General features: G+C 62.1%; 60 protein-coding genes and 2 tRNA genes. 31 read left to right on the top strand and 31 right to left on the bottom strand.

Translation table 11 applies throughout. The annotated features are described in order from the left end of the window. The 3 genes from QRX40_RS08160 to QRX40_RS08150 all read right to left on the bottom strand — a co-directional run. A partial coding sequence (locus QRX40_RS08160; RefSeq protein WP_313837583.1) for an InlB B-repeat-containing protein occupies positions 1–2,568 on the bottom strand: 2,568 nt, incomplete at its 3' end. A gap of 193 nt (positions 2,569–2,761) precedes the next feature. After that, complete coding sequence (locus QRX40_RS08155) at positions 2,762–2,908, bottom strand: hypothetical protein (protein ID WP_313837581.1); 147 nt, start codon at positions 2,906–2,908, stop codon at positions 2,762–2,764. Between the two features lie 283 nt (positions 2,909–3,191). Continuing rightward, the gene (locus tag QRX40_RS08150; RefSeq protein ID WP_313837579.1) at positions 3,192–5,951 is read right to left on the bottom strand and encodes a phosphoenolpyruvate carboxylase; all 2,760 of its coding nucleotides are present in this window, start codon (positions 5,949–5,951) and stop codon (positions 3,192–3,194) included. A gap of 192 nt (positions 5,952–6,143) precedes the next feature. Here QRX40_RS08150 and QRX40_RS08145 point away from each other — a divergent pair, with 192 nt between their 5' ends. Next, positions 6,144–7,970, top strand: coding sequence for a threonine/serine exporter ThrE family protein (locus QRX40_RS08145; protein ID WP_396184560.1), 1,827 nt, complete (start codon positions 6,144–6,146; stop codon positions 7,968–7,970). Here the strand turns inward: QRX40_RS08145 and trpS are convergent. Further along, a complete protein-coding gene (gene trpS / locus QRX40_RS08140) occupies positions 7,967–9,052 on the bottom strand; it encodes a tryptophan--tRNA ligase (protein WP_313837578.1) in 1,086 nt (361 codons plus the stop codon). The two genes, QRX40_RS08145 and trpS, sit on opposite strands and share 4 nt — an antisense overlap. A 153-nt stretch (positions 9,053–9,205) precedes the next feature. Between trpS and QRX40_RS08135 the strand changes: the two genes are divergently transcribed. Beyond that, complete coding sequence (locus QRX40_RS08135) at positions 9,206–9,589, top strand: DUF3073 domain-containing protein (RefSeq protein ID WP_313837577.1); 384 nt, start codon at positions 9,206–9,208, stop codon at positions 9,587–9,589. Between the two features lie 6 nt (positions 9,590–9,595). Here QRX40_RS08135 and QRX40_RS08130 read toward each other — a convergent pair whose 3' ends face one another. Both QRX40_RS08130 and QRX40_RS08125 read right to left on the bottom strand, forming a co-directional pair. Then, positions 9,596–10,015: a sterol carrier family protein gene (locus tag QRX40_RS08130; protein WP_313837576.1), complete on the bottom strand. Its 420-nt coding sequence runs from the start codon at positions 10,013–10,015 to the stop codon at positions 9,596–9,598. Between the two features lie 133 nt (positions 10,016–10,148). Then, positions 10,149–10,379, bottom strand: coding sequence for a hypothetical protein (locus QRX40_RS08125; RefSeq protein ID WP_015021110.1), 231 nt, complete (start codon positions 10,377–10,379; stop codon positions 10,149–10,151). Between the two features lie 154 nt (positions 10,380–10,533). Between QRX40_RS08125 and QRX40_RS08120 the strand changes: the two genes are divergently transcribed. Then, positions 10,534–11,295 (top strand): rhomboid family intramembrane serine protease, encoded by a 762-nt coding sequence (locus QRX40_RS08120; RefSeq protein ID WP_232342027.1) that lies wholly within the window; start codon positions 10,534–10,536, stop codon positions 11,293–11,295. 402 nt (positions 11,296–11,697) lie between these two features. Here the strand turns inward: QRX40_RS08120 and crgA are convergent, their stop codons facing one another. Beyond that, positions 11,698–12,117 (bottom strand): cell division protein CrgA, encoded by a 420-nt coding sequence (crgA, locus tag QRX40_RS08115; protein ID WP_024627538.1) that lies wholly within the window; start codon positions 12,115–12,117, stop codon positions 11,698–11,700. 90 nt (positions 12,118–12,207) lie between these two features. On the opposite strand from crgA, the gene QRX40_RS08110 reads away from it, so the two are divergent. Further along, a complete protein-coding gene (locus QRX40_RS08110) occupies positions 12,208–12,960 on the top strand; it encodes a DUF881 domain-containing protein (protein WP_024627539.1) in 753 nt (250 codons plus the stop codon). Further along, positions 12,961–14,088, top strand: a complete 1,128-nt coding sequence (locus QRX40_RS08105) for a class E sortase (protein WP_313837573.1) — start codon at positions 12,961–12,963, stop codon at positions 14,086–14,088. 249 nt (positions 14,089–14,337) lie between these two features. Here the strand turns inward: QRX40_RS08105 and pknB are convergent, their stop codons facing one another. The 8 genes from pknB to QRX40_RS08065 form a co-directional block, all read right to left on the bottom strand. Next, positions 14,338–16,500 carry a Stk1 family PASTA domain-containing Ser/Thr kinase gene (gene pknB, locus QRX40_RS08100; protein WP_313837572.1) on the bottom strand — a complete coding sequence of 721 codons (2,163 nt, stop codon included), beginning with the start codon at positions 16,498–16,500 and terminating at the stop codon, positions 14,338–14,340. Continuing rightward, positions 16,497–17,489 (bottom strand): serine/threonine-protein kinase, encoded by a 993-nt coding sequence (locus QRX40_RS08095; RefSeq protein WP_024627542.1) that lies wholly within the window; start codon positions 17,487–17,489, stop codon positions 16,497–16,499. The genes pknB and QRX40_RS08095 overlap by 4 nt, the downstream gene beginning before the upstream one ends. Beyond that, complete coding sequence (locus QRX40_RS08090) at positions 17,486–18,949, bottom strand: penicillin-binding protein 2 (protein WP_313837569.1); 1,464 nt, start codon at positions 18,947–18,949, stop codon at positions 17,486–17,488. The genes QRX40_RS08095 and QRX40_RS08090 overlap by 4 nt, the downstream gene beginning before the upstream one ends. After that, entirely contained in the window at positions 18,946–20,436 is a 1,491-nt protein-coding gene (locus tag QRX40_RS08085) for an FtsW/RodA/SpoVE family cell cycle protein (RefSeq protein ID WP_313837567.1), read from the bottom strand. Before QRX40_RS08085 ends, QRX40_RS08090 begins: the two co-directional genes overlap by 4 nt. Further along, complete coding sequence (locus tag QRX40_RS08080; RefSeq protein ID WP_313837565.1) at positions 20,433–21,983, bottom strand: BofC C-terminal domain-containing protein; 1,551 nt, start codon at positions 21,981–21,983, stop codon at positions 20,433–20,435. Before QRX40_RS08080 ends, QRX40_RS08085 begins: the two co-directional genes overlap by 4 nt. Positions 21,984–21,989: 6 nt before the next feature. Beyond that, the gene (locus tag QRX40_RS08075) at positions 21,990–22,505 is read right to left on the bottom strand and encodes an FHA domain-containing protein (RefSeq protein WP_372338672.1); all 516 of its coding nucleotides are present in this window, start codon (positions 22,503–22,505) and stop codon (positions 21,990–21,992) included. A 36-nt stretch (positions 22,506–22,541) separates the two neighbouring features. Beyond that, on the bottom strand, positions 22,542–23,246 hold the full coding sequence (locus QRX40_RS08070) for a DUF3662 and FHA domain-containing protein (protein WP_015021121.1): 705 nt from the start codon (positions 23,244–23,246) through the stop codon (positions 22,542–22,544). A gap of 199 nt (positions 23,247–23,445) precedes the next feature. Next, positions 23,446–24,297 carry an InlB B-repeat-containing protein gene (locus QRX40_RS08065; RefSeq protein WP_313837561.1) on the bottom strand — a complete coding sequence of 284 codons (852 nt, stop codon included), beginning with the start codon at positions 24,295–24,297 and terminating at the stop codon, positions 23,446–23,448. Positions 24,298–24,636: 339 nt separating this feature from the next. On the opposite strand from QRX40_RS08065, the gene QRX40_RS08060 reads away from it, so the two are divergent. From QRX40_RS08060 to QRX40_RS08040, 5 genes are all read left to right on the top strand, one after another. Further along, entirely contained in the window at positions 24,637–27,045 is a 2,409-nt protein-coding gene (locus tag QRX40_RS08060; RefSeq protein ID WP_313837560.1) for a prolyl oligopeptidase family serine peptidase, read from the top strand. A 57-nt stretch (positions 27,046–27,102) separates the two neighbouring features. Further along, on the top strand, positions 27,103–28,410 hold the full coding sequence (locus QRX40_RS08055; protein WP_313837559.1) for a chloride channel protein: 1,308 nt from the start codon (positions 27,103–27,105) through the stop codon (positions 28,408–28,410). A 262-nt stretch (positions 28,411–28,672) separates the two neighbouring features. After that, positions 28,673–31,309, top strand: a complete 2,637-nt coding sequence (locus QRX40_RS08050; RefSeq protein WP_313837558.1) for a YhgE/Pip domain-containing protein — start codon at positions 28,673–28,675, stop codon at positions 31,307–31,309. Then, complete coding sequence (locus tag QRX40_RS08045) at positions 31,306–33,636, top strand: YhgE/Pip domain-containing protein (protein WP_313837556.1); 2,331 nt, start codon at positions 31,306–31,308, stop codon at positions 33,634–33,636. The genes QRX40_RS08050 and QRX40_RS08045 overlap by 4 nt, the downstream gene beginning before the upstream one ends. A gap of 36 nt (positions 33,637–33,672) precedes the next feature. Then, positions 33,673–34,764, top strand: a complete 1,092-nt coding sequence (locus QRX40_RS08040) for an alpha/beta fold hydrolase (protein WP_313837554.1) — start codon at positions 33,673–33,675, stop codon at positions 34,762–34,764. Here the strand turns inward: QRX40_RS08040 and QRX40_RS08035 are convergent, their stop codons facing one another. The 3 genes from QRX40_RS08035 to QRX40_RS08025 all read right to left on the bottom strand — a co-directional run bounded on the left by QRX40_RS08035 (position 34,765) and on the right by QRX40_RS08025 (position 39,589). Beyond that, positions 34,765–35,385 carry a hypothetical protein gene (locus QRX40_RS08035; RefSeq protein ID WP_313837552.1) on the bottom strand — a complete coding sequence of 207 codons (621 nt, stop codon included), beginning with the start codon at positions 35,383–35,385 and terminating at the stop codon, positions 34,765–34,767. Beyond that, complete coding sequence (locus tag QRX40_RS08030; RefSeq protein WP_313837586.1) at positions 35,378–36,646, bottom strand: AAA family ATPase; 1,269 nt, start codon at positions 36,644–36,646, stop codon at positions 35,378–35,380. The genes QRX40_RS08035 and QRX40_RS08030 overlap by 8 nt, the downstream gene beginning before the upstream one ends. A gap of 63 nt (positions 36,647–36,709) precedes the next feature. Then, positions 36,710–39,589 (bottom strand): heavy metal translocating P-type ATPase, encoded by a 2,880-nt coding sequence (locus QRX40_RS08025; RefSeq protein WP_313837550.1) that lies wholly within the window; start codon positions 39,587–39,589, stop codon positions 36,710–36,712. Positions 39,590–39,708: 119 nt separating this feature from the next. Between QRX40_RS08025 and QRX40_RS08020 the strand changes: the two genes are divergently transcribed. Then, a complete protein-coding gene (locus tag QRX40_RS08020; protein ID WP_024627554.1) occupies positions 39,709–39,990 on the top strand; it encodes a metal-sensitive transcriptional regulator in 282 nt (93 codons plus the stop codon). A gap of 149 nt (positions 39,991–40,139) precedes the next feature. Here the strand turns inward: QRX40_RS08020 and QRX40_RS08015 are convergent. After that, positions 40,140–40,222: transfer RNA gene (locus QRX40_RS08015), tRNA-Leu, on the bottom strand. A 56-nt stretch (positions 40,223–40,278) separates the two neighbouring features. After that, positions 40,279–41,577, bottom strand: a complete 1,299-nt coding sequence (gene tgt, locus QRX40_RS08010) for a tRNA guanosine(34) transglycosylase Tgt (protein WP_313837548.1) — start codon at positions 41,575–41,577, stop codon at positions 40,279–40,281. A 232-nt stretch (positions 41,578–41,809) separates the two neighbouring features. Here tgt and QRX40_RS08005 point away from each other — a divergent pair, with 232 nt between their 5' ends. The 6 genes from QRX40_RS08005 to htpX all read left to right on the top strand — a co-directional run bounded on the left by QRX40_RS08005 (position 41,810) and on the right by htpX (position 50,371). Continuing rightward, a complete protein-coding gene (locus QRX40_RS08005) occupies positions 41,810–43,672 on the top strand; it encodes a trypsin-like peptidase domain-containing protein (RefSeq protein ID WP_313837546.1) in 1,863 nt (620 codons plus the stop codon). 174 nt (positions 43,673–43,846) lie between these two features. Continuing rightward, positions 43,847–45,814 carry a heavy metal translocating P-type ATPase gene (locus QRX40_RS08000; RefSeq protein WP_313837544.1) on the top strand — a complete coding sequence of 656 codons (1,968 nt, stop codon included), beginning with the start codon at positions 43,847–43,849 and terminating at the stop codon, positions 45,812–45,814. Positions 45,815–45,932: 118 nt separating this feature from the next. Continuing rightward, positions 45,933–47,399 carry an FAD-dependent oxidoreductase gene (locus QRX40_RS07995; RefSeq protein ID WP_313837585.1) on the top strand — a complete coding sequence of 489 codons (1,467 nt, stop codon included), beginning with the start codon at positions 45,933–45,935 and terminating at the stop codon, positions 47,397–47,399. A gap of 171 nt (positions 47,400–47,570) precedes the next feature. Beyond that, on the top strand, positions 47,571–48,752 hold the full coding sequence (locus QRX40_RS07990) for an ImmA/IrrE family metallo-endopeptidase (RefSeq protein WP_313837542.1): 1,182 nt from the start codon (positions 47,571–47,573) through the stop codon (positions 48,750–48,752). Next, entirely contained in the window at positions 48,749–49,348 is a 600-nt protein-coding gene (locus QRX40_RS07985; protein ID WP_313837541.1) for a DUF4411 family protein, read from the top strand. The genes QRX40_RS07990 and QRX40_RS07985 overlap by 4 nt, the downstream gene beginning before the upstream one ends. A gap of 87 nt (positions 49,349–49,435) precedes the next feature. Beyond that, a complete protein-coding gene (gene htpX, locus QRX40_RS07980; RefSeq protein ID WP_313837540.1) occupies positions 49,436–50,371 on the top strand; it encodes a zinc metalloprotease HtpX in 936 nt (311 codons plus the stop codon). Between the two features lie 132 nt (positions 50,372–50,503). Here htpX and nagA read toward each other — a convergent pair whose 3' ends face one another. The 4 genes from nagA to QRX40_RS07960 are packed head-to-tail and all read right to left on the bottom strand — an operon-like array spanning position 50,504 to position 55,018. Beyond that, positions 50,504–51,802 carry an N-acetylglucosamine-6-phosphate deacetylase gene (nagA, locus tag QRX40_RS07975; RefSeq protein ID WP_313837538.1) on the bottom strand — a complete coding sequence of 433 codons (1,299 nt, stop codon included), beginning with the start codon at positions 51,800–51,802 and terminating at the stop codon, positions 50,504–50,506. 14 nt (positions 51,803–51,816) lie between these two features. After that, a complete protein-coding gene (nagB, locus tag QRX40_RS07970; protein WP_306221597.1) occupies positions 51,817–52,605 on the bottom strand; it encodes a glucosamine-6-phosphate deaminase in 789 nt (262 codons plus the stop codon). After that, positions 52,602–53,708 carry an ROK family protein gene (locus QRX40_RS07965; protein ID WP_313837535.1) on the bottom strand — a complete coding sequence of 369 codons (1,107 nt, stop codon included), beginning with the start codon at positions 53,706–53,708 and terminating at the stop codon, positions 52,602–52,604. Before QRX40_RS07965 ends, nagB begins: the two co-directional genes overlap by 4 nt. A gap of 5 nt (positions 53,709–53,713) precedes the next feature. After that, the gene (locus QRX40_RS07960; RefSeq protein ID WP_313837534.1) at positions 53,714–55,018 is read right to left on the bottom strand and encodes an AGE family epimerase/isomerase; all 1,305 of its coding nucleotides are present in this window, start codon (positions 55,016–55,018) and stop codon (positions 53,714–53,716) included. Between the two features lie 298 nt (positions 55,019–55,316). Here QRX40_RS07960 and QRX40_RS07955 point away from each other — a divergent pair, with 298 nt between their 5' ends. Beyond that, the gene (locus QRX40_RS07955; RefSeq protein WP_313837533.1) at positions 55,317–56,435 is read left to right on the top strand and encodes an ROK family transcriptional regulator; all 1,119 of its coding nucleotides are present in this window, start codon (positions 55,317–55,319) and stop codon (positions 56,433–56,435) included. 123 nt (positions 56,436–56,558) lie between these two features. Next, positions 56,559–56,629 (top strand) — tRNA-Gly (locus tag QRX40_RS07950). 1,197 nt (positions 56,630–57,826) lie between these two features. Here QRX40_RS07950 and QRX40_RS07945 read toward each other — a convergent pair. Beyond that, positions 57,827–58,228, bottom strand: a complete 402-nt coding sequence (locus QRX40_RS07945; protein WP_313837531.1) for a hypothetical protein — start codon at positions 58,226–58,228, stop codon at positions 57,827–57,829. Positions 58,229–58,982: 754 nt separating this feature from the next. Between QRX40_RS07945 and QRX40_RS07940 the strand changes: the two genes are divergently transcribed. From QRX40_RS07940 to QRX40_RS07930, 3 genes are all read left to right on the top strand, one after another. Then, positions 58,983–59,216, top strand: coding sequence for a DUF2188 domain-containing protein (locus QRX40_RS07940; protein WP_045934889.1), 234 nt, complete (start codon positions 58,983–58,985; stop codon positions 59,214–59,216). 204 nt (positions 59,217–59,420) lie between these two features. Further along, complete coding sequence (locus QRX40_RS07935) at positions 59,421–60,230, top strand: hypothetical protein (RefSeq protein WP_313837526.1); 810 nt, start codon at positions 59,421–59,423, stop codon at positions 60,228–60,230. A gap of 31 nt (positions 60,231–60,261) precedes the next feature. Beyond that, on the top strand, positions 60,262–61,017 hold the full coding sequence (locus QRX40_RS07930; RefSeq protein WP_024627569.1) for an alpha/beta hydrolase: 756 nt from the start codon (positions 60,262–60,264) through the stop codon (positions 61,015–61,017). 6 nt (positions 61,018–61,023) lie between these two features. Here QRX40_RS07930 and QRX40_RS07925 read toward each other — a convergent pair whose 3' ends face one another. Beyond that, positions 61,024–63,243, bottom strand: coding sequence for a cation:proton antiporter (locus QRX40_RS07925; RefSeq protein WP_313837525.1), 2,220 nt, complete (start codon positions 63,241–63,243; stop codon positions 61,024–61,026). A gap of 521 nt (positions 63,244–63,764) precedes the next feature. Here QRX40_RS07925 and QRX40_RS07920 point away from each other — a divergent pair. Beyond that, positions 63,765–66,551 (top strand): HAD-IC family P-type ATPase, encoded by a 2,787-nt coding sequence (locus QRX40_RS07920; protein ID WP_313837524.1) that lies wholly within the window; start codon positions 63,765–63,767, stop codon positions 66,549–66,551. A gap of 59 nt (positions 66,552–66,610) precedes the next feature. After that, a complete protein-coding gene (locus QRX40_RS07915; protein ID WP_313837523.1) occupies positions 66,611–67,039 on the top strand; it encodes a nucleoside deaminase in 429 nt (142 codons plus the stop codon). Between the two features lie 9 nt (positions 67,040–67,048). Here the strand turns inward: QRX40_RS07915 and QRX40_RS07910 are convergent, their stop codons facing one another. Further along, positions 67,049–67,876, bottom strand: coding sequence for a sulfite exporter TauE/SafE family protein (locus tag QRX40_RS07910; protein ID WP_313837521.1), 828 nt, complete (start codon positions 67,874–67,876; stop codon positions 67,049–67,051). Positions 67,877–68,098: 222 nt separating this feature from the next. Here QRX40_RS07910 and QRX40_RS07905 point away from each other — a divergent pair, with 222 nt between their 5' ends. From QRX40_RS07905 to ilvA, 4 genes are all read left to right on the top strand, one after another. After that, a complete protein-coding gene (locus QRX40_RS07905; protein ID WP_045923818.1) occupies positions 68,099–69,073 on the top strand; it encodes a ketopantoate reductase family protein in 975 nt (324 codons plus the stop codon). A 60-nt stretch (positions 69,074–69,133) separates the two neighbouring features. Beyond that, positions 69,134–71,044, top strand: coding sequence for an alpha-glucosidase (locus tag QRX40_RS07900; RefSeq protein ID WP_313837519.1), 1,911 nt, complete (start codon positions 69,134–69,136; stop codon positions 71,042–71,044). 161 nt (positions 71,045–71,205) lie between these two features. Next, on the top strand, positions 71,206–73,671 hold the full coding sequence (locus QRX40_RS07895; RefSeq protein ID WP_313837517.1) for a bifunctional alpha,alpha-trehalose-phosphate synthase (UDP-forming)/trehalose-phosphatase: 2,466 nt from the start codon (positions 71,206–71,208) through the stop codon (positions 73,669–73,671). A 257-nt stretch (positions 73,672–73,928) separates the two neighbouring features. Further along, positions 73,929–75,194 (top strand): threonine ammonia-lyase, encoded by a 1,266-nt coding sequence (gene ilvA / locus QRX40_RS07890; RefSeq protein WP_313837515.1) that lies wholly within the window; start codon positions 73,929–73,931, stop codon positions 75,192–75,194. Between the two features lie 174 nt (positions 75,195–75,368). Here ilvA and QRX40_RS07885 read toward each other — a convergent pair whose 3' ends face one another. Together QRX40_RS07885 and QRX40_RS07880 are read right to left on the bottom strand one after the other, a co-directional pair. Further along, on the bottom strand, positions 75,369–75,626 hold the full coding sequence (locus QRX40_RS07885) for a hypothetical protein (protein ID WP_313837513.1): 258 nt from the start codon (positions 75,624–75,626) through the stop codon (positions 75,369–75,371). Between the two features lie 1,235 nt (positions 75,627–76,861). Next, a complete protein-coding gene (locus QRX40_RS07880) occupies positions 76,862–77,077 on the bottom strand; it encodes a hypothetical protein (RefSeq protein WP_313837511.1) in 216 nt (71 codons plus the stop codon). A 121-nt stretch (positions 77,078–77,198) separates the two neighbouring features. Here QRX40_RS07880 and QRX40_RS07875 point away from each other — a divergent pair, with 121 nt between their 5' ends. Beyond that, complete coding sequence (locus QRX40_RS07875) at positions 77,199–77,420, top strand: hypothetical protein (protein WP_313837509.1); 222 nt, start codon at positions 77,199–77,201, stop codon at positions 77,418–77,420. A gap of 247 nt (positions 77,421–77,667) precedes the next feature. On the opposite strand, the gene QRX40_RS07870 is transcribed toward QRX40_RS07875, so the two are convergent. After that, the gene (locus tag QRX40_RS07870; protein WP_313837507.1) at positions 77,668–77,988 is read right to left on the bottom strand and encodes a hypothetical protein; all 321 of its coding nucleotides are present in this window, start codon (positions 77,986–77,988) and stop codon (positions 77,668–77,670) included. A gap of 742 nt (positions 77,989–78,730) precedes the next feature. On the opposite strand from QRX40_RS07870, the gene QRX40_RS07865 reads away from it, so the two are divergent. After that, positions 78,731–79,081: a hypothetical protein gene (locus QRX40_RS07865; RefSeq protein WP_313837505.1), complete on the top strand. Its 351-nt coding sequence runs from the start codon at positions 78,731–78,733 to the stop codon at positions 79,079–79,081. Further along, a complete protein-coding gene (locus tag QRX40_RS07860) occupies positions 79,078–79,458 on the top strand; it encodes a toxin-antitoxin system protein (RefSeq protein ID WP_198189747.1) in 381 nt (126 codons plus the stop codon). Before QRX40_RS07865 ends, QRX40_RS07860 begins: the two co-directional genes overlap by 4 nt. A gap of 870 nt (positions 79,459–80,328) precedes the next feature. Here the strand turns inward: QRX40_RS07860 and QRX40_RS07855 are convergent. Then, a complete protein-coding gene (locus QRX40_RS07855) occupies positions 80,329–81,084 on the bottom strand; it encodes a Sir2 family NAD-dependent protein deacetylase (RefSeq protein ID WP_313837502.1) in 756 nt (251 codons plus the stop codon). Positions 81,085–81,577 lie beyond the last annotated feature (493 nt).

Below are 81,577 nucleotides of genomic sequence, written 5' to 3'. Positions count from 1 at the left end.
GACTTGTACGGCTTGCAGTCCTTTGCTCGTGTCAGTGGGGTTGGCGGGGTCGCGCACGCGCACAGGAACCAATGAATTGCTGGTGGTGTTGTTGCCGAGCTGGCCATAGCCGTTGTATCCCCAGGCGTATGCGTATCCGTCGCTGCCTACGGCCAGCGAATGAGCGTATCCGGCGCTGACCTGTACGTAGGTGAAATCTGCGGGCTTGCCTTCAGGCTTCTTCACCATGGCCGGCGTATTCCGGCTGAAGCTGGTCCCGTCGCCGAGCTGGCCATCGCCGTTCTTTCCCCAGGCGTAGGTGTTCCCGTCGCTGCCCACGGCCAGCGAATAACCGTATCCGGCGCTGACCTGTACGGCTTGCAGTCCTTTGTTCGTGTCAGTGGGGTTGGCGGGGTCGCGCACGCGCACAGGAACAGTCGAATGCACATAGGAACCGCTGGTGTTGTTGCCGAGCTGTCCATTGCTGTTGCTTCCCCAGGCGTACGCGTATCCGTCGCTGCCTATGGCCAGCGAATAAGTGTATCCGGCGCTGACCTGTACGTAGGTGAAATCCGCAGGCGCGTCTGCCGGCTTCTTCACCATGGCCGGCGTAAGACTAGTAGCGTACGACTGGTTGTTGCCGAGCTGTCCACTGCTGTTGCTTCCCCAGGAGTATGCGTTCCCGTCGCTGCCCAGGGCCAGTGAATGGTCGGTTCCGGCGCTGACCTGTACGTAGGTGAAATCCGCAGGCGCGCCTGCAGGCTTCCCCACCATGACCGGCGTGGTCCGCATGGTTTGCGTCCCGTCGCCGAGCTGGCCATTGCCGTTGGATCCCCAGGCGTAGGCGTTGCCGTCGCTTCCCACTGCCAAGGAAGAATCGCCGTTTGTTGATGCGCTGATCTGGTTGAATCTGATGCCGCGGCTGGCGTTGTCGGGCGGGGTGATGGTGGCGGGTTCCCTGCCCAGCTGGCTGCCCTTATCGGGGCTGATGCTCCACTTGGTGTTCCGGCTTGCCGGCGACCAGTGGGCGGTCAGGGTCAGGTCCTTGGTGACGGGCCTGCTGAAATCGTAGGCGACCTGGTTGATGAACCATCCGTCGAACAGGAAGCCTTGGCGCGACGGATCGGGGGAGGGCCTCTTCACCCTGCTGTTCGGGGTGGTGAAACTCTGGTCTGCTGGTTCGGGTTCCCCCCCGCCCGTGTCGAAGTGGACTGTGAGCGTGGACCTTGGTTCGGCGGCTCGTGTCAGTGGCTGGTCGACTGTGTAGGTGAGGCTTCTGGTGAAGGGTTGGCCGTCCTGCCTGCCGGTGATGGTGATGGCGGCTGGTCCCGGCTTGCGGGCGGGCATGTCCGCCTGCCATGAGCCGTTGTTCTTGCTGAGTTTCAATGCTTGGCTGTCCAGGCTGGCTGATTCCAGGGTGGGCGCTGTGGTGGTGTCGAGTCTGGCCGGTTTGCCGGGCTGGCCCTGCCCGTCCAAGCTCCACGTGAACACATCACCCTGCCTGCTGATGGCGGTGATCCTGCTGCCGGCAGCGGTGGCCTGCGTGTAGGCCTGTCCCTTGTTGTCTGCGCGCTCGGGTGTATCTCCGAGCTTCCAGATCCAGAGGCAGCCATCCTTGTCGGTAATCATGGCCTGGTCCTTGTTGCTGGCGATACTGCTGGCTTTTATGCCTTCCGGAAGCCCAGCGGCTATGATGCCGGCCTTGCCGTCATCCATGTAATAGGCCTGCCCGTCCGCTTCCAAGAGGAGGAACCCTTGGTTGAGAGCTTGGACTTGGATGATATGCATGTCCGGGTCATGACTGATGCGCGTGGTCTTGGCTTTTCCTGTGCTGGCTGTGTCCCAAGTCCAGGCTTGCCCGTCTGTGTCCAGGACGAGGGTACGGTTGCTGGAGCCGACGGCGGTGACGGCCTGTGTTTTCCCGGGCAGCCTGATCGTTGCTTGTTCGGGGGGCTTCGGGTTCAGTTTCTGGCTGCCTGTCAGGCTGGCTTGGAAGGCGTGGATCCGACCTTGCTGGTCCACTGCTAGAAGCCGATCATCGTTCATGCTGATGCTAGTGAATTTAGTGTTCTGGCCGGTGTCGAGAATGCTGGGCGCGGGCTGTTGGCTGGTCCAGGTGTATATCTGCTGGTCGGGTCCGAGCGCGGCCTGCCAACGGCTGCCGGCTGCCGTCTGCAGGTAGTGGAACCCTTCGGGAGCCTGGACGGGGAAGGGCACCTGTTTGGGTGTGCCGTTTTGCATCGATGTGTAGATGCGGCCGTCGCCGGTCAGGCTCACAATCTGGTCTCCTCCGGCTTGGACACTGACGTAGTAAGGTTCCTGCCTGTCGGGCGGGCTGATGGTCAGGACGGTTCCGGAGGCGGGCCCGTGGTCCGGGCTCAGCGTCCAGTCCGTGGTCTCCGACCAGTGTGCTTTCAGGGTCGTGTCCTGGAGGATAGGCATCTGGAAGTCGAAGGGCTGGCCGTCATATGTCCATCCGTCGAAGCGGAAGCCTTGACGTTGCGGGTTCTGTTGCAGGGGAGTGGCGAGGGTGCCGGTTTTCACGGTTGACTGAGTGGTCTTGCTGCCGTCGTCGGGGTCGAAGCACACTGTATGCGAAGCCTTATCATCTGTCTTTTCGGCTGATTTAACCGGAGCGGAGTCTGTACTGCCGGTTGTTCCCGTCGTCGATGACGGGGTGTCCGGACTTGCTGTTGGGTTTAATGGTGTGGTGGCTTGTATCGGTGAGGGAGACGGCAGTGGTGTGCTGGTTGCGTTGCTGGAGGAAATGCCGGGGGTTTCGTCAGCTACGCGAGGGGTCTGACGACCCCCCCCCCCCGGTGAGTATGGGAGCGTCCGCCTGGGCGGATGCGACGCCCAGTCCTGCCAGCAGGCTTAGCAGGACGGTCGTCATCGCCATGATGCGACGCAGACGGGAAATCAGATGCATGAAACCAAAACCCCTTCACCAAACACCAAGCGGAATCAACACCGCATGCCTATTCAAAATTCTACCTGTCGGAAAGCTGCCCATTGCTCAATATCAGTCCGTGCAACAGATTGCACGAGCTGGAACAAAAGCCAGTCGTTTTCTCGACATCCCCCGCTTTTCACCCTACCACCCAGTCAGAAAACAACACACGACCACATCAAAGGCACTTGAATACGGCGAGGCCCCGCCTCCTGCTATCTGCAAGAGAACGGGGTCTCATCCTTAAACCGTCAAGCGAGGATCAGCCGGTGTTCTGCAGGCCGGCGGCGACTCCCGAAACGGTGCAGAGGATCAGGTAGATGAAGTCGGCCTGTTGGCTCTTGCTGAGCTCCTCCTTGTCGTTGCGACGACGCAGGGCCCGCAGGGCGCGCACCTGAGTCACCGACAGGGCGTCCACATATGGAGAGCGGATCCGGATGGCCTGGCCCAGCACGTGGCGGTGCTGCAGGGGCCACTCGTCGCCCACGATCTGCAGAACCCACTTGCGGGTCAGCTCCATCTCCGAGAGGACCTTCTGGCTCAGGTCATCCCGGTCGCCCAGGGAGAGGTACATCTTGGCGATGCGCTCGTCGGTCTTGGCCAGGCTCATCTCGATGTTGTCGATGAAGGTGCTGAAGAGCGGCCATTCCTCGTAGGCCTGACGCAGGGTCTCCAGGTCGCCGAACTTCTCGCAGGCGGTGCCCAGGCCGTACCAGGCGGCCAGGTTGATGCGGGCCTGCGCCCAGGAGAAGACCCAGGGTATGGTCCGCAGATCGTCCAGGGACTTGGCGCCCAGGCCGCGCTTGGCGGGCCGGGAGCCGATGGGCAGCAGGCCGATCTCGTTCAGGGGCGTCACGATGGAGAACCAGGGGGCGAAGTCCGGCGTGTGCAGCAGGTCCAGGAAGCGCTCGTGGGCGGCCTGGTCCAGCTTGTCGGCCATGTCCGCGTACTTCTCGGTCATGGTGGTGTTGCGCTCCTCCACGCTGGGCGCGGACTGGAGCAGGGTGGCCGCAGCCACGGACTCGATGTGGCGGATGGCCAGGACCGGGTTGCCGTAGCGGGCGAAGATGACCTCGCCCTGTTCGGTCAGCTTGAACCGGCAGTTGACCGAGCCCACAGGCTGGGCCAGCACAGCACGGTTGGCAGGGCCGCCGCCACGGCCTACGGCGCCGCCGCGTCCGTGGAAGAGGGTCAGGTCGATGCCATGGCTCTCGGCCCACTTGGCGATGCGCTCCTGGGCGGAGTGCAGGGCCAGGGTCGCCGAGACGGGTCCGGCATCCTTGGAGGAGTCGGAGTAGCCCAGCATGACCTCCATCTTGTTGCCGGTCTCCTTGAGCCGGGCCTGGACCTCGGGGATCTTGATGATCTCCTCCAGCACGTCCACCGAGTTCTGCAGGTCCTCCAGCTGTTCGAACAGGGGGATCACGTCGATGACCGGCACGTCCTCGGCATGCTCGAAGGCCAGGCGGTTGAGCTCGTAGACGTCCTTGACGTTCTGCGCCGACTTGGTGAAGGAGATGATGTAGCGGCGGGCGGCCTTCTGGCCGTTGCGCTTCTGGATGGCTCCCAGGGCCCGGAAGGTGTCGAGCACCTCGTGGGTCATGGGCTGCAGCTCGCCGCGCTCGCCGTGCAGGCCGTGCTCGCGGATGTCCTCCAGGGCGCGGGCGTGGACCAGGGAGTGCTGGCGGAACTCCATCTCGACCATGTGGAAGCCGAAGGTCTGGGCCTGCCAGATCAGATCCTGCAGGGGTCCGTAGGCCTGACGGGCCGCGCCCGCCTTGGCCAGGGAGTCCTGGACCACGCGCAGGTCGGCGATGAAGTCGTCGCAGTCGGCATACATGAGGTCGGCGTCACGCTGGATGGTGGCCTGCAGGCGGTCGGCGATGACCAGGACCACGGCCCGGTGCAGCTCGTTGTGCGAGATGGTGGTGGCCCGGTCGGTCAGGCGTTCGCTCATCTCCTTCTGGTGGCTCCACAGGCTCCTCAGCTCGGGGCTGGGGGGCGTGGTGGTCACCTCCATGGTCATGTTGCGGCCCACGGTGGTGGTGGCCTTGACCAGCGCCTTGAGCATGTGGTCGGAGAACTTGCGGGCCACCTTGCGCGAGACCTTGGCGGTCACATTGGGGTTGCCGTCGCGGTCGGAGCCGATCCAGCTGCCCGGGTGGAAGAAGGCGGGGCAGACGGGCTTGACCATGCCGGCCTTCTTGCCCAGCATCCAGTCGTCGAAGCGGCGGTAGACCTTGGGAATGGTCTCGAAGAGCGTGGCGTCGAAGATGTCCAGAATGGTGTTGGCTTCCTCGACGGGCGTCGGCTTCTTGGCTGCGATGGGCGAGGTGCGGAAGAGGGCGTCGATCTCGTTGTGCAGCAGACGCTCGTTCTCCTCCAGCTCGGAGCCGCCCAGACCGCGGCGGACGGCCAGCAGGTTGGCGATGCGCCGGATCTTGCCCTCCACGGCCTTGCGCCTCGCCTCGGTGGGGTGGGCGGTGAAGACGGGGTGGAACTCCAGCTTCTCCAGCAGCTCCGAGGCCTTGGCCGGGCCCATCTCCTGAAGCAGCTGGCTGTAGGCGCTGGTCATCTCGTTGATGGGGTCGGTGCCCTTGACTTTGAGGTCCACCTTGCCCTCGCGCTCATGCAGGACCTTCACCCGGTAGTTCTCCTCGCAGAGGTTGGCCAGGTGGAAGTAGGTGGTCAGGGCGCGGGCCAGCAGCTGGGAATCCTTGACTGAGGTGTCGTCGATCAGGGCCACGGCCTTGGACAGGCCGTCCTCGTCGGGCACGGGGTCCGAGGGGTGGCGGTTGAAGTGCTCGGCGCTGGCCGTCATCACGTCCTCGCGCAGGGAGTCGAAGCGCTTGAGCAGCTGTTGATCGAATTCCCCCAACGCATCCCTGAGCAGCCGCAGGCACAAGGCCATGTCCTCATCCAACGATTGAGGCAGCCTGCGTTCCTCCGGCCCCTTGGTCCCGGTGCCGGATGTGACCAGGGTCGCATCGGCAGCCGTGATTTGCTGATTACTGTCTGTCATCAGTCCTCCTTGTCGAATCGCAGGTTGCCCGGTCTTCGACCATTCCACGGCTCCTCCGCGGTTATTGGTGGTCGGCGTTGCAGGCCCACAGCCTTCGGTTCGATGGCTCGCGGCCCATTCTAGGACGCTTTAGGGTCGAATACGTTTCATGGTCCCGTGCGGCGGTGCAAGGGCACGTGACCCGGGTGGAGTATGAATGTGGGTGTGAAATTCAAGAGCAGGAGTTCCAAGGACGGCTATCGCGGCAGGACCGCAGCCGAGGTCAGACGGGTCAGCAAGTACCACACCCACTCCATTCCGCTGGACATGGAGGACATTGAACGCGATTACGACAAACCCATCGTCGAGGCCTGCATCGCGGCCAAGACCAGCCTGATTGTGCGGGTGGGCATGCTGGAGCTGGGGGCCGGCACGGGAAGCTTCCGTGTGCGCGAGATGATGCACAGGATTGCCTACCCCATGGGCGTGCATGTGCGGGCCGACGTGAACCTGACCGACATCGAGGCCACCTGCACGGATGGCGTGTCTCGGATCACCGAGGTGGTGGACCTGCCCACCACCGGGGTCAACACCGAGCGGATCTGGCTGCTGGAGCACTTCGCGGACTGGCTCAGCGTCAAGTGCGGGCAGGCGGGGACCTACCACGCCATGACGGTGGTCTCCCGGGAGCTGGTGGACAACCTGGACGAGCCGAACGTCTATGCGGCGGCCCGCAAGGCGGTCAAGGAGGTGCTGGCCCAGGACCAGGATGCGGCCAAGGCGCTCAAGGATGCGGTGGCCACCGCCGTACACAACGAGGACGAGATCAGCCAGAACCGGATCGATGCGGCGGCCATAGACACCAGAACGGCCGCCGGACTGGGCACCGTAGGCTCCACGCCTCGGCCGGAGGATTCCAAGGATTCGGATTCGAGCGCCGCCGGTTCTGCAGCCACTGGACCGTCTGCAACCAGCCAAGGCCGCGGCTCTGAGGCTGGGCGGCCTGCCTCCTCTGACAAGTCCGCGTCCCCGGAGCCGCAGGCAACGGGTGGCATCACGGTCCGGCAGGCACATGAACGCCTGGACCTGATCGAGCGACGCAAGCCCCTCTACTCGCCCCTTTTCTCAGGCTTCGCCTCGGCCGTGGCCTGCGCAGCCTTCGTCTTCCTGCTGGGCGGCGGCCCCTACGACATGGCCGGAGCCTTCGTCGGCGCTGGCATAGGCCAGTGGGTGCGCCGTCAGATGCTGGGCAGGCGGATCAACCAGTTCTTCGCCACCGGGGTGGCGGTCATCATCGCCGCCCTGGCTTGTGTCGGCACGCTGAGGCTGGTGGGCATCTTCGACCCGGTGGCCCTCAGGCACGACACGGCTTACATCGGCGCCATCCTCTTCGTCATTCCAGGCTTCCCCCTGGTCACCGGCGGCCTGGACATCGCCAAGCTGGACTTCCCCTCGGGGGTGCAGCGCATCACCTACGCCTTCTCGATCATCCTGGTGGCCACGCTGGGCGGATGGGCCGTGGCGCGGATGGTCATGCTCAACCCCCAGGGCTTTGAACCCATGAACCTGAGCCCCTGGCTGATGGCCGGCCTGCGCTTGATTGCGGCCTTCTGCGGGGTCTGGGGCTTCTCGGTCCTCTTCAATTCACCCCAGCGCATGGCCCTGGTGGCTGCCGTCATCGGCGCTCTGACCGACACGATGCGCCTGGAGATGCAGGACCTGCTTCATGTCCCTCCGGAGATGGCCGCCTTTCTGGGCGCCTTCCTGGCCGGCATGCTGGCCACGGTCTGGCGCTCCTCGGTCCGTCACGGCCTGCTGCCGCCCCACCTGGGCTACCCACGAATCAGCCTGACCGTGCCCTCAATCGTCATCATGGTGCCTGGCCTGTATATGTACCGGGCCATGTTCTACCTGGGGCAGTTCAATACGCTCAACGCCCTGGACTGGGCCTTCCGGGCCTTCATGGTCATCATCTGCCTGCCCATCGGCCTGGTCACGGCCCGGGTGCTGACCGACCGCTCCTGGCGGTACGACGTCTAGTAGCGCATGCCCATGGCCGAGCGGACCTGATCAAGGGTCTCCTCGGCTATCTGGTTGGCACGCTTGTTGCCCTCGACCAGGATGTCGCGCACGGCGTCCATGTCCTTGGCCAGCTCGGCCCGGCGTTCGCGGTGGGGCGCCAGGAACTCGTTGACCGACTTGGTCACGTAGGCCTTGAGGGCGCCCGAGCCGGCATCGCCGATCTCCTCAGCGATGTCCTCGGGCTTCCGGTCGGTCACCAGGCCGGCCGTGGTCAGCAGGGCCGAGACCTGGGGGCGGTTCACAGGGTCGAAGGTGATTCTGCGCTCGGAGTCGGTGGGCGACTTGCGGATCAGCTTGGCCGTCTCCTCGGCGGTGGCGCCCAGCATGATGGAGTTGCCGTAGGACTTGCTCATCTTGCGGCCGTCCAGACCCGGAATCTCAGGGGTGTCGGACAGGATGGCGTCAGGCTCCGGGAAGACCGGGGCCTGGCCGGGGTAACGCTCGTCGAAGCGGCGGGCGATGGTCCGGGTCAGCTCCACATGCGGCAGGTTGTCCTTGCCGATGGGCACGACGTTGGCCTTGCAGAAGAGTATGTCGCAGGCCTGGTGGACCGGGTAGGTCAGCAGCAGGCCGGTCAGGGCGTGGCCGCTGGCCTCCATCTCGGCCTTGACGGTGGGGTTGCGGTGAAGCTCGGCCTCGGTCACCAGGGAGAGGAAGGGCAGCAGCAGCTGGTTCTCCGCAGGGGTGGACGAGTGGGTGAAGATCATGGTCTTCTTGGGGTCGATGCCCGCAGCCAGATAGTCCAGCACCAGGTTGAGCACGTTGTCGCGGATGTGCTCGGTGGTGTCCCGGTCGGTGATGACCTGGTAGTCGGCGATGACGATGTTGGTGTGCACGCCGCGATTCTGCATCTGGACGCGCTCGCGGATGGAGCCGAAGTAATGGCCCAGGTGGAGCCTGCCGGTCGGGCGGTCGCCGGTCAGCATGGTGTAGCGGCTCGGATTCTTGTCCAGCTCGGCCAGCACCTGGTCGGACCGATGCTTGGCGGCTCTGAAGCTGTCGCTGATTTCGTTGCCTGCCGCTGTGACTTCTCCCTGCATGGTCCCACCCTTGCCGTCGTGCCGAATGTCGTTCTGGGAATTGCTTTTATGGTAAAAGTCCGAGCCGACAAGATGCTCAGGTGGTACTCTCATAAATGATGCAAATTCACATTCAAGTTGCCTAAGTGCACGTTACCTGGCGAAGGGGGTCGGATGGGCCGCGGACGTCAGAAGGCTAAGCAGACGAAAATAGCCCGGAAGCTCAAATATCTGACAACGGACACGGATTACGACGAGCTGGCCAAAGAGCTCAGCAGCAAGGAACCCGGAACCAGGGGCAAGGATCCCTTCAAAATGGTTGAAGAGGAGTACTCCAAACCGGATTGGCGCAAATCGGGGGGCCAGGACCCCGAGGATTCCACGGACGATGATCTGGACGATTACGCCCGGTGGGCCGCCGAGGCTGCTGCCAAGGCCACCTCTGGCGAGATGCCGGCCACGCCCAAGCCCCACAAGCGCATACCCATTCCCGTGCCAAGCGCGCTCAAACACCACAAGGACAAGAAGACCGCAGCCAAGGGGTCCGCGAGCAAGTAGCCGGCCTCATACCAGCGGCAGCAGCTCGTGCAGATCGTCTCGCTCGCCCACGGCGCTGATATGCCCGGCTGCGGCTTCTTCGCTCCAGCTGGTGACGCCGGCGGCCAGCCGCAGCCAGACATCCGGGTCCAGTTCGATGACGTCGGGCGGGGTCAGGTTATGCGGGTCGGATGCCGGCCCGTCCAGAATCTTGACGGCCCCCCAAGGCGCCACCCTGACCTCTACGCCGGGGCCGGGGGCCTTGATCTCCAGCATGTGCAGGGAATAGCGGACTGCCATGGCCTTGCTGCGCCTGTCTGTTTGCGGGGCCACTGTCAGCCGGTCGCCCTCCGGGCCCAGATTATTCGCGGCATCCTTGGCCGCATCGCGCCAGGCCAGAAAATCCCGGCGGCCTTCTTCCATGTCTGCTTCCCGTATGGCACTCATGGCTCCATTGTGACGCGCCGCCCCAACAGGCGTGTCCAGCAGGCTGCAGTCAGGCCGAATTCAGGCATGAAAAAAGGAACCCGTTGCCCTCACGTCTTTGACGCTGGGTCGGATTCCTTCCCGACCGGAACGGTCAGGCCTGTGCGCCCGCTTGCAGAGGGGTCTCGGGATCCTCGGATCCCTTGTCCTCCTCATCCTTGGCCAGGCCCAGGTCGACTGGCGATGAGCTGTTCTCCCACGGCTCCTCCCAGGGATCGTAATCCGGGTTCTGCTGCTTGTATACGAACAGAGCGACAACGCCGGCCAGCAGCGTGCCGAAGAGCAGTGCAAAGAACTTCCAGCCGTTTGAAGATGAATTCTCCATGTTTGGCTCCTTTCGACGACTTTCGTCGGTCCTGCCCACTTCGACCGACCTAGTCAACATCCTAGTAGAAAGCGGCGAACTGTGGGGCGCATCGGTGCCATTGCGGCACGGAAACCGCACACCCCGGGCCGGATGGTCAGGTAAGGTAAGGTTCATGGTCAATGGCATGGGCACCGGTTTCGCAGGCGGAGGGAACGGTCGGGGGCCGCTGGGCTGGATCCGGCGGCACTGGGGTGACCATGCTCCGGTGGTGACCATAGCCATCACCCTGATCTGCATAGTGGCCTGGGTCATCCAGATGGCCCTGTACCTGCTGGCTCCGCTTCGCTACCAGCGGCTTTTGCTGGGCTACTGGGCCTTCGTGCCGATTACGGCCATTCATGAGCCCTGGATGTTCGTGACCAACATATTTCTGCACGCCACCAATGTCTCGCACATCCTCTTCAACATGATCACCCTCTGGGTTGTGGGGCCGGTGCTGGAAAATCTGATAGGGCATGGGCGTTTTCTGGCCCTCTATCTGATCAGCGGGCTGGGCGGAGACCTGGGGCTGATGGTCTATGCGGTCCTGGCGCCCAATGGATGGGGCACGTCGGCCATCGGGGCCTCGGGCGCGCTCTTCGGGCTCTTCGCCGCCATCCTGGTGGTCTACCGCCGTCTGGGGATCGACATCGTTTCCATGGTGGTCTGGATGGCCATCAACTTCTGCATGCCCCTGTTTGTGCCCGGCATCGCCTGGCAGGACCATGTGGGCGGATTCATAGTCGGCGGCCTCTTCATGCTGGCCCTGCTGCACATGGGCCGGCCTGGCTCGCGGGTGCATGGCCTGCTCTCCTGGCTGCTGCCCACGCTGATCTTCCTGGCGGCCCTGGTCCTGTTGGCTCTGGGCTGCAACATGGCCAACCCCATGCGTTGAAAATCAGCATCTGACTGCCGACTATGTCGTCTCCGCTTTGGGTCTCGTTATCGGTAAATGACATGGATGTCATCTATCCACATTTGTTGACAATCGTGTGGATAACCTGGGAATAAGTATCCAGAACTGGTGCATATATACCGGCAAAAAGTGGATAAGTGAAGGAAGAACCCAATCAGCAGAAGGGTTGTGGACGAGTGTATCAGACCGTCCACGAAGAATTCGGGCGATTGTGGATAACTTTGGCTCCAGTCTGGAGACAGTGGATGAAACAGGTGGAGCTGGGGGCTTGAATCCACACATGCCTGACGCTCAGGTGTGGATGGGTATAGGCGGGTACACAAAGAACCCCACAGCCGTGTCTGGACGGTTGCGGGGTTCCTGAAGAACACTGTGGCTGGATCAGTGCCACCACATGGTCATGAGGAAGCCGACCAGCAGAATGCCGAAGCCCACGGCCAGGTTCCAGTTGCCGATGCCGGGGATGGGGAAGACATTGCCCCGAGTGGAGGCGATGTAGTAGACCACGATCCAGATCAGGCCCACCACCATCAGCGTGACGAAGAGAGGCACGAACCAACGTGGATTGGCCTTGGTGCTCTTGATGGTGTCCTCCACGCGGCGGGTGTTCTCCTCCTGACGCTGCACGATGCGGCGCATCTGCGGGGTCATGTGCTTTTTGTCAACGTTCTGGTTGAGCACAGCCTCCACCTTGTCCATGGACAGGCCGTACTCCTCGTCCTCGGCGTCCTCGCCAGTGTCAGCGGTCTTGGCCTCGTCCACCGCCTGGTCCTCGTCATCATGGAGTTGATGCTCTGCCATGAGGTTATTCTCCTTCAGTAGATCTACTAAGCCATAGTAGCGGTTAGACTCGAACGTAATACTATCGCAGACGAGGATGAGGGTATGCCTATGACCAGACGGACGGGACGGCACGGTGCGCACAGGTCCCTGGTCGGCACAGTGTCCGTGGCTGTGGTGCTGGCCCTGGTCGGGTACATGCTGACCACCAACATCCGTGTCAACAGGACGGTCACGGTCACCTCGGACACGGCCGGGCTGGTGGAGGAGCGCCAGAACAAGGCTGCTGAGCTGCGCAAGGACATCAATGACATGAGCTCGCAGATCAACGCGCTGAAGACCCTTACCGACGACAAGGGCAGCTCGGACCAGTCCCGCGAGGACCCTGGCTCGGGCACGGTGCTCAAGGCCGTCCAGGGGCCGGGGCTGACGGTGACCCTCAACGATTCCCCGCTCTGGCAGCAGAAGGTGGGGTCGGACGGGTCGACGGCCAACATCAATGATTACGTCATCCACCAGCAGGATGTGGAGAGCGTGGTCAATGCGCTCTGGGCCGGGGGAGCCGAGTCCATGCGGATCCAGGATCAGCGGGTGCTGCCCACCACGGCCGTGCGATGCGTGGGCAATGTGCTGCTGCTGCACGGCCGAAAGTACTCGCCGCCATATAAGATTTCAGCCATAGGACCAGTCGACCGGATGACCAAGTCCCTGAATGCTTCGCCATCCATCCGCATTTACAAGGAGTACGTGAATACGGTAGGTCTGGGATGGAATGTCGAATCTTCGGACAATCTGAAATTCCCTGAGACGACGGCTGTCCTGCAGCCACTCCAGTACGCATCGCTAGATGAGAAGGCACGGTAAATGACGACAGAGGACTCGGAGAACGACAGGACGTCGGTCGATAAACCGGCGGATAAACCGGCGGATAAGCGGCGAACTTGGCTGGTGGGCATTGCGGAAATCGTAGGGGAGCTGCTGATTACCCTGGCCGTCATTTGCGCCCTCTATGTGGTCTGGCAGCTCTGGTGGACCGGCGTGCAGTCCGAGCATCAGCAGTTGCAGGCCCGGGCCTCGACCTCCTGGAGCAACCCGGGATCGGGCGACTCCCGCAAGGTGGCCAAGCCTCAGAAAGGGGCGCCGCCGGTACAGCCCAAGCAGGCCGCTGAGGGTGAACTGATGGCCCAGGCCTACATTCCTCGGTTTGGACAGCATTGGGAGCGCAATGTGGTTCAGGGCACGTCGCCCCGGGAGCTGGCCTACGCAGGACTGGGGCACTACCCCAATACGCAGATGCCGGGCGAGATGGGCAACGTGGCCATAGCCGGACACCGCGCTGGCTATGGTGAGCCGCTGGGCCATGTGGACGAGTTGCGAGTGGGCGATGCCATCGTCCTGCGCACCAAGGATTACTGGTACGTCTACCACTACACCCGGTACAAGATCGTCTCGCCTGAAGAGGTGAGCGTCATCGCCCCCAACCCTTATTCGCCCAGTGACGCTCCTGATCGGCGCATGATCACGCTGACCACCTGCGAGCCCAAATACACCACGGCCACCCATCGGTGGATCAGCTGGGGCGAATTCGGCTACTGGGCCAAGGTGTCCGACGGCGTGCCCAAGGAACTGCTGGGCGACCGTGGCAGCAATGTGGCCTTTGCAGACGACAAGGGCTCGGTCATGGCCAGGCTGGGTTCTCTGCAGCCGGTCTTCCTGGTTTTGGCAGCAGCCTATCTGATCATCTACCTGGCGGCACTGGCTGCCTGGCGTTACCCCCTGCTGCGGCAGATTCGCAAGGGCGAGAAGTCCCAGCCCATGATCAGCCTCTACGGCTGGCTGTTGCGGCACCAGTCCGGCATAGCCCCGATTCGATGGCTTCTGCTGATTCTGCTTCTGCTGGCGCTGGTCTGTGCCTTGATGGAGTGGGGCTTCCCATGGCTGGCCAGCAACGTGCCCATGCTCAGACAGATGTCCAACTATTCCACCTTCTGACCTAGGCGGCATAGGAAACGGCATAGGAAGAGCGGCGGGGCCGCAGGATCCAAGGTGATCCTGCGGCCCCGCCGCTTATTGATGCCATATCTTGCCGACTGCCGGAAGTGATTGCCCTAGTTTATCTAAGACACCACGGTGGCCATGGTCTGGAAGGCGCCGCTATATTCACCCGTACACATGCTGCCTGGCCTTATATGACCCAACTAAATGGCCCGGCGGCAAGACTGTGACCGCCGGGCCATAAGGTCAGTTGGTGGAGCTGATGGTGGTCACCGTGATGGGGGTGTTGTCGTCCACCCTGCTGCCTGCTCCGGGGCTTACTGCGGTCACCTTGTCTGTGTCTTTGCCGATGGAGGTGACCCTATCGGCGCTGACACCGCTGTTGGTCAGTTTCTGCCGGTAGCTACCCAAGGTCTCACCCTGGGAGAAGGGCGGAATGCGGATGGCCGTGGTCAGGGTGATGGTGTCCTTGGACTTGTCGAAGGAGGCGCCTGAGGTGGGATCCTGGCCGGTGACTTCAGCGTTGTCGTTGTTGGGGCCATTGACCTTGATATTGACCCCCTGGCCCAGCGTGCGCTTGGCCTCGCCCAGAGTCATACCGACGTAGTTGCCCAGCTGCATGCCGTTGCTGACGGTGACCGTGATCATGGCTCCCTGCTGGATGGATGACCCAGCGGCCGGATCGGTGTTTATGACCATATTCTTGGCCACGGTGTTGGAAGCCTGCTCCCGGATAGTGATGTTGAAGTGCAGACCCTGCAGGATCTTGGTCGCGTCGTCCTTGCTCTTGCCAGACAGATCAGGCACCTTTGTCATGCCTGAGGAGATGTAGATCAGGATGCTGGTTCCCTTGGCCACACTCTGGCCTGCGGCGGGATCCGTGCGGGTCACATGGTCCTTGGGCACGTCCTGGCTATCCTCCACCGAGGCGGCGGGGGAGACCTTGAATCCGGCCTTCTCCAGTGTTCTGCGGGCCTCCTGCTGGGTCTTGCCCTTGACGTCGGGGATGGCAGTGTCCTTGGGTCCGGAGGAGAACCAGACGGTCACTGTGGAACCCCTGGGAGCCATGCTTCCGCCTTTGGGGCTCTGCTTGGTGAAGGTCCCCTTGGGCTCGGCTGAGTCGTGGTCCTCCTTCTCCTGGTAGTGGAAGCCTGCTGCGGTCACCTTCTCGCGGGCAAGGATCCGTGACATCTGTGCGTTGATGGTGGGCACCTCGGCCATCTGATGATGGTTCCGGTTCACGACCGTCCAGAGTCCCAGTCCGGCAGCCACCAGAAGCAGGGCTCCCAGGACGGCGCCGATGATGATCTTCTTGCGACGTTTGGCCTTCTGCTGGGCCGTCTTGGTGGCCGTGCGATCAGCTGTGGCGACATCGGTGGCAGCAGCCGGGTTGAATGGATCCTGGACGGGATTGAAGGCCTGGGTGGCGGCCGTCTCCTCTTCGGTCAGCGGCATGGTGGCCGTTTCGGTCCCCTGCTCGGCATCCTTGCGGGCCTTGACGTTGGCCAGGTCGGTCAGCGGGTTGAAGGCGGCAGCCACCGGGGTTCCGCCGTTCATGAAGGCCAGGATGTCGCTCTTGAAGGCGGAGGCCGTGGCATACCGGTTCTGCCGGTCCTTGGCCATGGCCTTGGCGCAGATGGAATCCCACATCTTCGGCAGGCCGGGCACGATGCTGCTGGGCGGAGTGGCCACCTCGGTGACGTGCTGGTAGGCGATGGCCACGGCCGAATCCCCGTTGAAGGGCGGCCGTCCGGTCAGCATCTCGTAGAGGACGCAGCCGGCCGAGTAAAGGTCGGAGCGCATGTCCACGCTCTCGCCGCGGGCCTGCTCGGGGCTCAGATACTGGGCCGTGCCCACCACGCCCTGGGACTGGGTCATGGTGGCGGCAGAGTCGTCCATGGCCCGGGCGATGCCGAAGTCCATGACCTTGACGATGCCCTGCTCCGAGATCATGATGTTGCCGGGCTTGATGTCCCGGTGGATGACCCCCATGTGGTGGGAGTAGTCCAGGGCGCTCAGCATGCCCAGCATGACCTGCTCGCTGTCGCGCTGGCTCAGAGCGCCGTTCTCCTTGAGGATGGACCGCAGGGTCTGGCCCTTGACATACTCCATGACCAGGTAGGGCACCCGCTCATGGTTGCCCTGGTCGTCGGTCAGTATCTCCTCGCCCGAGTCGTAGATGGAGACGATGTTGGGGTTGTTGAGCAGGGCGACCGAGTGGGCCTCCCGCCGGAACCGCGAGAGGAAGACTTCGTCGTTGGCCAGATCGGACCGCATGATCTTGACCGCGACGGTCCTTCCCAAACGTGTGTCCACAGCCTTGTGGACCTCGGCCATGCCACCGCGTCCGATCAGCTGTCCCAGACGGTATCGTCCGTCCGCTAGGGACGGCGGCAGTGTGATGCTCATAGGGTATCCCCTCCGTTCGTCGCTTCAAGGCCGCGCTGTGCGCTTCCTTCTCCATAGTGCCCCCAGAAGGGCCTGAAGATGTCTTTTACCGCGTGCGGCCTGCTCATAATGCGTCGAGGCATGGGTGCGCGTGGATTGATGACCTCCGTCTCGCCCACCTGCTGATCCAGCAGTCGCTGCTCGATCCTGGCCAGTGTGTGCGAGACCACCAGTGCATTCGCCGGGCGGTCCCGCGGGTCCTTGGCCAGCATGGACATGACGAAGTTCATGAGTTGGTTGTCCACCGAGTCGGGCAACGGCGGCACAGGGTCGTTGACGTGTGCTGCGGCGATGTCCACCGGGGTGGCGCCGGTGAAGGGCCGGTGCCCGCAGAGCCCCTCGTAGGCCACCACGCCCAGGGAATAAATGTCTGACTGGGGCGTGGCCTGGAGGCCCTGGGCCTGCTCGGGCGAGATGTACTGGGCCGTGCCCACCACCATGCCGTCCTGGGTGATCTGCCCCTGGTTGGTGGAATAGGAGACCCCGAAGTCGGTGATCTTGACCTCGCCGGTGTCGGAGACCATGATGTTGGCCGGCTTGACGTCCCGGTGGATGACCCCGTGGGAGTGGGCCACGTAGAGCCCCCGGGCCGTCTGGATCAGGATGGGCAGCAGCTCGATGGGGTCCAGGGCGCCCCGGTCCCGATAAATGTCGGCCAGGGATTGGCTGGGCACGTATTCCATGATCAGGAACCCGATGCCGTCGTGTTCGTAGTACTCGAAGAGGGCGGCGATGTTGGGGTGGGCCAGGTTGGCGGAATTGTGCGCCTCGGCCCGCAGCCGCAGCAGCTTGGACTCCTCGTTGGTCAGGTCCTCGCGCAGGGCCTTGATGGCCACCACGCGGCCCAGTTCGATGTCGTAGCCCTTCCAGACCTCGCCCATGCCCCCTTGGGCCAGACGGCGGTCCAGACGGTACCGTCGATGGATGAGCTGTCCCTGTACCAGTTTCACTTGGCAGCCTCCTGCATGACGCGTTTCATGATCGGCCCGGCGATCTCCATGCCATAGGAGGAGATGCCATGCACCACGACGGCAACAGCCACCTTGGGGTTATCGGCCGGGGCGAATCCTACCATCCACCCGTCATTTGCCGCATTGCCCGCGCCGATCTGGGCCGTGCCGGACTTGGCCGCCACCTGCATGCCGGGGATGGCCAGCTCCGGGTAGCTCTTGGTGGTCACCGCATCCATCATGGTGGTCAGGGCCTTGGCGGTATCTGATGAGAATGCCTGTGAGTAGACCGAGGGCGTGGTTTCGCTGATGACGCTCAGATCGCTGGAGCGCACCCGGTCAACCAGGGTCGGCTGCATGAGCTTGCCGCCGTTGGCCACGGCGGCGACCGTCATGGCCGCCTGCATGGGGGTGGACAGGGTGTCCCCCTGGCCGATGGAGGCCAGTGCGAGCCGGTCCTGGGACTGGTCCTCGGGGAACTTGGAGGCCACAGCCTTCATGGGCCGGCCCGTGGAGTTGGTCCCGTCCAAGGTGATGGTGGAGCCGTAGCCGAACTTGCGGGCCTGCTCGGCCAGCGTCTTGCCGCCCAGGCTGACACCCAGCTGGGCGAAGGCGGTGTTGGAGGAGTAGGCCAGGGCGTTCTCCATGCTGATCCTGCCGTTGACCCCGTTGCCCGTGGCTGTGGCGTTGGTCAGGTTGTAGTTGGTGCCGGGCAGGGTGTATGAGGCTCCTGCCGGCAGCTGGCTGTCGGGGTGGTACTGGCCGGACTCCAGGGCGGCGGCGGCCACGACCACCTTGAAGGTGGATCCGGGCGGATACAGCTGCGAGGTGGCCCGGTTGAGCATGGGGTTGTCGGAGCGGGAGGCCAGCTTCTGGTAGGCCTGGGAGGCATCGCCGCTGTCGTGGGCGGTCAGGTCGCCGGGGTTGTAGCTGGGTGTGCTGACCATGGTCAGGATGCGGCCGGTGGAGGGCTCGATGGCCACCACCGATCCGGACAGGTTGCCCAGCATGGTATAGGCCGCCTCCTGCATGCCGGGATTGATGGAGGTCTCGATGGAGGCGCCCTTGTTCTGGGTGCCGGTGAAGAGGGACTTGAGCCGGTCCATCCACAGGCTGTCCGACTGGCCGCTCAGCAGGCGGTCGCGCGAGGCCTCGATTCCCCGATCGGCCGGGCTGGTGATGGAGTAGTAGCCGGTGATGGGCGAGTAGACGCCCCCCTTGTTGTAGTGCCGCTGGTACTGGAAGGAGTCGTTGATGGGGTCGGACTGGGCAATGACGGCGCCGTCCGAGGTCAGGATGGCTCCCCTGGGTGCCGCATATTCGTGGTAGAGGGCGCGCAGATTTCGCGGATCCGAGTTCAGGCTTCCTGCCCGGATCACCATGATGATGGAGCTGGAAAGCCCCAGGATGACGAAGAGGACGATGACGGCGTTGAAGAGTTGACGCAGGGCCTTGTTCACTGTCCACCTCCTCGCACCTGGCGGGCGGGAATGCGTCCGGTGGCTGGCAGGTCGGTCTCCTCGTCCTGGTTCGAGTCGTTTTGGTCCGAGTCGTCCTGTCCGCTGCGCTTGCTGGTCTCCTGCTGGCGCAGGACGGCCAGGGCCTCGTACTTGAAGGTGTCTGAGCTGACCTCGGGCGCCGGCTTGTTGGCCGCGTTGGAGATGATGATCAGCAGGACGGCCAGGATGCAGTTGGCTACCAGGCTGGAGCCGCCCGCCGCCATGTAGGGCATGGTCAGGCCGGTCAGGGGGATCACCAGGGTGATGCCGCCCACCACGGTGAAGACCTGGAAGGCCATGGTGAAGACCAGGCCGGAGGCCAGGAGCTTGCCGAAGCCGTCCTTGATCTTCATGGCCGTGATCATGCCCGAGGCCACGATGACCAGGTAGAGGGCCAGGACCACCAGCAGGCCGCTCAGCCCCAGCTCCTCGCCCACCGAGGTGTAGATGAAGTCGGAGTTGGCCAGGGGGGTGATCCAGGGGCGTCCCTGGCCCAGGCCGGTGCCGGTCAGCCCGCCGGCGGCCAGGCCGAAGATGCCGCGCACCAGCTGTCCGGACCCGCCGAAGGCCTTGCTGAACTCAGCGTCGCTGAAGGGGTGCAGCCAGGCGTCCACGCGGGCGCCCACATGGGCGAAGATCATGGAGGCGGCCACGGCCCCGATGATGAAGAAGACCGAGCCGATGGCGATCCAGCTGGTGCGGCCGGTGGCCACATAGAGCATGGAGACGAACATGGCGAAGTACATCAGCGAGGTGCCCAGGTCATGCTGGATGACCAGGACGGCCAGCGAAATAAGCCAGACGATGATGATGGGGCCCAGATCCTTGATTCGGGGCATCCGCATGCCTAGCACCTTCTTGCCGCCCACGGCCAGCTGGTCTCGGTGGTCGAACAGGTAGGCGGCGAAGAAGAAGGCCAGGAAGAGCTTGGCGAATTCGCCGGGCTGCAGGGTGTGCGACCCTATGCCGATCCAGATGCGGGCGCCACCGATCTCGCGGCCGATGCCGGGAAGCATGGGCGACAGGAGCAGGACCAGGCCCACCACCATGCTCACATAGGAGAAGCGTCGCAACAGCCTGTAGTCCCTGAGCAGCACTACCAGCAACCCGCACAGGACCAGGGCCAGACACAGCCAGATCAGCTGGGTGAAGCCCACTCGTGTGGGTTGGCCGATCCGGGCGTTGCGCAGATCTATGCGGGTGATCAGGGTGATGCCCAGCGAGCTCAGGATGACGATGCTGGGCAGGATGGCCTGGCTGCCATAAGGCTGGAAAATCTCCAAGAGGACCCAAAGGGCGATGAAGAGGGCGGCGGTGACTGCCAGCAGGGCGGCGTAGTCTCCAGGGAAGCGGCCCGCGGAACGGGCGAACATCTGGAAGAAGCCGATGAACCCTACCAGCAGGGAGAAAAGCAGAAGGCCTATGCGGCGCAGACGGATGGCGATCATGACGAGTGCCGCCCGTCCTGGCTGGTTTTCGACGGCGAGGACGAGGCTGACGGGGAAGCCGCCGTCTTGGCGCGCTCGCGCTTGAGGTCGCCGGCCTCCTTGCGGATCAGGCTGGCGTGCTCCTGGGCGTCGTCCATGCTGGAGACGGTGATGCCCTCTTCCAGCTGGTCACGCCAGGACTGGGGCAGCCCCTTGACGGCGATGTCCGTGGTCTGCACCGGGTGGGACAGCGAGAGGGTGAAGGCCTTGGTGGGCACACCCTGGTAGATGACCACACGGCCCTGATCCGTGCCCAGGTAGTACTGCTCCTGGCTCCAGCGATAGGCGGCACCTGTGCCTCCGGCCAGGGCAAGGATTACCAGGGTGATGATGCCGGCCAGGATCAGTCGAATTCTCCGGTGCCGGGAGCGCTGGCGCTTGCGCTGCTCCAGGTGCTCCTTGTGGATGGCGTCAGCCACGTCGGGGTCGTAGGGGTCAGCTGAGGCCGAGCCGTCCTTCTTGCGGACGACGGGGATCTCGCTGGTGTCGGGCACATGCCGTTCGCCGCTCTCCTCGCGGGCCGCCGAGGGCTGGGCAGTGCGGCCACCTTCGTCCTCGTCCTCCTGCTTGGCGGTATCCCGGTCCTGAGTCAGATCGGCGGCACGCTTGGCAGGGGACTCCCGGGACTGGTCGCGCAGGCGCGGTGCAGCCGCTACGGGCTCATCCAGGATGTCAGCCAGGGCCTCCAGGTTGGAGCTGGCTGCGCCGCCGACCAGAGGGGTCTGATGGGGCAGGTCAAAGGCATCGGCGTCCAAGGCCAGCGTGGCATCGGCGATGACCACGGTCACGTTGTCGGTGCTGCCGGCCTTCAGGGCGAAGGTGACCAGCTGCTGGGCGCACTCCGCCTGGTCCGAGACCGTGGACAGCACCTCGGCGATGGTCGAGTCCTCCAGAACACCGCAGAGGCCGTCCGAGCAGATCATCCAGCGGTCTGCGGGCATGGCCTTGGTGATGGAGATATCCGGACGGGGGTCGATGTCGAAATCCCCCAGGACCCGCATGACCACGTTGCGCTGAGGGTGGTTGCGGGCTTCGGCCGGGGAGATGCGGCCGGTGTCGATCAGGTGCTGCACGTAGGAGTGGTCCTGGGTCATCCGGATCAGCTTGCCATCGCGCAGGAGGTAGCCCCGGGAGTCCCCGATATGGGCCAGCACCCAGGAGTCGTCGGCCAGAGCCAGGGCCGTGACCGTGGTGCCCATGCCTGACAGCCGGTGTTCGCGCTTGGCCTTGCCCACGATGGCGTCATGGGCCGCGATGACCGAGGTCTCCATCATCCGAGCCAGGGACTGCACGTCCTGCTCACGGTCGTCGCGTTCGATGTGGGCCAAGGATCGGATGGCTATGGTCGAGGCCGTATCTCCGCCTGCGTGGCCGCCCATGCCGTCGCACATGGCCACCAGGCGCTCGCCGGCGAAGGCAGAATCCTGGTTGTTGCTGCGCACGTACCCCACGTCTGAAACCGCCGTGGAGTAGAGGAACAGCTTTTGGCTCGCATCGTTCCTGGTCATGGGCGGCTACCTCAACTCGAAGGTGGTGGCACCGATGCGTACGGGAACCTCCGCCGGTAGGATTGTCGGCGCCGTGATTTTCTGCCCCGAGACGACGGTGCCGTTGGTGGACCCCAGATCCTCGATGGCCCATCGGCCTGATGCAGGATCCTGGTAGACCCGCGCATGATGGCCTGAGACGAACTCGTCGTCCAGCACCAGGGTGTTCGAGGAGGAGCGTCCCAAGGTAATTGGCCGTCCGGACAGCGGTGTGGATGAGCCGGCCAGAGGTCCGTCAATGACTACCAACAAAGAGGGGTCGTCACTTGCAGGCTCTGTCTTGCTGACCGGGGCGATAGGCACGGATCTGGCGGCCGCCGGAAGCTTGCGCTGGGCTGCGCGTTCGCTGCGTCGGCGGGTATGAGAGGTCTTGGGGCTGAAAGTCTCGATGTCTTTGCGGAGTGAACGGATGGCCAGCCAGACGAATACCCATAACAGAGCCAGGAATCCGTATTTGAGGATGGCGAATGTCAGTTCAGTCAGCATAATGATTCGACCTTACTTCAAGGTCTGGGCGACTTACGAATCCTGTTCCTGCGACGATGCCCAGTAGAGGATGCGGGTACGGCCGATGGTGATGGTATTGCCGTCCAGCAGGGTGGCTGCGGGAACCTGATGTCCCTCTACATAGGTGCCGTTGGTGGACCCCAGATCGCGGGCTACCACGCCCTTGTCGGTGATCTCGATCTGCAGGTGTCGGCGGGAGATGCCTGCGTCGTCGATGACGATGTCGCAGGAGGATCCGCGGCCGATGGTGGTGATGGGGGCGGTCAGCAGGTACTGGCGGCCGTTGATCTCCAACACCGGGCAGTCCTTGGACTCCTCGGGTGTGGTGACGGGTGCCGCGTTGCCCTGGACCGACTCGGCAGACAGGTGGAAGTCGCCCTTGTTCAGGTTGAGGTCCTCCTCGAAAATGACCACGACCGGGCCGACGAAGGCATAGTGCTGGCTTTCGGCGTACTTGGTCAGGTTGTCTGCCAGCTCGTTGGCCAGAGCCTCCGAACCCCACTGCTCGATGCGGTCGAAGTCTGGGGTGGATAGTCTGAACCGATACTCGTTGGGCGCCACGGTGCGGTCGCGACCGACGGGCATGGCCTGTGAGTCTATCTCACGCTCGAGGGCGCTCGACAGGTCGACGGGCTGTAGGTCCTTGGAGCCGAACTTTGAGAAGACACCGTTAACGGCGCCTTCCACGCTCTTCTCGAAACGATCGAGAACGCTCATAGTCATCCCTTTCCATATAACCCTTTCATAGTACGTGACCCTGCCGGAAGGGGGTAATGGGCGGTCGGATGCTTGCAATTTCTTCAATGAACAGGTTCGAACGACCGCGACTGCCAGGTATAAATAAGGCCCCGTGGCCACAATTGACCAGGGGGCCTTTGAACTTCAATCATCATGGGTCAGGCCGAAGCCTGCAGGCTCACAGAGCCAGCTTGCGACGCAGACCCAGGGTGATGCCGGCGGCCAGGCAGAGGCCAGCGGCAATGGCCAGAGGAGCCACGGCGTCGGCGCCGGTCTGAGCCAGAGTGTTGTTGTTCTTAGTGTCCTTCTTAGCCGGATCCTTGGCAGGCTGCTTGGTGTTGTTGTCAACCGGAGCGGTCTGACGAGGCTTGTTAGGCTCGTTGGGAGTGGTCACCTTGGTGTACCTGGCCCTGAAAGTAGTATCTGCGGTGTAGGTGCCACCGGCGGCGTAACGGGACCCACCATTATCGCTAAACCAACCGTCGAAGGTATAACCATCGTAGGGGTGAACCTCGGGTTCGCGAATCAGCTCTCGTTTATCATTGGTTTTAATCTGATCCGCATAGGAGTTGTCGACATCTTCCGGATCTGCCGGATTCATAGTGATGAAAGTGATCGTGTAAGTGGGGGTAGGGGTAGGCTTTATCTGGACGAAGTGGGGATAGACTTCGGTCAGATCATCTGTGAAAACATGAGTAGCGAAGTCAATCTTTTCAGCATCTGGGCCCATTGCACTGAGAGTCCAGCCATCAGCTTTCATATTCTGCTGTGCTATTTCAGGGTACACTGTAGGCTCTGGGATTCTGGCGGGGTCCAGCTTGCCTTGCTCGTCGGTGGTCATAGTGATTTTGGCATGAGCTTCATCAGCGCCGAAGTCGTTAAATACGACTGTGTGACCTCCGGCCTTGGTCTGGACATTCTTGCTCTCCACAGCCTGGGCCACGGTGGGCAGCAGTGCTAGGCCGCCTGCCAGGGTGGCGCCGGCAGCGAGTACTGCGCATGCGCGTTTGAAACGAACCATGATATTCATTGGTTACCTCTATTTTCTCTATTGTCGGTTGCTCCCCAGATACATTCATGGGGTGTCCTGCCTTGACACTCCTACCCCTGGGAAACAGGCATCATCGACCAGTCTTTGGTGATAACACGCCATAATTTTATCGCAGGGAATGGTCATCGGCCGGCCGAAGGCCGGGAATAGGCCATATTCGGCAATAAGAATTTCTCATGTAGAACGATTAACGTCTGCTGCGGGCTGGGTGGCGCTTCGCAGTTGAGCTATTCGAATTCCCCTTTGGCACCTGGGCGCTTATCATCGTGGCAGATGCATGGTCATGGGGATCATGTCAGAGATAGTCGAGGAGCGAGCATGGCCGAAGAGGTGGATCGGGCGATGGAGGCATATCCGCGGGCCAAGGCCCGGACCCTGCGGTTTACGTTGGGTGCGCCACGGTCGGCCCTGGCGGTGGGGGACGGCTCACGGGCTGTCTTTCTACGCTCCGACGGACCTCAAGACCTGGTGACCGGGCTCTGGTTGTCCGTCTTTGACCAGGATGGCCGCCACCATGAGGTGCTCCTGGCCGACCCTAGGGCCCTGCTGGATGATGCGGACCAGGAACAGGTGCCAGCCGCCGAGCAAGCTCGCAGGGAGCGCTCGCGAGAGGGCGGCGAAGGCATTGTCGATTACAGTGTGGATGCTGCCGGGGATCGGGTGGTTTTTGCCTTGGGTGGTCGGCTCTGGCTCTCGCTGATAGCCCCCGATGGTCTCACCGCCTCCACGCGGGTCCTGAGTTTGGAAGACAGCGATTCGGCTGTGCTCAATCCTGCCATCAGTCCAGACGGCACCATGGTGGCCTATACGACTGGCGACCGGCTGATGGTGGTCACCATCGGGCAGGATGCCGGGCAGGATCGTGAAAGGGCTGTCCTGGCCCTGCGCCCCGGCACCGATGATCGGATGCGGCTGGGACTGGCCGAGTTCGTGGCCGGCGAGGAGATGGACCGCTACCAGGGGTTCTGGTGGTCGCCGGATTCCCGGGCCCTGTTGGTCGAGCACACGGATTCCTCCGATGAGCCGATTTGGTACATCAGCGATCCGGCCAATCCCCAGGTCGGGCCGCGCGCTCGGCGGTATCCCCAGGCTCTGACCGCCAACGCCCGCGTCGGGCTGAGTCTGGTCCTCCTGGGCCAGGATGACGACGATCCCTGGGTGGGCGAGGTGGATTGGGACCATCAGGCCTTCGAGTACCTGGCCGTGGTCCGCTGGCAGGACGGGCATCGGCCCCTGCTGCTGGTTCAGAACCGTCGACAGACCGAGGACAGGATCCTGGATGTGCAGGTGCCGGATGCCCGCCAGGGCTTGGAGCCGGGGCAGAATATGACCCTGCTTGATCCCGAGGCGGCGCCCAAGGTGGCCACCAGGGTGCTGCAGGAGCATGGCAACGACCAGTGGATCGACCTGGTGCCGGGGCTGCCGGCCTACCAGCCCCAGGGCGGGCTGGTGGATGCCTTCATCGATACAGAAGCCGATACCACGCGGCTGCGCCTGGACGGAAAGGTATTCTCTCCTGCTGGCTGCCAGATTCGACAGGTGCTGTCCGTGGAGGACCGCGATGTGCTGGCGGTGGTCTCCACTGACCCCCGCAGCTTCGACCTGATGCGCCTGGGCTATGACGGCTCCATTCATGTGCTCAACCGTCTTCCCGGAGTGTGGTCCGCCTCGCGAGCCGGCCATGGCATCGTGGTCAGCGGACGGACCATGGCTTCGGCGCAGGGGCAGGTGCGCCACTGCTACCTGGGAGCAGACGGGGATCTGGACCGCCTGGGTGCTGAAGGGCTGGGCCTGGTGGGTGAAGCCCGCCCCGACAGCAGCGCTAAGCAGACTGGCGAAGCTGTGCGGCATGAGCATCAGGATCGTCCTGATCGGCGGGCCGTGGATGCTGGTCATATCAATAGCCAGGGAGCCATGAGCGCCGTCCTGGCCGACACCAGCAGCGATCCCGGGTTCACCCCCAACGTGGACTTCGTGCGCATGGGCCAGCACGAGCTGTTCGCTGCCATCGTCAGACCGTCCGAATCCAGCCCCTACGCCAGCGCCGACAGCCTGCCCGTCCTGCTCAAGCCCTACGGCGGGCCGGGCGCCCAGCAGGTGGTCTTCAACCAGTCCTACTACTGGGAGTCCCAGTGGTGGGCGGATCAGGGCTTCCTGGTCCTGACCGCGGATGGCCGGGGCACGCCGGGTCGTGGGCCTGCCTGGGATCGGGCCATTTTCGAGGACATGGCCCAGGTGACTCTGGATGACCAGCTTGAGGCTCTGGAGGCCCTGCCGGACTTCGCTCCCGAGGCCGACCTGGGACATGTGGCCATGATCGGCTGGTCCTATGGCGGCTTCCTGTCGGCCCTGTCGGTTCTGCGGGCTCCCGACCGGATACATGCGGCCTGCGCGGGCGCCCCGCCCACGGACTGGACTCTTTACGACACTCATTACACCGAGCGCTATCTAGGTCTGGACCCGGCCGTCTACCGCCGCAACGGGATCATTGATGACGCCCCCTCGCTGCGCCGCCCGCTGATGCTGATCCACGGGTTTGCGGACGACAACGTCTCCGTGGCCAACACCCTGAGGCTCTCCGGCGCTCTGATGGCGGCTGGCCGTCCCCATACGGTCCTGCCGCTGACCGGCATCACCCACATGACCAATGACGAGACTGTTGCCGAGAACCTGCTTATTCTGCAGCGGGACTTCCTGCGGGAGGCCCTCAAGGACAAGACGGACTGACGGAAGGGCTGTTTGGGCTGACGCTCTGCTGGCGGTTGCTTCCGCTAGATTGGGGTTGTGCATATCCAACGAAAGCCTGACCAGGCTCCAGGGTCCAGTCGCGGATTCCAGCTTCCCCGCAGCTGGGGCCTGGCGGTCTCGGTGCTCTGCCTGGGCCTGCTGGTCGGACTTTCCTCGGGCCTGTTGGCAAGGTTCTTCGAGCTGACCCAGGTCGGCCTGTTGGGTTTCGCTGAGACTCCAGAGGCTCCCACGGCTGAGGCGGTGCCGCCGATCAGGAGGCTGGCCTCGGTGACCATTGCCGGGCTGGCGGCCGGTCTGATCTGGGCCTGGCTGCGGACGAGGACCAGACTGGTTCCCTCGGTCGGTCAGGCTGTCAAAGGCGCGCCCATGCCCCCGGGGCGGACCGTGGTTCATGTGCTCACCCAGATCTTCTTTGTGGCTGCCGGCGGCTCCATCGGCAGGGAGGTGGCCCCGCGCGAGGCCGGGGCCCTGCTAGGCGGTCTTTGGTCAAGGATGGGCCGACGGCTGGGGCTGCGTGATCAGGACGGTCCGCTGCTGGTGGCCTCCGCAGCAGGAGCCGGATTCGCCGGCATTTATATCGCGCCTCTGACCGGTGCCTTCTTCGGCATCGAGGTGCTGCTGCGGCGAGTGGATGCCGAAGTGGTGACAGTCAATCTGGCCATGTCAGCCCTGGCTACCCTGGTCGGCGGATCCATCAAGGGGTTTGCTCCTTACTATAAGGTCGGCTCCGAGCCCTTCCGGCCCTGGCTCATGGCAGTGGTCCTCCTGATCGGACCGGTCATGGGGCTGTTGGGGGCCGGATTCCGGCGGATGACCTCCTGGGCTGAGGCCCATAGAACCACTGGTCCTGCAGCCATCTGGCAGCTGACGGGGGTGGCTCTGCTGACCGGTCTGGTCGCCCTGGCCGTTCCACAGGTCTTGGGCAACGGTCGGGCCCTGGCTCAGATGGGCATGGATCAGCGCCTGTCTGCAGGGTTCTCGGGACTCCAGCTGGCTCAGTCGCTCGCCTTGCTGGTTATCTTCGCACTGGCCAAGGCCCTGCTGACCACAGCCACCATCCGTGCCGGGGCCTTCGGCGGCACCCTGACGCCGTCCATAGCCCTGGGGTCCGCCATGGGCGCTGTTCTGGGCCTGCTGCTGGCTTGCCTTGTGCCCGGCCTGCCGGTCTGGCAGTGTGCCGTGATTGGCGCCGCCTCCCTGCTGGCCGCCTCCCAGCAGGCTCCGCTCATGGCCATGGCCATGCTGATGGAGGTCTGCCATCTGCCGGTCATGGCCTTCATGCCCATGGGCCTGGCTGTGGCCCTGTCGATGGCTGTCTCCCGTCTGTTCGTGGCCAAGGCATAAACCGTCGTCGGTAGCCCGTGTCGCCCAAGGGATCCGTCCTTACTCATATACGATGAAACCACCATTGGTCGCATGCCTGCCCTTCCGCCTCCAGCATTGAGCGGGCATCGAGCGGGCATTCACGATCAGCTGACCGGCCTGGGCCAGTAAGGAAGGGTGGCTATACTCGGGCCGGACGTAGGTCCCGGGAGGATGCAGCCGATCCGAGTGGAGCAGGCCAGTGCCGTGATACCCCGGACAGACAAGAAGGAGGTGCCTGGCGGTGAAGACCGTGTTGGCCATCTTCAGGCGAGATCTCTGGCGGATACTGCGCAACCCCGTGGCCCTGGTGGTGACCATCGGCGTGGCCGTGCTGCCCTCCCTCTATGCCTGGTTCAACATCATGGCCCTCTGGGACCCCTACAGCAACGTCAAGAACCTGCCCGTTGCCGTCGTCAGCATGGATCGAGGGGCCCAATCCGCGCAAACCCGCAGGATCAATGCCGGCAGATCGGTCATCCAGGAGCTGCGCGGCAACAACAGCCTGGGTTGGAAGTTCATGGATGATGACCAGAGAGCCATCGACGAGGTCCGCTCAGGCAAGTGCTACGCGGCCATCATCATCCCGGAACGGTTCAGCGCCGATCTGGTCGGCATCGTCGAAGGGACCGGGAACAGGCCTGCGCTGAACTATTACGTCAATGAGAAGAAGAACGCCATCGCCCCCAAGGTGACCGACACCGGCGCCTCCACCATCGACCAGGAGATCAACACCGTCTTCGTCTCGGCCGTCAGCGATGCCCTGGCCGGGAAGGTCCTGCAGACCGCCGGCGATGCCCAGGGCGCGGCCGAGCAGAGCCGCAGTCAGGTGGTGGGCGACCTGGGGGAAATCATCGGCCAGCTGGATCGTACGGATGGCCAGCTTGACCGGATTGGTTCCACCATGGGCCAGGCCAGGCAGACCGTGGCCGGCTCCAGAAGCGACATCAAGGACCTGCAGAGTCAGATATCGGCCACCCAGGCCACCCTGAGCAAGGCCCAGGACCACATGACCAGGACCCGCGATGACAGCTTCCGCTTCTCCTCCGCCCTGAACCAGGCTCTGGCGGACGGGTCGGTGCGGCTGTCCAGCGCGGTCACGGATGTGAATACGGTGGCAGGCGGGATTACCTCCGACCTGAACGCCACCCAAGACAAGGTGGACCGGGTCAATTCCGGCCTGGGCCAGTTGGTGGACGCCAACGGGAAGGCCGTGGACCGGCTCCAGACAGGTCTGGACCAGTCCGGGCTGCATCCCGGGGATCCGGCCTACGAGAGCATCCAGCGGCAGATCGACGATCTGAAAAAGACCAACCAGCAGCAGAAGGCATCCCTGGATGCTTTCAAGAAGAACTCCTCGACGGCCCTGAACTCGGGCAAGCAGGCCGCATCGGACCTGAGCTCGGCCATGACCGACACCGGCGACACAGGCATCAAGGCCCTGACTGCGGCCAGCCAAAGTCTGACGGGGACCACCATGCCCAACCTCCTGACTGGGCTGGACAACCTCAACGCCTCCAATGGCTCGCTCCAGGGCGCCCTGAGCAGCCTGTCCACCACGGCCGCCCAGACCGATGCCCTGCTGGACCAGCTGGATTCCACCATTGGTCAGGCCCAGTCGACCCTGTCCACCACCAGGGCCTCCCTGGCCTCGGTCAGGTCCGATCTGGAGGGGGTTCGCACCGATGTGGCAGCCCTGGGATCCTCGGCCGCCTGGAACCGGATGTCCCAGACCCTGGGGTTGAGCCCCGAATCCTTCGGAAAGGCCATGGCCTCTCCGGTCAAGCTGGATTCCCACACGGTCTATCCGGTCAGCAACTACGGGTCGTCCGTGGCGCCCTTCTACACCAATCTGGCCCTCTGGGTGGGCGGGTTCATCCTGATCGCCATCTACAAGCTGGAGGTCGACAAGGAGGGCATCCGCAAGTGCACCGCCACCCAGGCCTACCTGGGCCGCTGGCTTCTGCTGGTCTTCGTCGGCTTCTTCCAGGCGCTGATCGCTACAGTGGGCGACCTGATGCTGGGCATCCAGTGCCAGCAGCCGGCCCTGTTCGTCCTGGCCGGGGTCTTTGCCTCCTTCGTCTACATCAACATCATCTATGCCCTGGCCGCCTCCTTCAGGCACATCGGCAAGGCCCTGGCCGTGGTCCTGGTCATTCTGCAGATACCCGGCTCCTCGGGCATGTACCCCATTGAGATGATGCCCGACTTCTTCCGCAATCTGAACCCCTGGCTGCCCTTCACCTACGGGATCAACGCCATGCGCGAGACCATCGGCGGCATGTACGGCAACCACTACTGGCAGGACATGCTCCACATCTTCTGGTACCTGCCCGCGGCCCTCCTGATCGGACTGGTGGTGCGGCGGTACCTGCTCAACCTGAACGCCCTCTTCGACCGGCGGCTGGGCGCCACCGACCTGATGCTGACCGAGCAGAACCATTCGGCCGACCGTCGTCTGAGCCTGGGCAGCCTGGCCCGCACCATCCTGGGCGAGGGCGACTACCGCGCTGTCATAAGGCGGCGGGCGCATCGCTTCCTAGCCCTCTATCCAACGCTGATCCGGGCTGGTCTGGCCCTGGTTCTGCTGCCGGTCCTCTTCCTTATCCTGCTGTTCAGCACCGAGGCCAAGATCGTCATGCTGATCGCCTGCATCGCCTCCATCGTCCTGATCGACGCCTACCTGATCATCGTCGAGTACATCTGCGACAGCTATGTGCAGCAGCTGGGCCTGACCGAGCGTCCCGGCATGGACTTCCACACCCTGATTCGCCCCCGTCGGCAGGGTCCCTCGGCCGTGACCAGGCTGACCACGGCCGTGCGCGAATCAGTTTTGAACCGCGATGAGGAGAGCGCTCACGAGGATGGTGATCGCCGATGAGGAACATCTGGAGGATTCTGCGCAAGGACCTGGCCGATGCCACCAGCAACGTCATCGCCATCATCGTCCTGATGGGCCTGATCATCGTCCCGGCCCTCTACGCCTGGTTCAACATCGCCGCCAGCTGGGACCCCTATAAGAACACCAAGGCCATCAAGGTGGCCGTGGCCAACACCGACAAGGGGTACAAGTCCGACCTGATCCCGGTCAGGATCAACGTGGGGGAGACGGTCACCAGCACCCTGCGGGCCAACGACCAGCTGGACTGGAGGTTCGTCAACCGCGACCAGGCCCTGGAGGGGGTGCGCTCAGGCGAGTACTACGCCGCCATCGTCATTCCCAAGGATTTCAGCGCGGACATGATGACCCTCTTCTCAAAGGATGTGAAGCACGCCAACCTCGAGTACTACCTGAACGAGAAGAAGAACGCCATCGCCCCCCATGTCACCGAGCAGGGGGCCGACACCGTGGCCACGACCATCGACAAGACCTTCGTCAAGACCGTGGGGCAGGTGGGGATCGATTTGGCCAGCCAGGTCTTCACTTATTCTCAGAGCCCTGAAGTCCAGGATTATCTGACCAGGACGACCGGCCACATCGACCAGATGTCACAGCGGCTGAACACTGCTTCCAGCCAGGTGAATGCCTATGCGGGCCTACTGGATTCCTCCGGACAGATGATAGACTCCACCGGCAGGATCCTGGGCCGATCCGACTCCGCCATGGCCGATGCCAGGAAGGCCCTGAATCAGGGAACCAAGGGGTCCAAGGATCTGGGCAGGTCCCTCTCCGGGTCGGCCCAGGCGGTCGACGCTGCCCTTGACCAGGCATCGGGCGCCTATGACACCATCGGCTCCAAGATCGACGATGCCTTTGACAAGGTAGGCCAGCAGAGCGATGCCGTCAGCAGCCAGCTGAACGACCTGAGCGAACGGATCAGGGAATCGGCGGCTGACTACGACGGAATGATCGCCAGCCTGGAGGATCTGCGCAGCACTGTGGAATCCGACGCCAATCTGACAGCGGAACAGCGCCAGGCCCTGCTGACCGCCATTGATCGGGCTCAGGCCGGAATGCGGGCGGCCCAGGCGGCTCAGCGCGACCTGGCCGATCGGATCAGCCAGGCCTCCCGGACAGCCAAGGAGGGCAAGGACAAGCTGGGCGGTCAGCGGCAGGATCTGAAGAACAGGATCGCCCAGGCCCGTGCCTCGGTGGATCAGGTCCGCGCCCAGTACCGCGATGATTTAAAGCCCCGCCTGGATGACCTGGCTTCCTCCATGGACACCGTGGCCACTTCGACCGACCGGCTGCTGACGGGCTTGGACGGAACCGTCAAAGGCGCCTCTGGGCTGACGGGCCCTATGACCAAGGACATCAGCCAGGCCAAGGACCAGCTGGGCGAGATCTCCCAGCGCCTGGACCAGGCCTCCAAGCGGCTGACCGACCTGGGGGGACATCTGACCCAGGCTTCGCAGGGCAAGGATGCGCAGGAGGTCAAAACCCTGCTGAGCGGGGATTCCGAAACCCTGGCCGCGCTTCTGTCCTCGCCGGTAGGCATCCATCGGCATGCGGTCTTCCCGGTCATGAACTATGGGTCGGCCATGACCCCCTTCTACACCATCCTTTCCATCTGGGTGGGCGCCACCATTCTGGCAGCCATGATGAAGGTGGCCCTGTCCGACAAGAAGAAGGCCTTCGTCCTGCACCTGGACTCCCTGCAGGATGCCTGGAAGAGGGCCGATGACCTGGATGAGGATACCGAGAGCAGCCGCTCCTGGGGGGCCTTCCGCCCCGAGTCGCCAGGCAACGCCCGCCGCTTTGGCCTTCAGCTCTACCAGGAGTACTTCGGCAGATTCGCGGTCTTCGCCCTGATGGCCATCCTCCAGGGTTGCCTGATCGCCCTGGGAGACCTCTTCTACCTGAAGGTCCAATGTGTCCATCCGCTGATGTTCGTGCTGGTGGCGGTCTTCGCCTCCTTCGTCTTCATGAATCTCATCTATACCCTGGTCGTCTCCTTCGGGGACATCGGCAAGGCCATCGCTGTCATCCTCCTGGTCATGCAGGTGGCTGGCTCGGGCGGCACCTTCCCCATGGAGACCCTGCCCGGCTTCTTCCAAGGGGTCTATCCCTTCCTGCCTTTCGTCCACGCCATCGGGGCCATGCAGTCGGCCGTTGCCGGAGCCTATGGCATGGAGTTCTGGCGGGAGATGGCCACCCTGGCCCTCTTCCTGGTGCCCTCGCTGCTGCTGGGGCTGGTTCTGCGCAAGCCCGTCATCCGCTTCAATGACTGGATCGTCAGAAACCTGGAGAGCACCCGGCTCATGTAGGGCCGAGTCCAACAGAAGGTGGTATAGGGTGAGAGCATGAGCGTCCAACTGGTTGAGGAGCGCCGCTACGACCAGATCATGAAGGATCGCGTCCTTCCTGATCTGGCCTCCTGTCGCAGTGACGGATGGATGATCTCCCATGACGGCGGCGAGGACGGGGGAACCTTGCTGGACAAGGCCCATCTCGGCGGCGTCGACCCCTCCCGGCTTCTGCATTACGTCTGCTATGACAGGGCGCTTTTCCGCCAGGGCGCGGTGGAGTCAGGGTCGGCTCGCGTGCGCGGGGCCGTAATCATCTCCTTCGGTTTTTCGGAATTCGCCGACAAGTATCAGGAGATGGCCTGGTACTTCCTGATGCAGGGGTACTCTGTCTGCATTCCCGAGCACTGGGGACACGGTTTCTCCGGCCGGGGCGTAAACGATCCCAGTCTGGTATGGGTGGATCATTGGCAGCGGTATGTGGCGGATTTGGCCGCCTTCTGCTCCCAGGTGGGCCAGCAGTACGCCCAGGACAAGCCCATGGTGCTCTATGCCCACTCCATGGGCGGCGGTGTGGCTGCAAGGATGCTGGAAACCTTCCCCTCCCTTATTGACAAGGCGGTCCTGTCATCACCCATGATTGCTCCGAGGACCGGGTTCATGCCCTCGGTGGCCTGGACGGCGACAAACGCCGCCTGCATGATGGGCCGCTCGCGCAGCATGGCTCCGGGGTTCGGCCCCTTCCACCCCGAACTGGACATGGGCAAGTACCCCAATGGCAGCCAGGCTCGGGTGTCCTGGACCCATAAGTTGCGGGCCAAGGAGGTGCATTACCAGACCAGCGCCGCCACCTTCGGCTGGGTCAGGGAGAGCCTGGAGATGAGCCGGGCCATACTGCGTCCTGACCGATGCAGCCGGGTGGAGACCCCTCTGCTGCTCTTCCAGGCGCAGCCCGACCGCTTTGTGCTGCCGATGCCCCAGAGCCGTTTTGTCGACCAGGTCCAGCAGGGCGGCTGCCAGGCTACGCTGGAGCGCATCCCGGGCAGCATGCACGAGCTCTACCAGATGCCCGACAAGGTCCTGGGGCCCTACTTGGAGCGCATCTTCGACTTTTTCGACCAGCCCTGGCAGCTCGCTGACGACCGCTGATCAGACGTTGAGCAGATCGGCCAGCAGAAAGTCACTACCCTGCTTTTTTGCAGAGGCTAATTCCCTGTACAGTTCCAAAGCTCTGACCAGTGCATCCGCATCATCCCAGTATTGATTCAGAAAAGGATATTTCTTGATATTGCGAAAGTTGCGGTCGTCCTGTCCGAGCTCCTCCTTGCAGAAGAGGCTTGGCTTCAGCTTGCTGTTTTTTGCGCCGCGATGGTGTGACTTCCAACTGTTGTACTCGTCCAGCTTGCCCTCGCGGTAGACGATCAACATCTCGATCTCGGGATGCGTGGTGACGTTGATGGTCCGGGCATGTTCAGCGTAAGGCTGGCGCAGCAAGGTGCGGTGGCTCAGCTGGTCCTGTATGCAGAGGATGGTCACATTTCTTCCGTAGTCCTGGGTCAGGAAGTCACGAGCCAGGCTCTCGCCGCTTCTGTCGCGGGTTGACCAGGCATCGTCGTTGTAGGGGTCGGTGATAATGCGATTCCAATCGATGAAGGTCAGGTGCTTGGTAACCAGTTTGTCGACAATGACCTGCTCGGCTACGCCTTCGCATGAAAAGAGAACTGCATCGTCTCCGATGGCCCTTGCAAGCTTCTCTCGCCTGCTATGCATGATGTTCTTGCCCTGCCACCTGGTCGGCTACGTATTGGCGCATGGCCTTGAGCTCGGCTGCTTTGGGAGCGGTGCCTCCGATATAGTTGGACAGGAAAACCTCGCTGTGCTTGAGTTCCCCGCGCCTGACTGCCTCCGAGTAATTGATCGCTTGGATGCCCTTGCGCTCGTCCTCGCCGCGTCTGAGGAAGTAAATATTGTCCTTGCGCTGGATCAGGTCGAGCAGTTCCGCGTAGTGTGTCGTGAACACCAGGGTGGCGCCGTGGGGGTTGCTGGTCGTTGACATGAAGAGGTTGATGATCATGCGCACCAGCTCCTTGTTGATGCTGTTCTCGATTTCGTCGATCAGCAGATAGCCGCCGGTGCGCAGGACCCGGATGGCTGCTTTGACGATTCGGGATCCGCGGACTGTGCCCAGGGAAAGCAGTCCGGCCGTGTCCATGTTGGACATGACCACTTCTTGAGAGGTGCCGGCGAATCTCAGATGGGCGCGGTGTTCCTGGTCGATATGGAAGTAGTCGATGCTGTCATCGAAGACGTGCAGCACGGGGTCGGCGATGGTGCCGACCGGAACGATGGGGAAATAGGTTTCTGGTCCGATGCGTGCGATGGCCTGGGTGATATCCGTCTTGGTTTGTGGTAGAACCATGCTGGAGTGAGGTGAGAGATATTCGTAGGCATCCTTGGGCAGGTAGGCTTTGGTGGTTGCGTCGCCTGAGGACCCGGTTTCCCGCCCCCGGATCTTGATCAGCATTGAGTTCTTTTGAAAAGCAGCAGTATCATGAAGAACTGCTTTGGGAAGAGGCCTACGTTGGTAGAGCCAAAGCCATTCCTGAGAAAACCGGTAAATGCTATCTGCCAAGGGATCCATGCCTTCGTCAGCGTTGTCGTTGCGGACCGCTTCCAGCTGTGATTTGAGTAAGTAAAAGCGCTGGTTGGATTCGAATATTAAAGAAAGTTGCAGGCGGGGGCCAAAGGCGCTGAGGGACCTGACTGAAGACAGCAGGGGGCTGGCATCCTTGCTCAGAATGTTGATGGCCAGAGCCAGGGCGTTGAGTGCTGTAGTTTTGCCGGAAGCATTGATTCCCGTTAGGCACAGAACATTCTGGGCGTATATGTGATTGGCCGGATTACCTCCCAAACGGGTCAGTCCGTTGCCAGGGGTTCTCGAGCGGACCTGGTCACGGGCGTAAAGATCCAGGGCTAGGGTCTGGTTTTCAAAGGGTTGAAGTCCCTCGACGACCATTCTGAGCAGACGCATGATAACCACCAATATTCCTGTAGACAGAAAAAGTGTCTACAGGAATATGATACGCCTGCAATCCTACTTGTTGAGCACCTTCTCCGGGTCAGCATCGAAGGTATCGACGCAATTCTGCGAGCAGAAGTAGTAGGTCTTGCCCTGGTAGTCGCGCTTGGCTGCGGCTGTGTTGGGGTCGATGGTCATGCCGCAGACTGGGTCGGTGACCTTGCCCGTCGCTGCCTGGTCCTGCTGCATGTCGTCATGATGATGGAAGAGTCCCATCTCGTTTCCTTTCTCTTGGTTGTGTTCTTGGTGGGTGGAAATACTGAGGTTCCTGGTCAGGGCATCCATGTCGATTGGCTTGGCCTCCTTGACCGGCCTGGCCTTCAGGGGCGTATGCCGCAGCCGGTTGGCGTTGAGCACCACTGACAGGGAGGAGAAGGCCATGGCTGCTCCGGCGATCATGGGGTTGAGCAGGAGGCCGATGAAGGGGTAGAGCACGCCGGCGGCGATGGGGATGCCCAGGCCGTTGTACCCGAAGGCGAACCAGAGGTTCTGATGGATGTTGCGCATGGTCGCCGCCGAAAGGTCGATGGCCTTGACCGCCGCGTTCAGGTCGCCCGAGACCAGGGTCACGTCGGCGGACTCGATGGCCACGTCCGTTCCGGTGCCGATGGCCATGCCCAGGTCGGCCTGGGCCAGGGCCGGGGCGTCGTTGATGCCGTCGCCGATCATGGCCACCTTGTGCCCCTGGGCCTGGAGGGCCTTGACGATGCCCGCCTTGTCCTCGGGATGGATCTGCGCCACCACCCGGGTGACCCCGACCTGGCTGCCGACCTGCTCGGCGGTGCCTTGGTTGTCGCCGGTCAGCATGATGGTCTGGATGCCGCGCTCGTTCATGTCGTGGATGGCCTGCTTGGAGCCGGTCTTGACCTGGTCGGTCACGGCCAGGACCCCGGCAAGCCTGCCGTCGATGGCCACGAAGATGGTTGTGCGGCCCTGATCCTCCCAGCTGCGGGCGGTGTCCAAGAGGGATTGTGCGCCAGCCTGGTCCGCCTTTTCGTTCCCTAGATCGATTCCCTTGCCCTCGAGCAGTCTGCGGTTGCCGACAAGGACATGGAGGGTATTCTCTTCATTCCGGCTGTTTTCTGTCATGCTCTTGAAGGAGCCGGAGGGGAAGGTTGCATCGATGCCGGCGCCGGTGACCGAGTCGAAGTCCTTGATCGGGACCAGCTCCAGATTGCGGTCCTTGGCGGCCTGGACGATGGCCTGGGCCAGGGGGTGCTCGGAATTGCTCTCGGCACTCGCGGCTGCCCTGATCAACAGGTCCTCATCCAGACCCTGCACGCTCAGGGCATCAGCCAATTCGGGTCGGCCCTGGGTGATGGTGCCAGTCTTGTCAAGGACGATGGTATCGACGTCATGCGCTCCCTGCAGGGCCTCCGCCGACCGGTAGAGCACGCCGGCACGGGCGCCGCGTCCAGTGCCGATCGTTACGGACAGGGGGGTGGCCAGGCCCAAGGCGCAGGGGCAGGCGATGACCAGGACGGAGACCGCCGCCACGATTCCGTATACTCCGCGGGGCATGGGGCCGAACGCCCACCAGGCCACGAAGGTCCAGAGCGCTACCAGGATGACCCCGGGGATGAAGATTGACGATATCCGGTCGGCCAGCTTCTGGATGGGTGCCTTGGAGGTCTGAGCCGTCTTGACCAGCCGAATGATCTGCGCCAGAACGGTGTCCTGCCCTACCTGGGTGGCCTTGTAGCGCAGGGAGCCTGTGCCGTTGACGGTGGCTCCGACCAGGGAATCGCCCTCCTGCTTGAGGACAGGCATGGGCTCGCCGGTCACCATGGATTCGTCCACTGAGGATGATCCGGAAATGACCTGGCCGTCTACCGGCAGCTTCTCGCCCGGATGGACCTGGATCACGTCCCCGACGGCTACATCGTCGACGGCGATCTCCTGGGTGGTCTCCCTGCCGTCCTGGTCGGTCCTCACCACGGTGGCGGTCTTGGGTCTCAATCCGACAAGGGCGCGGATGGCATCGCCAGTGCCGCGCCGGGCCCTTGCCTCCAGGATCTGGCCGAGGATCATCAGGGTGATGATGGTGCCCACAGCCTCGTAGTAGGGTTCGCGGCTTCCCTCAGGCAGAAGCTGCGGGGCCACGGTGACCACCAGTGAGTAGAGGAAGGCCGTGGCAGTGCCTAGGGCGACCAGGGAGTTCATCTCCGGGGCCCGGTGCGCCAGGGCCAGCCATCCGGTGCGGTGGATGGGCCAGCCGGAGTAGAACATCACCGGCAGGATCAGGACCAGCTGGACCCAGGGGTTCATCAGCATGTGGGGCATGGGCAGGAACATGCCGAACATGGCCGGGATGAAGACCGGGAGCGTAAAGACCAGGGCTACGATGAACCGCCTGGTCAGGTCACGGATTTCTGCCGTGCGCTCCTGATCCGCCTCGTCCTGGTCGCTGCCGCCGGTGGTCTGGGCGGGCTTGGCGGATTCGGTGGGTTCGGCTTGTGGGCGCTCGCCTTGTGACTGGCTGCCCTGTGCTTGTTTGGATTGTGCCTCGGCGCTGCCGGTCGTCGGGCCATCGGTGGCCCGGAGCATCCCGTGGAGCATGTTCATCCCGCAGGCGAAGGGATAGTCGCCGGCCTTGGGCGGGGTCAGCTGGACGGTCGAGGTCTGGAAGGCGGGCAGGGTCTTGTCGATGTTGAAATCGTTGAAGACCACGTGCGAGGAGCACTCTCCGCTCTCCTGGCGGTCGAAGACCAGCTTGACCGGCCGCCCGGCCTGGACTTGGATCAGCTGGGGGCTGTATCCGCCCTTGACTGTGATGTGGACTGTCTGGACGCCGCCCTCATCCTTGGCCTGGGTGGCCTTTCTGGGCGCGAAGAAGTACCAGATGATGCCCGCCGTTATGGCCAGGGCCGTGATAAGGACCAGGATGCTGCTCATGTGGCTCACTATACCCCCCAGGGGTATACTGATAGTGAATTTCGAGATGGGTTTCATGAATTCGAGTCAGTCTTGGCTGCGTCATGAAAGCCATGGGATGAATGCGAATGGAGTGAATCGTGCCCGGATATGCCAACGATAAAAAGCGGACCATCACCAGACTGCGGCGTGTCGAGGGCCAGGTCAGGGCCATCGAGCAGATGGTTGAGTCGGACACTTACTGCATCGATATCCTCACCCAGATCGCCGCCTCGACCAGCGCCCTGAAGTCGGTGGCTCTGACCCTGCTGGACGACCACATGAACCACTGCGTCCGCGAAGCTGCCGAAAAGGGGGGTGAAGAGGCCGACGAGAAGATGCAGGAGGCCTCCGAGGCCATCGCCCGGCTGGTTCGCTCCTAGCAGCCCTTGTCAGACAGGTCCAATCGGACTGGGGATTCTGGTGGGCGTGCTTGGAATATCGAATAGGCTGAACGGCCTCGGCTGCCATCGGACCAATAAAAAATGCCTTCGACCGACATCAGTCAGCCAAAGACATTTCCATTTCTTCGTGCGAACGGAGGGAGTTGAACCCTCACGAGCATCAGCTCACTGCCACCTGAAGACAGCGCGTCTACCATTCCGCCACGTTCGCAGACAACTGGAAAGGTTAGCACGGTTGTCTGCGTGGCGCAATAATGGCGTGTTGGCTCAGCCCTTGGATCCGTGGGCGTAGAACCTGGCCAGCGTCTCCTTCTTGTAGTCGTCGAAGTAGCCGCCATCGATGGACCGGCGGATCTCGTCCAGCAGCCTTACGAAGAAGCGCTCGTTGTGGATGGTGGCCAGCGTGTAGCCGTTGAGCTCGTGGGCGCGGAGCAGATGGTCGATGTAGGCCCGGGAGTAGTGGGTGCAGGTGTAGCAGTCGCAGTCCTCTTCGATGGGTCTGAAATCAGCCTTGAACTGGGCACGCTTGATGTTCCAGCGGCCGTCACGGGTGAAGACGGCCCCGTTGCGTCCACAGCGGGCCGGGGATACGCAGTCGAAGGTGTCCCCGCCGTTCTCCACGCCTGCAAAGATGTCGTCCACAGCGGCGATGCCCAGGACGTGCCTGGGCCGGGATTCGGGCATTTCGTCGCAGATCCAGGCGCAGGTCTGTCCCAGCAGCCGTTTCTCTATGGCGCCCCCGATTCCTACGCCGTCGAAGTCCAGGGAGGCGATCTGGCGGGCGGCGCGTCGGCGCAGATCCTCATAATTGGCCCCCTGCACCACGCCGAACAGGGCCTGGTAGGGCTTGCCGGTCCGCGCTTGGGTCAGCCTGTGGTGCTCGTCCACGCAGCGTTTGGCCCAACGGAAGGTGCGCTCCACTGACTGTTCCTGGTAGGTGCGGGTGTTCATCAGGGTCGTCAGCTCGTCGAAGGAGAACATGATGTCGGCTCCGATGCGATGCTGGATGCCCATGGAGATCTCGGCCGAGAAGCGGTGCCGGTCGCCGTTGAGCGGGGACTTGAAGGTGACCCCGTCCTCATCCACGAAGGCCAGGCGTTCCTTGCCTTCGGCGATCACCTGGTCCGACTTCATGCCGGTCACGTCCATGGCCAGGGTCTTCTTGAATCCCGCCCCAAGCGAGAGCACCTGGAAGCCGCCCGAGTCGGTGTAGGTGGGGCCGTCCCAGTTCATGAACCGGGCCAGGCCTCCAGCTTGGTCCAGAATGTCAGGGCCGGGGCGCTCGAACAGGTGGAAGGCGTTGGCCAGCAGGACCTGGGCGCCCAGCTGCCGCATCTGCTCGGGCAGGACGGCCTTCATGGCCGCCTGGGTGGCCACGGGGATGAATGCGGGGGTGTGGATGTCTCCGTGAGGAGTGTGGATGATGCCGGTGCGGCCGTAGCGGCGGCCATTGCGTCCCAGGCCTTCGGGGCTGTCAGGCAGACGGTTCAGGGTCTCGAATGAGAATGCGGTGCGGTCGCCGGGTCGGCCCGGCGTGGCTCCCAGCGGGTTGGTGATCAGGCTCATGGCTCCACTGTATCCAGGACATCCAACCGTCCCGCAGCTGCCCTGTGTACAGTCGATATGACTTTCATGCAATGTCCAGACAACATTCAGCATTCCGGCCCTAGACTTGGAAGCAATGCATGCGAGGACCCGCTTCGCCTGTCAGCCGGAAACAGCAAAAAGCGCGGGCGACGGGGTAGATTGACAAGCGTGACCGAATAGCAGGCAGCGGCATCGATCCGAAGGAGCAGAAATGGCTGAAGAGCACAAGGCCGACCCTTGGAGGGGCGGCGATGACGATCAGTCCTGGCAGCCAAGCCACATCGAGCGCGGGGCCGCCAATCAAGAGCAGGAGACGGGATCCTCCGCGGATCAGACCGACTCTGCTCAGGTTCCCGGGCCAGAAGCAGGGGACCAGCAGACTCAGGCCTGGGATCAGAGGCCCACGACCCCTATTGCCATGCCTGGTGGCGATGCACGGTCCATGACTGCGGAAACCGCGTCGAATGACGGCAGTGGCACCGGGGCTTCAACCTCCGCTTCCAGCGACTCGGCCACAGGGCAGGATGCGCAGACGCAGCAGCAGTCTTACTATCGGCCTGCGCCCGAGTATGGTGCCTACGCACCTGCAGGCTCGCGTCCGCCCGCCAGCGATCAGGGTCAGCAGCAGCCCAGCCAGGGGTATGGCTCCAGTCCTCAGCAGGGCTTCTTCGGACAATACGGACAGCCAGGCCAGTTCGGGCAGAACGGCCAGCCCCGTCCGAATGCCGGCCAGAGCCCCCAGGGTGGCCAGCCCTCCGGCCAGGGTCCCTTCGTGCCTTTCGGATCCGGCGGCCCCAACAACGGCCGGTCCGGTCCTGGCAATAACGCCGGCAGCAGCATGAGCGGCACGGGCAAGTACGTCTTCACCGCTGTGGTGGCCGCCCTGGTGGCCGCAGCCCTCATGCTGGGCCTGGGCTGGGCGGCACTGTCCAACGGATGGATCACCCTGCCCTCGTCCTCCTCGCTGAACGGGGTCTCCTCCAATTCCTCGGGCCAGGGCACGGCCAAGGTCCAGGGCGGTCAAGCTCCCGACTGGCAGGCCATCAGCAAGCAGGTTTCCGAGTCCGTGGTCTCTATCCAGGTGCAGACCAAGAGCGGGGTGGGGGCCGGATCGGGCGCGGTCTTCGACACCCAGGGCCATGTGGTCACCAACAACCACGTGGTCGATGGCGCTCAGGAGATTCACGTCACCCTCTCCAACGGGCAGATGTACACGGCCAAGGTGGTCGGCACCGACACCACGGCCGATCTGGCCATCCTCAGTCTGGATCAGGCGCCCTCCGACCTGAAGCCCGTGAAGTTCGCCGACTCCGAAAAGCTGGCTGTGGGCGAGAATGTCATGGCCATCGGCAATCCCTTGGGCTATGAGAACACGGCCACCACCGGCATCGTCTCGGCTCTGAACCGCCCGGTCTCGGTCATGGACGAGAGCAACAACAACCCGATCGTCACCAATGCTGTCCAGCTGGATGCGGCCATCAACCCCGGCAACTCGGGCGGCCCAACCTTCAACGCGGCCGGCGAGGTCATCGGGATCAACTCCTCCATAGCCTCCATGGCCTCCTCCAAGTCCGAGGCGGGATCCATCGGCATCGGGTTCGCCATCCCGTCCAACCTGGTCAAGCGGATCGCCGATGAGATCATCAAGGACGGCAAGGCCAAGCACGTCTCCCTGGGTGTCACCATCCAGAGCAGCACAGCACAGGCCGATGGGGTCACCCGAGGCGGGGCCAAGGTCACCAAGGTGGTCTCCGGCTCCCCGGCCGACAAGGCGGGTATCAAGACGGGCGACACCATCGTGGCCTTCAACGGCCATGCGGTCAACAACAACTTCTCCCTGCTGGGCTTTGTCCGGGCCGCCGCCTTCGGTGACTCGGTCAAGATCACCGTGGTCAGGGACGGCAAGACCTCCGAAGTGAACGCCACTCTGGACCGCGAGGAACAGACCGTTCAGGGCAAGCCCAGGACCAACCGGAGGAACTCGGACGGCAGCGGTCAGGACGGCGACTCTGACCAGGGCGGTTCGGGCGACGACGATTCCATGGATCCCTTCCGCTTCTTCTTCGGGCAGTGATCCGGGACTGACTCCCTGGGGCAGCATCCGTCACTTTGGCGGGCGCGGCCCCTTGTCGTACTCGCCGTCTATCGCTGGCACCGACGCGGTATAGGCTTGATATGTCAAGAGAAAAAGAGAGCCGTGATCCGGCTACGGCTGTCAGGCTGACAAGTCCGGAGCGGGGAAGTGGTCATGTCGAAAATCCTGGGTTTCGCCAAGAAGGTACCCATGCTTTGGGTGGTTCTGATTTGCGGGCTGGCCATGGGCCTGCTCTGGCACCCCTATCGCCAGGCCGCCCAATGGCTGGTTGCGGCCCTGGTGGCCGTTTCGCTGGTGGACACCCTCAAGGGGATGATCGATGACGTGCGACATGGCCACGTGGGCGTGGATATCCTGGCTGTGGTCGCCATTCTCTCCACCCTGGCTGTCAAGCAGTATTGGGCCAGCTGGGCCGTGGTCCTCATGCTCTACTCCGGCGATGCCATCGAGCAGTATGCAGGGAACAGGGCACAGAACAACCTGACGGTACTGGTTCAGGCCGCCCCTCAGGTGGCCCATGTAGTCCAGGTAGACCTGCCAGAGGGAGAGCATGGCCTTCCCAAGGAGAACGACTGGAGCACGGTGGCGGTCGATCAGGTCCGCCTGGGCGACCTCCTGGTGGTCAAGCCCGGCGAGACCGTGCCCGTCGATGGCGAGCTGATAAGCCGCACCGCCACCCTGGATATGTCCACCATCAACGGTGAGCCCATGCCCCGCAGGCTCTACCAGGATGCCCAGGTCATGTCCGGGGCGGTCAACGGCTCGGGCACCTTCCTGATGCGGGCGCGGCAGCTGGCCCGTGATTCCCAGTATCAGCGCATCCTCAACCTGGTGCGTTCCGCCCAGAACTCGCGGGCTGCAGTCGTCAGAACAGCTGACCTGATGGCAGTCCCCTTCACCGTGGTGGCCTTCATCATCGCCTGTGTGGCCTGGATCATCTCCGGCGTGCCGACCCGGTTCGCCCAGGTTCTGGTCCTGGCCACCCCCTGTCCTCTGCTGATCGCCGCCCCTGTGGCCTACATGGCCGGGACTGGGAGGCTGGCCAAGGCGGGTTTGCTGATCAAAACCCAGGACGTGATCGAGAATCTGGGCCGGGTCTCGCACATCTTCTTCGACAAGACCGGCACGCTGACCGTCAAACGTCCCCAAGTGGCCAAGATCGACCTGCCCGAGGGTAGGGAGCAGAAGGTCGATACAGACCGGATTCTGGCTATGGCGGGCGCTGTGGAGGCCTACTCGGTCCACATCCTGGCCAACGGAATAGCTGAAGCCGGCGCCGCTGCCCAGGAGCGACTGCGGGCGCAGAGCAGTGACGAGATCCATCTGCATGCGCAGGAGGTTCAGGAGGACTCCGGCAACGGGGTCCAGGGTATGGTCGACGGCCATCAGGTCAAGGTGGGCAGGGCTCAGTTCGTGGCCGACGGGAATTCAAGTGATTCCTTTGGTTCCCTGGCACCTGACGAGATGGCCTCCTACATTTCTATCGATGGAGCCCTGGCCGCCAGAATTGTCATGAAGGACGTGCCCAGGTCGGATGCCGCCCAGACCATCGCCCAGCTGCGGGAGTTGGGCATTGCCCGTCTGTCCATGGTCACCGGCGACAAGGAGGACTCGGCCCGGATCATCGCCGACCAGGTGGGCATCACCGACGTGCATGCCGGCCTCTTCCCCGAGGACAAGGCCGATCTGATCGCCAAGGCCTCCAGGGAGGAGCCCAACCGGCAGCCATTCTGGGACATCTGGCTGTCCAAATTCCTGGGGGAGTCAGTGACCAAATCCATCACCCTGATGGTGGGGGACGGGGTCAACGATGCCCCGGTCCTGGCTGCCGCCGACGTGGGCATGGCCATCACTGACGGCACTACCACGGCTGCCTCTGAGTCCGCTCAGGCCGTGATCATGAATGACGACATCGCCTGTCTGCCCAGGTCGATCACCATAGCCCGCAGGACCAAGCGGGTCATGCTCCAGGCGGTCATGCTGGGGCTGACCCTGGCTACGGTGGGCATGCTCTGCGCCGCCTTCGACCTGATTCCGGTGGTTGTCGGCGCCTTTACCCAGGAGGCCATCGATGTGGTTTCCATCCTCTGGGCCCTGACTGCGCTGATAGACCGGGACTGAGGCCATTTCGCGACGCTTGGTGAAAGTCCCGGGGATGGAGCCCGCCTGGCTCTGTTCCCGACCGTCGCTTTGCGTTAGGCTGACAAGCATGAGCGATATTACTGTCAACGATTCCACCATGCCCGCACCGGCCCGCGGCGAGGAAGCCGGCTCACCCCTGCGCGTGGCCGTCATAGGCGCGGGACCAGCAGGGGTCTACGCCTCTGACATTCTGCTGCGGCAGCTTCGGGAGAAGGGCGCCGACCTTGGACTGGGCGACCGGGCCCGCATCGACCTGTTCGAAAAACTGCCCGTCCCCTTCGGTCTGGTCCGCTACGGCGTGGCCCCGGACCATCCCAGCATCAAGTACATCGCCGGCGCCTTGGAGAAGACCCTGGACAATCCCGAGATCCACCTCTATGCGGATGTGGAGTTCGGCAGGGACATCGACCTGGATGATCTGCTTCAGCGCTACGATGTGGTTCTTTTCGCCACTGGTGCGGTGGACGACCGCCCCCTGGAGATCGCCGGGCACGAGCTTGATGGCGTTCACGGGGCCGCCCACTTCGTCGAATGGTATGACGGCTATCCCGACGCTGACCAGAACTGGCCCCTGGACGCCAAGCAGGTGGCCGTCATCGGAGGCGGGAACGTGGCCATGGATGTCTCCAGAATCCTGATGCGGCGGGCCGACGACCTGCTGGGCACCGACATCCCCGATAATGTCTACCAGGGGATTCAGGGCAACCAGGCCCGTGAACTGCACATGTTCATCCGTCGCGGACCAGCCCAGGCCAAGTTCTCAGTCCAGGAGCTGCGCGAGCTGGAGAAGCTGCCCGGAGTGCAAATCGTCATCGACGAGGAGGACTTCGACCTGGATCAGGAGACCATCGACCGGGCCGGTGCCGATAAGCTGACCAGGCAGATGCTGGAGGAGCTCTTCACCATCAGGGAGATGGCCGAGGACATGGCTGAGGACGGCGGCGTCGACTTCGAAGGCAACCCCGCCGACCGCCGTTTCTATATGCACTTCTACCGGATGCCAGCCGCAATCATCGGCCAGGATGGCAAGGTGACCGGCATTCGGGTGGAGAAGACCAAGGTCACGCCCGAGGGCACCATGGAGGAGATTAGCCAGTACGAGGAGTACCCGGTTCAGGCCGTCTACCATGCCATCGGCTACAAGCCTGCCGAGGTTCCCGGCATTCCCTACGATTTCTCCGGCTACACCCTCTCCAACGTCCACGGTCGTGTGACCACTGCTCCCGAGGGGCAGGACGGCCGACCCATCGACCGTCTCTACGCCACGGGCTGGGCCAAGAGGGGGCCTGTGGGCCTGATCGGGTCCACCAAGTCCGATGCCCTGGAGACCATCGGTAACATGCTGGATGACTTGGCTGCCAGCCCGTCTCGCGGCCGCTTCGCCCAGGACCGTGACGACGATTCGATTGATCGCTTCCTGGCTGACAAGGGTATCGAGCCCATCGACTTTGCCGGCTGGAAGCGGGTGGATGCCTACGAGCGGGCCGAGGGGGCCAAAGTTGGCCGTGAGCATATCAAGGTCATCGACCCCGACCAGCTCCGCCAGCTCGCCCACGGCGAGTAGGCGATCGCTCCTGGGCCTGTGTTAGCAGTGGCAGGACCTGGATGAGGTTCATGAATCCTCACCCGGGTCCTATTTTCTTAGCATTCAATACTGGGTGCTTACTGCAGACGGATGGGCCTCGCGTAGCTATCATTGTCATTAGAGCCCCTCACGGAATCGAAGGAGCGTGACATGGCTAATCTGACTCTCTATCCGGCCACCCTCCAATGGGCCGTTGAGGAGAGCGATGCCGATCCAGTGGCCCTGTCTCAGCGCCGGGGACTTGGCCAGTTGCCGGATTGGCTGGAATCCAAGGAACCCGTATCCGTATCCTTCAACAAGGTTGAGCAGCTCAGCAGGGCCCTGCATGTGCCTTTCGGCGCCCTGGTCAGGTCGGTTGTGCCCCAGCGTCGCCTTGAACCTCTGGTTCGTTACCGGACCGTAGGCAACACGTCTGTGCAGCCCAGCAAAAATCTGCAGGACACCATCGACCAGATGCGGTTCAGGCAGGAGTGGGCCAGGGATGAATTGCTTGAGTCCGGCTTGGATGCCAACCCGCTAGTCGGTTCGGTGCGCGATGCCGAGCAGGACGATGCCCTGGCTGATGCGCTTCGCTCCACCCTTGGGTTTGATGGGCGCTCTGCCTGGGAGGGCGGCAATTCCAGCGACCGTTTCCGCCAGCTCAAGGAACGTGCCTCCCATGCGGGCATCATGATCATGCTCAACTCCCAGGTGGGTTCCGTGAGTTCTCGAAAGCTGGATCTTCAGGAGTTCCGGGGATTCGTGCTGATCGACGATATGGCTCCGCTGGTGTTCATCAACAGAAATGATTCCTTTGACGGCATGATCTTCACCTTGATTCACGAGGTGGGGCACGTACTGCTGGGCACTCAGGAGCTCTTCGACGGCATTGGCGGCCAAGGGGGCCGCAAGGCCACGGAGCGCGCGATAAACCGGGCGGTGGTAAAGGCCGTGATTGACGACGAGCGCTTCCGGCGGCTCTGGCAGGAGAAGCTGGACGGTGGCAAAGAGCCGGCTGATGCCGCGGAGTCCATAGCTGACGACTTCCATCTGAGTGCCTTGGCCATGGGGATACAAGCCCATCAGTTTGGCTTGACTGATGAGGATACGCTTGAGGAGCTGCGGGCACGAATGGATCGGCATCTTCATGACAGGGCCGTCCACCGTCAGGAGCGGGAATCCCGCGGTAATGGCAACAGGACCAATGCCTCCAGGGTCGATACCGGTTTCGTCCGCCTGGTCAATGCTGCCATGGACGGGGGAAGACTGGCTCCGACTGAGGGCTTCGACCTGGTGGGGGTGCGTTCCCCGCAGTCTTATCAGGGGTTGATTCGTGAAAAGAAGCTGATATGACCGCCACCCTCTACCTGCCCGATTCCAACGTCTTCATCGCCTCCTGCCGGCTCAACCATCCTTTCGACTACAAGGAATTCCACCCCTTCTGGCGATGGATGGAAAAGCTGGCTGAGGACAAGGCGATCGCCTTGGTGGATGTCGTCTACGACGAGCTGGTCAACGAGCAGGCCGCTGATCCCGATATGCTGGATCTTTGGGTATGTGCAATGTTCAAAGGTCGTCAAATAAGTCATAAGGATGACAGGTATGGGCAGGTCTATGCGCAAATCCAGGATTATCTGGTCACCTGCGGGAAGTATACGGAAGAGTCGCGCCGATACTGGGAGTCAGAGAGCAAGGCGGATCCCTGGCTGATCGCTGTGGCCAAGGTCGAGGGGGCAGTCATCGTGACGGATGAGGCCCGGGTTCCGCTGCAACAGGGGCAGCACATGAAGAAAGAGCCCAAGATCCCTAATATCGCTGACCATTTTGGGGTGGAGACCATGAGCCTGCGTCGATTCTTCGATGAAAACGGGAGGATGAAGAAGGCCCAATATGTTCTTCCTAAGCCTCAAGGCGAGAGGAAAGACGTGAGCCAACCAGGCCTGTTCTGAAAGGACAGTAGGGGGAGGAGCCCAGCAGTCCTATCTTTTCAGCGGTCGTTCAGCAAAAATTCAGCGGCATTGTCTACCATGGAACACATGAATGGCAAGCTGAAGGTTCACGGACATTTCAACGGCCTTAAAACGACGCTTTTGTTCGCCCTCATGTGGGCCGTTATTATGCTCATCTGGTGGCTGACCGGCGGCCGCCAGGGGACGCTGGGCGTCTATATCCTCATAGGTCTGGCCACCACTTTCGGATCCTACTGGTTCTCCGACAAGGTGGCGATCGCCTCCATGCATGCCCGGCCGGTCAGCGAGCAGGAGGCTCCCGACCTTTATCGGATTGTCCGGGAGCTGTCGGGGAGGGCCGGCAAGCCCATGCCCCGCATCTACATTGCCCCCACCGACTCGCCCAATGCCTTTGCCACAGGCCGCAACGAGCGCCATGCCGCCGTCTGCTGCACCCAGGGGATCCTGCGCATCCTCAACGAGCGTGAGATTCGCGGTGTGCTGGGCCACGAGCTCATGCATGTCTACAACCATGACATTCTGACTTCTGCAGTTGCTTCGGCCATGGCCACGGTCATCACCTACCTGGGGTACTCCCTCATGTATTTCGGCGGCGACAGCCGGGACAGGGATAACGATTCCGGCGTCTTCGGCCTCCTGGGCGTGCTGATCAGTTCGATTCTGGCACCCCTGGGCGCCTCCTTGATCCAGATGGCCATTTCCCGCACCCGAGAGTATGACGCCGACGAGGACGGCAGTCGGCTGACCGGAGACCCGGCGGCTCTGGCATCGGCGCTGAACAAAATATCCTACGGGTCTCAGGCCGCGCCCATGCCGCAGACCGCCGGCACCCAGAGTGCCGCCGCCATGATGATCGAGAATCCCTTCTCGGTCAGGGGATTCAGCAGGCTTTTCTCCACCCATCCGCCCACCGATGAGCGCATAGCCCGCCTGATGCAGATGAGCCAGGAGATGGGGCAGACCCAGGTGAATTCCGGGCATGGAGCCCAGGTGGGGTACTGAGAGAACAGCGGGCTGAGGCGCCTGTACACCTGTCGATAGTGGTGACCGTTTCCGCCTTAGTGCCCCCAGTTGCGAAGAATCCTGCTCGTCATAGAGGCAACAAGGAACCCGAGGCTTTAGGTTATCCGTGCTTTAGATCTGAATTCTGCGCCCGTTGCAGACCACGGTTTTGACGGACCAGTCGGCCGGGTTCAGGAGGAGGAGGTCGGCCGCATAGCCGGGTGCCAGCAGACCCAGCGGGGCATCGGTGGTGCGGTTGGGGCGGTCCAGCCCCAGGGCCCGGGCAGGTGTCAGAGTGGCGGCTTCCACTGCCTGTGGGGCTGGGACGCCAATGTATCGGATGGCTCTGCCGACCGCTACATCCAGGGTTAGCGTTGAACCAGCGATTACTCCGTTGGAGGTCAGGCGGGCGTGGCCGCCCTTCACTGTTACATGCAGGGAACCCAGCTTGTAGGCGCCGTCCTCGCAGCCGGTGGCCTCCATGGCGTCGGTGACCAGGGCTATCCGATGGGGGAAGAGCCTGAAGGCCAGATCGACGCAGGGGTCCTGCACATGGAAACCGTCGTTGATCAGCTCGGCCGTGACCCGAGGGTCCTCCACGGCGGCCGGAATGGGTCCTGGCTGACGGTGGCGGATGCCGTTCATGGCGTTGAAGACATGAGTGAGTATGCGGGCGCCGGCATCAAAGGCGCGGCGGGTCTGGTCATAGTCGGCATCGCAATGGCCGACCGCGGGCACCACGCCAGATCCGGCCAGGCGTGATATGGCCTCGTAGCCATGGTCGCGCTCGGGGGCCAGCGTCACCTGGCGTATGCAACCGTCGGCGGCCTCCAGAAGACTGTCGAGAACCGCGGGTTCAGGGTCGCGCAGGCACTTGGGATCGTGCGCCCCCTTGCGGGAGAGGGCGATGAAGGGTCCCTCCAAGTGGGCGCCCAGCACGTCGGGTCTGGAGTCCATGACCCGCCTGACCGAGCGCAGATTGGTGCACATCGTGTCGACCGGGTTGGTGATCAGGCTGAGCACCTGCCGGGTGGTTCCATGGACCATATGGCAGGCCCTGGCCGTGCGAATGGCCTCGTCACCGTCATCGAAGGAGTGAACCCAGCCGCCGTGGGAGTGGATGTCGATGAACCCGGGGGTGAGGATGAAGCCGGCTGCGTCGATGAACTCCATACCGCTCGCATTCACGTCATGGTTATCGGATCCAGGCTGGAAGGACTGGGGCAGGCCAGAGGCCCTCAGGGCGGATTCCAGGCTCTCCCGGCCTTGTCCGACCTGCTCGATCCTGCCATCCAGGGCCAGAATCCAGCTGTCTTCCCTGATGCCCCGGGCATCTATCAGCCTTGCGCCGGTCAGGACAAGGGGATGGGCCGGTCCATTCAGGGATGACTCGACCGCGAGCCCCGCCGACTCGTATGCTTCCTTGGACATGTTTGGTCTGCCTTCTAGATGGACTGCCAGTCAGGCTTGTTGGCATAGGCCCACTTGTAGTAGTCGCGGTTGCGCAGGCGGGAAGCGGCGGCCTCGTCCACGATCACGGTGGCGTGGGGATGCATCTGGAGGGCGGAGGCCGGGCAGAAGGACGATATGCCGCCCTCTACGCTCTCGGCCACGGCTTCCGCCTTGCCGGCCCCGAAGGCCAGGAGGACCAGCTGGCGTGCCTTGAGGATGGTCCCGATCCCCTGGGTGATGCAGTGGGTGGGCACCTGGTCCATGTCATTGTCGAAGAATCGGGCGTTGTCGATGCGTGTCTGCTCGGTCAGGGTCTTGATGCGGGTGCCCGAGGCCAGGGAGGATCCGGGCTCATTGAAGCCGATGTGTCCATCAGTGCCGATGCCTAGGATCTGCAGGTCGACGCCGCCGGCATCCTCGATTGCCTGGTCGTACACGCGGCCAGCGTCCTTGATGGTTTCCAGGTTCCCATTGGGCACCCTCACCTTGGCAGGGTCCAGGCCCAGAGGCTTGACCACGGTCCGGTCGATGGTGGACCGGTAGGACTGGGGGTGGGCCGGATCCAGCCCCGCATACTCGTCCAGGGCGAAGCCGCGCACCTGGGATACGTCGATCCCCTCCTTGTGGACCAGATCGGCCAGCGCCTGGTATGCCGCCAGGGGGCTGGACCCCGTGGCCAGACCCAGCACGCAGTCAGGCTTGCGCCGGATCAGGTCGGCCGTGCAGCGGGCATAGATTTGGCCGGCTTCCTCCTGGGACTTGACGATGATGATTTCGGTCATGATGCGATTTCCTTTCCGATAAAGTCAAATGGGCGACTGTCGGCGGCCATGCGTCCTGCCAGGGCGGCGCCGATGGCTGCGATGGGCAGGTCGGCCGTGGCCAGGCGCAACCGGTCGGGCAGATTCAGCGAGGCGATGAAGTGGCTGCAGGCCGCGCTCCTATGCAGATGCTCGGTGACCAGATCCAGCAGGGGCTGGCCGGTTTTGCTCATGCCGCCGCCCAGGATGATGATTGCGGGATCGATGGTCAGGGCCACGATCTGCACGGCCAGGGCAATGCCATGGCCGATGATGTCCTCCACTCTCTGGGCGCGCTGATTCCCTTGACTTGCCTGGGCGATCAGGTCGGGCAGGGGATGGGCGATTCCCGGCCAGAGGGCTTCCACGGCCGAGCCTGAGGCCACCGTTTCCAGACAGCCGCACTGACCGCACTTGCAGGGGAACTGGTGGGCATCCACCGAGATGTGGCCAATTTCGCCGATTGCCCCGCTGGCTCCGTGTTCGATTCGGCCTCCGCGTATGATGCCTGCTGCCAGACCCGTGCCTAGGTTGATGAAGGCCACTACGTGGTTGTCCTGGTCAGGCAGGGCCCTGGGTCCGTCACGCCCCGGCTCTGATGCGGGTCGTCGGGCCTGGTTCCGGGCAGATGCGGAGTGTGGTGTGGCTCCAGGTGCTATCAGGGTGTTGCCAGCCTGCGAGGCAGCTCCCAGAGCAGCGACGTTGACATCGTTCTCGACGCGGACGGGCAGACCGGTAGTCTTGGCGACGGCAGGGCCCAGAGCCATGTGGCGGATGCCCAGGTTGACCGCGTCATCTACCATTCCCCGATTGGCATCCACGCGCCCCGGGATGCCTAAGCCTACGGTGACCGGACCCTGATTTGGGTCCACCTGATCCAGCAGGTGGCGGACAAGTGTCACTGTGTCGTCATGAACCGCTTGGTTGCCCTGGCGCGTGGGGATTCGATGGCAGGCTAGCAGGTGTTCGTCACCATCTATGGCCACGCCCTCGATCTTGGTGCCGCCGATGTCAATTCCCAGGCTGATCGGGCCGGCCTGGACGCTATCTTTGTCCGCCCTGGGATGCGGGGTCGATGTTGCCATGGGGTTCAGCGGGCCTGGCCCTGGTCCGTCCGTCCCTGCCCGCAGGCCTGCTTGATGGCCGTAGCGATGGAGACCGCCGGGTCGTTGTAGGGGATCAGGGTGGACTGGAAGGCGTGATAGAGGTCGGACTTGCCGGGCCAGACCGTGCCGATCACGTGGTTGTCGGCATCCAGCTGATGCCACCAGGATCCGCCCTGGTGGTCGATCAGATAGTGGTCTACGTAGCTGCAGAAGGTGGCGTACCAGTCGGCGTAGGTGGCCTTGCCGGTGGCTGCGTAGAGGGTGGACGAGGTATTCAGGGCCTCGGCCAGGGTCCAGTGCATGCGGTCGTGGACCACCGGGCGGCCCTGCCAGTCCGTGGTGTAGACCAGGCCCTCGGCTCCGTCGGCGGCCCAGCCATCCTCAACAGCCCTGGCGAACAGGTGCTCGGCAGCTTCGATGTAGCGGCGGCGGTCGGTCTCCTGATCGAACCTGCTTAATGCGTACTGGGTGATCAGCCTGGCCCATTCGATCCCGTGGCCCGGTGTGGCCCCGTAAGGCTTGAACTGATCGGCCTTGTTGTCCTGGTTGTAGTCCAGATCGGCCTGCCAGTCGCTGTTGAAATGCTCGGGAATGCGCCACTGGTTGTTCTCGGCCCAGCTGATGACCTGGTCGATGATGCGGCCGGCGCGCTCGCGGTAGTCCTCCTTGCCGGTGGCATCGGCCACGGCCAGGAAGGCCTCGGTGCTGTGCATGTTGGCGTTGAGTCCCCGGTAGGGGTCCAGCCGGGTGAAGCCGCTGTCCCAGGTATCGACGGCCAGGCCCTTCTTGTCATCCCAGAAGTAGCGGTTGAAGATCTCCAGCGCCTGATCCAGCAGCTCCTGTCCATCGGGATCGCCGGCCAGCATGGCCGAGGAGGCAGCCAGGACCACGAAGGCGTGGGTGTAGCAGGACTTGCCGCTCTCGGGCTGGCCCTGCCAGGAGACTGAAGGGTACCAGCCGCCGTGTTCATCGTCGTGCAGGTTGCCTTGAAGGGCCTGGACGCCGCGGTGGACCAGCTCCGACGCTCCCGGGTAGCCCAGGAGGCTGCCGATGGCGTAGACGTGGGTCATCCGGCAGGTGATCCAGGTCTGAATGCCCTGGTCGGGGTCGATGCTGCCGTCGTCATTGAGCCAGCCGGCGCCGCCCTGCTCGGTGGGGAACCCGCGCCCGAAGTCCAGGAAACCGTAGGTCTGCGAGGCCATGAAGATGCGGTTGGCCTCGTTGCCCAGCAGGTATCGGGGATTGATGGCGGACGGTGAGGTTCCCGAATGGTCCGGTGTCGTGGTCATGGAGATCGCTCCTTTGCTCAGCGAGGGGATGCAGCTGTTTCTGGTATCTGTTCACAGCCTAACACGTAATTGTTAGGAAACTGAACTTTTTACTGGCAGCCCCCTTGGTCTTGTCTACGATGCTATTGCGCGGTCTTGAAAAGGAACCGTTTTGATACTGCTATGACGAGATCTGGGCCTGCCTGGGCAAGGAAGTTTACAATATAAGAAGCAAGCATGGATGGGCATGGTCACGGGGTTCAAGGCCCAATCCCCATGGCGGGTCCCCGTTCCCGCATTATCTATCGTCAGGCGAATTATGACCAGCAATACCGGCAACCTGTCCAAGGCACTGCCCAAGTCGGTGCGGCATCACAACCGAGCTATCCTGCTCAGGCTGCTCTATCCCGATGTCAGCATGACTAGGGCTGATCTGGCCCGCGCTTCAGGGCTGACCAGGGTCGCCATATCAGACATCGTGGCCGAGCTGCTGGACGAGCATCTGCTTGTGGAGGTGGGTTATAGCAAATCCACAGGGCCGGGCAAGCGGGGACGGCTGCTGCGCATCAATCCTGACGGGCGCAGCATCCTGGCCCTGGATCTTTCCACGCCCTACGTCTTCAGGGGAGCGGTGCTCAACCTGACCGGGCAGGTGGTGGCGCGTGAGGAGATCCCGCTGACTGCTGACGGCAAGGTTCCCCTGGACTTGGTGGGGGAGCTGACCGATTCGTTGATGCAGCGGGCGGTTCATCCCATTATGGGCATCGGCGTATCCAGTCCCGGCATCGTCAGTGCTGAAGGCGTGGTGGATGATGCTACCAACCTTGGCTGGGTTCAGACCGACCTGCGCGGCTATCTGCATGAGAAGACAGGCCTGGATGTGACAGTCAACAACGATGCCAACAACGAGGTTCTGGCCGAGCAGCAGTTCGGCTCAGGACAGTCCGACCTATTGCTGGTCCATCTGGGCGACGGAGTTGGGGCAGGATTGCTGGTTTCCGGCGAGCTGGTGACCGGTTGCAACCGCGCGGCCGGCGAGATTGGCCATGTGGTGGTGGACCCCACCGGTCCTCAGTGCCGCTGCGGCAAGCGCGGCTGCTTGGAATCGCTGATCAGCGTTCCTAAGCTGACTGCTGCAATGGACAGGGATCCTGACAATCTGGCCAGCATTTTGCGCCGGGCTGGCGAACTGCTGGGCCGTGCCCTGACCATGCCTGCCGGCCTTATGGACATTCCTCGTGTGGCGGTCCTTGGCGACTCTAGGGTGGTCAACCGCATCTTCCTGAGCGCCATGGAGAAGACCATGAACGATGCCTTGGCCGCTGATTTCCGGCGGCCCCTTGTGGTCGATCGCTCGGCCCTGGGTGAGGATGCCGCCTTGCTCGGGGCCTGCAGCACAGTGGTGGCGGACCTGATCGAGCCTGACGGCACCGTATGAAAGTGGACTGAAGACCTGTCTCGCAACCGTGCCCGGTGTTGGTGATTCGCGCACATCGCCGAGACCTGCTACCATAGTGATTCGCATGCGGTTGGCCGAGGTCTGACCCCGGCAGCCGGATTTGCGGGCGTAGTTCATTGGTAGAATGGAAGCTTCCCAAGCTTCAGAGGCGGGTCCGATTCCCGTCGCCCGCTCTTGACTGGATTGCTGGGCTATCAAGGAAAAAGTTATTTGTTTAAGTATGATAACTGATTGATGTTAGCAGTTTGCCAACAGTTATAGTGCGAGAGGAAAGGGGTCAACGTTGACGTATAGCTATACAATAGGCAAAAAGGCTGCCACCCTTGATCGTTATACAGGCGGAAATGAGCAGTATTGCAGAGCAAGAGAATGGTGGTTGGAGCACCCTCGTTGTAGCGAAAGGGAACTGCAGGAATACTTGATCCACGATTTTGGGTTTATCGCAGACTCGGGTACAGGCTCTGGTACAGAATCGGGTACAGGCTCTGGTAAAGGCTCGGCTGATGTTGCAGAACGTGCTCATAAGATTGCGGTGTGTCTTTGCGAGAGTAAGCCACGTCAGACGACATCAATAGGGTCTGTGTCATTACTGGTCGCATTACTGGCGTTGGTAATTTCTATTTGCTCGGCGCAGTTTAACAAATATCCGGAGTTGGTAGGAGAGGTTCTTCTCGCCGCTATATGTCTTGTAGTGCTCTTTACGGCTGTATGGGTCGTCATAAAGATTAAGACTGATCGTCGTCTCACTCTTGACACTGAATTTCGCGGGAGACTTTCGGCTCTTTAATCGCTTATTTAGTTGTTGCTGCGTGCCGCTCTAGATTGAATCCGGGGGCCTGACCTTAACTCTAGGTTAGAGTCTGTTCTTGGTCTTATGCCTGAAGGAAGGAGTCAACCACTATACGGTTCTTGTGATGGTTTGGTTTTCCTTAGGCATACACGCTTGATTGCTTCGAAAGGATGATGGGGATCCTGTAGATAGCTGGAGTGGGACTGCTGGTCATGTCGATGGCGATGAGGAGTAATATAGGTGACAACTTCAGCGCTATGGATCCGATTCTGTTCGCCTGTTCTCCTTCCTAGAAAATTCCCAATAGCATTGACATTTGGGTTTAGAAAGATTCCAGTTTCGGTAAGGATAAACAGTTGAGTGAACCTGGTATTGACCGGCTTCCTGCCAAGGATGTAGCGCATGCTCTCGCTCGAGCATATGTTGCGTTCCTTGCGAATCCATATCGTTAGGTCAATCTGATTGAGCCTACAGTCGGTAAGCAAACATCAGCATCGGCGTTTACTCACCTGAGAAATGTTGCTGACGTCTATCGAGAGGAACAGTATCTCGCCCAGACTATGCAGTAAGACGATCAACATCACTGAAAAAACAGGACTTTTGCGACGACGCTCCACCATTTCCGGGCTTTGCGTGACTTCCTTTTATACAAGGCAACAATATGGACGATGCCGCTTATCAGCCAGCAGACAAGCCCTTGAACAGTCGTCGCAATTATTCTGTTTACCCAAGTGTCTGACGAAAAATCAACGGCATACGGGAATGCCATAAAGAGCCGAATAGGAGTTTCGCGATACAAGCCCCAGCTCATTGGCAGTAACAGAACCAGGCCCAGAAACCCTGGGATAGCTTCGGTACGAACGGGTACGTGGATCATGCGGCGAAGGTCGGTCTTCTCCGTATCCTCGCCTGTTTTATCCGCTTTCCGTCCCCTGCATGCCATAGCCGCAAGGCTGCAGTATCTGTAGGTATGAAGAGCCACATGCAGACGCTTCCTCACATTCCCCGTTAATCCTGTTCTACGTGACCGCTAGTTTTCACTGAAGCGTTTCTCGTCTGTGAAAGGTTTGAATGTGCAATCCCCAAGGAGGGCGACTAAAGCAAAAGATGGTACAAATCGCGGCGTGACCCCGTTTATGTTTCCAAGTTTGATTGAGGCGTATGCCCAGACTTTTGCTCGCTTAATCCGATGTGAGGAAGTTTTATCGCAGTTTGGCTAGTTAGCATGAGATTTAGAAGTGAAGTATTGCGTGCCAACTCGACCCGCAACTATGCTGACGTGACGCCTGCTGACCAGTTGATGGATTGCTTCCTCGAAGCCATTATCAACATTTGGCGGCTCCCGGGCACACTGCTTCTCGCATCGGCGAAACAATCGCGTCTATGGTTGCAACCAGGACTCTGCTCAAATCTCTAGAATCTTAAGGTTGACGCAGATGAGTCCACCTTGCTTGAATATGCATCTACCCCAGGTCCTGTATTCAAATAGGTAACTAAACATCCGTAGTTTCGTCCCACTTAAATCACCTCATAGGAATTGCTCTGGTCCTTTTATTTTCTTCTCCATAATCGAATCTTCCGCATCTGGCCTAAAAGTTACAAGCCTGGCAACAATGGAGAAAAGCCCTTCCTAGCTGAACAATATTCCTCAAAATTCTGGAGTGTCGAAGCACGGTGCCTCAGGTCGGGCAGTGGAAGATGAGGGGGTACAGGGAAGTACGGAAAGGACGGCCATCATGGCTGATTATCACGTGCAATACGACGGGGATCGCGATCTCTGGACAGTCAAGCGGGCCGGGGCCTCACGAGTCTCCCGCACCTTCGCCACCAAGGCAGAGGCCACCAAGCAGGCCAAGGTCTTTGCAGACCGGTCCGGCGGCGGCGAGGTCAACATCCATAACAAGGGCGGCAACAAAATCCGCGACAAGCGCACCATAGGCAAGAAGGATCCCCGAGACATCAAGGGCTGAACGCTAACTGAGCTCTGGGACCTTTCGCCGTCACCGGGCCTGTACATGTGCCGAACATCGCGGCGATAAGCACCTATGCCTATAGAACTATGCCCATCTATCAGCCCAGCAGGATGTTGGGATGGTGAAGCATTGGCCGCCCTCGCTGGTCTGCTTGTGTCCGCCCCCATAGACTGAAACCAACCGTGAAAGGTGGCGAGGTCGATGGCCGATGGATTCAACCAGCTGGATCAGCGGCTGGCGGACAGCGGGTATGACGAGGGTCTGCCAGCCTCCTATCCTCCTCGTCCAGATATTGATGAGCGTCCTATTCAGATAGCCCATGCCAACATCTGGAGTCGGTTTGCGGCAGTCACGGGGCTGGTCTCGGCCCTGGCGGGCGCGGCCTTGCTGGCCCATGCCATAGCCCCCTCCAGGCTGGGGGTCATAGGCCAGGTGGGCATCTCAGCCTGGGTGGGCGTCTCTGTGGCCTTTGCCCTGTTGACCATAATCCTGGTCGTCATAGCCCGTCATTCCGGACCAGTCCCGAACCGGCCATCGGTAGGCTCGGCGGGCATTATTCTTCTGATCTGCGGAATGCTCTTGACCGTAGCAGGCCTGCTCATCGCCAACTCTTTTCCCAAGGGCATCATCAAGGCTCCTGCGCGCGACGAAGCGCCCATCAGCTCGGCCCAGGCCATGACCGGCGGTATCGACAAGGCTGCTGGACAGTGCGCCTCCGGCTGGCATGACATCGGCCTAGACGGGTATGTGGGCATCTCCCAAGCCCGGTATTGCACCGATACGACCATGGCCTACGTGGTTTTCGACAACGATTCAGCGGCATCCCTGGCCAAAGGGCCTATCCGCGCCCGCGTGCCTGATCTGCTCTCCCGCTATGGAGGCGGGTTGCAGCCCCAGGATCTGTGGCTGCTGACCGGCAAGCGTTGGATGGTGGTGGGCAGCAAGACCCAGGTGACCGGACTGCAGGGCCAGTGGGGTGGCCAGGCCGAGCCGCTCATGAGCCAGCAGTGAATGACCGGGCCAGTCGACTATCGTGGCAGATATGGATCAAGCACAAAAGGATGACGGCGGATTGGTGGGTCGGCCCTCCACGGTGGTGCCCGGACGTTTTGGGCAGGAGCTCAAGGTCGAGCAGGTCCGTTGGTCCCGCAAGCAGGGCACGGGCAACCCCTCGCGGCCCATTTTTGTACTCATGCACGGCTGGGGCTCCAACGAGGAGGACATGGCTGACCTGATGCGCTACGTGGCCCCCTACAACGACTACGCCTCCCTTCGGGCGCCCATGGTGGTGCCAGGCAGCGAGCGCGGCATGTTCGGCCCGGGCTACACCTGGTTTCACGATATGCGCCCCGAACAGGAGGACCTGGATCGGGATGGCTATGCAGCGGCTCGGGCTGTGGACGCCTGGGTTTCAGCCAACATCCCGGAGGACCGACCGGTGGTGGCCATGGGCTTCTCCCAGGGAGCCATGCTGGCTGTTCATCTGCTTCGGGTCAACCCCGAGCGCTACCGGGCATCCATATGCCTGTCCGGGTTCCTGGCCCCGGGTCTGGTGCCTGGCACCGCTCCCGCGGATGAGCGCCTGGCTGGCTTGAACAAGCCGGTCTTTCTGGGTTTCGGCTCGGATGACACCACGGTGCCCAAGTACGAATTCCGGGCCTTGGCCGCCTGGCTGGACGAGCACGTCTGGCTGCACACCACCGAGTACGACCACTTGGATCATGCCGTCGACATGCGCGAAATGAACGACCTTCGCCAGTGGCTGGGCGAGATTGACGTGACCTCGGGCCTCATGTAGATCGGCTCACAGGGCCGAGTCGGCGTCTACCTGCATGACGTAGACGTTGCGGCGCATCTTCCTGGCTGTCGTGCGCGAGATCTCCCCGGATTCGACCATGTCTTGGATCTGACCCAGCTCGATGGCATACCCTTCGCGCTTGGCTTCCTCCACCTGGTCTCTGACGGCAGGCATGCCCGCGTACTCGGTCTTCCCCTCCGCCGAGGATTCGATCATCTGGTGGTTGATGATGGTGTTGAGCAGATCCTCGGTCTTGAAGCGTCCCTTGCCCAGTTCGGAGTAGAGCTTTTCAATCAGGAAGTGGTTCATCTCCGCCTGCAGGTGGCGTCCGGCCACGAAGACACGGTCCTTGTCGATCGGCTGGGTCAGGTGCTTCAGGCGGTGGAACTCGCTGTGCAGCAGGCCCCTGAGTCGTCTGCGAGCCGTGTAGGCCCTCCAGCGGAGCTCCCCGCCCCTGTCCAGGTGGAAGAGGGACCCGGATATGGTGGACAGGATTCTGCGGGCGGCCTGTTCCTGGCTGCGCAGATTCAGCAGTTCCTCCTGGTCGTCTCCGCGGTCGCTGCGCCGGTCGATCAGCTGGGCGTCGGCATCCCTGTCGGCCACAGTCTCGGCCTCGGTGCTGGGTTCGGCTTGGGCCGCAGGCTGTGTTGATGCAGGTGCCTGCTCAATACTTGCGTCTTCGCTCTTGATCCGCTCCTCCAGCTGGTCCTGGGCCTCCTCGATCCGGCTCAGCCGTTCCTCCATGTAGTCCTGCTCCCACTCCATGGTCTGCACCTGCAGGTCCTGGAAGTCCTTGGGGGAGTACTGGCCGATCCGCGACTTGAGCTTGGCGATGCGGTGGTTGTATTGCTTGATCACCTGCTGGATGGCCAGCCGGTTCTCGTCAGTGATCCTGCTGGAGAGCTCCCGGACCGTGCCCCTGAGCACCTTGATGGATTTTTCGACCTGCTGGGCCGGCACCTCGCTGCTCTGTGAGGGGGCCAGCAGCGGCAGGGCGAAGTTGGCCAGCACCAGGGTGACGATGATGACCCCGGCGGCCACGAAGATCAGCTCGCTGCGCATGGGGAAGGCGGATCCGTCGTCGGTCATATAGGGGATGGTCAGGGCCAAGGAGAGGGTGATGGTCCCCTTGGGGCCGCCGAAGGTCATGACGGCCGCCGACCTCAGGAGCTTGGATGTGATCCTTCGTCTGCTGCCGGTTTCATGGTCCTTGGTGAAGATCAGGACGCTGGCCGTCCAGAGGAAGCGCAGCACGATCACGGTCAGGCAGACCAGGGTGATGGTGGCCATCAGCATCCAGTTGCTGACCCGCCGGTCTCGCCAGCTGGTGCCCATGGCCGCTGGCAGCAGCATGCCCAGAAGGACGAAGACCGCGCCGTTGAGGCTGAAGGAGAGCACCTTCCAGACGCTTGATGAGACGATATTGGCCTTGGAGGTATTGGGTCCCACTCCGGTGTGGTCGAAACGGACCAGCAGCCCGGTGGAGACCACGGCCAGGATTCCGGACACATGCAGGATGTTCTGCCCGACCATGTAGATCAGGAAAGGAAGGAAGAGCTCCAGCAGGATCCTGGTGGTGGTGGTTTCCCAGCCCAGGCGACGGGCTGACTCAAAGAGCCAATTGACCACAAAGCCCATAATCAGGCCGAAGCCGATGCCGCCCACGAACTCGACGAAGAACTCGCCCAGGGCTTGGGGCAGTGAGAAGGAGCCGGTCACGGTAGCCAGGATGGCGAACTGGAAGCCGATGACGCCGGTGGCGTCGTTGAAGAGCGATTCGCCGGCAAGGATCGAATGTTCGTCCGGTGTGAGGTCGGCGCTCTCGCCCAGGGAGGAAACAGCCACGGCATCCGTGGGCCCCAGGGCGGCGCCCAGGGCCATGGCTGCAGCCAGGGGGAACATGGGCCAGGCAGCATGCAGGATGACGCCCACCATGATCATGGTCAGGGCAGCCAGGCCAATGGCCAGGGAAAGGGATGACCGCAAGCCCTTGAGCAGCTCCACCTTGTTGATGGTGTGGGCCTCGTAGTAGAGCAGGGGCGCGATGAAGAGGACCATGAACAGCTCAGGATCCAGCCGCATCCGCGGGAAAATGGGCAGCAGGGCCATGACTGCGCCCAGGACGATCTGGACCAGAGGGGTGGAGATCCGGGGAATGAATCTGGAAATGAAGGAAGAGACGAGGACGGCAGCAAGTATGCACAGAATGAGGATGAATGTTTCCACGGGCTTCCTTTCCGCCACGCAATCCCGGGCGGGCTGCCGCAGGCCCGACTAGCAGGGTTCGTTCGACCAATGAAGGAATCTTCGAGTGCAGGGTCGCATGAGGATCGACGTCGCATAGTCCAGTATACGGAATGGCGATATCCAGGAACAGTATTGATGGACAATGTGCGCTAAGTTGACACCTTCAGTCAAAACGGTGGACAGACTGCGCTCGCGATAGGCGAACATTTGTGAAAATCCGGCCCGGGGGATCCCCGCAAGCGCATGAAAGGCCGGCTTAATCGGTATACTCGTGAAGACCGGGAAGGCTCCGAACCTCCCAGCGGGCACTGCTTGCGACGGCTGACCATGGAGCCCCATCTCCTGACCCCGGGGATTTGCGCGCACGCTATTGTTTCCCCGACGCTTTTGGACATCCCCCGGTCCAGAAGGAAGATTGCAAGAACGACTGCAGAGGGTCGCATGCGGGGACAAATGACCGATCCGGTTTGGAAAGGCCAGGTTGACCGATGACATCATCCATGACATCTACAAATATCAAGAATCAGAACGCAGCGGCGGCAGGGGCTGACATGCGTTTCGACGACACCGACTGGCACAGCTTGGAGACCTCGGCTGTGCTGGAGACCCTGCACGCCGGGGATCAGGGTTTGGATACGCAGGAGAGCGCACGCCGACTGGAGATCTTCGGGCCCAACAGCCTGGCTGAGGCCCAGGCCAAACCTCGCTGGAAGCTCTTCCTGGAGCAGTTCGCCGGCCCCCTGATCGCCGTTCTGATGGTCTGCGGCATCATCACCATTTTTCTGCAGCACTATGTGGACGCTGCGGCCATCTTCCTGGTTCTTTTTCTCAATGCCATCATCGGCTATGTGCAGGAGTCCAAGGCTGACAAGGCCGTGGAGGCCCTGACCACCCTGTCCACCCCCACCACACGGGTGGTGCGCCAGGGCCGGATGGAGCAGATTGACGCCGACCAGCTGGTCCCGGGTGACCTGGTCCTCCTGGAGAGCGGCGATCGCATCCCCGCCGACCTGCGGTTGATCGAGGCCCTCCACCTGCGCATCGACGAGGCCATGCTGACGGGCGAGAGCGAGGATGCCAAGAAGAATACGGACCCCGTGGACCGTGACGCAGCCTTGGGCGACAGGCGATGCATGGCCTTCTCGGGCACCATGGTCACCAGCGGCCGTGGCCGAGGGCTGGTGGTGGCCACCGGCTCTGACACCGAGCTGGGCGAGATCAACGATCTGGTCCATGTGGCCAAGGGCCGCACGCCCCTGCAGCGGATCATCCATCGCACTGAGTTGGGCATCGCCGTCGCCGTCATCCTGGTGGCCATCTTCGTCTTCATCGGCGGAGCCATCCTCAATGGCGATGCCACGGGGGCCTTCCTGTCAGCAGTTTCGCTGGTGGTGGCCTCCATGCCCGAGGCCCTGCCCATCGTGCTGACCGTGGCCATGGCCTTGGGCGTTTCGAGGATGGCCGAATACCATGCCATCGTCCGTTCGCTGCCAGCGGTGGAGACTCTGGGCTCCATCACCGTCATCGGCTCGGACAAGACCGGCACGCTGACCCAGAACCGCATGACTGTGGAACAGTTCACCCTGGGTGGCGGCCAGCCGGTCCCCGTAGAGGGCCTGGACCTGGGCGCAGCGGCTGTATCCGACGACGACCGTATGAGCGGCCTGGCCGCCCTTGCCCGGGCCGGGGCTCTGACCAATGAGGCCCACCGGCAGCCGAATGAACAGGGCGGCATCGAATACAGCGGCGACGCGGTCGACATGGCCATGGCCCGCCTGGCCGACCAGACCGGGGCCGTGACGACTGAAGACCTGGATGCTCCTATCGTCATGGAGACCCCCTACGAGCCGGAGCTGCTGCACTCCATGACCATCCGTCGCAGCCCGGACGGCACCCTGACCCAATACGTCAAGGGCGCCCCGGACGCGGTCATGGCCATGAGCCGAACCATGCTGGACCCGGATGGCCAGGTCGTTCCCCTGGACACCCAGGCCGTCCACAAGTCCTACGAAGCCATGGGCTCCCAGGGGCTGCGCGTCATAGGCGTGGCCAGCAGGGTCCTCTCCTCTGACCAGGACCCCGCCTCCCGTCGTCGACCTGACGACCTGACCTTCCTGGGGCTTGAGGGCATGCTCGACCCGCCCCGACCCGGCGTGCGCGAGGCTATCGCCGAATGCGCAGGGGCCGGCATCCGCGTGGTCATGATCACCGGCGACCACCCGGTGACCGCGGCCGCCATAGGCCGCCGCCTGGGTCTGGAGCACACCGACCAGGCGCTGACCGGCAGCGAAATGCTGGAGATGAGCGACGAGGTCCTCCGGGCCCGTCTGCGTGAGACCTCCATCGCCGCCCGCGTCTCCCCCCAGGACAAGCTGCGCATTGTGGAGGCCCTGCAGGACGAGGGCCACGTGGTGGCTGTGACCGGCGACGGCGTCAATGACGCCCCGGCACTGAAGGCAGCTTCAGTGGGTATCGCGATGGGTCGTTCCGGCACCGACGTGGCCCGGGAGGCAAGCGATGTGGTCCTGACCGACGACAACTTCGTCACCATCACCCAGGCCGTGCGCCAGGGGAGGGTCATCTTCAAGGCCATCCGCGGATCCGCCTACTTCCTCCTGTCCACGGCCGCAGCCGCCATGATCGCCGTCGGGGTCAATGTGATCTCCGAGGAGCCCCTGCTCTTCCTGCCCCTGCAGATGCTCTGGATCAACTTCGTGACCAACGGTGTCCAGGACATCGCCCTGGGATTCGAACCAGGCAACGGGGATGAACTGGAGTCGCCCCCACGTTCGTCTGGAGAGGGCTTGCTCTCGCGGGTGCTCTGGGCGCGACTGGCCGTCTGCGGGCTCTGGATGGCCACCTGCATCCTGGTCCTCTTCCGCCTCAACATCAACGCGGGGATGGATCTGGCCCACGCCCGGACCATCGCCCTGACCCTGCTGGTCCTCTTCAACTTCTTCGTCGCCATGTCGGCCAGGTCCGAGAACAGGTTGATCTTCCAACTCAATCCCTTGGACAACACCTTCCTTCTGGTGGCCTCGTTCGTGGCCCTGGGCATCCATGCGGGGGCCATGTATCTGGCTCCGGTTGCAGGCGTACTGGGCATGGCCCCCTTGAGCGCAAGCCAGTGGCTTATCTGCCTGGTGATTGGGCTGACGGTCCTGATCTTCAGCGAGGGCGACAAGATGGTTCGTGCCTTCCTGGCCAAGCGTGGCATCGACACGTCCGGGCGGCCCAAGGGCCATCTGCACCATGTGCGCCGCCGCATCGCAGGCATGATCAACTGAACCGACCTGTCGGGCTGAACTGCCAGACTGAACGCGTGCAAGAACTGTGGAAGGCGCCCATGGCGGAGGCCCTGCGGCTGGCCGGGATAGCCGGAGACCGGGGGGACGTGCCCGTGGGCGCCCTGGTCTTGGATGCCTCGGGCCGGGTCATCGGTCGGGGCTTCAACCAGCGGCAGGCCCTGGGCCGTCCCCTGGCTCATGCCGAGATGGAGGCCATTGGGAAATCCGACGCGGGCTGGGATCTGGCAGGGTGCACCATGGTCGTCACCCTGGAGCCCTGCCCCATGTGTGCCGGAGCCCTGATGGCCTGCCACTTCAGCAGGGTGGTCTTCGGCGCTTGGGACCCCAAGATGGGAGCCTGCGGGTCGGTCTGGGATCTGCCCCGTGACCCGCACACCGGGTCAAAGGTCGAGGTGCTGGGCGGCGTGTGTGAACAGGCATGCGCCGGGATTCTTGCCGACTTCTTCGCCCGGCACCGCCGGGACTGAGTCCTGTTTTCAGCGGTGGCTGTGATTGGCTCTGTACCGCTGGAAGGCCGGGGTGACCTGGAGGGCCGCCCAGATGCAGCGCAGGACGATCAGGCAGAGGTAGGCGGCGAACAGATTGGCGCCCACTCGCGCGCTGACCCCTGAGGCTGCCCAGGTGCCCACCGGCGTGGTCAGAGCAGCCACGATGCCCAGAAGCAGCCCCTGACCGGCGTGGACCAGGTGGTGCCGAAGGTTGGTGAATGTCCCTGACAGTGAACTGGGCAGGATGGCCAGCAGGGAGGTCCCCCTGGCGATCAGGTCGCTGGCGCCCAGCAGAGCCAGGGCAGGGACCGCTATGGCTCCGCCGCCAACGCCCAGCAACCCTGACAGGGTTCCGATCAGGATGCCGACCAGCAGAATGATCAAAGCCACCGCCGGGCTCAGCTGGATGCTGCTATCTCTGGAGGGCGTGGACAGCAGCTGCTGGGCAATGACTGCCATCAGGAAGCCCACATAGAGCCACCTGAGTATCACCTCTGGAAGCCGGTCCAGCAGCCAGGTGCCGATCTGCGCCCCAATGACCGTGCCCACGGCCAGCAGCAGGGCGGCCAGCCAGTCCACATGCCCGCCCAGGGCGTAGGAGGCCACGCCAGCTAGCGACATGGGGATCATGGAGGCCAGCGAGGTAGCCGAGGCCTGCCGTTGCTGCAGTCCGGTCCATACCAGGGCAGGCACGATGATCGATCCGCCGCCGATGCCGAACATCCCCGACAGGAATCCGCTGATCACGCCCACCAGGACAAGGATGGCCAGGGTCCGCCGGTCCATCCTTCCGGCTCCTCTCTGCTCTTTCTGCATGGGTTCCAGCCTAGGTCGACGTTTTCATCGGGATGGCGGGATGTCCGCGTATGCGGCCAGGTCCTCCAAGGTGCGGGAATCCTGGCATATCCCAGCTCTTATGTCCACCATGCGACCGTTGCCTTGGTTCCCTTCTGCCGTCTCGGCATACTGCTTGGTATCCCCCGGGCCGGTCCCCGGAGGTGCGTTGTCTAATCAAGAAAATGAAGAGGGTGTGTTTCGATGCGATATACGGTCATCGGTGCCGGAGCCATGGGCTATCGTCTGGGTGTGCTGCTGCAGGAGCAGGCCGGCCTGCAGGTGGATTTCGTGGATACCTGGATGCCCAATATTGACAAGGTTCATGACCAGGGAGGCGTCTATGTCTCCCGCGATCACGAAAATCGTCATTTGGTGCCCGTCAACATTTACACCCCCGAGGACTACAAGGGCGACCCCGATGTCTGGATCGTCATGCTCAAGCAGATGCAGCTGGAGGCTGTCCTGGAGCGTTGCGCACCGCTCTTCCGCGACCATCAGGTGGTCTTCTCGGCCATGAACGGCTGGGGGCATTTCGACAAGCTGCTCAAGTACTTCCCCAAGGAGCGCATCTACGGCGGTACGGCCATGATCGGCACAGTCCTCAACGGGCCGGGCGACGTGGACTTCATCGGCAAATCCGGGGCCGGCTCCATGCACCTGTGCGCCATGACCGAGCAGACCAGCGACTTGGAGCGCGGAATGGCCGAGGACTTCAAGGCCGCCAACCTCAACCCCATCCTGACCGAGAACTTCGAGGGCACCTGCCTGGCCAAGATCATCTTCAACTCGGTGGTCAACACCATCTGCACCATGTACCAGATCACCATGGGCCAGTTCATCTCCTACCCGGGCGCCAAGGATATGTCCCGCCAGCTGATCGACGAGGCCTATGACGCCTGCGAGCGGGCCGGCAAGCAGCTGATCCAGACCCGTCAGGAGACCCTGGACGAGGTGGACTATGTCAGCCGCGTGGGCAATCCCCTCCACTACCCCTCCATGTATCAGGACATGTCCAAGGGCCGCCCGACCGAGGTGGATTACATCAACGGCTATCTGGCACGTCTGGGACGCGAGCATGACTACGTCTGCCGGACCCAGGAGTTCCTGACCCACGGCGTCCATCTGGCCGAGCTGGCTTTCCGCGTCCATCATGAGGAGCAGGCCAACCAGGGGTGAATGGGTGATTTATAGTGGGGGTGGCACAAGGACGTCCGAACCCGTCCGGCCAGGAGGATCATGACCCAGGAAGAACGCATGCAGCTGCCCGACCGGGTGCGGACCAACGGAGCCACCCCCAACCCCTGGTGGGCCAATGCGGTGGTCTACCAGATCTATCCACGGTCCTTCCAGGACACAAACGGCGACGGTTACGGCGACCTGCCGGGCATTACCCAGCGTCTGGACTACCTGGCCGATCTGGGCGTGGACGTGATTTGGCTGAGCCCTGTCTACCGATCTCCCCAGGATGACAACGGGTACGACATCTCCGACTATCAGGACATCGACCCCATCTTCGGCACCATGGACGATATGGACGAGCTTTTGGACCAGGCCCACCGTCGAGGCATCAAGGTGGTCATGGATCTGGTGGTCAACCACACCTCGGACGAGCACGCCTGGTTCCAGGCCTCCCGCAACAAGGATGACCCGCACGCCGACTGGTACTGGTGGCGTCCCGCCAAGGCCGGCCACGAACCCGGCACTCCGGGCGCAGAGCCCAACCAATGGGGGTCCTACTTTGGGGGCTCAGCCTGGCAGTACGATCCACAGCGAGGCGAATACTACCTGCACCTGTTCTCCAAGAAGCAGCCTGACCTCAACTGGGAGAACCCCCAGGTCCGGCAGGCCGTCTTCGACATGATGAATTGGTGGATGGACCGGGGCATCGACGGGTTCCGCATGGATGTGATCGTCATGATCTCCAAGACCGTCGACCCCGAGGGTCGTCTGCCCGGCGAGGGCGGATCGGCCATCGCTGACGGTCCCGTGGGGCCTGAGGGGTACTCGTCCTCGGTGCCCTTCTGCGTGGACGGCCCCAGGCTGGATGAGTTCCTCCAAGAGATGCGCAGCCAGGTCTTCCAGGGTCGGCAGGGTTACCTGACCGTGGGGGAGGCTCCCAGTCTGGCGCCTGCCCGCAGCGGGCAGATCACCGACCCGGCCAACCACGAGCTGGACATGCTCTTCCTCTTCACCCAGACCGAGGTTGACACCGGGGACAGCAAGTGGGACATCCGCCCCTTCCAGGTCTCCCGGCTCAAGGCGGTCATGGACGAACAGCAGCAGGCCGTGGCCAAGGCCGGATGGGCCAGCCTCTACTTCGACAACCACGACCAGCCCAGGATCGTCTCCCGTTGGGGCGACACCTCCAGCGAGGAGCTGCGCTCGCGTTCGGCCAAGGCCCTGGGGCTCCTCCTGCACATGCACCGGGGGACCCCCTACATCTATCAGGGCGAGGAGCTGGGCATGACCAACGCCGGCTTCACCAGCCTCGACCAGTACCAGGATCTGGAATCCATCAACCTCTACCATCAGCGGGTCGACCAGGCGCACGAGCAGGATCCGGAGTCCATGATGGCAGCCCTGGCCTATATGAGCCGCGACAATGCCCGCACCCCCATGCAGTGGGATTCCACCAAGTTCGCTGGCTTCACGGCTTCTTATGCTCCCAAGGAGCCCTGGCTGGCCGTCAATGCCAACCGGGACAAGGTCAACGCCAAGACCGAGCTGCGTGACCCTGAATCGGTCCTGGCCTTCTACCGGGAGCTGATTCGTCTGCGTCACACCAATCCGGTCGTGGCGGCCGGCGACTTCACCCTTCTGGATCCGGATACGGACCAGATCTATTCATTCACCCGTTGCCTGGACCAGGCGCCGGAGCCCAAGTCGGGACCCGAGGCTGCCAGTGTTCTGGATGCCCTGCCCTGCCAGCGCCTGCTGGTTGTGGTCAATCTGAGCAGCCGCCCGGCCTCACTGCCTCCTGAAACCGCAGCGCTTCTGGGCTTGGACCAGACCGGATTCACCTCTATGGCTCTTGGGGCTGTGGACCCCGACCGGATCCTCATATCCACCTACCGGCCCGAGCAAACTGCCAGCTCACTGCTGACCGGTCGTCTCTCCCCATGGGAGGGTTTCGTCTACCGACTCTGAGGAAACCCCGTCGCCGGCACAACTTCCAGGCTAGAGTGGAAGTCAGTGATGCCCCGATGGGCCTGTGGGACCGGATGGGTCCCCCGGGTCCAGGGGCGATGGGTCCGCGCCGTGGTCAATCCCGACGATTCCGGCACGGACGGGAATAGAAAGCGGGTTGCATGTCTCGTCTGATCATTGTCTCCAATCGTTTGCCCATGTCACTGCAGGCGCAGGAAGACGGCTCCTACACCTTGCACCAGAACGTGGGGGGACTGGCCACGGCCATCGGCCCCTACCACCGTTCCCATAAGGACTGCCTCTGGATCGGCTGGAGCGGCATCGATCCTCAGAAGTACTCGGAAAAGGAGCTGGACCGCATCCGTCAGGCCTACCGGGAGAGCCGGTGCATTCCTATCTTCCTGAGCAAGGAGGAGCTGAACGGATACTACGCCGGGTTCTCCAACAACACCCTGTGGCCGCTCTTCCATGACTTCTCGCACGAGGCCGTCTTCCGCCAGGAGGACTGGGAGATGTACCGCAAGGTCAACATGCGTTTTGCACAGGTGGTGGAGCCGCTTATCCGCAAGGGCGACACCATCTGGGTCCAGGACTACCACCTGATGCTCCTGCCCAAGATGTTGCGCGAACGTTACCCTGACGCCTCCATCGGCTGGTTCCTGCACGTGCCCTTCCCAAGCGCCGAGATCTTCCGCTCCCTGCCCTGGAGCCGCGAGATCCTGGAGGGCGTCCTGGGCGCCAACCTGATCGGCTTCCACACGGTGGACTTCTCCGCCAGCTTCCTGGCTTCCCTGCACAGGCTGCTGCCCGAACTGCCCGTCAACCGGGACGGCGTGGTCGAGATGCCTGACGGCCACCGAGCAGCCATCGACGCCTTCCCCATCGGCATCGACTACAATCTCTACCGGCGTACCGCCCACTCCGGCCTGGCCCGGGCCATGCGTCGAGGAATCGACGAGGCCTGTGGCAAGTCCCCCCGTCATCGCTACCGCACCTCGGTGACTGCCGAGGGCGTGGCGGCCAACGAAGCCGCCACATCGGACGCCAACTGGTGGAGCCACTACATGGAGAAGGACATCCCCGAGTCCACGCTGGCCAAGCAGGCAGCTTCCTCGGTGGGCAGCCGCTCCAACAAGGTCATCGTTTCGGTGGACCGGCTGGACTACACCAAGGGTCTGCCCGAGCGGCTTCAGGCCTTCGGCCGCATGCTGGACAAGTACCCTGAGTGGGTGGGCCATGTCACCTACTACCTGCTGGCCACCCCCTCGCGTGAGGTCGTCGAGTCCTATCAGCGGCTCAAGGCCCAGGTGGACCAGCTGGTGGGCGAGATCAACGGCCGCTACTCCCTGCTAGCCTGGACCCCCATCCACTACATCACCCGCTCCCTGTCCATCAAGCCGGTCTGCGGCATCTACACGGCTGGAGACGTAGCCCTGGTCACCCCCCTGCGCGATGGGATGAACCTGGTGGCCAAGGAGTACCTGGCCTGCCATGACGGGCGCGACGGCACCCTGGTCCTGTCGGACATGTGCGGGGCTGCCGACGAGCTGACCGATGCCTTCATCGTCAATCCCTACGACATCGACATGGTCTGCGAGGCGCTGCACAACGCTCTGGAGATCACCCCCGAGGAGTCCAAACGGCGCAACATCCGCATGCAGGCCCGGCTCAAGGTGCGCACCGCAGCCAACTGGTGCACCTCGTTCCTCGACTCCCTGCGGCAGGTGTCCACTCCGGGCATGACAGACAGGAGGCTGCGTATGGATCACCACAACGCCATCGTTCGTCAGTGGGACGGCGCCCATCGTCGTCTGGTCCTGTGCGACTATGACGGGACGCTGACCCCGCTGGTTCGCCGTCCTGAGCGAGCCAAGCCCACCCAGGCCCTCCGCCGTCTGCTGACCCAGGTGGGAAGCAATCCCGATGTGGACTTCCTGCTGGTCTCCGGCCGCAGCCATCAGATCATGCAGGACTGGTTCGGTGACCTGCCGGTGGGGCTGATTGCCGAGCATGGCGCCTGGAACCGCAACCTGCCCGGCAGCGACTCGGACGAGTGGCAGCGGGCGCAAGGCCTGCCCGACTCCGATACCTGGCAGAAGGTGATCCGGCCCATCATGGATGAGTCGGCCACCAGGGTCCCCAACTCCTTTGTGGAGAGCAAATCCGATGCGGTGGCCTGGCACTACCGGATGAGCGATGCCCAGGTGGCGGAACAGGAGCGTCAGGATCTGCTCCATCGTCTGCGCGGAGTAGTGGTCGGCCTGGGGTTGATGATCATGGAGAACTCCAAGGTCGTCGAGGTCACCCCTGTGGCCACCAGCAAGGGCCAGGCCATCCTGCCCTTCGTCAACAGCGATGATTACGACTTCATGATGGCCTTGGGCGACGATGAAACGGACGAGACCATGTTCGCCGTCATGCCCGATAAGGGATGGACCATCAAGGTCGGGCCCGGCCAGACCAAGGCTCGGCTGCGGGTCAACGATCCGACCGCAGTCACTCTGCTGCTGGCCGACCTGGGTGCCGGTGTGGCCCGTGACTCCAATGAGCCCGTGGCCTCCCACGACTTCCGCGACGACCATACCGTGGTCGACGAGGCGCATGCCCAGCTCACTGACGACAAGTAAGGCAGACGACCGCAAGCCATCACCGGCGACTGTTAGCCACTACCGGTAACCGCTCGTGAAATCCGTCAAGTTCACGGGCAGGCTGGTGGTTGGTTTGGTTATCGGTCTGGTTGTTTCAGATCCGCTCTCATGCCTGTCCGGTCCTCGGGTGCCCAAACGTTCGATTGCTCACATGTTTTGGATTTTCAGTATGTTTAGGTGTCCACCATGTTGACGGCTGACCCCATTGGTCGGGCCCGGCCGACCATACTTGGAGCATGGATACTTCAACAATCACTGCCTGTCTTGAGTCCGATCATGCCGCTGATCTGCGCAAAGCCGCCCAACGTCTGGAAGGTGTGGCCCGTCATACCCTTATCGAGGAATCCGATGATCTGGGTGCTCGGATAGGCCATCGCGTTCTGCTCAAGCCGGAGAATCTGCAGCTGACCGGATCCTTCAAGATTCGCGGAGCTTACAACAAGGTGGCCTCGCTGAATCAGGACGAGCTGGATCGCGGGATCGTCACCGCTTCCGCTGGCAATCATGCCCAGGGGGTGGCTTTTGCTGCCCGCAGCCGGGGCGCGAAGGCCACCATTGTTATGCCCCGGATCACGCCGCCCCTCAAAGTCGATGCCACTCGGGCCTATGGTGCCGAGGTTGTCCTGCAGGGCGAGGTCTTCGATGAAAGCTCTGACTACGCCTTGGGGCTGGCACGTGATCGCGGCATGACCTTCGTCCCGCCCTTTGACGACTACGAGGTCGTCTGCGGTCAGGGGACCATAGCCATGGAGATTCTTCAGGACGTGCCCGATGTCACCGATATCGTGGTTCCCCTGGGTGGAGGCGGGCTGGGTGCTGGTGTTGCGCTCGCCGTAAAGACCTTTAAGCCTGAGGTCAGAGTCATTGGAGCCACTCCAGTAGGATCTCCGGCCTGGCGTGAGTCTCTGACAGCTGGCCATGTGGTCGCAGCAGACCAGATGCGTACGGCTGCCGAGGGTGTAGCCGTCAGACGTCCCGGCGATCTGAACTATGCTCTTCTCAGCCGCTATATGGATGATCTGGTCCAGGTAACCGAAAGCGACATCTCCGAAATGATCCTATTCATGCTGGAGAAGCACAAACTGGTGGTCGAGGCAGCCGGTGCCGTCTCCTTGGCAGCCCTAGGACAGTTGGATCTGCAGTCCGATGTCTTCCGGTCGGCTCCTGGGCCGCACGTGATCGTCCCCATCATCTCGGGCGGCAACATCGACACGGTTACCATGGGTGCGGTCATCCAGCGGGGGATGATCTCCCGCGGACGCATCATGCAGTTTGGCGTGGAGCTGCCCGACGTTCCCGGCCAGCTGGTCAATGTGGCCACGGTCCTGGCCGATCTGCGAGCCAATGTGATCGAGCTCAACCACGACCAGTTCAAATCCTCCGGCCACTATGACAACGGCGTGCTCTTGGAAGTGACTGTGGAGACCAACGGCCCCGACCACATCACCCAGATTTTGGATACCTTGCGCAGCCGGGGCTTCCAAGTCCATCAGAACTACTGACTTGGTTTCCCGATCGAAACCGGGGTCCAATGCCCAGCTTCCAAGGTTCCAAGATAAGGATCACGACCGGGCGAAGAGACAAAATGGCCGTCGCCGTTGCTGAGTTTGGCTGATAGCCTGCAGGTTCTTGCATGGACTATCTATGGCAATCCTTGCGCCGTCTTTCTTGATGCTCTAATGTAGGCTGCCCTCTGCGCCGGCATCGGTCAGGGCCGCGTTCCAGAGAGCGGCCTTATGGTTCTGCGACTGTTTGAATCTGGTGACGAAGTTTCGTGCTTCTGCATAGTTCGAGCCCATCTGGTTCCGGAGCGATTTCCAGGTGATGACCGGGGTCTGGTAGGCGTAGGTCCGGCTGCCGTTGATGCGCACCCATTCGGCTGCACCAGGCTCGGGGTTGCGGATAGGCGGAAATATGCGGCAGAAGTCGGGCATTAGGTAGGCCCAGCGCTGCCTGTTGAGCTGCTTCCATTGCGGTCCGCCTAGGGGCCGTGGATTCTGACTGGCGAATTCTTTCGTAAGGAGGCAATACCCTTTATTGCTTCTCTTTGTTCCCCGTTCTGTTCCCGGCAAGAGAAGATTTTTCATACTAAATTCAGTATATCTACGCAGTGAGGGTTCTTCTTAAAGAGGAGGGACTCAAGGTTTCCGCTCGGCGTTCGCTGTTTGTTTTCTGTGTTGGCGGTTCATCTTTGACTTGTCGGCGAACCGGTTTAGGGCGTCCTTGTCCTCGTTCCAGTGGTAGTTGTTCATACACTTTGGTGAGCAGAATCGCTGAATCTTCCTCTTGCCTTTGGCCGGCAGGTACGGCTTGCTGCATCAACAGGCAACGGTCCACATAAAGGCCGTTGATCTCGCTTGTTTCGTGCATTGGTTCCCGCGCAGATTTTGGATTTTGCGCATGTCCCTGCAGCCGAATTTTGTCGGATTAGCGCATCGTGCGCAGAATTTGGTGTCATTTCAACGATAACACTGGATTTTCCGCATTTTAATGCAAGAAGTCCATCTCTTGAATTTGGTCTGATTGTGGCTTGTCTGGACGTGATTGCTGTCTGTGGTGGTTGCGCACTTGGGGTGTATTGATTGATGGTGATTTCGTGATTGCCGGTGTTCTATGGATGTGATGAGCTGGTTTCGGGTCCTTTTTGGGATAACGGTGGAATGCTTGCTTCAGACTGTGGCAGTTCTTCCGGTGCGCACGCCCGGCTCTGCTCTGCTCTTTCCTGCCGGCTCCGGCAGGCTTGTACCGCATGCTGGAGATGGAGAATCTGTCCACCAGGATGACCCAGGACCGGCTGGCCGTTCTGGGTATGCCTTGCGGATGATGGCCGACTTGGGGGTGCCCTCCTTCTTGGCCGCCCGGCTGGCTTTGTCGCCCAGGTCCTTGGGCGCCCTGACCCTCCAGGCGCATCACGCGGTCCGTTCCTCGGCCCCTTGCTTCTCCAGCTTCTCCAACTTCGCCATGCTCTGGGCAATGAGCGATGCGGCCTGCTCGTCGGTCAGCAGCAGGGCGCCGGGGTCCCGCCGGATAGCGGCCTCCGTGTGGTGGATCAGCTCCCCCCCGGTCGGCTGCGTGGATCATCGCATCGATGTCCTTCTGGTTCTCGGGTGTGACTTGCTTGGCCATTTTGCGCTCCTTTCCCTTCCTGTGCGCCTGTCTCTCTTCGCCCTCACCGGGTGGCCTCGGCCCGGCGCAGGCGCATCTGTTCGAATTCCGTATGGAGATCCCTGAAGAACTGGTCCTCGTCCACCTCGCGGTTCGGGTCCATGAACCGTTCGGTGCCGGGGACGGCATCCAGGCGCTCGCCGCGTTCGGCCTTGGTGTTCATCTCCTCCATCTGCCGGCGCTCTTTTTCCGTCTTAGGCTCGTACTCGTATTCGTTCATGGCTTCGATTCCTTTATCCATAGACATGGCTTTTTGATCGTTGGTTGGTTTGTCTGTCCGTCTATCGGTCGCGCTTGTGCTACTCAATCAGATAGCGCCACACGTCGTTGACGGTCAAGGTGTGGAAGGCGACGAATTCCCCAGGCTCGTCTTCCTTGACTATGACCTCGATGCAATTCTTTTCAAGCGCTCCAGGATGCCTGGGCCCGACGAACACCACGGCATCCAGCCCATTCCGAGCCTAGACCTCCTCTTTGCCTGCATAATGCAGGACGGCATAGCCGATTTCTTGGTATTCGTTACACCATGCCTGCCGGCGCTTCTGGTCATCTTGAGCGTTTGAGCTCCTCTCTCCCGCCTTCTATCTCTATGGCACCACACTGACGACCTGCAGTCAAAGGCCGCACTTTTTTCTTCTGAGTATTCCTTGGATCTACCAGCCGCGTCCTGCTGTGGAGGGCATTCTCTTCGATGATTCATTTCGGCTTCGGGTCGTTTTATGGGCTCCTGTAATCAGGAAAAGGCCGCGGCTTTTCCGGATCGCAGCCATTGCTTTTTGCTTAAGACAACGACAATCAGAAGCTAGGCAGTCAGAAGGCTTTACATGCTTTTTTCGCCCGATTCCGGATGAAGTCGGCCAGGACGGAGTGAACCAGCGCCGAAGAGTTATGCAGGTTCTCCTCCCGGGCGATGTGCTTCAGGGGGTCCTTCATGGTCGGCGTGACCTTCACACGTAGTTCCACGTTGACGGGACGTCGCTCCTCTTCGCGGGGTCGGCCGGCGAAGATGCCCATCAACTCTTTGTCCTTCAGGGCCGGAGCACCAGGGTCCCTGTACACCGCAGTTCCGGGCGCGGGCTTCAGCTCACCTCGGTCAGCCATTGCATCAAGCTCCTCGCTTGTATAGCTCACCTGCGTTTTCCTTTCTATTTATCGGGAGACCGCCATCCCCAGGCCAAACGGTCTGGGATAGCGGGTCCTTCAGCAAACCGCCGTCATTTGCAATGCATTAGATGCATCCACCTGTCGGTGACGGGCATGGCGTGGAATGCATGCAGGAGGCCATCCTCACGGCTAGCCGCAATCACCTCGATGACGTTATGGGGCGAGCCTCCTTCATGCCTGGGGCCGACGAACGCGACCGTCGCCTTCCGGGATTGCCCAGGGTTTTTTGAAAGCTGAAAGGGTGGCGGACGGCGTATCTGATCTCCCCATTCTTCAGACCATGTCTGCGTGCAGATTCGTCGACCTTTACCAATGTGCAAGATCGCATTCTCTCTCCTTATATCATCTTCACTTCGCGCCATTTCCCCCTCCTTTCCAATGCATTTCAGTCATACAAAGTTGTATTACTCCGTCAAATTACTCCGCTGACTTACTTCGCTAGCGAATATATCCCTTGCCCTTTGCTTTTTGAATCTTGGTTGAGCCACTATGGCGAAGCACACCGCCTTGCCGCCGCAGGAACGGCCGGCAGACGGGGTTGTCCGCGTCTGCCGGCCGGCACCCCGATCTCCTCTTTGATGCTTGCAGAGCGCTTCCTCATCCTCTGGCCGATCATGTCATCGCATCAGCATGCCGAATCCTCTGCAGTGTGCCCATCAACAGGGAGGAGCCTCTTCCCAACGCTGTAAAAGTGCATTACAATAGTGGTATGGCGATTAGGTTCACGGATTCGGCGTACCGGCATTTCGGCGAGGACCGCCTCGACGAGGCCATGGTGCTCAGGGCTATAGGCGAACCGGTATGGACCGCGATCGTTGACCCGGACGACCCGTCTGTGCCACCGCCGGCGCCCGGGGATCCGCCGACAGCGCTCATCGTGTGCAAAAGGCACCCAGGCGCATTGGACGACGACCTGCTCGAAGTGCTCATCCACCCCGATGGGCCCGACATGCGGGTATTCCACGTCATGCACTTGGGCGGACTGTGGCGCGACTACTGGCACCGCTGGTCCGACGGCCGGGACGGGAACGGGACGACGACGGAAAGGAAACGGCAATGAGCGACGAGAACACACGGCGCACGACCGTGAAGGCAAGCGAATACGAGAACCGCATGGACCGGCTCGACCGGGCCCCCTCGAAGCCGCCAGTCTCCGCATGGGGCGGCGAGGAAGCCAGGAGGATTAGCCAGGCCATGCTCGACCCCGACACAGACGCCACGAAGCTGTTCGCCACCCTGATGGGGCGCCCATCGCTCGAGCAGCGCGAACAGGGCAGGAAACCGAGCGTGCAGCACAGTGTGCGCTTGAGCGAACCCATGGACGAATACGTATCCGCCGCCATCAAGCGCGAGGGGTTGAAGAACCGTAGCGAATACTTCCGCATGCTCGTCCAGCGGGACGCTGAAAACCACCACACCGAACTCGTCGGCGCATGACACGGGACTGAAACCGAACCTGCCGGATCGCGGCGACCTTGCATGATCATTCCGGGATATTCGGCACTCCTCCGTTTGATCATCTGCTGTCAAGGGAAGCCCCAGCTGGCCATGTGTGCCATGATGGCCCAGCGGGTTCGCCGGATGCGGACACTATTAAGCGGTCGTTTCTTCCGCTGGCGAGAGGTGCCGATGCTTTCCCCGATGAATTTGGACTCGTGATCATGTCTTTCGGGCGCGTTTGAGCTCGGCTATTACACATGTAATCTACTTGGTGACCATCTGAGAGAGCTGGATTCTATATCGGAAGCGTCGGAGCTCTGTTGGGACAAGGCGTTTCAGGCTTATGGCTCTACTAAAAGTATGCTATCGGGCATGAAAAGGCCCCGATGGGATGTATGGCCTGAAGCCAGGGGTGTCCGCTGATCATTGTGGTGTGGCTATGGGGGTTTTGGAGCAAAGAATCGACTCTGTCGGTGCTGCAAATAGGTTGAGAGACAGGACGGGGCGCGTTGGATGCAGAGGGGCGGGAGAGTGTGGTTATTCCTATTCGAATTTTAGGAGCCCTATTGGTATCTGGTCCCAGTCCTCGTCGGTGCTGATAGGGCGTGTCCAGGGCATCATAGCTTTGCTCGGGCGGGAAGACTTTGGCTTCCGGAGTCGATTCGCCCTCCTTCTTCTGGGGCAGGGGTTCGCTTCCTGATGCAGAGTATCCGCGTGATAGGGGACCGGTACAGGCGGAGTCTGTCTGTAGTGAGACGGAAGACGGCTCAAGGATTGTCATAGTGGGCCCTGCAGGTTCTTGCAGGGCCCATCAGAAATCTGCAGATCGCAGACCTGTTCCGATAATTGCGTGGAAAGGTTAGGGAATCAACTCTGGCCGGCGATGGTCTTGTCAACGAGCTTGGGCAGCGCTTCTTCGATGGGTTCGTGGATGAGTCGGGTTGCCAAAGAATCATACTGGGTCGAACCCATGTTCATGATGGTGATTGGCACGCCCGCCTGGGCTGCCACTGGCACCAGCGAGGCCGCAGGATACACCTCCAAGGTGGACCCGATCACCCAGAATTGATCGGCCTGGCTGGCCCGCCTCATGCTCTTCTCCATGGCGCCCTCAGGTAGGGCTTGACCGAAGTAGACCACATCAGTCTTGATGATGCCGTCGCAAGGCATGTTGCCTTGGTAGGGCATGGGCTTATGGCAGTGTGGGTCGGGCTCCTGATCAAGCTTGGCCATGATGTCGGCTGTCCGGTATGCCTGGCCGCATTTCATACAGTGGGAGGTGCCGATGGTTCCGTGAAGGTTGACGATGACGTCCTCGGAGTTGCCGGCTTTCTCGTGGAGGGCATCGAAGTTCTGCGTAGCCAACAGGTTCAGCATGCCTGCCTGCTCCAGCTTGGCCAGTGCCTTGTGGGCTACTCCGGGCTGGGCCTTCCAGACTGGCGACTCCTTTTGCCACCGCCATGAATACTCCCGCTGCTTCCGGTCGCTCATGAACAGGTCCAGGTCATAGACGCTCATCTGATCGGGATGCTTGGTCCAAACCCCGTCAGGCCCGCGGAAATCCGGTATGCCGGCTGAAGTCGAGATGCCCGCCCCGGTCAGTACTGCAATTGTTGTGCTCATACACCCGTCTTACCATCCGTTAATAGACTCAATGAGTCGAAGGCCAACTTGGTGCGCGAATATACACCTATATCAACATTCGCATTCGTAGGGTGTGGATGACTGGCGATCGCGGACGAAAGGCAAACTCCGTATTGGATGTAACCGGTCCTGACCAGAATTCAGAAGGATCATGCTGACACGCCGACCCAGCAGTGGCTCAAGCAATACTTTGTGAATAAAATGTGTGCATGACGCAGAAACGGTAGGCTGAAGTCCAAACTTCGCGAGGTTCTAAAGTAAAAAGGGACATATGACGACACGCCGTCTGAGGGCTTGTTATTGCTGGTTTTAAGGGTGCTCCCAGAATGGCCGAGTTGCGTTTTGGCCGGCTCGTGGTAAGTTTATCTCTTGCTGCTCAACACGGCGGTTCTTCTTCCGGGAGGAAGTTGGATGGCTTGTTGGTGTGGTGGTGGTTTGAGAACTCAAGAGCGTGTTTGTGCTACTTATAGCT

The sequence above is a fragment of the Bifidobacterium sp. H6bp9 genome (genome assembly GCF_032193695.1).
Classification (GTDB): Bacteria; Actinomycetota; Actinomycetes; order Actinomycetales; family Bifidobacteriaceae; genus Bombiscardovia; species Bombiscardovia kimbladii.
This window is presented reverse-complemented; position numbering and strand designations above follow the sequence as displayed.

Bases quoted from the DNA above. Each gene is read 5' to 3' on its own strand.
- nagA (WP_313837538.1), bottom strand. From the start codon at position 51,802: ATGTCCAAGGAAGCATACGAGTCGGCGGGGCTCGCGGTCGAGTCATCC.
- htpX (WP_313837540.1), top strand. From the start codon at position 49,436: ATGAATGGCAAGCTGAAGGTTCACGGACATTTCAACGGCCTTAAAACG.
- QRX40_RS08155 (WP_313837581.1), bottom strand. From the start codon at position 2,908: ATGCATCTGATTTCCCGTCTGCGTCGCATCATGGCGATGACGACCGTC.
- QRX40_RS08005 (WP_313837546.1), top strand. From the start codon at position 41,810: ATGGCTGAAGAGCACAAGGCCGACCCTTGGAGGGGCGGCGATGACGAT.
- QRX40_RS07940 (WP_045934889.1), top strand. From the start codon at position 58,983: ATGGCTGATTATCACGTGCAATACGACGGGGATCGCGATCTCTGGACA.
- QRX40_RS07865 (WP_313837505.1), top strand. From the start codon at position 78,731: ATGGCGATTAGGTTCACGGATTCGGCGTACCGGCATTTCGGCGAGGAC.
- QRX40_RS08030 (WP_313837586.1), bottom strand. From the start codon at position 36,646: ATGCGTCTGCTCAGAATGGTCGTCGAGGGACTTCAACCCTTTGAAAAC.
- nagB (WP_306221597.1), bottom strand. From the start codon at position 52,605: ATGACCGAAATCATCATCGTCAAGTCCCAGGAGGAAGCCGGCCAAATC.
- QRX40_RS08085 (WP_313837567.1), bottom strand. From the start codon at position 20,436: ATGATCGCCATCCGTCTGCGCCGCATAGGCCTTCTGCTTTTCTCCCTG.
- QRX40_RS08000 (WP_313837544.1), top strand. From the start codon at position 43,847: ATGTCGAAAATCCTGGGTTTCGCCAAGAAGGTACCCATGCTTTGGGTG.
- trpS (WP_313837578.1), bottom strand. From the start codon at position 9,052: ATGCAGGGAGAAGTCACAGCGGCAGGCAACGAAATCAGCGACAGCTTC.
- QRX40_RS07920 (WP_313837524.1), top strand. From the start codon at position 63,765: ATGACATCTACAAATATCAAGAATCAGAACGCAGCGGCGGCAGGGGCT.
- QRX40_RS08105 (WP_313837573.1), top strand. From the start codon at position 12,961: ATGACGACAGAGGACTCGGAGAACGACAGGACGTCGGTCGATAAACCG.
- QRX40_RS07965 (WP_313837535.1), bottom strand. From the start codon at position 53,708: ATGGCAACATCGACCCCGCATCCCAGGGCGGACAAAGATAGCGTCCAG.
- QRX40_RS07855 (WP_313837502.1), bottom strand. From the start codon at position 81,084: ATGAGCACAACAATTGCAGTACTGACCGGGGCGGGCATCTCGACTTCA.
- QRX40_RS08130 (WP_313837576.1), bottom strand. From the start codon at position 10,015: ATGAGTGCCATACGGGAAGCAGACATGGAAGAAGGCCGCCGGGATTTT.
- QRX40_RS07935 (WP_313837526.1), top strand. From the start codon at position 59,421: ATGGCCGATGGATTCAACCAGCTGGATCAGCGGCTGGCGGACAGCGGG.
- QRX40_RS07955 (WP_313837533.1), top strand. From the start codon at position 55,317: ATGACCAGCAATACCGGCAACCTGTCCAAGGCACTGCCCAAGTCGGTG.
- QRX40_RS07880 (WP_313837511.1), bottom strand. From the start codon at position 77,077: ATGAACGAATACGAGTACGAGCCTAAGACGGAAAAAGAGCGCCGGCAG.
- QRX40_RS08125 (WP_015021110.1), bottom strand. From the start codon at position 10,379: ATGGAGAATTCATCTTCAAACGGCTGGAAGTTCTTTGCACTGCTCTTC.
- QRX40_RS08025 (WP_313837550.1), bottom strand. From the start codon at position 39,589: ATGAGCAGCATCCTGGTCCTTATCACGGCCCTGGCCATAACGGCGGGC.
- QRX40_RS08150 (WP_313837579.1), bottom strand. From the start codon at position 5,951: ATGACAGACAGTAATCAGCAAATCACGGCTGCCGATGCGACCCTGGTC.
- QRX40_RS08110 (WP_024627539.1), top strand. From the start codon at position 12,208: ATGACCAGACGGACGGGACGGCACGGTGCGCACAGGTCCCTGGTCGGC.
- QRX40_RS08135 (WP_313837577.1), top strand. From the start codon at position 9,206: ATGGGCCGCGGACGTCAGAAGGCTAAGCAGACGAAAATAGCCCGGAAG.
- QRX40_RS08145 (WP_396184560.1), top strand. From the start codon at position 6,144: ATGAATGTGGGTGTGAAATTCAAGAGCAGGAGTTCCAAGGACGGCTAT.
- QRX40_RS07900 (WP_313837519.1), top strand. From the start codon at position 69,134: ATGACCCAGGAAGAACGCATGCAGCTGCCCGACCGGGTGCGGACCAAC.
- QRX40_RS08080 (WP_313837565.1), bottom strand. From the start codon at position 21,983: ATGACCAGGAACGATGCGAGCCAAAAGCTGTTCCTCTACTCCACGGCG.
- QRX40_RS08070 (WP_015021121.1), bottom strand. From the start codon at position 23,246: ATGAGCGTTCTCGATCGTTTCGAGAAGAGCGTGGAAGGCGCCGTTAAC.
- QRX40_RS07885 (WP_313837513.1), bottom strand. From the start codon at position 75,626: ATGCCCGACTTCTGCCGCATATTTCCGCCTATCCGCAACCCCGAGCCT.
- QRX40_RS07960 (WP_313837534.1), bottom strand. From the start codon at position 55,018: ATGACCACGACACCGGACCATTCGGGAACCTCACCGTCCGCCATCAAT.
- QRX40_RS07930 (WP_024627569.1), top strand. From the start codon at position 60,262: ATGGATCAAGCACAAAAGGATGACGGCGGATTGGTGGGTCGGCCCTCC.
- pknB (WP_313837572.1), bottom strand. From the start codon at position 16,500: ATGAGCATCACACTGCCGCCGTCCCTAGCGGACGGACGATACCGTCTG.
- crgA (WP_024627538.1), bottom strand. From the start codon at position 12,117: ATGGCAGAGCATCAACTCCATGATGACGAGGACCAGGCGGTGGACGAG.
- QRX40_RS08065 (WP_313837561.1), bottom strand. From the start codon at position 24,297: ATGAATATCATGGTTCGTTTCAAACGCGCATGCGCAGTACTCGCTGCC.
- QRX40_RS08060 (WP_313837560.1), top strand. From the start codon at position 24,637: ATGGCCGAAGAGGTGGATCGGGCGATGGAGGCATATCCGCGGGCCAAG.
- QRX40_RS07895 (WP_313837517.1), top strand. From the start codon at position 71,206: ATGTCTCGTCTGATCATTGTCTCCAATCGTTTGCCCATGTCACTGCAG.
- QRX40_RS07910 (WP_313837521.1), bottom strand. From the start codon at position 67,876: ATGCAGAAAGAGCAGAGAGGAGCCGGAAGGATGGACCGGCGGACCCTG.
- QRX40_RS07990 (WP_313837542.1), top strand. From the start codon at position 47,571: ATGGCTAATCTGACTCTCTATCCGGCCACCCTCCAATGGGCCGTTGAG.
- QRX40_RS07995 (WP_313837585.1), top strand. From the start codon at position 45,933: ATGCCCGCACCGGCCCGCGGCGAGGAAGCCGGCTCACCCCTGCGCGTG.
- QRX40_RS07905 (WP_045923818.1), top strand. From the start codon at position 68,099: ATGCGATATACGGTCATCGGTGCCGGAGCCATGGGCTATCGTCTGGGT.
- QRX40_RS08040 (WP_313837554.1), top strand. From the start codon at position 33,673: ATGAGCGTCCAACTGGTTGAGGAGCGCCGCTACGACCAGATCATGAAG.
- QRX40_RS08035 (WP_313837552.1), bottom strand. From the start codon at position 35,385: ATGCATAGCAGGCGAGAGAAGCTTGCAAGGGCCATCGGAGACGATGCA.
- ilvA (WP_313837515.1), top strand. From the start codon at position 73,929: ATGGATACTTCAACAATCACTGCCTGTCTTGAGTCCGATCATGCCGCT.
- tgt (WP_313837548.1), bottom strand. From the start codon at position 41,577: ATGAGCCTGATCACCAACCCGCTGGGAGCCACGCCGGGCCGACCCGGC.
- QRX40_RS08045 (WP_313837556.1), top strand. From the start codon at position 31,306: ATGAGGAACATCTGGAGGATTCTGCGCAAGGACCTGGCCGATGCCACC.
- QRX40_RS07860 (WP_198189747.1), top strand. From the start codon at position 79,078: ATGAGCGACGAGAACACACGGCGCACGACCGTGAAGGCAAGCGAATAC.
- QRX40_RS07915 (WP_313837523.1), top strand. From the start codon at position 66,611: ATGGCGGAGGCCCTGCGGCTGGCCGGGATAGCCGGAGACCGGGGGGAC.
- QRX40_RS08120 (WP_232342027.1), top strand. From the start codon at position 10,534: ATGGTCAATGGCATGGGCACCGGTTTCGCAGGCGGAGGGAACGGTCGG.
- QRX40_RS07985 (WP_313837541.1), top strand. From the start codon at position 48,749: ATGACCGCCACCCTCTACCTGCCCGATTCCAACGTCTTCATCGCCTCC.